Source organism: Paracoccus sp. MC1862 (assembly GCF_016617715.1).
Taxonomy (GTDB): Bacteria; Pseudomonadota; Alphaproteobacteria; order Rhodobacterales; family Rhodobacteraceae; genus Paracoccus.
Genome location: NZ_CP067225.1, coordinates 2,831,916 through 2,939,468, shown reverse-complemented (window position 1 = coordinate 2,939,468; position 107,553 = coordinate 2,831,916). Strand labels below are relative to the sequence as shown.

At 67.7% G+C, this 107,553-nt stretch carries 122 protein-coding genes and 2 pseudogenes (2 of these 124 running past the window's edge); 33 read left to right on the top strand and 91 right to left on the bottom strand.

Translation table 11 applies throughout. The features are described from left to right. A protein-coding gene (locus tag JGR78_RS14590; protein ID WP_182791694.1) for a hypothetical protein crosses the window boundary here: on the bottom strand, positions 1–3 show its start. The gene continues 222 nt to the left of window position 1, outside the view; the window shows 3 of its 225 coding nt (coding positions 1–3); its start codon is at positions 1–3; its stop codon lies beyond the left edge, outside the window. A 33-nt stretch (positions 4–36) separates the two neighbouring features. After that, on the bottom strand, positions 37–1,485 hold the full coding sequence (gene pyk / locus JGR78_RS14585) for a pyruvate kinase (RefSeq protein WP_182803281.1): 1,449 nt from the start codon (positions 1,483–1,485) through the stop codon (positions 37–39). 106 nt (positions 1,486–1,591) lie between these two features. Between pyk and JGR78_RS14580 the strand changes: the two genes are divergently transcribed. Further along, on the top strand, positions 1,592–2,356 hold the full coding sequence (locus tag JGR78_RS14580) for an N-formylglutamate amidohydrolase (RefSeq protein ID WP_220494861.1): 765 nt from the start codon (positions 1,592–1,594) through the stop codon (positions 2,354–2,356). A 198-nt stretch (positions 2,357–2,554) separates the two neighbouring features. On the opposite strand, the gene JGR78_RS14575 is transcribed toward JGR78_RS14580, so the two are convergent. The 7 genes from JGR78_RS14575 to ruvC all read right to left on the bottom strand — a co-directional run bounded on the left by JGR78_RS14575 (position 2,555) and on the right by ruvC (position 8,521). Then, positions 2,555–4,750 (bottom strand): primosomal protein N', encoded by a 2,196-nt coding sequence (locus JGR78_RS14575; protein WP_182791791.1) that lies wholly within the window; start codon positions 4,748–4,750, stop codon positions 2,555–2,557. A 121-nt stretch (positions 4,751–4,871) separates the two neighbouring features. Further along, positions 4,872–5,027: a hypothetical protein gene (locus JGR78_RS14570; protein WP_182791691.1), complete on the bottom strand. Its 156-nt coding sequence runs from the start codon at positions 5,025–5,027 to the stop codon at positions 4,872–4,874. After that, positions 5,024–5,440: a PaaI family thioesterase gene (locus tag JGR78_RS14565; RefSeq protein ID WP_182791689.1), complete on the bottom strand. Its 417-nt coding sequence runs from the start codon at positions 5,438–5,440 to the stop codon at positions 5,024–5,026. The genes JGR78_RS14570 and JGR78_RS14565 overlap by 4 nt, the downstream gene beginning before the upstream one ends. Further along, on the bottom strand, positions 5,433–6,458 hold the full coding sequence (ruvB, locus tag JGR78_RS14560) for a Holliday junction branch migration DNA helicase RuvB (protein WP_182791688.1): 1,026 nt from the start codon (positions 6,456–6,458) through the stop codon (positions 5,433–5,435). The genes JGR78_RS14565 and ruvB overlap by 8 nt, the downstream gene beginning before the upstream one ends. Then, on the bottom strand, positions 6,455–7,330 hold the full coding sequence (gene htpX, locus JGR78_RS14555; protein ID WP_182803283.1) for a zinc metalloprotease HtpX: 876 nt from the start codon (positions 7,328–7,330) through the stop codon (positions 6,455–6,457). The genes ruvB and htpX overlap by 4 nt, the downstream gene beginning before the upstream one ends. 13 nt (positions 7,331–7,343) lie before the next feature. After that, complete coding sequence (gene ruvA, locus JGR78_RS14550; RefSeq protein ID WP_182803285.1) at positions 7,344–8,030, bottom strand: Holliday junction branch migration protein RuvA; 687 nt, start codon at positions 8,028–8,030, stop codon at positions 7,344–7,346. Beyond that, the gene (ruvC, locus tag JGR78_RS14545) at positions 8,027–8,521 is read right to left on the bottom strand and encodes a crossover junction endodeoxyribonuclease RuvC (RefSeq protein WP_182791684.1); all 495 of its coding nucleotides are present in this window, start codon (positions 8,519–8,521) and stop codon (positions 8,027–8,029) included. The genes ruvA and ruvC overlap by 4 nt, the downstream gene beginning before the upstream one ends. A gap of 124 nt (positions 8,522–8,645) precedes the next feature. On the opposite strand from ruvC, the gene JGR78_RS14540 reads away from it, so the two are divergent. The 6 genes from JGR78_RS14540 to JGR78_RS14515 are packed head-to-tail and all read left to right on the top strand — an operon-like array spanning position 8,646 to position 14,537. After that, on the top strand, positions 8,646–11,480 hold the full coding sequence (locus tag JGR78_RS14540) for a monovalent cation/H+ antiporter subunit A (RefSeq protein ID WP_182803287.1): 2,835 nt from the start codon (positions 8,646–8,648) through the stop codon (positions 11,478–11,480). A gap of 1 nt (position 11,481) precedes the next feature. Then, positions 11,482–11,829 (top strand): Na+/H+ antiporter subunit C, encoded by a 348-nt coding sequence (locus JGR78_RS14535; RefSeq protein WP_182791681.1) that lies wholly within the window; start codon positions 11,482–11,484, stop codon positions 11,827–11,829. Next, positions 11,826–13,379: a monovalent cation/H+ antiporter subunit D gene (locus tag JGR78_RS14530; RefSeq protein WP_182791680.1), complete on the top strand. Its 1,554-nt coding sequence runs from the start codon at positions 11,826–11,828 to the stop codon at positions 13,377–13,379. The genes JGR78_RS14535 and JGR78_RS14530 overlap by 4 nt, the downstream gene beginning before the upstream one ends. After that, positions 13,376–13,864: a Na+/H+ antiporter subunit E gene (locus tag JGR78_RS14525; protein ID WP_182791678.1), complete on the top strand. Its 489-nt coding sequence runs from the start codon at positions 13,376–13,378 to the stop codon at positions 13,862–13,864. Before JGR78_RS14530 ends, JGR78_RS14525 begins: the two co-directional genes overlap by 4 nt. A 2-nt stretch (positions 13,865–13,866) precedes the next feature. Then, the gene (locus JGR78_RS14520) at positions 13,867–14,136 is read left to right on the top strand and encodes a K+/H+ antiporter subunit F (protein ID WP_182791790.1); all 270 of its coding nucleotides are present in this window, start codon (positions 13,867–13,869) and stop codon (positions 14,134–14,136) included. After that, positions 14,133–14,537 carry a Na+/H+ antiporter subunit G gene (locus tag JGR78_RS14515; RefSeq protein ID WP_182791677.1) on the top strand — a complete coding sequence of 135 codons (405 nt, stop codon included), beginning with the start codon at positions 14,133–14,135 and terminating at the stop codon, positions 14,535–14,537. The genes JGR78_RS14520 and JGR78_RS14515 overlap by 4 nt, the downstream gene beginning before the upstream one ends. 3 nt (positions 14,538–14,540) lie before the next feature. On the opposite strand, the gene JGR78_RS14510 is transcribed toward JGR78_RS14515, so the two are convergent. The 3 genes from JGR78_RS14510 to fsa are packed head-to-tail and all read right to left on the bottom strand — an operon-like array spanning position 14,541 to position 16,842. Further along, complete coding sequence (locus JGR78_RS14510) at positions 14,541–15,482, bottom strand: tyrosine recombinase XerC (RefSeq protein WP_182791676.1); 942 nt, start codon at positions 15,480–15,482, stop codon at positions 14,541–14,543. Further along, a complete protein-coding gene (locus JGR78_RS14505; protein ID WP_234450762.1) occupies positions 15,479–16,189 on the bottom strand; it encodes a DUF484 family protein in 711 nt (236 codons plus the stop codon). The genes JGR78_RS14510 and JGR78_RS14505 overlap by 4 nt, the downstream gene beginning before the upstream one ends. After that, on the bottom strand, positions 16,186–16,842 hold the full coding sequence (fsa, locus tag JGR78_RS14500) for a fructose-6-phosphate aldolase (RefSeq protein WP_182791675.1): 657 nt from the start codon (positions 16,840–16,842) through the stop codon (positions 16,186–16,188). Before fsa ends, JGR78_RS14505 begins: the two co-directional genes overlap by 4 nt. A 124-nt stretch (positions 16,843–16,966) precedes the next feature. On the opposite strand from fsa, the gene JGR78_RS14495 reads away from it, so the two are divergent. Further along, entirely contained in the window at positions 16,967–17,494 is a 528-nt protein-coding gene (locus JGR78_RS14495) for a TIGR00645 family protein (protein WP_182791673.1), read from the top strand. A gap of 12 nt (positions 17,495–17,506) precedes the next feature. On the opposite strand, the gene folD is transcribed toward JGR78_RS14495, so the two are convergent. Both folD and JGR78_RS14485 read right to left on the bottom strand, forming a co-directional pair. Next, a complete protein-coding gene (gene folD / locus JGR78_RS14490; protein WP_182791672.1) occupies positions 17,507–18,385 on the bottom strand; it encodes a bifunctional methylenetetrahydrofolate dehydrogenase/methenyltetrahydrofolate cyclohydrolase FolD in 879 nt (292 codons plus the stop codon). Beyond that, positions 18,375–18,683 (bottom strand): chorismate mutase, encoded by a 309-nt coding sequence (locus tag JGR78_RS14485; protein ID WP_182791671.1) that lies wholly within the window; start codon positions 18,681–18,683, stop codon positions 18,375–18,377. Before JGR78_RS14485 ends, folD begins: the two co-directional genes overlap by 11 nt. A 114-nt stretch (positions 18,684–18,797) precedes the next feature. Here JGR78_RS14485 and JGR78_RS14480 point away from each other — a divergent pair, with 114 nt between their 5' ends. After that, on the top strand, positions 18,798–19,994 hold the full coding sequence (locus tag JGR78_RS14480) for a DNA/RNA helicase domain-containing protein (RefSeq protein ID WP_182803289.1): 1,197 nt from the start codon (positions 18,798–18,800) through the stop codon (positions 19,992–19,994). Between the two features lie 40 nt (positions 19,995–20,034). Here JGR78_RS14480 and ftsH read toward each other — a convergent pair whose 3' ends face one another. The 21 genes and pseudogenes from ftsH to JGR78_RS14380 all read right to left on the bottom strand — a co-directional run bounded on the left by ftsH (position 20,035) and on the right by JGR78_RS14380 (position 40,429). Next, positions 20,035–21,927, bottom strand: coding sequence for an ATP-dependent zinc metalloprotease FtsH (gene ftsH, locus JGR78_RS14475; RefSeq protein WP_304612825.1), 1,893 nt, complete (start codon positions 21,925–21,927; stop codon positions 20,035–20,037). Positions 21,928–21,988: 61 nt separating this feature from the next. Next, positions 21,989–23,278: a tRNA lysidine(34) synthetase TilS gene (gene tilS / locus JGR78_RS14470; protein ID WP_182803291.1), complete on the bottom strand. Its 1,290-nt coding sequence runs from the start codon at positions 23,276–23,278 to the stop codon at positions 21,989–21,991. Continuing rightward, positions 23,268–24,167, bottom strand: a complete 900-nt coding sequence (locus JGR78_RS14465; protein ID WP_182803294.1) for a tol-pal system protein — start codon at positions 24,165–24,167, stop codon at positions 23,268–23,270. The genes tilS and JGR78_RS14465 overlap by 11 nt, the downstream gene beginning before the upstream one ends. Beyond that, on the bottom strand, positions 24,167–24,679 hold the full coding sequence (locus tag JGR78_RS14460) for an OmpA family protein (protein WP_182803296.1): 513 nt from the start codon (positions 24,677–24,679) through the stop codon (positions 24,167–24,169). Before JGR78_RS14460 ends, JGR78_RS14465 begins: the two co-directional genes overlap by 1 nt. Positions 24,680–24,693: 14 nt before the next feature. After that, positions 24,694–26,064 carry a Tol-Pal system beta propeller repeat protein TolB gene (tolB, locus tag JGR78_RS14455; protein ID WP_182803298.1) on the bottom strand — a complete coding sequence of 457 codons (1,371 nt, stop codon included), beginning with the start codon at positions 26,062–26,064 and terminating at the stop codon, positions 24,694–24,696. A 50-nt stretch (positions 26,065–26,114) separates the two neighbouring features. After that, positions 26,115–27,806, bottom strand: a complete 1,692-nt coding sequence (locus tag JGR78_RS14450; RefSeq protein WP_182803300.1) for a protein TolA — start codon at positions 27,804–27,806, stop codon at positions 26,115–26,117. Then, positions 27,799–28,251, bottom strand: coding sequence for an ExbD/TolR family protein (locus tag JGR78_RS14445; RefSeq protein WP_182791660.1), 453 nt, complete (start codon positions 28,249–28,251; stop codon positions 27,799–27,801). Before JGR78_RS14445 ends, JGR78_RS14450 begins: the two co-directional genes overlap by 8 nt. Then, positions 28,251–28,943 (bottom strand): protein TolQ, encoded by a 693-nt coding sequence (gene tolQ, locus JGR78_RS14440; protein WP_182791659.1) that lies wholly within the window; start codon positions 28,941–28,943, stop codon positions 28,251–28,253. The genes JGR78_RS14445 and tolQ overlap by 1 nt, the downstream gene beginning before the upstream one ends. A gap of 98 nt (positions 28,944–29,041) precedes the next feature. Continuing rightward, complete coding sequence (ybgC, locus tag JGR78_RS14435) at positions 29,042–29,437, bottom strand: tol-pal system-associated acyl-CoA thioesterase (RefSeq protein ID WP_182791657.1); 396 nt, start codon at positions 29,435–29,437, stop codon at positions 29,042–29,044. 119 nt (positions 29,438–29,556) lie between these two features. After that, a complete protein-coding gene (locus JGR78_RS14430; RefSeq protein ID WP_182791656.1) occupies positions 29,557–30,168 on the bottom strand; it encodes a hypothetical protein in 612 nt (203 codons plus the stop codon). A 17-nt stretch (positions 30,169–30,185) separates the two neighbouring features. Further along, positions 30,186–30,797 carry a putative glycolipid-binding domain-containing protein gene (locus JGR78_RS14425; protein WP_200559346.1) on the bottom strand — a complete coding sequence of 204 codons (612 nt, stop codon included), beginning with the start codon at positions 30,795–30,797 and terminating at the stop codon, positions 30,186–30,188. Next, positions 30,787–31,431, bottom strand: coding sequence for a CoA transferase subunit B (locus JGR78_RS14420; RefSeq protein ID WP_182791654.1), 645 nt, complete (start codon positions 31,429–31,431; stop codon positions 30,787–30,789). Before JGR78_RS14420 ends, JGR78_RS14425 begins: the two co-directional genes overlap by 11 nt. Beyond that, the gene (locus JGR78_RS14415) at positions 31,431–32,168 is read right to left on the bottom strand and encodes a CoA transferase subunit A (protein ID WP_182791653.1); all 738 of its coding nucleotides are present in this window, start codon (positions 32,166–32,168) and stop codon (positions 31,431–31,433) included. The genes JGR78_RS14420 and JGR78_RS14415 overlap by 1 nt, the downstream gene beginning before the upstream one ends. A 52-nt stretch (positions 32,169–32,220) precedes the next feature. Beyond that, positions 32,221–32,601 carry an MliC family protein gene (locus JGR78_RS14410; protein WP_182791651.1) on the bottom strand — a complete coding sequence of 127 codons (381 nt, stop codon included), beginning with the start codon at positions 32,599–32,601 and terminating at the stop codon, positions 32,221–32,223. A 190-nt stretch (positions 32,602–32,791) separates the two neighbouring features. Then, positions 32,792–35,413, bottom strand: a complete 2,622-nt coding sequence (topA, locus tag JGR78_RS14405) for a type I DNA topoisomerase (protein ID WP_182803302.1) — start codon at positions 35,411–35,413, stop codon at positions 32,792–32,794. A gap of 132 nt (positions 35,414–35,545) precedes the next feature. Next, positions 35,546–36,223, bottom strand: a complete 678-nt coding sequence (locus JGR78_RS14400; RefSeq protein ID WP_182803304.1) for a DUF4142 domain-containing protein — start codon at positions 36,221–36,223, stop codon at positions 35,546–35,548. Between the two features lie 88 nt (positions 36,224–36,311). Then, on the bottom strand, positions 36,312–37,166 hold the full coding sequence (locus tag JGR78_RS14395) for a ferredoxin--NADP reductase (protein WP_182803306.1): 855 nt from the start codon (positions 37,164–37,166) through the stop codon (positions 36,312–36,314). Positions 37,167–37,208: 42 nt separating this feature from the next. Further along, a complete protein-coding gene (locus tag JGR78_RS18465) occupies positions 37,209–37,628 on the bottom strand; it encodes a DUF934 domain-containing protein (protein ID WP_220494869.1) in 420 nt (139 codons plus the stop codon). Between the two features lie 99 nt (positions 37,629–37,727). Next, positions 37,728–38,453, bottom strand: a pseudogene (locus JGR78_RS18230) (phosphoadenylyl-sulfate reductase); the annotation flags it as partial. Continuing rightward, a complete protein-coding gene (locus tag JGR78_RS14385) occupies positions 38,446–40,110 on the bottom strand; it encodes a nitrite/sulfite reductase (protein ID WP_182791646.1) in 1,665 nt (554 codons plus the stop codon). The gene JGR78_RS14385 and the pseudogene JGR78_RS18230, both read right to left, overlap by 8 nt. Next, positions 40,103–40,429 (bottom strand): DUF2849 domain-containing protein, encoded by a 327-nt coding sequence (locus JGR78_RS14380; protein WP_182803309.1) that lies wholly within the window; start codon positions 40,427–40,429, stop codon positions 40,103–40,105. Before JGR78_RS14380 ends, JGR78_RS14385 begins: the two co-directional genes overlap by 8 nt. Positions 40,430–40,549: 120 nt before the next feature. On the opposite strand from JGR78_RS14380, the gene JGR78_RS14375 reads away from it, so the two are divergent. From JGR78_RS14375 to JGR78_RS14365, 3 genes are read left to right on the top strand one after another with little or no spacing between them, the layout of a single operon-like run. After that, positions 40,550–41,038 carry an Lrp/AsnC family transcriptional regulator gene (locus tag JGR78_RS14375; protein ID WP_182791644.1) on the top strand — a complete coding sequence of 163 codons (489 nt, stop codon included), beginning with the start codon at positions 40,550–40,552 and terminating at the stop codon, positions 41,036–41,038. Positions 41,039–41,077: 39 nt separating this feature from the next. Continuing rightward, a complete protein-coding gene (locus JGR78_RS14370) occupies positions 41,078–41,782 on the top strand; it encodes a phosphatidylcholine/phosphatidylserine synthase (protein WP_182803311.1) in 705 nt (234 codons plus the stop codon). A 57-nt stretch (positions 41,783–41,839) separates the two neighbouring features. After that, entirely contained in the window at positions 41,840–43,306 is a 1,467-nt protein-coding gene (locus tag JGR78_RS14365; RefSeq protein ID WP_182803313.1) for an ABC transporter substrate-binding protein, read from the top strand. A 102-nt stretch (positions 43,307–43,408) separates the two neighbouring features. Here the strand turns inward: JGR78_RS14365 and JGR78_RS14360 are convergent, their stop codons facing one another. From JGR78_RS14360 to JGR78_RS14350, 3 genes are all read right to left on the bottom strand, one after another. Beyond that, the gene (locus tag JGR78_RS14360; protein ID WP_234450761.1) at positions 43,409–44,506 is read right to left on the bottom strand and encodes a lytic transglycosylase domain-containing protein; all 1,098 of its coding nucleotides are present in this window, start codon (positions 44,504–44,506) and stop codon (positions 43,409–43,411) included. A gap of 89 nt (positions 44,507–44,595) precedes the next feature. Next, a complete protein-coding gene (locus JGR78_RS14355; RefSeq protein WP_182803315.1) occupies positions 44,596–45,300 on the bottom strand; it encodes a hypothetical protein in 705 nt (234 codons plus the stop codon). Between the two features lie 133 nt (positions 45,301–45,433). Beyond that, positions 45,434–46,297, bottom strand: coding sequence for a L,D-transpeptidase (locus JGR78_RS14350; protein ID WP_182791639.1), 864 nt, complete (start codon positions 46,295–46,297; stop codon positions 45,434–45,436). 336 nt (positions 46,298–46,633) lie between these two features. On the opposite strand from JGR78_RS14350, the gene JGR78_RS14345 reads away from it, so the two are divergent. Next, the gene (locus tag JGR78_RS14345) at positions 46,634–46,915 is read left to right on the top strand and encodes a GlsB/YeaQ/YmgE family stress response membrane protein (RefSeq protein WP_182791637.1); all 282 of its coding nucleotides are present in this window, start codon (positions 46,634–46,636) and stop codon (positions 46,913–46,915) included. Between the two features lie 79 nt (positions 46,916–46,994). Here JGR78_RS14345 and JGR78_RS14340 read toward each other — a convergent pair whose 3' ends face one another. Beyond that, positions 46,995–47,369, bottom strand: coding sequence for a hypothetical protein (locus JGR78_RS14340; protein WP_182791636.1), 375 nt, complete (start codon positions 47,367–47,369; stop codon positions 46,995–46,997). Between the two features lie 128 nt (positions 47,370–47,497). Between JGR78_RS14340 and JGR78_RS14335 the strand changes: the two genes are divergently transcribed. From JGR78_RS14335 to JGR78_RS14315, 5 genes are all read left to right on the top strand, one after another. Then, complete coding sequence (locus tag JGR78_RS14335) at positions 47,498–49,126, top strand: MFS transporter (RefSeq protein WP_200559344.1); 1,629 nt, start codon at positions 47,498–47,500, stop codon at positions 49,124–49,126. Between the two features lie 22 nt (positions 49,127–49,148). Beyond that, complete coding sequence (locus JGR78_RS14330) at positions 49,149–50,087, top strand: ABC transporter permease (RefSeq protein ID WP_182791635.1); 939 nt, start codon at positions 49,149–49,151, stop codon at positions 50,085–50,087. Next, positions 50,084–50,914: an ABC transporter permease gene (locus tag JGR78_RS14325; RefSeq protein WP_182791634.1), complete on the top strand. Its 831-nt coding sequence runs from the start codon at positions 50,084–50,086 to the stop codon at positions 50,912–50,914. Before JGR78_RS14330 ends, JGR78_RS14325 begins: the two co-directional genes overlap by 4 nt. Then, entirely contained in the window at positions 50,911–52,482 is a 1,572-nt protein-coding gene (locus JGR78_RS14320; protein ID WP_182791633.1) for an ABC transporter ATP-binding protein, read from the top strand. Before JGR78_RS14325 ends, JGR78_RS14320 begins: the two co-directional genes overlap by 4 nt. Before the next feature lie 215 nt (positions 52,483–52,697). After that, positions 52,698–53,039: a zf-TFIIB domain-containing protein gene (locus JGR78_RS14315; RefSeq protein ID WP_182791632.1), complete on the top strand. Its 342-nt coding sequence runs from the start codon at positions 52,698–52,700 to the stop codon at positions 53,037–53,039. A gap of 110 nt (positions 53,040–53,149) precedes the next feature. Here the strand turns inward: JGR78_RS14315 and JGR78_RS14310 are convergent, their stop codons facing one another. Next, positions 53,150–54,118 carry an L-malyl-CoA/beta-methylmalyl-CoA lyase gene (locus JGR78_RS14310; RefSeq protein ID WP_182791631.1) on the bottom strand — a complete coding sequence of 323 codons (969 nt, stop codon included), beginning with the start codon at positions 54,116–54,118 and terminating at the stop codon, positions 53,150–53,152. 153 nt (positions 54,119–54,271) lie between these two features. Between JGR78_RS14310 and JGR78_RS14305 the strand changes: the two genes are divergently transcribed. Then, positions 54,272–55,132, top strand: coding sequence for a D-amino-acid transaminase (locus JGR78_RS14305; protein ID WP_182791630.1), 861 nt, complete (start codon positions 54,272–54,274; stop codon positions 55,130–55,132). A 56-nt stretch (positions 55,133–55,188) separates the two neighbouring features. Here the strand turns inward: JGR78_RS14305 and JGR78_RS14300 are convergent, their stop codons facing one another. From JGR78_RS14300 to rplO, 19 genes are all read right to left on the bottom strand, one after another. Then, positions 55,189–56,091 carry a calcium-binding protein gene (locus tag JGR78_RS14300; protein WP_200559342.1) on the bottom strand — a complete coding sequence of 301 codons (903 nt, stop codon included), beginning with the start codon at positions 56,089–56,091 and terminating at the stop codon, positions 55,189–55,191. A 40-nt stretch (positions 56,092–56,131) separates the two neighbouring features. Further along, the gene (locus tag JGR78_RS14295; RefSeq protein WP_182791785.1) at positions 56,132–56,875 is read right to left on the bottom strand and encodes an amino acid ABC transporter ATP-binding protein; all 744 of its coding nucleotides are present in this window, start codon (positions 56,873–56,875) and stop codon (positions 56,132–56,134) included. Positions 56,876–56,924: 49 nt separating this feature from the next. Then, positions 56,925–58,382: an amino acid ABC transporter permease gene (locus tag JGR78_RS14290; protein ID WP_182803317.1), complete on the bottom strand. Its 1,458-nt coding sequence runs from the start codon at positions 58,380–58,382 to the stop codon at positions 56,925–56,927. A gap of 1 nt (position 58,383) precedes the next feature. Then, complete coding sequence (locus tag JGR78_RS14285) at positions 58,384–59,643, bottom strand: amino acid ABC transporter permease (RefSeq protein WP_182791626.1); 1,260 nt, start codon at positions 59,641–59,643, stop codon at positions 58,384–58,386. Positions 59,644–59,759: 116 nt separating this feature from the next. Then, on the bottom strand, positions 59,760–60,785 hold the full coding sequence (locus JGR78_RS14280; RefSeq protein WP_182791625.1) for an amino acid ABC transporter substrate-binding protein: 1,026 nt from the start codon (positions 60,783–60,785) through the stop codon (positions 59,760–59,762). A gap of 130 nt (positions 60,786–60,915) precedes the next feature. Beyond that, the gene (locus JGR78_RS14275; protein WP_182791623.1) at positions 60,916–61,662 is read right to left on the bottom strand and encodes an ATP12 family chaperone protein; all 747 of its coding nucleotides are present in this window, start codon (positions 61,660–61,662) and stop codon (positions 60,916–60,918) included. After that, positions 61,659–62,315 (bottom strand): HAD-IA family hydrolase, encoded by a 657-nt coding sequence (locus tag JGR78_RS14270; protein ID WP_182803319.1) that lies wholly within the window; start codon positions 62,313–62,315, stop codon positions 61,659–61,661. Before JGR78_RS14270 ends, JGR78_RS14275 begins: the two co-directional genes overlap by 4 nt. After that, complete coding sequence (locus JGR78_RS14265) at positions 62,312–63,349, bottom strand: RluA family pseudouridine synthase (RefSeq protein ID WP_182791621.1); 1,038 nt, start codon at positions 63,347–63,349, stop codon at positions 62,312–62,314. The genes JGR78_RS14270 and JGR78_RS14265 overlap by 4 nt, the downstream gene beginning before the upstream one ends. Then, positions 63,346–63,711, bottom strand: a complete 366-nt coding sequence (gene crcB / locus JGR78_RS14260; RefSeq protein ID WP_182791619.1) for a fluoride efflux transporter CrcB — start codon at positions 63,709–63,711, stop codon at positions 63,346–63,348. Before crcB ends, JGR78_RS14265 begins: the two co-directional genes overlap by 4 nt. Positions 63,712–63,742: 31 nt before the next feature. Next, positions 63,743–65,062 carry a replication-associated recombination protein A gene (locus tag JGR78_RS14255; protein ID WP_182803321.1) on the bottom strand — a complete coding sequence of 440 codons (1,320 nt, stop codon included), beginning with the start codon at positions 65,060–65,062 and terminating at the stop codon, positions 63,743–63,745. 57 nt (positions 65,063–65,119) lie between these two features. Then, entirely contained in the window at positions 65,120–65,713 is a 594-nt protein-coding gene (locus JGR78_RS14250; protein ID WP_182791617.1) for an acyl-homoserine-lactone synthase, read from the bottom strand. Between the two features lie 70 nt (positions 65,714–65,783). Next, positions 65,784–66,395, bottom strand: coding sequence for an autoinducer binding domain-containing protein (locus JGR78_RS14245; protein WP_182791616.1), 612 nt, complete (start codon positions 66,393–66,395; stop codon positions 65,784–65,786). Positions 66,396–66,614: 219 nt separating this feature from the next. Beyond that, positions 66,615–67,040 carry a 50S ribosomal protein L17 gene (gene rplQ, locus JGR78_RS14240; protein ID WP_182791615.1) on the bottom strand — a complete coding sequence of 142 codons (426 nt, stop codon included), beginning with the start codon at positions 67,038–67,040 and terminating at the stop codon, positions 66,615–66,617. 147 nt (positions 67,041–67,187) lie between these two features. Next, entirely contained in the window at positions 67,188–68,204 is a 1,017-nt protein-coding gene (locus JGR78_RS14235; RefSeq protein ID WP_182791614.1) for a DNA-directed RNA polymerase subunit alpha, read from the bottom strand. A 119-nt stretch (positions 68,205–68,323) separates the two neighbouring features. Continuing rightward, positions 68,324–68,713: a 30S ribosomal protein S11 gene (gene rpsK, locus JGR78_RS14230; RefSeq protein WP_036704563.1), complete on the bottom strand. Its 390-nt coding sequence runs from the start codon at positions 68,711–68,713 to the stop codon at positions 68,324–68,326. A gap of 12 nt (positions 68,714–68,725) precedes the next feature. Then, positions 68,726–69,094 carry a 30S ribosomal protein S13 gene (gene rpsM, locus JGR78_RS14225; protein ID WP_182791613.1) on the bottom strand — a complete coding sequence of 123 codons (369 nt, stop codon included), beginning with the start codon at positions 69,092–69,094 and terminating at the stop codon, positions 68,726–68,728. A 148-nt stretch (positions 69,095–69,242) separates the two neighbouring features. Beyond that, a complete protein-coding gene (locus JGR78_RS14220; RefSeq protein ID WP_182803323.1) occupies positions 69,243–69,926 on the bottom strand; it encodes an adenylate kinase in 684 nt (227 codons plus the stop codon). 21 nt (positions 69,927–69,947) lie between these two features. Beyond that, positions 69,948–71,318, bottom strand: coding sequence for a preprotein translocase subunit SecY (gene secY / locus JGR78_RS14215; RefSeq protein ID WP_182791611.1), 1,371 nt, complete (start codon positions 71,316–71,318; stop codon positions 69,948–69,950). A 138-nt stretch (positions 71,319–71,456) separates the two neighbouring features. Further along, entirely contained in the window at positions 71,457–71,948 is a 492-nt protein-coding gene (gene rplO, locus JGR78_RS14210; protein ID WP_182791610.1) for a 50S ribosomal protein L15, read from the bottom strand. Between the two features lie 201 nt (positions 71,949–72,149). Here rplO and JGR78_RS14205 point away from each other — a divergent pair, with 201 nt between their 5' ends. The 11 genes from JGR78_RS14205 to napH all read left to right on the top strand — a co-directional run bounded on the left by JGR78_RS14205 (position 72,150) and on the right by napH (position 81,454). Beyond that, positions 72,150–72,998 carry a LysR family transcriptional regulator gene (locus JGR78_RS14205; RefSeq protein WP_182791609.1) on the top strand — a complete coding sequence of 283 codons (849 nt, stop codon included), beginning with the start codon at positions 72,150–72,152 and terminating at the stop codon, positions 72,996–72,998. 214 nt (positions 72,999–73,212) lie between these two features. Beyond that, positions 73,213–74,049 (top strand): methylamine utilization protein MauF, encoded by an 837-nt coding sequence (locus JGR78_RS14200; protein ID WP_182803325.1) that lies wholly within the window; start codon positions 73,213–73,215, stop codon positions 74,047–74,049. A 110-nt stretch (positions 74,050–74,159) separates the two neighbouring features. Then, positions 74,160–75,494 carry a methylamine dehydrogenase (amicyanin) large subunit gene (gene mauB / locus JGR78_RS14195; protein WP_234450760.1) on the top strand — a complete coding sequence of 445 codons (1,335 nt, stop codon included), beginning with the start codon at positions 74,160–74,162 and terminating at the stop codon, positions 75,492–75,494. A gap of 4 nt (positions 75,495–75,498) precedes the next feature. Beyond that, positions 75,499–76,056, top strand: a complete 558-nt coding sequence (locus tag JGR78_RS14190) for a MauE/DoxX family redox-associated membrane protein (protein ID WP_182791606.1) — start codon at positions 75,499–75,501, stop codon at positions 76,054–76,056. A 1-nt stretch (position 76,057) separates the two neighbouring features. Continuing rightward, positions 76,058–76,657 carry a methylamine dehydrogenase accessory protein MauD gene (gene mauD, locus JGR78_RS14185; protein ID WP_182791605.1) on the top strand — a complete coding sequence of 200 codons (600 nt, stop codon included), beginning with the start codon at positions 76,058–76,060 and terminating at the stop codon, positions 76,655–76,657. Positions 76,658–76,700: 43 nt separating this feature from the next. After that, the gene (gene mauA / locus JGR78_RS14180) at positions 76,701–77,273 is read left to right on the top strand and encodes a methylamine dehydrogenase (amicyanin) small subunit (RefSeq protein ID WP_182791604.1); all 573 of its coding nucleotides are present in this window, start codon (positions 76,701–76,703) and stop codon (positions 77,271–77,273) included. Between the two features lie 64 nt (positions 77,274–77,337). After that, positions 77,338–77,733: an amicyanin gene (locus JGR78_RS14175; protein ID WP_182803329.1), complete on the top strand. Its 396-nt coding sequence runs from the start codon at positions 77,338–77,340 to the stop codon at positions 77,731–77,733. A gap of 18 nt (positions 77,734–77,751) precedes the next feature. Further along, entirely contained in the window at positions 77,752–78,630 is an 879-nt protein-coding gene (locus tag JGR78_RS14170) for a methylamine utilization protein MauJ (protein ID WP_182791602.1), read from the top strand. Beyond that, positions 78,624–79,820: a cytochrome-c peroxidase gene (locus tag JGR78_RS14165; RefSeq protein WP_182803331.1), complete on the top strand. Its 1,197-nt coding sequence runs from the start codon at positions 78,624–78,626 to the stop codon at positions 79,818–79,820. The genes JGR78_RS14170 and JGR78_RS14165 overlap by 7 nt, the downstream gene beginning before the upstream one ends. A gap of 30 nt (positions 79,821–79,850) precedes the next feature. Continuing rightward, positions 79,851–80,513, top strand: coding sequence for a ferredoxin-type protein NapG (napG, locus tag JGR78_RS14160; protein WP_182803333.1), 663 nt, complete (start codon positions 79,851–79,853; stop codon positions 80,511–80,513). Next, positions 80,510–81,454, top strand: coding sequence for a quinol dehydrogenase ferredoxin subunit NapH (gene napH / locus JGR78_RS14155; RefSeq protein WP_182803335.1), 945 nt, complete (start codon positions 80,510–80,512; stop codon positions 81,452–81,454). Before napG ends, napH begins: the two co-directional genes overlap by 4 nt. Here the strand turns inward: napH and JGR78_RS14150 are convergent. Both JGR78_RS14150 and JGR78_RS14145 read right to left on the bottom strand, forming a co-directional pair. Continuing rightward, a complete protein-coding gene (locus JGR78_RS14150) occupies positions 81,414–82,226 on the bottom strand; it encodes a CoA transferase (protein ID WP_182803337.1) in 813 nt (270 codons plus the stop codon). The two genes, napH and JGR78_RS14150, sit on opposite strands and share 41 nt — an antisense overlap. 104 nt (positions 82,227–82,330) lie before the next feature. Then, positions 82,331–83,188, bottom strand: coding sequence for an ureidoglycolate lyase (locus JGR78_RS14145; protein WP_182803339.1), 858 nt, complete (start codon positions 83,186–83,188; stop codon positions 82,331–82,333). Between the two features lie 173 nt (positions 83,189–83,361). On the opposite strand from JGR78_RS14145, the gene JGR78_RS14140 reads away from it, so the two are divergent. Beyond that, complete coding sequence (locus JGR78_RS14140; protein ID WP_304612827.1) at positions 83,362–85,026, top strand: long-chain fatty acid--CoA ligase; 1,665 nt, start codon at positions 83,362–83,364, stop codon at positions 85,024–85,026. A 39-nt stretch (positions 85,027–85,065) separates the two neighbouring features. On the opposite strand, the gene JGR78_RS14135 is transcribed toward JGR78_RS14140, so the two are convergent. After that, positions 85,066–86,508, bottom strand: coding sequence for an aldehyde dehydrogenase family protein (locus tag JGR78_RS14135; RefSeq protein WP_182791783.1), 1,443 nt, complete (start codon positions 86,506–86,508; stop codon positions 85,066–85,068). Positions 86,509–86,707: 199 nt separating this feature from the next. Between JGR78_RS14135 and JGR78_RS14130 the strand changes: the two genes are divergently transcribed. Beyond that, positions 86,708–87,364 (top strand): peroxiredoxin, encoded by a 657-nt coding sequence (locus JGR78_RS14130; RefSeq protein ID WP_182791596.1) that lies wholly within the window; start codon positions 86,708–86,710, stop codon positions 87,362–87,364. Positions 87,365–87,406: 42 nt separating this feature from the next. On the opposite strand, the gene JGR78_RS14125 is transcribed toward JGR78_RS14130, so the two are convergent. The 21 genes and pseudogenes from JGR78_RS14125 to rpsJ form a co-directional block, all read right to left on the bottom strand. Then, a complete protein-coding gene (locus tag JGR78_RS14125) occupies positions 87,407–87,694 on the bottom strand; it encodes a hypothetical protein (protein WP_182791595.1) in 288 nt (95 codons plus the stop codon). A gap of 115 nt (positions 87,695–87,809) precedes the next feature. Continuing rightward, complete coding sequence (gene rpmD, locus JGR78_RS14120) at positions 87,810–87,995, bottom strand: 50S ribosomal protein L30 (protein ID WP_182791594.1); 186 nt, start codon at positions 87,993–87,995, stop codon at positions 87,810–87,812. Positions 87,996–88,006: 11 nt separating this feature from the next. Then, positions 88,007–88,600, bottom strand: a complete 594-nt coding sequence (gene rpsE / locus JGR78_RS14115) for a 30S ribosomal protein S5 (RefSeq protein ID WP_182791593.1) — start codon at positions 88,598–88,600, stop codon at positions 88,007–88,009. Between the two features lie 107 nt (positions 88,601–88,707). Then, positions 88,708–89,067 (bottom strand): 50S ribosomal protein L18, encoded by a 360-nt coding sequence (gene rplR / locus JGR78_RS14110; protein ID WP_182791592.1) that lies wholly within the window; start codon positions 89,065–89,067, stop codon positions 88,708–88,710. An 11-nt stretch (positions 89,068–89,078) separates the two neighbouring features. Beyond that, the gene (rplF, locus tag JGR78_RS14105) at positions 89,079–89,612 is read right to left on the bottom strand and encodes a 50S ribosomal protein L6 (RefSeq protein WP_182791591.1); all 534 of its coding nucleotides are present in this window, start codon (positions 89,610–89,612) and stop codon (positions 89,079–89,081) included. Positions 89,613–89,624: 12 nt separating this feature from the next. Then, positions 89,625–90,023, bottom strand: a complete 399-nt coding sequence (gene rpsH / locus JGR78_RS14100; RefSeq protein ID WP_182791590.1) for a 30S ribosomal protein S8 — start codon at positions 90,021–90,023, stop codon at positions 89,625–89,627. A 13-nt stretch (positions 90,024–90,036) separates the two neighbouring features. Further along, positions 90,037–90,342, bottom strand: coding sequence for a 30S ribosomal protein S14 (gene rpsN / locus JGR78_RS14095; protein WP_182791589.1), 306 nt, complete (start codon positions 90,340–90,342; stop codon positions 90,037–90,039). A gap of 19 nt (positions 90,343–90,361) precedes the next feature. Further along, positions 90,362–90,922, bottom strand: a complete 561-nt coding sequence (gene rplE / locus JGR78_RS14090) for a 50S ribosomal protein L5 (RefSeq protein WP_182791588.1) — start codon at positions 90,920–90,922, stop codon at positions 90,362–90,364. Further along, a complete protein-coding gene (gene rplX, locus JGR78_RS14085; RefSeq protein ID WP_182791587.1) occupies positions 90,922–91,227 on the bottom strand; it encodes a 50S ribosomal protein L24 in 306 nt (101 codons plus the stop codon). Before rplX ends, rplE begins: the two co-directional genes overlap by 1 nt. Further along, the gene (rplN, locus tag JGR78_RS14080; protein ID WP_182803341.1) at positions 91,227–91,595 is read right to left on the bottom strand and encodes a 50S ribosomal protein L14; all 369 of its coding nucleotides are present in this window, start codon (positions 91,593–91,595) and stop codon (positions 91,227–91,229) included. The genes rplX and rplN overlap by 1 nt, the downstream gene beginning before the upstream one ends. An 87-nt stretch (positions 91,596–91,682) precedes the next feature. Beyond that, complete coding sequence (rpsQ, locus tag JGR78_RS14075; RefSeq protein WP_182791586.1) at positions 91,683–91,940, bottom strand: 30S ribosomal protein S17; 258 nt, start codon at positions 91,938–91,940, stop codon at positions 91,683–91,685. 10 nt (positions 91,941–91,950) lie between these two features. Then, the gene (rpmC, locus tag JGR78_RS14070; protein ID WP_182791585.1) at positions 91,951–92,157 is read right to left on the bottom strand and encodes a 50S ribosomal protein L29; all 207 of its coding nucleotides are present in this window, start codon (positions 92,155–92,157) and stop codon (positions 91,951–91,953) included. 383 nt (positions 92,158–92,540) lie between these two features. Further along, entirely contained in the window at positions 92,541–92,954 is a 414-nt protein-coding gene (rplP, locus tag JGR78_RS14065) for a 50S ribosomal protein L16 (RefSeq protein ID WP_182791584.1), read from the bottom strand. 13 nt (positions 92,955–92,967) lie between these two features. Then, positions 92,968–93,684, bottom strand: a complete 717-nt coding sequence (rpsC, locus tag JGR78_RS14060; protein WP_182791583.1) for a 30S ribosomal protein S3 — start codon at positions 93,682–93,684, stop codon at positions 92,968–92,970. A 101-nt stretch (positions 93,685–93,785) separates the two neighbouring features. Continuing rightward, positions 93,786–94,163, bottom strand: a pseudogene (gene rplV, locus JGR78_RS14055) (50S ribosomal protein L22); the annotation flags it as partial. A gap of 6 nt (positions 94,164–94,169) precedes the next feature. After that, positions 94,170–94,448 carry a 30S ribosomal protein S19 gene (gene rpsS / locus JGR78_RS14050; RefSeq protein WP_182791581.1) on the bottom strand — a complete coding sequence of 93 codons (279 nt, stop codon included), beginning with the start codon at positions 94,446–94,448 and terminating at the stop codon, positions 94,170–94,172. A 3-nt stretch (positions 94,449–94,451) separates the two neighbouring features. After that, positions 94,452–95,291, bottom strand: coding sequence for a 50S ribosomal protein L2 (gene rplB / locus JGR78_RS14045; RefSeq protein ID WP_182791580.1), 840 nt, complete (start codon positions 95,289–95,291; stop codon positions 94,452–94,454). Between the two features lie 98 nt (positions 95,292–95,389). Beyond that, the gene (locus tag JGR78_RS14040) at positions 95,390–95,689 is read right to left on the bottom strand and encodes a 50S ribosomal protein L23 (protein ID WP_182791579.1); all 300 of its coding nucleotides are present in this window, start codon (positions 95,687–95,689) and stop codon (positions 95,390–95,392) included. After that, positions 95,689–96,348 (bottom strand): 50S ribosomal protein L4, encoded by a 660-nt coding sequence (gene rplD / locus JGR78_RS14035; RefSeq protein WP_182791578.1) that lies wholly within the window; start codon positions 96,346–96,348, stop codon positions 95,689–95,691. Before rplD ends, JGR78_RS14040 begins: the two co-directional genes overlap by 1 nt. Continuing rightward, positions 96,345–97,199, bottom strand: a complete 855-nt coding sequence (gene rplC, locus JGR78_RS14030; protein ID WP_182791577.1) for a 50S ribosomal protein L3 — start codon at positions 97,197–97,199, stop codon at positions 96,345–96,347. The genes rplD and rplC overlap by 4 nt, the downstream gene beginning before the upstream one ends. Positions 97,200–97,210: 11 nt before the next feature. Then, on the bottom strand, positions 97,211–97,519 hold the full coding sequence (gene rpsJ / locus JGR78_RS14025; RefSeq protein WP_182791576.1) for a 30S ribosomal protein S10: 309 nt from the start codon (positions 97,517–97,519) through the stop codon (positions 97,211–97,213). Positions 97,520–97,902: 383 nt separating this feature from the next. Here rpsJ and JGR78_RS14020 point away from each other — a divergent pair, with 383 nt between their 5' ends. After that, complete coding sequence (locus JGR78_RS14020) at positions 97,903–98,442, top strand: DUF2971 domain-containing protein (RefSeq protein ID WP_182791575.1); 540 nt, start codon at positions 97,903–97,905, stop codon at positions 98,440–98,442. A gap of 73 nt (positions 98,443–98,515) precedes the next feature. Here JGR78_RS14020 and tuf read toward each other — a convergent pair whose 3' ends face one another. The 8 genes from tuf to rpoC all read right to left on the bottom strand — a co-directional run. Next, positions 98,516–99,691 (bottom strand): elongation factor Tu, encoded by a 1,176-nt coding sequence (gene tuf / locus JGR78_RS14015; protein ID WP_182791574.1) that lies wholly within the window; start codon positions 99,689–99,691, stop codon positions 98,516–98,518. A 61-nt stretch (positions 99,692–99,752) separates the two neighbouring features. Further along, positions 99,753–101,876, bottom strand: coding sequence for an elongation factor G (gene fusA, locus JGR78_RS14010; protein WP_182791573.1), 2,124 nt, complete (start codon positions 101,874–101,876; stop codon positions 99,753–99,755). A gap of 12 nt (positions 101,877–101,888) precedes the next feature. After that, positions 101,889–102,359, bottom strand: coding sequence for a 30S ribosomal protein S7 (rpsG, locus tag JGR78_RS14005; protein WP_182791572.1), 471 nt, complete (start codon positions 102,357–102,359; stop codon positions 101,889–101,891). Positions 102,360–102,370: 11 nt separating this feature from the next. Further along, on the bottom strand, positions 102,371–102,742 hold the full coding sequence (gene rpsL, locus JGR78_RS14000) for a 30S ribosomal protein S12 (RefSeq protein WP_036707536.1): 372 nt from the start codon (positions 102,740–102,742) through the stop codon (positions 102,371–102,373). Between the two features lie 245 nt (positions 102,743–102,987). Beyond that, on the bottom strand, positions 102,988–103,836 hold the full coding sequence (locus tag JGR78_RS13995) for a glycosyltransferase (protein ID WP_182791571.1): 849 nt from the start codon (positions 103,834–103,836) through the stop codon (positions 102,988–102,990). Next, positions 103,836–104,753 (bottom strand): DMT family transporter, encoded by a 918-nt coding sequence (locus JGR78_RS13990; protein ID WP_234450759.1) that lies wholly within the window; start codon positions 104,751–104,753, stop codon positions 103,836–103,838. Before JGR78_RS13990 ends, JGR78_RS13995 begins: the two co-directional genes overlap by 1 nt. A gap of 85 nt (positions 104,754–104,838) precedes the next feature. After that, positions 104,839–105,234 (bottom strand): isoprenylcysteine carboxylmethyltransferase family protein, encoded by a 396-nt coding sequence (locus JGR78_RS13985; RefSeq protein ID WP_234450758.1) that lies wholly within the window; start codon positions 105,232–105,234, stop codon positions 104,839–104,841. A 352-nt stretch (positions 105,235–105,586) separates the two neighbouring features. Further along, on the bottom strand, positions 105,587–107,553 hold the 3' end of the coding sequence (gene rpoC, locus JGR78_RS13980; protein ID WP_182803346.1) for a DNA-directed RNA polymerase subunit beta'. Its footprint extends 2,269 nt past the window's final position; only the last 1,967 of its 4,236 coding nucleotides appear in the window; its start codon lies off the right edge, out of view — the gene reads right to left on this strand; its stop codon occupies positions 105,587–105,589.

The window sequence follows — 107,553 nt, the reverse complement described above, 5'->3', positions numbered from 1 at the left end:
CATGCCTTGCAACTCGTGAGGGGCGCGACTGCGCCGTTATTCAGGGTCCGTGCTGGATAGCAACAGCTCGTCGCAGGATGCAACGCGAAGAATGTTGGTGGAGCCCGGCGTGTTGAAGGGAACGCCTGCGATCACGATAACTTTGCGGGTAGGGTCGGCGAAGTCGAATTCCTGCGCCGCCTTCACCGCATTGACCACCGCCTGCTTGAATCGTTCCAGGACCGGCGTGCCCACGCAATGCGCCCCCCAGACCAGCGCCATGCGCCGCAGCACGCAGGGTTCCGAGCTCATGGCGATGATGGGCACCTTGGGGCGTTCGCGGGCGACCAGCCGCACGGTGGTCGAGGACTGGGTATAGGCGCAGATCGCCGCGATGTCGGTGGTTTCGGCGATCTCGCGCGCGGCCACGGCCATCGAATCGGCGACGCTGGTGCGATTGTCGGTGCCGCGCGAGCCGTCGATGACCTGGCGGTAGATGGGATCGCCCTCGACCGACCGGGCGACGCTGTCCATGGTCTGCACCGCCTCGACCGGATAGCGGCCGGCGGCCGATTCGGCCGACAGCATGATGGCATCCGCGCCCTCGTAGATGGCGGTGGCGACGTCGCTGACCTCGGCCCGCGTCGGCATCGGGCTTTCGATCATCGATTCCAGCATCTGGGTCGCCACGATCACCGGCTTCGCCGCCTGCCGGCAGGCGCGGACCAGCCGCTTCTGGATCGGCGGCACCGAATGGACCGGCAGTTCCACCCCCAGATCGCCGCGCGCGACCATGATCCCGTCCGAGACCCTGAGGATGTCCGCAAAGCATTCCACCGCCGCGGGCTTCTCGATCTTGGACAGGATGGCGGCGCGGCCCTGCGCCAGTTCGCGCGCCTCGATCACGTCCTCGGGACGCTGGACAAAGGACAGGGCCAGCCAGTCCACGCCCAGCCCGCAGGCGAATTCCAGATCGGCTCGGTCCTTGTCCGACAGCGCCTTGAGCGGCAGCACCGCGTCGGGAACGTTGACCCCCTTGCGGTTCGAAATCGGCCCGCCCGCCGTCACCAGACAATCGGCGAAATCCGGGCCGCAATGCTGGACCCGCAGGCGGATCTTGCCGTCATTGACCAGCAGGCGCGAGCCGACCTTCAGCGCCGCGAAGATCTCGGGGTGGGGCAACTGGACGCGCTGGCCGTCCCCCGGCGCGGGGTCGAGGTCGAAGCGGAACGGCTGGCCTTCCTCAAGCTCATGGGCGCCCTCTGCGAAGACCCCCACCCGCAGCTTCGGGCCCTGCAGGTCGGCCAGCACGCCGATGGGGCGGTCAAGCTCGGCCTCGACGGCGCGGATGGCGTCATATCGGGCCTTCTGGTCGGAATGCTCGCCATGGCTCATGTTCAGGCGGAAGACGTCCGCGCCCGCCTCGAACAGCGCCCGGATCGTCGCCAGATCGCTCGACGAGGGGCCAAGGGTCGCCACGATCTTCACGTTGCGGTGTCGTCTCATCTGCCTGTTTCCCCTGCCTTCGGGCATGTTTGCGCTATCGTCTACTCGTCTCTTGCGGAACGGGCAACTGGCGCGGCCATGCAGCGGGACGTATACCGCCCCCATCATGAACGCACATGACAGTGATCCGATCGACGCCCCGCCCTTCACCATCGAGGGAGAAACCCGCCCCTCGCGCTGGCTTGTCACCTGCGACCATGCGACGAACCGCGTGCCGCACTGGGTGAACGGCGGCGACCTCGGCATCGCGGCGCAGGACATGGCGCGCCACATCTCCCATGACGTGGGCGCGGCGGGGCTTGCCTCGGCGCTGGCGCACAGGCTGGACGCGCCGATGGTGCGGTCGGATTTCTCGCGCCTCGTGATCGACCCGAACCGGGGAGAGGACGACCCGACGCTGCTGATGCGGCTTTACGACGGCACGGTGATCCCGGCGAACCGCAGCGCGGATGCGGCAGAACGGGAACGGCGGCTCGACCGCCTCTATCGCCCCTATCACCGGGAACTCGCCCGGCTGGCCGCGGCCCATCCGGCGCGGGCGATCTGCGCCGTCCACAGCTTCACCCCGCAACTCAAGGGCCGCCCGCCGCGCCCTTGGCTGGTCGGCATCCTTTATTCCCACCGCGATGAACGGCTCGGCCCCGCGATGGTCCGCGCCTGCCGCGCGCAGGGCTGGATCACCGGCGACAACGAGCCCTACAGCGGCCATCTTGAAGGTGATTCCATTGACACCCACGCGCTGGCACAGGGCCGCCCGAACCTGCTGGTCGAGGTCAGGAACGACCTGATCCGGGACGCAGGGGGGCAGGAGATGTGGGCCGCTCGCCTCGCTCCTGTGCTGGAGTCCGTGCTGGTTGAAAGCGGTGCCTGACGCGGGGCTCTGCCCCGATCGCCACGGCCATGGCCTTCCTCGCTGACAAAAGTCTACCGGGCTGCCGGCCGGTCGCTCGAAAGCCCCAGATATTCGGGCGAAGAAGAAGCCGGCAGGCATCTTCTTTCTGGTCTGAATACCCGCTCCCGCAGGACGGCCAAGGGAATCGTTGCTCGGCTGCTCGTTGCTTTCAAGACGTCAAAGGAAGCTCTGCGGGTCGATGTCCACCGCGAGGCGCAGGTTCGTCGGCGCTTTCGGTGCAACGGCGAGCCACGCCGCGATGGCCGATTGCAGCGGCGCCTGCCGGGGCGCGCGGACCAGCATCCGCACGCGATAGCGCGCCCGCACCCGCGCGATGGGTGCGGGCGCGGGGCCGAACAGCTCGGCTCCGATCTCGGAGAGGGGCGCGGCGCGGCGGGCGAGTTCCTGCGCGTATGCCTCGACCACCGGCTGGTCGGGGTGGGACAGGATGATGCCCGCAAGTCGAGAGAAGGGCGGCATGCGGGCGGCGTGGCGCGATTCGGCTTCGGCGTTCCAGAAGGCCTCGTCGTCACCCGACAGGATCGCGCGGATCACCGGATGCTCGGGCTGGTGCGTCTGCAGCAGCGCAAGGCCCGGCCGGTCGCCCGCTTGCCGTCCGGCTCGCCCGGCTACCTGCCGCATCAGCTGGAAGGACCGTTCCGCCGCCCGCAGGTCCGCCCCCTGCAGCCCGAGGTCCGCGTCGATCACACCGACCAGCGTCAACTGGGGAAAGTTGTGCCCCTTCGCCACGATCTGGGTGCCGATGATGATGTCGGCATCCCCCGCCGCGATGTTCGCGATCGTCTCCTTCAACACCCGGGCCGAGGTATAGAGGTCCGAGGACAGCACCACCGCGCGCTTGCCGGGGAAACGCTCGGCCACCTCTTCGCCCAGCCGCTCGACGCCGGGGCCGATGGCGGCGAGCTTGCCCTCGACGCCGCAGGCCGGGCAGGCCACCGGGATCGGCTTGGTCGCGCCGCACTGGTGGCAGATCAGCCGCCGCTGGAAGCGGTGCTCCACCATCCGCGCGTCGCAGTCGTCGCAGCCGATCTGGTGGCCGCAGGCCCGGCAGGTCGTCACCGGTGCATAGCCTCGGCGGTTGAGGAACAGCAGAGACTGTTCCCCCCGCTCCAGCCGCTCCTCGACCGCCCGGCCGAGGGTGGGGGAAATCCAGCGGCCCGAGGGCAGGTCCTCTTTCCGCAGGTCGATGGCGGCCATGTCGGGCAGTTCCGCCTCGCCATAGCGGGCGCGCAGGTCCACGCGGCGATACTTGCCGGTCGCCGCATTCACCCAGGTCTCGACCGAAGGGGTGGCCGAGGCCAGCACCACCTGCGCCCCCTCGATGCTGGCGCGCAGCACGGCCATGTCGCGGGCGTTGTAATGCACCGTCTCGTCCTGCTTGTAGGAGCCGTCATGTTCCTCATCGACCACGATCAGGCCGAGGTCGCGGAAGGGCAGGAACAGCGCGGACCTTGCGCCGACGACCACGCCCACCTCGCCCCGCCCCGCCATGTGCCACAACCGGCGGCGCTCGGTGCGGGTGATGCCCGAGTGCCACTCGCCGGGACGGGCACCGAAGCGGGCCTCGACACGGTCGATGAACTCGGCCGACAGCGCTATTTCCGGCAACAGGACCAGCGCCTGCCGGCCCATCCGCAGGGTCTCGGCCACGGCTTCCAGATAGACCTCGGTCTTGCCCGAGCCGGTGACCCCCCGCAGCAGGGTCGTCGCATAGCCGCCGCCGCGCAGGCCGGTTCGCAGAGCCTCGGCCGCCTCTGCCTGATCCGGCGCCAGCGGCTTTCCCGGCAGCGAAGGGTCGAGCCGCGGATAAGGCGCGTCCTTCGGCGCCTCGGTCTCGACCAGCGTTCCCGTGCCGACCAGCCCCTTGACGACCGAGGCGCCGACCCCTGCCAGTTGCGCCAGTTCCGAAGGGGCGAAGCCCGCGCCGCCATGCTCCTCGATCACCCGCAGGACGGCGGCCCGCGCCTCGGTCATGCGGTCGGGTGGCGGTCCCACGCGGTGGACGACGCGGCGGGCGGCTGGCGGCTGGTCCAGGTCGGGCGCGCGCAGCGTCATCCGCAGCATCACCGGCAGGGGCGTCAGGGTGTAGTCGGCGGCGCGCCCGATGAACTCCAGCATCCCCTCGCCGAATGGGGCGGCGTCCACCAGCCGCGCGACAGGCCGCAGCTTGGCCGCGTCGAAGTCGCCCATCCCCTTGCCCCAGACCACGCCCAGCACCCGGCGCGGTCCCAACGGCACGACGACCAGTTGTCCCAGCAGCACGCCCCCCTCGGGCGAGAGGTAGTCGAGCCGGCCCACCGGCTCGGTCGTCAGCACCCCGATGCGGGCGCGTTCAGGGAAATGCGTGGTCATGAACTCCTGCAGATGGCGGGGCGGATGCAACATTACCTAATCATGTCGCCGGACCCTGTCAGGGCCTCGACGCGGCAACCCGCAGGGTGGAGGCCGGCCCCACCTTCCCCGGCCCTCAGCGTCAGATGTCCGACAGGAAGAACCGCTGGAACACGAAGATGCAGGCGCCGATCCCCAGAACGGCCAGAAGCATGTGTCCGGTGCTGAAGGCCCAGATCGTCAGGGCGAAGACGATCGCGGTCACGGCGTAGCGCAGGAAAATGGGCCAGTCGCTCATGGCTCGACCGGGACCATCGTGCCCAGCAGCGTGGCGATGTGCTTGCGGCCGTTCGCGCCTTCCGCGAACACGTCGGACGCTACCGCGACAATACGGCGGCCCGGGCGGATCACCCGGCCCTCGGCCACGAGACGGTCGCCCACGGCAGGAGACAGAAGGTTGATCTTCATCTCGACCGTGACAACCTCGGCCCCTTCCGGCAGCACCGACAAAGCCGCGTAGCCTGCCGCCGAATCGCCGATGGCGAAGGCCAGCGCCGCATGGGCGAAGCCCTGCTGCTGCAGCACATGGTCCGCGATGGGGGCAGCGATCCGGGTCCGGCCCTCGGATGCCTCCTCAAGCTCCGCCCCCAAGGTCTGCATCATCGTCTGCCGCGCGAAGCTGCCGCGCAGCCGGTCTTCCACGTCACTCATCGAACAATCCTGCCTGCGCGGCCCTGGGCATGTCCAGCCCCAGATGCCGCCACCCCAAATGCCCGAGCATCCGGCCACGCGGCGTGCGCAGGATCAAGCCCTGTTGCAGCAGGTAGGGCTCGATCACTTCCTCGATGGCGTCGCGGCTTTCTGACAGCGCGGCGGACAGCGTTTCCACCCCGACCGGCCCGCCGCCGTAATGCTCGGCCATCAGCGTGAGATACCGTCGGTCGGCCGAGTCCAGCCCGAGGTCGTCCACCCCCAGCCGCGTCAGCGCCATGTCGGCCAGTTCGCGCGTCAGCCGCCCGTCTCCCTCGACCAGCGCAAAGTCCACGACCCGGCGCAGCAGCCGGCCCGCGATCCGGGGGGTGCCCCGCGCGCGGCGGGCGATTTCCCACGTGCCCTCCGGCTCGGCCTTGATGCCCATCAGTCGGGCGCCACGAGTGACGATCAGGTCCAGTTCCTCGACCGTATAGAACTGCAGCCGGGTCGGGATGCCGAAGCGATCGCGCAGCGGGGTCGTCAACAAGCCCAGCCGCGTCGTCGCGCCGACCAGCGTGAAGGGCTGCAGTTCGATCCGCACGGTGCGCGCCGCAGGTCCCTCGCCGATCACGAGGTCCAGCTCGAAATCTTCCAGCGCCGGATACAGGACTTCCTCGACCGCCGGGTTCATCCGGTGGATCTCGTCGATGAACAGCACGTCGCGGGCTTCCAGGTTGGTCAGGATCGCCGCCAGATCGCCCGCCCGCGCCAGCACCGGCCCCGAGGTCATCTTGAAGTTCACGCCCAGTTCCCGCGCCATGATCTGCGCCAGCGTGGTCTTGCCGAGGCCCGGGGGGCCGTGGAACAGCGTGTGATCCATCGCCTGTCCCCGCATCCGGGCGCTGTCGATGAAGACGCGCAGGTTGGCGCGCGCCTCGGCCTGGCCGATGAACTCCTCAAGCTTCTGGGGGCGAAGGGCGCGGTCCTCGGCCTCGCCCTCCATCCGCTCGCCGCGCAGGGCAGGATCAGGGGTCATCCGCGCCGCACCGGGGGGACGGAACTGCGGGCGACGGGCGCGACCTGCATCCGCGCCAGCAGGTCAATCCGCTCCTGCGTCGAGGGATGGGTCGAGAACAGCTTGTCCATCCGCAATGCCCCCAGCGGGTTGATGATGAACATCGACGCCGAGGCCGGGTTGCGTTCCGCCGGGATGTTGACCGTCCGCCCCGCCGCATTGGCGATCTTCGCCAGTGCCGAGGCCAAAGCCATCGGGTTGCCGCAGATCTCCGCCCCCGAGCGGTCCGCCACATATTCCCGCGACCGCGAGACCGCCATCTGCACCAGCATCGCCGCCAAGGGCGCGAGGATCATGGCGAGGATGCCGCCCAGCGCCCCGCCCGGCCGGTCGCGATTGCCGGTGAACAGCATCATGTTGCCCAGCATCGCGATCGCCCCTGCCATCGTCGCGGTCACCGTCATCGTCAGCGTGTCGCGGTGCCTGATATGGGCCAGTTCATGCGCAATCACGCCCGCCAGTTCGTCACGGGTCAGTATCCGCAGCAGCCCCTGCGTCACCGCCACCGCCGAGTTCTCGGGGTTGCGCCCGGTGGCGAAGGCATTGGGCTGCTCGGTCGCCAGCACATAGACGGCGGGCATCGGCAGCCCGGCACGTTCCGCAAGCTGCCGGACCATCCGCACCAGATCGGGCGCCTCGGCCTCGGTCACGGGCATCGCGCCATGCTGGCGCAGGACCGCCTTGTCGCTGTTCCACCAGGCCCAGACGTTGCCGACCCCCGCCACGACCAGCGCAAGGATCGCGCCGCCGCTCCCTCCGATAAGCCAGCCCATCCCCATCAGCAGCGCCGTCATCGCCGCCATGAGAAGGAATGTGCGCGTGTTGCCCTGCATCGCCTGCTCCCCCTTATTCCTTGGGCGCCAGAGACTTGAGCGCCGCCCGGATCAACGCGGCGGTGCCGGCGCCGGGTTCCCGCGCGGCGGCCTCGGCCACGGCACTCGCTGCCTCGGACGGACCATAGCCAAGGTTCGTCAGTGCCGACAGCGCATCGGCCGAGGCCGCCGCTGAGCCGGCGTTCCACGCAGGCGCAGAGGTCGGCGCGGCCGCGGGCGCGGCGGGCTCGATGCCCGGCTCGGCCGCATCCAGCACCGCGCCCGCGTCCACCGTCAGCGCGCCGCCCATGGCGATGATCCCCGGCGCCTTGTCCTTCAGTTCCAGCACCACCCGCTGCGCGAGCTTCGGCCCCACGCCCGGCGCACGCCGCACCGCGGCCCAGTCGCCCAGCGCAATGGCGCGGCCCAGTCCCTCGGGCCCCAAGGTCCCCAGGATCGCCAGCGAGGCCTTGGCCCCGATCCCCTGGACCGAGGTCAGCAGCCGGTGCCATTCCTTTTCCAGCAGCGTCGGGAAGCCGAAAAGCTGCAGCAGGTCCTCGCGCACCAGCAGGTCGGTATATAAAGCCGCCACCTGCCCGACCGGAGGCAGGCCCGCTGCCGTGCGCTCGCTGACATGGACGATATAGCCCACGCCGCGCACGTCGATCAGCACGTGGTCGGCGGCGCGGTGCAGGATCAGCCCGGCAATCCGCCCGATCATGCGACGACCTTGATGCGAAGGCTGCGGCTCTGCAGGTGGCGGGCGTGGCAGATGGCGATGGCCAGCGCATCCGCCGCATCCGGTCCCGCAAGCTCGACCCCCGGCAACTGGAAGCGGACCATGTGTTCCACCTGCTGCTTCTGCGCGTGGCCCACGCCGACGATCGCCTTCTTCACGGCGTTGGGCGCATATTCCCCGACCTCGATCCCCGCCTGCGCGGGCGCCAGCAGCGCCACCCCCCGCGCCTGCCCCAGCTTCAGGGTCCCGACCGCGTCCTTGTTGACGAAGGTCTGCTCCACCGCCGCCGCGTCGGGCGCATGCGCCGCGATCACCGCCACCAGCCCCCGGTGCAGGTCGCAGAGCCGCGCGGCCAATCCCTTGCTGTCCGACCGGATGATCCCGTTCGCCACATGCCGCAGGCGAGAGCCATCGGCGACGATGATCCCCCAGCCCATGTTGACCAGACCGGGGTCGATGCCCAGAACCTTCATGCCCGTCCCTTCGGCCTGCTTTCCCAAAGGGCTAGCACGAAGCGCGAACATCGCCTAGCCGATTTCGTCAGTTGCTTGACAGCCGGGCACCCGCTTGGGACACCCGTTCAAATCTGGAGAGCCCATGTCCCCAGCACTGATCGCCGTCCTGCCGTTCCTTGGCGCCCTGTTGCCCGGCCTCATGGTCCGTTCCGGCCGCAACGCCGCCGCCATCGCCTGTGGAACCGTCACCGCGCTCGCGCTTCTGGGACTGCTCCTGCACATCCCCGCGATCATGGCCGGAGAGCTGATTACCGCCCAGCTGGCGTGGATGCCGCAGGTCGGGCTGAACGCGGATTTCATGATCGACGGGCTGGGGCTTCTCTTCGGCATCCTCATCCTCGGGATCGGGCTGCTCATCATCCTCTATGCCCGCTTCTACCTGTCGGAACAGGACGCGGCGGGGCCGTTCTTCACCTACCTGATGCTGTTCCAGGGCGCGATGACGGGCATCGTGCTGTCAGACAACATCCTGATGATGCTCGTCTTCTGGGAACTGACGTCGCTCTCGTCCTTTCTGCTGATCGGCTTCTGGAAGCACCTGCCCGAGGGGCGGCAGGGCGCCCGCATGGCGCTGACCGTGACTGCGCTGGGCGGCCTTGCGATGATCGCGGGCTGCCTGATGCTGGGGCAGGTCGCGGGATCGTATCGCCTGTCCGAGATCATCGCCCAGCGCGAGGCGATCCAGGGATCGGACCTCTACCTGCCGGCGCTGCTGCTGATCCTGCTCGGGGCCTTCACCAAGTCGGCGCAGTTCCCGTTCCATTTCTGGCTGCCGCGCGCCATGGCCGCGCCCACGCCGGTCAGCGCCTACCTGCATTCGGCCACGATGGTGAAGGCCGGGATCTTCCTGATGGCGCGGCTCTGGCCGGTGCTGGCGGGCACGCCCGAGTGGTTCGGGATCGTTGCCACCACGGGCCTTGTCACCATGATGGTCGGGGGGGTGATCGCGCTGTTCCAGGACGACCTCAAGGGCCTGCTGGCCTATTCGACGGTCAGCCATCTGGGCCTCATCACCATGCTTCTGGGCTTCGGCACCGAAAAGGCCGCCGTCGCCGCGATGTTCCACATCGTGGCCCATGCCACCTTCAAGGCCGCGCTGTTCATGTGCGCGGGCATCATCGACCACGCGGCGCACACGCGATCCATCCAACGGCTGGGTGGCCTGCGCGCGTTGATGCCGCTGACCTTCGGGCTGGTGCTGATCGCCTCGCTGTCGATGGCGGGCGTGCCGCCCTTCAACGGCTTCCTGTCGAAAGAGATGATGCTTGAGGAAGCGGCCGCGCAAAGCTGGCACGGCCTCGAATGGGTGATCCCCTATGGCGCGACGCTGGCGGCGCTGGTCTCGGTCGCTTATTCGCTGCGGCTGGTGGCCCATGTTTTCCTCGGGCCAAGGCGTCAGGACTATCCCCACGCGCCCCACGACCCCGAGCCGGGCCTGTGGTCCGGCCCGGCACTGCTGGTGGTGCTGGTCGTCGTCACCGGGCTGTTCCCGAACGCGACCGTCGGCTGGCTGGTCGCCGCCGCGGGCGCCGCCGTCACCCAGGCGCCGCAGTATCCGCATTTCACCTTGTGGCACGGCGTCACGCCCGCGCTGATGATGTCGGTGGTGGCCATCGCCGGCGGCGCGCTGCTGCTGGCGCTGTGGCGCCCGGCCGAGTCCGCCCGCCTGCGTCTGCCGCGTCCCGACGCCAAGCGCATCTTCGACGGGATCGAGGGCGGCATCGCTCGCATCGCCTGCGACTTCAGCGAAAGCTTCACCAATGGCTCGATGTCGCGCGCCCTGTCGCTGCTGATGCTGACCTGCGTGATCTGCGGCTTCGCCGCCTGGCACACCGGCCTCGCCCGCCCCGAGCCGAGGCCGATGCTGCCGGTCACGCCCGTCGCGCTGATGGGCTGGGTGATGATGCTGGTGGCTGTGGGGACGCTGGTCACGCTGCACCGGCGGCGCATCCTCGCGCTGGTGCTTGTGGGCATTGTCGGGCTGATCGTGTCCTGCACCTTTGTCTATTTCTCGGCCCCCGATCTCGCGCTGACACAGATCACGGTCGAGGTCGTCACCGTTATCCTGATGCTGCTGGCGCTGAACTTCCTGCCCAAGCGCACGGTGCTGGACACCGGCAACGCCAAGCGCGGGGCGGATGCCTTTGTGGCGACTCTGGCCGGGCTGGGTGTTGGCGCGTTGTCCTATGCGATCATGCGGCGCGACTTCGCCTTCCCCTCGATCTCGGGCTACATGGTCGAGAACAGCTACAGGCTTGGCGGCGGCGACAATGTCGTCAACGTGATCCTGGTCGATTTCCGCGGCTTTGACACCTATGGCGAGATTACCGTGCTGGGCATTGCCGGGCTGGCCATCTTCGCCATGACCGAGGCGCTGCTGGGCGGCCGCGCATCCGCCCGGCTGCGGGGCTGGACCCATGACATGCGCCGCGCGGGCGACCGCCATCCGCTGATGCTGGTGGTGGCGACGCGGGTGCTGCTGCCGCTGTCCTTCGTGGTGGGCATCTATATCTTCCTGCGCGGCCACAACGCGCCGGGCGGCGGTTTCATCGCCGGCCTTGTCGTCTCGGTCGCGCTGGTCATGCAATACATGGCCTCGGGCTATGCCTGGGCGATGGAACGGCAGAACATCCCCTATCACGCGCTGATCGCGCTTGGGGTGCTGGCGGCCGGGATTACCGGCGGGGGCGCATGGTTCGCGGGCCAGCCGTTCCTGACCTCGGCCTTCGGCTATGTCCATCTGGCGGGCGTCGAGCCGGTCGAATGGGCCACGGCCATGGGCTTCGACACCGGCGTCTTCCTGGCGGTCGTGGGGGCGGTGATGCTGGCGCTGAACTCGCTGTCGCGCATCGCACGGGCGGCGGGAGAAAGCGTCAACGCGCATCCCATGGATTTCCGGCAGGAGGGAGGCCGCTGAGATGGAGGTCCTGATCGCCTCGGCCATCGGCACCCTGACCGCCGCCGGAGTCTACCTGACCCTTCGCAAGCGCAGCTTCGCGGTGATCGTGGGGATGACGCTGCTGAGCTATGCCACCAACCTGTTCCTGTTCGCGACGGGGCGGCTGGTGATCGACCTTCCGCCGATCCTGAATGATGCCGCGCCGGGCTATACCGACCCGCTGCCGCAGGCACTGGTGCTGACCGCCATCGTCATTTCCTTCGGGATGACGGCGGTCACGTTGATGATGGCGCTGGGCGCTTTCATCGAGGGCGGCGACGACCGCATCGACCTGCCCGGCCGCGACCGCAAGGGGCCGCGCCCATGAACCACTGGCTTGTCATCCCGGTCGTCCTGCCAGCCTTCGTCGGCCCGCTGATCGTCCTGGCGATGCGGCAGGACCTGCTTCTGCAGCGCGTCTTCAGCACCGCCGCGACCGCGGGGCAACTGCTGCTCGCGCTCTGGCTGATGCTGCAGGCGATGGGCGGGGACGTGCAGGTCTATCGGCTGGGAAACTGGGCCGCGCCCTTCGGCATCGTGCTGATGCTGGACCGGCTGGCGGCGCTGATGCTGGTGCTGACGGGGGTGGTGGGGCTGCTGGTGCAGCTTTACGCCATCGGTTCGGGCTGGGACCGCAGGGGCAAGCATTTTCATGCGCTGTGGCAGTTCCAGTTGATGGGCGTCAACGGCGCTTTCCTGACCGGCGACGCCTTCAATCTCTTCGTCTTCTTCGAAATCCTGCTGATCGCCAGCTACGGGCTGATGATCCAGGCGGGCGGAGAGCTGCGGCTGCGCGCGGGCGTGCAATATGTCGTCTACAACCTCGCCGGATCGTCTCTGTTCCTCGCCGCGCTGGGGACGATCTATTCCGCGACCGGCACGCTGAACATGGCCGACATGGCGATGCGCGTGGCGCAGATGCCCGCGACCGACACGGCGGTGCTGCGCGTGGGCGCGGTGCTGCTGATGCTGGTCTTCGCGATCAAGGCGGCGCTGGTGCCGCTGCATTTCTGGCTGCCCGCGACCTATGCCCGCGCGCCCGGTCCCGTCGCGGCGCTGTTCGCGATCATGACCAAGGTTGGCGTTTACGGCATCATCCGCTTCTTCACCCTGGTCTTCCCCGCCGACAGCGTGATCGAGCGTTTCGCCGCCGACATCCTGCTGCCCGCGGCCCTTGTCACGCTGATCGTGGGGCAGTTGGGCGTTCTCGGCTCGCGCCACATGGGACGGATGGCAGCCTTCGCGGCGCTGGGGTCGGTCGGCACGCTGATGATCGCGGTGGCGCAGTTCCGGCTACCCGGTCTGACGGCGGGGATCTGGTATCTCGTCCATTCGACGCTGGCCTCGGCGGCGCTGTTCCTGGCGGTGGACCTGATCGGCACAAGGCGGCGTGACGCGAGCCTGTGGCTGCGCCCCGCCCCGCCCATCCTGCAGGCGGGGATCGTCGCCGCGCTGTATTTCGCGGCCGCCATCGGGATGGCGGGCCTGCCGCCGCTGTCGGGCTTTCTCGGCAAGCTGGCAGTGCTGCAGGCGGTGCGGAACGGAGAAGGCACGGCGGTGATCTGGGGCATCGTCCTCGTCACCTCGATCTTCGCCATTGTCGGGCTGGCCCGCGCGGGCTCGCTGGTCTTCTGGAAGGCCCATGCGGCCGAGGACTTCCTGCCCGACCGGCAGGAACCCGACGAGCCGCCGCATGACCGGACCTTCCCCTCGGCCGGGCTGGCGCTGACGGCGACGGGGGCACTGATCGCGGGCATGGTGGCGCTCACCGTGCTTGCAGGGCCGATGATGCGCTATGCCGATGCCACCGCCCGCCAACTGATGAACCCTGCCCCTTACATCGAGGCCGTGCTGGTCGGACAGGAGGGGGTGAAATGATCCGCCGCATCCTTCCCCATCCGGTCCTGTCGCTGGTGGTGGCGCTGGTCTGGATGCTGCTGGTCAACCGCTTCGCCTGGGGCTCGGTGGTCTTCGCGGCCGTTCTGGGGCTGCTGATTCCAGTCGTGACCGCCCCCTACTGGCCTCGCCGCGCCAGCATCCGCGCCACCCGCATCCCCGGCTATCTGGGCATCGTCATCCACGACATCGTCAAGGCCAATATCGACGTGGCGCGGATCGTGCTGTTCATGCCCAAGGCCGAGTTGCAGCCCGCCTGGCTGGTGGTGCCGCTGGACCTGACCGTGCCCGAAGCCATCGCCGTTTTGATGGGCACCATCACCCTGACCCCCGGCACCGTCAGTTGCGACATGGCCGAGGACGGATCGGCCCTGCTGGTCCATGCGCTGCACTGCCCCGACCCGGCCGCCACGATCGACGAGATCAAGACCCGCTACGAGGCCCGCCTGCAGGAGATCTTCCGTTGAGCATCCTCGCTCTTGCCCTGTGGTTCGCCTTCGGCTGCTTCGCGCTGGCGCAGATCCTCTGCCTTTACCGGCTGATGCGGGCGCCGGGCTTCAGCGACCGGGTGCTGGCGCTGGACACGATGACGATCAACATGATCGCGCTGATCACGCTGTTCGGCATCCAGCGCGGCACCACGGTCTATTTCGAGACCTCGATGCTGTTTGCGCTCTTCGGCTTCGTCTCGACCGTGGCCTTCGCCAAGTTCATCCTGCGGGGGGACATCATCGAATGATCTGGCTTGCGGATATCCTCATCGCCTTTCTGCTGGTGGCGGGCGGCTTCTTCGGCCTTGTCGGTGCCTGGGGGCTGGTTCGGCTGCCCGACATGATGACGCGGCTGCACGGGCCGACCAAGGCGGCGACGCTGGGGGTGGGATCGGTCCTGATCGCCTCGATTGCCTATTTCTGGACCCATCACGGCCAGTTGAGCTGGCACGAGCTGCTGATCGCGCTGTTCGTCTTCATGACCTCGCCGATCACCGGGCTTTATGTCGGCAAGGCGCATATGCACCTGTCGTGGAAGCGGAGCGAACTGCCGCAGCCGCCCTCGGGCGCCGACTGGGCCACCTATGGTCGGGGGGCCGAGACCAGCCCCATCGTCCAGGCTCCCGACCAGCCCCGCGCAAGCGAATAAGCCCTAGCGCCGCGGATGGGCGGCGCGATGGACAGCCAGCAGATGCGCGTCATCGACGCCGGTATAGACCTGCGTTGTGGACAGGCTCGCATGGCCCAGAAGCTGCTGGATGGTCCGCAGGTCGCCCCCCGCCGCCAACAGGTGCGTGGCAAAGCTGTGGCGCAGCGCATGGGGGGTGGCCGTCTCGGGCAGGCCCAGCGACTGGCGCAGGGCCACCATCGCCCCCGAGATGGCGCCCGCGTAAAGCCGCTTGCCCTTGACCGTGCAGAACAGCGGCCCGTCGGGCGTCAGCGGAAAGGGGCATATCCGCAGGTAAGCCGTGACAGCGTCCCGCGCGGCGGGCAGGACCGGGACCAGCCGCTCGCGTCCGCCCTTGCCGCAGATCACCAGTGATTCGCCGAAGGGCCAGTCGCGGCCGTCCAGCCCCAGCGCCTCGCTGATCCGCAGGCCCAGCCCGTAAAGCAGCGTCAGCACCGCCACGTCGCGGGCCGAGACCCATGGCGTCGGGTGCCGCTCGCCCGCGAGGTCCAGGATGGCGCGGGCCTGTTCCACCGGGATCGGGCGCGGCAGGCTGCGGCGATAGCGGGGGCTGCGCGCGGACAGCGCCCGGCTCGCGTCGAAGCCCTCGCGGTCGCTGATCCAGCGCAGGAAGCTGCGGACGGCGGACAGGCGGCGGGCGAGGCTGCGGGCCGAAAGGCCCCGCGCTCGTTCGGCCGCGGCAAAGGCGCGGATGTCGGTCTGCACAAGCCCCCCCAGCGTCCGGGGCAGCGCGGGCTGACCGTGGTAGCCGCCAAGAAAGGACAGGAAGGCCAGCAGGTCGCCCTGATAGGCGGTGATCGTGTGGTCCGACCGGCCACGGGTCGCGCGTTCGCTGTCAAGCCAGCGGGCCAGCGCGTCGGCCATGGCCGGGACCAGCGCCAGCGGCACTGGACCCTGCCCGCTCATTCCCTGAGCCAGCCGATCAGGACCAGCCGGAACACCTGCGCGAAGAATCGCAACAGGTCGGTGCCATGCGCGGGCGAGAACCGCCCGCCATCCAGCGAGCCCATCACCAGCAGCGCCGGGGGGCGGCCCGTCCCTAGGTTCAGCGGCAGCAGCGCCTCGGACCGGACCTCGGCGCCATGGACGGCCCGCGTCTCGGCGCTGGCGCGGCGCAGCACGATGTCGTCGCCGCGCGGCGCCCTGCGGCCCGCCGCGATCATCCGCCCGACGGCCCCTGCGGGCACCACCACCAACGCGCCGGCGGAGGGCGGTGCAGGCGGATCCTGCGTTTCCATCACCAGCTTCAGCGTCTCGATCCGCAGGATCGGCGCCACATCGGTTTCCAGCATGTCGAGGAAGGCCGCGAAATCCATCGGCTCCAGCAGCGCCAGCACCGCGCGGTGGACCGTCTGCGTCCCGGCCTGGTTCTCGTAGGCCGCCGAGATCACGCTTTCATGCACCGATTCCAGCCGGTCGAGCCGATGCTCCAGCGCCTCCATCGCGCGGCCGCGGATGTCGATGACATTCTCGCCGAACTCGGCCTCGCGTGCGGCGACCAGCGCCCGCATCAGTTCCCGGTCCTGCAGGATCAGCGCAGGCTCGGCCAGCAGCCGGGCGCGGGTGCCGCCATCCAGCGCCGCGGCGGCCGCGCGTTCCGCAGCCCCGGTCACAGGCCGATCTTCTGGCCGGTCCGGGCCCAGTCGGCGTTGAACTGGTCCAGCCCCTTGTCGGTCAGGACGTGGCTGGCCATGGCCTTGATGACGGCGGGCGGCGCGGTGATGACATCGGCGCCGATGCGGGCGCATTCGATAATGTGGTTGACCGACCGGATCGAGGCGGCCAGCAGGTTCGTCTCGTAGCCGTAGTTGTCGTAGATGCGGCGGATGTCGGCGATCAGCTCCATCCCGTCCAGGCCGATGTCGTCCAGCCGGCCGATGAAGGGGCTGATGAAGGTCGCCCCCGCCTTGGCCGCGAGGATCGCCTGCGCCGCCGTGAAGCACAGCGTGACGTTGACCATGTGGCCGTCGTCGGTCAGCGCCTTGCAGGCTTTCAGCCCGTCCCAGGTCAGCGGCACCTTGACGGTGACGTTGGGGGCGATCTCGGCCAGATGCTTGCCCTCGCGGATCATGCCCTCGGCGTCGGCGGCCACGACCTCGGCGCTGACGGGGCCGGGGACCATCTCGCAGATCTCGCGCGTGACCTCGGCGATGTCGCGGCCCGATTTCAGGATCAGCGAGGGGTTGGTCGTGACCCCGTCCACCATGCCCAGTTCGTGCAATTCGCGGATGGCGGCGATGTCGGCGGTATCGACGAAGAACCTCATGGCGCGGCGGCCTCCTTGGGCGTGGGTCGGGGCTGGTTTAGACCAGATCGCCCCAAGCGGAAAGCCTTGCGGGCCTGCCGGTCGCCGCTAATCTGCGCCAAGGAACGGACGAGGACGCGCGGGCATGGAAAAGGGGTTCGAGCGGCTGCTGTCCGCCTCGCGCTGGCTGCTGGCGCCGATGTATCTGGGGCTGGTCGCGGTCATGGGGATGCTGCTGGTCGTCTTCCTGCGCCAGACCCTTCACTACCTGCCCCAAGCCCTGACCATGACAACCGAAACCGCCATCGTCACGGCGCTGTCGCTGAGCGACCTGACATTGACGGCGAACCTGCTGCTGATCGTGGTATTTTCAGGCTACGAGAACTTCGTGTCGCGGCTGGACGTGCCCCTCGACGTGGCGCGGCCTTCATGGATGGGAACGGTCGATTTTGCGGGCCAGAAGATGAAGCTGATCGCCTCGATCGTGGCGATCTCTGCCATCGATCTGCTCAAGCGGTTCATGGAGGTCGGACGTCCCGGCATCGTTTCGCCGGACGACCGCGAACTGAAGTGGCTGGTCATCATCCATGTGGTCTTCGTCTTCTCGGGCCTGCTGATGGCCGCAACCGATTGGCTGGCTGCCCGCAGCGTCAAGAAGCAGCCAGAATCCTGACGGGGCGGGGGATCAGGGCGTCAGCCCCTCGGGTTCCGGCAGCCCGTTCACCCGCGCCGTGGCGGTCAGCGTGTTCGCCAGCAGGCAGGCGATGGTCATGGGGCCGACGCCGCCCGGAACCGGGGTGATCGCGCCCGCCACGTGACGCGCGGCCTCGAAGTCCACGTCGCCGACCAGCCCGTCATCGGTCCGGTTGATGCCGACGTCGATCACGGTCGCGCCCGGCCTGATCCAGTCGCCCTGCACAAAGCGCGCCCGGCCCACGGCAGCCACGACGATCTCGGCGCGGCGGCACAGGTCCGGCAGATCGCGGGTCCGCGAATGGGCCACGGTCACGGTTGCGCTGTCGGCCAGAAGAAGCTGCGCCATCGGTTTGCCGACGATGTTCGACCGCCCGATCACCAGCGCCTCCCTGCCCACGAGCGAGCCGAGCCGGTCCCGCAGCAGCATCAGGCAGCCCAGCGGCGTGCAGGGCACCATCGCCTTCTGCCCGGTGGCCAGCCGCCCGGCGTTCAGCACGGTGAATCCGTCCACGTCCTTTTCCGGCGCGATGGCATTGATGACCGCCGCCTCGTCCATGTGCTTCGGCAAGGGAAGCTGCACGAGGATGCCGTTCACCGCCGGATCGCCATTCAGCCGCGCGATCAGCGCCAGCAGGTCCTGCTGCGAGGCATCCACGGGCAGGCGGTGCTGGAAGCTTTCCATCCCGGCTTCGACCGTCGCCTTGCCTTTGCTGCGGACATAGACCGCAGAGGCGGGGTCCTCGCCCACCAGCACCACGGCAAGGCCCGGCGTGATGCCATGGCAGGCCTTCAGCGCGGCGACCCCTTCGGCCACGCGCCTGCGCAGGGCGGCGGCAGTGGCCTTGCCGTCGATCAGGTCAGCCGTCATCGGCTTCTCCCAGTTGGCGGGCTTCCTGGGCGATGAAATGTTCCATCATTAGGCGCCACAGAGCCTCGGCCAGATCGGGGTCGTAGCCCGTGGCCGCGGCGTTGCGGCGGGCCTTCTCGGCCACTTCCTCGACCCGCTCGTCGATGCGGGCGGGCAGGCCCGCGCCGGCCTTGATCTCGGCCGCGCGGTCGATCAGGCGCGAGCGGCGGGCAAGCAGCCGCGCGAGGTCGAGGTCAAGCGCGTCGATGGCGGCCCGCAGGGCGGTCATGTCGCGCAGTTGCGTCAGGTCATCACTCATGGGCCGCGTCATGCCCCCAACACTGGGCCGGCGCAAGGCCGGCAGGTTCCTCCCTTGCATCATGACGGAAAAGCGTCAGTTTCCGTCCGATCAACAGGACCGGATGACAGAATCATGACGCTGACAGTGCTTACGGGGGCGGCGGGCGCCGGAAAGACGACCGAGGTCATCCGCATCGTCACCGACCTGCGCGAACACAGGCAAAGGTCATTCCTGATCGCCACGCTGGACGGCGGGACGGTGCGGCCGGCGCTGGAAAAATACGACATCATCAACGCCCGCAGCGGGCGCAAGGCGCGGGTGGATTTCAAGGGCCATGCCGCCGAGATCCGGGCCTTCATCAGCGCCAAGGGGACCGCCCCCTCGACCTTCGTTTTCGACGAGGCGCAGCGCTTCGGCAAGGATTTTGCCGAGGACTGGATTGCGTTGTCGGGCAAGGGCCATGTGGTCATCGTCTCGACCCCCTCGGCGGCGCAGCTGGACCGGCTGCGCGAGGCAGGCGCGGACATCCAGAGCATCCGCAAGCTCTGCGACCTGATGGCTGACGGGGACGCCACGGTGACGATCCGGCTGCCCGGCGGGGACGGGACGATTTCCGTCTGCGAGGGGTGCGCGGAACGGCTGCAGGCGATGGCCCGCACCCACCTGCGCGACCGGCTGGTGGCCACCGCCCCCAGCCCAGGCACGCCCGAGATCTACCAGCCCATCGACGCCGATTTCCCCGAGTTCGCCGGCCTCAATCCGATCCGGGCCGACAGCGCCATCCGCGCCGGGATCATGGCCGAGTTCGTGGCCCGGCACCTCGACCTACAGGACGCAGGGCAGAAGTCCTATATCGACATCGGCTGCAACAGCGGCTTCTTCTGCAAGCGCATGGCGGACCTCGGCCTGCGGGCCTCGGGGATCGACGTGGCCAGGAACGACATCCACATGGGCCGGGTCGCGGACAGCTATATCTATAACCGCCACCTCGACCTGCAGGTCAGAGACGCGCTGGCCTGGGTCCCGGACATGATGCCGGAACATGACGTCGCCTCGACCTTCAGCGTCTACCAATGGCTTTACGAAAAGCACGACACGGAGGCCGTCCACCGCTCGCTGCGGGCGCTGATGGCCAAGGCCCGCAAGCTGTTCTTCTTCGAGATGGGCTATACCGACGAGGCGCATTACCGCGCCCGGCTGCCCTTGCGGATCGACCGCGACTGGTGCCTGGCGCAGATGCGCGAACATGGCGGATTTGCCGAGATCATGACTTATGGCGCGGGCTGGAACGGGCTGAAGCGCGACTTCTTCGTCGGCATCAAGCCCTGAAATGGAAAACCCCGACCGAAGGGCCGGGGTTCTCGCAGGGTCAGGCAGTCGGCACCGGTGCCGGGCCGCCGCTGGCCGGCGGGATGCGCGGCACGGCGGGCACCGCAGGGATCGCGGAACTCGGCGTGTCGTCGTCGCCGCCAAGCTGCTCGCCACGGATGACCTTGCCGATCTCCTCGCCGGTCAGGGTCTCGTATTCCAAGAGGCCCTTGGCGAGGCGCTCGAACTCGACCTCCTTTTCCAGCAGGATGCGGTAGGCTTCCTGATAGCCCTCCTCGATCAGATCGCGGACTTCCTGCTCGATCAGCTCCTTGGTCTTGGTCGAGACCGAGAAACCGCCGGTGTTGCCCGAATAGCCCTCATGCGCCTCGGCATAGTCCACCGCGCCGACCTTGTCGGACATGCCCCAGCGCATCACCATCGCGCGGGCCAGTGCACTGGCCTGCTGGATGTCACCCGCCGGGCCGTTCGACACGCCTTCCTCGCCATATTTGATGATCTCGGCGGCCTTGCCGGCCATGGTCATGGTGATCTTCTGCTTGGCCTCGTCCTTGTGATAGTTCAGCCGGTCCACCTCGGGCAGGCTGACGACCATGCCAAGGGCGCCACCGCGCGGGATGATCGTGGCCTTGTAGACCGGATCGCATTTCGGCAGCGACAGGCCGACGACGGCGTGGCCCGCCTCGTGATAGGCGGTCTTTTCCTTCTGCTCGGGCGTCAGGACCATGCTGCGGCGTTCCACGCCCAGCATCACCTTGTCCTTGGCATTCTCGAAATCCTCCATCGTGACGAACCGCCGCCCGATGCGCGCGGCCATCAGGGCGGCCTCGTTCACGAGGTTCATCAGGTCGGCGCCGGAAAAGCCCGGCGTGCCGCGCGCGATGATCCGCAGGTCCACGTCGGGACCCTGCGGCACCTTGCGGGCATGGACGTTCAGGATCTTCTCGCGCCCCTTGATGTCCGGGTTCGGCACGTGGATCTGGCGGTCGAAGCGGCCGGGGCGCAGCAGCGCCGGGTCCAGCACGTCCTTGCGGTTCGTGGCGGCGATGATGATGATCCCCTCGTTCGCCTCGAAGCCGTCCATTTCCACCAGAAGCTGGTTCAGCGTCTGCTCGCGCTCGTCGTTGCCGCCGCCGATGCCGACGCCACGGGCACGGCCCACCGCGTCGATCTCGTCGATGAAGACGATGCAGGGGGCCGATTTCTTCGCCTGCTCGAACATGTCGCGGACACGGCTGGCGCCGACGCCCACGAACATCTCGACGAAGTCCGAACCCGAGATGGTGAAGAACGGCACCCCCGCCTCACCCGCGATGGCGCGGGCAAGCAGGGTCTTGCCGGTGCCCGGAGGACCCACCAGCAACGCGCCCTTGGGGATCTTTCCGCCCAAGCGAGAGAACTTCTGCGGGTTGCGCAGGAACTCGACGATCTCCTCAAGCTCCTCCTTGGCCTCGTCGATGCCCGCCACGTCGTCAAAGGTGACGCGGCCGTGCTTTTCGGTCAGCAGCTTGGCCTTGGACTTGCCGAAGCCCATGGCCCCGCCTTTGCCTCCGCCCTGCATCCGGTTCATCATGAAGATCCAGACGCCGATCAGCAGGATGAAGGGCAGCCAGACGCCCAGCAGCGACATGAAGCCCGACTGCTGCTGGCGTTCGACCTTCACCTCGACGCCTTTGTCGATCAGCCGGTCGGCCAGATCCTCGCCGATCGGCCGCACGGTCGAATAGCGCCGGCCGTCGGTGCCGGTGATGATGACGGTCTCGCCGTCGATGGTGGCGGCAGAGACCTGATCGTTCTCGACCCGCTGGATGAAGTCCGAATAGGCGATCTGGGTGCTGTTCATCTGGGCGCTGTTGCCGCCGAAGGCGTTGAACAGCGCCAGGATCATCAGGAACAGGACCACCCAGAAGGCGAGGTTGCGCGCGTTGCCCAAGGGCATGTCCTCCGCGGGAATGAGAGTCTTTGGGTGAAAGTAAGGATTGCGAGCCCGGGTATCAATGCGCTCGCAGGATTGCGAGGAAATCCTGAACCCCGCGCAGCGGCATCGCCCTGACGGGGGAAGGGTCGAGCAATGGCAGGATCACCCGCCCGTCGATGCGGACGGCAGGCGAGGACGCCAGCGCAAGGCGGGCCAGACCCGATGCGCGCCAGTCGCGGCCGGCAAGCGACGCTTCGGTCGCGGCCGTCACGACAGCCCCATCAGGCAGCCCGGTCAGCCGCCAGCGCCGGTCCCAGAGCACCTCGTTCCTTCCGGCTGAAACACCGTGCACCCGTCCTTCGTCGTGAACACCGGGTGGGCAAGGTTCCGGCCGGGCGGTCTCGCTTCGCACCGCGGCTGCAGGTTCGCGCAGGAACTCCACTGCCTCGCCCTTCACCCGCGCGATTACCCCGTCCAGTGTCCCCTGCCCGCCCGCCGCCAGCGTCCCGATCAGCCGACCGGCATCCTCCCCGCGCGGCGGATAATCGGCACCCGTCACCCAGCGCAGCGCTGCCGTGACCAGCCGGCGGCTGATCTCGGGACTGGCGGCAAGCGCCCGGCGCGGCAGGCGCAGCGTCCCGCGATCCGCCTCGACGCCTTCGGCCGCGGCAAGGGCAGCCTCCGCCAGCGCCGCCCGGGCCTCGGCCAGATGCGCGGCGGACCGCGCGAGGGACTCGACCGGCAGATCAAGTCCCCGGATCGCCTGCCGCGCCCGGACCCGGTCATACGAGGCGTCCTCGTTAGTCGGATCGTCAATCCATGCGATGTTCCGCTGCGCCAGCCATTCCCGCAGGGCTTGCCGCCGCAGCCCCAGCATCGGCCGCATCCAGCGGATGCCATCCTGATCGCGGGCGGCGGCCATCGCCGAAAGCCCGTCGATGCCGGCGCCGCGCGCCAGCCGCATCAGCAGCGTTTCGGCCTGATCGTCCTGCGTGTGCCCCAGCGCCACGGCCCGAAGACCCCGGCCCTGCGCCCAGCTCGCCAGAAGGCACAACCGCGCCCGGCGTGCGGCATCCATGAGGTTTCCTGTCCCCCCCTGATGCCGCCAGGCCAGCACCGCATGAGGAATCCCAAGCGCCGCCGCCATGGCCGCGACATGGGCGGCCTCAGTGGCAGACTCCGCCCGCAAGCGGTGATCGACGGTGGCGGCCTCGATCCGCACCCCGCGCGCGGTCCCCCAAGCATGGGCCATGTGCAGCAGCGCCATCGAATCGCCGCCACCCGAGACGGCGATGCCCAGCGCCGGCAGATCGCCGGCCAGCCGGTCGAGTTCGGCGGAAACCAGGTCCTGCGGCTCAGCCGCCATCGGCCGGGTCGGTTCCGGCATCCGCCCGACAGCCCGCCGCGACCATGCGCCGCCCGGCCTCGTCCGCCTGCGGCGTGCCGGCAAAGCGGTTCGCCAGTTCGCCCAGGTAGACGCAGCCCTCCGAGGCGGGGCGCCCGGCGGCGGATACCCGCGACAGCCCCAGCAGCGCGTCGGGTGCGCGGGGACCGGCGGGTTCGGCGGCAAAGGCCTGCAGCCAGGCGGCGGTCGCGCCCTTGGGATCGTTCGCGCTGTCCAGCGCCGCGCCCTGAAGATAGCGCGCCTCGGTCGCAGCCGGGCTGCCGGCATGGCTTTCGGCGAACCGTCCGAAAAGATCGGCCGCGCGCAGGAAGTCGCCGTCCTGCATCGCCGCGCGGGCGCGGTCGAGATCCACCTGTTCCTGCGCTGTCAGCGGCGCGTTGCCTGCGGGGGCCACCGCCGGGCCGCCTGCGCCCAGCGCGGGCTGCAGCATCCCGCCGGAAACATCCACCTCGCCCAGGGTGGGCGTGGTTAGGGCGCTTAGGTCGCAGCCTTCCTCCATCTCGCACAGGCGGAACTCGATATCGCCGATGCGGTTGGTGCCGTCGCGCGTGACGCCATCGATGCGGTGCTTCAGCCGCTCGGTCTCGCCGGTCAGGCGGGTGATCTCACGCTCCATCGCGTTCATGCGGTCGATGGCGCTGTCGCCGCCCGCCGCCCGGAAGCCCTCGGCGCCCGAGGCGTTCAGTTCGGCCCGCAGCGCCCGCAACTCGGCCGCGACCGCCCGCAGGTCGGTCCTGAGATCGGCCAGCGTGCGGCCCTCGGGCGCAGGCGCGAAAGCCGCATCCTGCGCCAGCAGCGGCACCGGCGCCGTCAGCGCAAGCGCCGCGCCAAAGCAAAGGGAGCGCAGCATCAGACGCCCGCCCTCGGCGTGACAACGGTCACGGTCCGGCGGTTCTGGGCCTGACAGGCGGGATCGGAACAGATCTCGAAGGGCCGCTCCTTGCCATAGGAACTGGTGCGGATGCGTCCCCGTTCCACGCCCTGCGAGACCAGGTATTCCTGCACCGCGCTGGCCCGCCGAGCCCCCAGCGCGAGGTTGTATTCCCGCGTCCCCTGCTCGTCCGCGTGCCCCTCGATGACGGTCGAGAAGCTGCCGTTCTGCTTAAGCCAGCCGGCCTGCCGCACCAAGGTCTCGCGCGCGCGGCCGTCCAGCGCCGCATCGTTTTCGGGGAACCAGACGGTGTCGCCGGCAATGCGGCGGAAATCCTCGGCGCTGGCGCCGGGAAGGGTGCCGCCGGGCAGCGTGCCGGTATAGCGGCTGCCTGCGTAGGGATCGGTCACCGTTGCAATGGGCGGGGTCTGGGCGCAGGCGCCCAGACCCGCAAGCAGGAACACGGCGGCAGCGGTGCGAAGGCCGTTCATCGGCAGCAAGCTCCTCATGGCAAAAGCGGTCCCCAGTCGGGGTCGGAGGCGGCGCCCTCGATCGACAGCGGGCGCATATTCCGGCCGGTCACGTCCACCGAATGCAGGCGCGAGGTGCCGTCGCCGCCGGGCGTCTGGCGCGTGAACATGACGACGCGGCCATTGGGGGCCCAGGTCGGACCCTCGTCAAGAAAGGATTCGGTCAACAGCTTTTCCTCGGTCCCGTCCGGCCGCATCACGCCGATATGGAAGCGGTCGCCGTTGCGCTTGGTGAAGGCGATCAGGTCGCCGGTGGGCGACCATGCGGGGGTGCCGTAGCTGCCGTCGCCAAAGCTGATCCGCGTCGGTTCGCCCGAGCCGTCGGCAGGGATGACATAGATCTGCTGGTTGCCCGACTGGTCGCTTTCGAAGACGATCCGGCGGCCGTCTGGCGAATAGCTGGGCGAGGTCTCGATAGCCGAAGTCTCCGTCAGCGGCCGTTCCGCCCCTGTGGCCACGTCCATCTGCCAGACGTCGGTATTGCCGCCCTGTTCGCGCGAATAGACGATCCAGCGGCTGTCGGGGGAAAAGCGGGGCGCAAAGCTCATGGTCCCCGCCTCCTGCTTCAGCGGGCGCGACTGGACGGTGGCCACGTCCATCAGCATCACCTGCGGCATCCCGTTCCCGAAGCTGGTGTAAAGCAGTTGGCTACCGTCGGGCGAGAAGCGGGGCGAGACGACCAGCGCGCTGTCATCCGTCACCCAGATCGGGTTCGCGCCGTCGTAATCCATGATCCCGATGCGCTTGAGCCGGGCATCCTTGGGGCCGGTTTCCGAGACAAAGGTCACGCGGCTGTCGAAATACGGGCCTTCCCCGGTGATCCGGGCATAGACCTGATCGGCGACCTTGTGGGCGACGCGGCGCCAGCCCGCCTCGGGGGCGTCGAACTGCATCCCGTCGCCCAAGGGCTGGCCGGAAAAGACGTCGAACAGCCGGAACTTGGCCGTCACCTGCCCATCCCGGACGGACACGGCGCCGAGGATCAGCGCCTCGGCATTGACCGCCCGCCAGTCAGGGTATGCCACCGGCTCGTCAAAGCCCGAGGGCTGGGCAACATGGGCCGAGGCCGGGATTTCCCGGAATAGGTCGGTGCCGGTCAGGTCGGCCGTCACCACGGCCTGGATACGAGCGGCCAGATCACCCGCGCCCCCTTCGTCGAAGAAGGGGGCGACGGCGATCGGCATCGGCTCGACCTGGCCGCCCGTGATCTCGATCCGCAGCGGGCCTTCGTCACCGGCCGCGGCAAGCGCGGGGGAGACCGTATCCTGCGCGGCGGCGGGACCTGCAAGCGCGAGGGCCGCGGCAAGGGCAAGCGAAAGGCGGGCGAGATGGACGGAAAGCGACATGATGCGCGCAACCTAACCTGTTTGGGGTGTGATGGAAATGCGGGCCATCGTCACCGGATCGAGGGACCGCCCTGGGGGCGGAAGTCGATGATCGTGTCGCGCCAGCGGGCGTATTTCTCGGCCGGCAGGCTGAAGCCGCCGCCCTGCAGGGCGCAGCGCAGGATGGCCCGGCGGGCGGCCTCGAAGGCTTGGCCCGCCGCCGCATCGGAGCCGCCGTCGAAGCCGATCATCCGCAGCGAATCCGGTTCGGGCATGCCGTCGGGCGACATCGAGAACTGGATCGACACCGAAGTCCGCTGCGCTTCGCGCGACAGCGAGCCGATGTTCCAGCAGGATTCGATCTGCAGCCTGAGCCCGTCCTTTTCCCCTTGCGACAGGGGCGGTCCCATCGCGGCGCGGCCGCCGCCGCCATCCTCGGTGGCGCCGGGCAGGTCCAGCGCCTCGTTCAGCGCCTGCATCAGCGGGTCGGGATCGTCGGGCGCCTGCCGCGCGGCCTCGGCCTGCGCGCGGGCCTCGGCCTCGGCGCGGGCACGGGCGGCTTCCTCCTCGGTCCGGGCCAGCGCCTCGGCGGCGGCGGCGGCAGCCTCCTCCTCGGCGCGGCGGCGGGCCTCTTGCGCCTCGCGTTGCTCCTCGGCACGGCGGGCTTCCTCGGCGATCCGGCGCTCCTCGGTTCGGCGGGCTTTTTCGGCGAGGCGTTCCTGTTCCGCGCGGCGGGCTTCCTCGGCCAGACGCTGTTCCTCGGCGCGACGGGCCGCTGCCTCGGCCTCGGCCTCTGCGCGGGCTTCGGTCTCAAGGCGCTCCTGCTCCTGCCGCTCGGCCTCCAGCGCGGCCTGTCGTTCGGCTTCGGCTGCAGCGCTGGCCTCGGCCTCGGCGCGGCGGGCTTCCTCGGCGGCAGCGGCCTCGGCTGCGGCACGTTCCGCCTCGGCGCGGGCGGCGGCTTCGGCGGCGACGCGGGCGGCCGCGGCGGCGGCCTGCTGGCGGGCGGCTTCGGTGGCAGCCTCGGCCTGACGCAGGGCCTCGGCCTGACGCGCGGCTTCCGCCTGCCGGGCCGCCTCGGTGGCCTGTGCTGCTGCAAGGGCCTGCGCTTCGGCGGCGGCGATGCGGTCGGCGCGGCGCTGGCGGGCAGCGGCAACGTCGAAGGGCGCTTCGGAGGCGGTCAGGACCGGTGGCGGCGGCGGGGCCGCGGGTGCAGCGCCTTCCGCACTAGGCGAGGGCAGCGGCCGTGCCGCCGCAACCCGTGGCAGCGCGGGCGGCAGGTCCAGCGCCGCGGGCAGGTCGCCCGGCGCGCCCTCGTCCTGCAGGCTGGCGGGTTGCTGCGGCATCGGCGCCACGGTCGCCACGGTGACAGGAGATTGCGGCACCTGCAGGTCGGACAGGTTCGGCGCAGCCTCGCCGGCGAACTCGGGCGCGGGCAGCGCCTGCGGATCGGCATTCGGGGCGGGCGGGGCCATCGCCACGGGGCCGCCGGCGATCACCTCGTCCGAGGGCGGGCGGGGCTGTGCGGGGATGGCCGAGGCCTCCTGTCCGATCGGACCCGAGCCGCGGGCGGCGGCGGCCATCGCCTCGAACTCGACGGCCGAGATGGTTTCCACGGGCGACATCCGCAGCGCGGGCGCCTGGGGGGCGCGGAACAGGGCGCCACTGACCGCCACCCAAGCAATCAGGCCCGCGTGCGCCGCGCCCGAGATCCAGGCGCCGATCCGGCGCTCGCGCGCCTCGTTGGGGGGAAACGGGTCAGCCATCCATCCGCGGGCCGCCAGAGTCGGTGACCAGCACGATGTCGCGGAAACCGGCCGCGTTCAGCGCGCCCATGACCTCCATCACCCGGGCATAGGCCACGGCGCCGTCGGCGCGCAGGTAGATGCGGCTCGACTGCCGTTCGGCGGCGACGGCGCGCAAGCGGGGGATCAGCTCGCCCGCAGGAACCTCGGTGGTCATCAGGACCAGCGGCCCCTCGGCCGGTAGCGAGACGGTCAGCGGCTCTTCGGGTTCCGCCGTCACGGCCTCGGCGGCCGTCTGCGGCAGTTGCAGCGGCACGCCCACGGTCAGCAGGGGGGCCGCGACCATGAAGATGATCAGCAGCACCAGCATCACGTCCACGAAGGGCGTGACGTTGATTTCCGCCATGGGCGCCAGGCGGTCGCGGCCCCGCCGGCCGGCGCCACGGCGCGAAAGACCGCCCGCCATCAGCCGGCCTCGGTCTGACGCGAGAGGATGGTGGCGAATTCGTCCGCGAAAGCCTCGTGCCCGCCGCTGATGCGGTTCGCGTCGCTGGACAGCTTGTTGTAGAAGATCACCGCCGGGATTGCGGCCAGAAGGCCCAGCGCGGTCGCGACCAGCGCCTCGGCGATGCCGGGGGCGACGACGGCAAGGCTGGTGTCCTGACTCAGCGCGATGCCCTCGAAGGCGGTCTTGATGCCCCAGACGGTGCCGAAGAGCCCGATGAAGGGCGCGGTCGATCCGATCGAGGCAAGAATCGGCAGGCCCCGCGTCAGCCGGTCGCTTTCGCGCCCGATGGCGACGTTCATGGCCCGGTCCACCCGCTGCATGACGCCGGGAATGAGCCCGCCGTCATCCGTCTGCGAGCGCCGCCATTCGCCCATCCCGGCCGAGAAGATCCGCTCGGCCGGACCCCGCGCGCGCCCGTTCATGCGGTCGAAGACATCGTCCAGCGGCTCGCCCGACCAGAAGCGGCGGTCGAAGCTTGTGCTGTCACGGCGGGCGGCGGTCTGGACCATCGTCTTCTGGACGATCAGCGCCCAGGACCAGACCGAGGCCAGCACCAGCAGCACCATCACGATCTTGACGGTCAGGCCCGCGCGCAGGAACAGCGCGATCAGCGAAAAGTCGGTCGGGGCGCCGATTGCAAGGTTTTCCATGAAGCCTGTCCTGCCGTGGTTGCGCGCGTTTTCCCTTATCCTGCCGGTGAAGGCCACACAAACCGGCAACACAGTTCTGTGCGCCGCGGGCGGCCGTCTCAGCCGGACAAGGCCGCGGCCACCGCGGGCGGCAGGCGATGGGGCCGCATGGTCCGCAAGTCCACGCAGACGACGGTGACGCGGGCGGTGAACAGCACCGTGCCGTCCCGTTCGACGGACTGGGCCACGACGATCTTCGGGCCGCCGGCATGGTCCAGCGACGTGACGACATCGAGCCGGTCGTCAAAGCGGGCGGGGCGCAGGTAATCGGCCTCGACCCGGCGGACGACGAAGGCGAGATCATGCTGTTCAAGCAACTGCCGCTGGTCCACGCCGGCGGCGCGTAGCCACTCGCTGCGGCCGCGTTCGATGAACTTCAGGTAGTTGGCGTAATAGACAACCTGCCCGAGGTCGGTGTCCTCGTAATAAACGCGGACGGGGAAACGGTGGGTCATGGCGGTGGTCCTTGCCGGCTCGGGCGAGGGTCAAGCACGTCAGGCGACTGAAGGGAACCTTGGCGAAGACGTGGGGCGCTGCCCCCGCCGTCCTTGCGGACGGCTCCCCCGGGATATTTCTACGAAGAAGAAGCCTGAAGCCGGGCGGCCAGCCGCAGCGCGTGGCTCGGGTCGCGGGCGCAGGCGAGCAGCAGCGGGTCGTAGGCGGCGCGGATCAGGGCGGCCAGCGGCTGCGAGGGCGTGACCGGATGCGCCCAGGTCAGCAGCGCATTAACGGCGACGGATTCGGCCAGCTGCGCCGGATGGGCCTGACCCAGCGCGCCGCCGAGGCGCAGGAAGGCGAAAGCGGCGCGGATGCTGCCGTCGGGGTCGAAGCGGAACAGGCGATACTGGTCGGCACCCTGCCTGGCCAGCCGATCCGGCAGACCCTCCATCCCGGTCAGGCGGTCGAGGTCGGGCAGGCCCGCCAGGTCCTCCCAGTCGCGGACGGCGAAGACCATCAGGTTCGCGCCCATGTCTGGGTCGGTGTCGGTCAGCGGGTGGCGCGCATGGGCGAAGACGGCGGCGGTCGCAGCGCGGAAGACCGACAGCGAGGCGTCGTCAAGGCCGAAGACCACCGGCGCGACCGGACGCCCCCAGCGGGCGCAGAGGAAGGCGTCATCAGGGCCAGTGAAGAGCGCGGCGATCCGGTCAGGGGTCAGGCTCGCGGCGGTTCCTTCGGGTATAGTCATTTCGCAGGCTCGTCGGCTTATGCAGGAGGGTCCGCATCCGTCAGCGCGTCCTTCGGACGCAGGCGGCGGAACAGCACTGGGTAGTCCAGCACCAGTCCCAGGTCGTCCACGGCCAGATCGGCGGTGAAGTTCCACAACAAGCCGTCATAGCGCCAGAGCCGGTCCGTCAGCCGGGTATACCGCTGGTCGGCCGGGCGGGGCAGGAAGTCGCCCTCGATCTCGGAGGGCAACGGGACATAGGCGGCGCGAACCTCGGCCGATTGCCCGACTTTCAGCCTCAGCCGACGGATCGGCAGCGTGTTGGTCGAGGGCGTGATCCCGAGATCCACGTCCAGGCAGCCGTCGAGGTCCGGCAGGTCGGCGCCGCGGATCGCGTCCCGCCAGCAGGCGCCTTCGTCCACGGTTAGACACAGTTCCGGGCCGCCGAGACAGCGGACCCGGACCTCTCGCGTCCGTCCACCGGCATCGGCGCGCACCTTGTAATGCGCGCCATATTTGCCGTCCCGCGTTCCGGCCACGACGCCTTCCAGCGTCAGGCCCGTGTCATCGAGGGTCACAAGGCAGTGTTCCAGCCCCTGGCCCTCGGCATCCGTCCAGCGCAGCGCGCGGCGGACGGGCTCAGTTGACAATCGTGGCCTCGGTCGCGACGCGGAGTTCCTCCTCGGTCACGCCATCGGCCAGTTCCACGATCGAAAGCCCGCCCGGCACCACGTCCAGCACGCCCAGGTTGGTGATGATGCGGTCCACCACGCCCTTGCCGGTCAGCGGCAGGGTGCAGTCCTTCAGCACCTTGGATTCGCCCGCCTTGTTGGTGTGGTCCATGACCACGACCACGCGCTTGACGCCGGCGACAAGGTCCATCGCCCCGCCCATGCCCTTGACCAGCTTGCCGGGGATCATCCAGTTCGCCAGATCGCCGTTTTCCGCCACCTCCATCGCCCCCAGGATCGCCATGGCGATCTTGCCGCCGCGGATCATGGCGAAGCTGGTGGCGCTGTCGAAATAGGCCGAGTGCGGCAGTTCGGTGATCGTCTGCTTGCCGGCGTTGATGAGGTCGGGGTCCTCCTCGCCCTCATAGGGGAAGGGACCCATGCCGAGCATTCCGTTTTCCGATTGCAGCGTCACGTGGACGCCCTCGGGGATATAGTTCGACACCAGCGTCGGGATGCCGATGCCGAGGTTGACATACATGCCGTCCTCAAGCTCCTGCGCGGCGCGGGCGGCCATCTGGTTGCGGTCCCAACCCTTTGCTTCGGTGGGCATCAGGCTTTCTCCCCTTGCGCGGCGGGCGCGGTGTTCTGATCGGCCCGCTTGCGGGTGGTGCGCTGCTCGATGCGCTTCTCGTGTTCGCCCTGGACGATGCGGTGGACGTAGATGCCGGGCAGGTGGATGTGGTCGGGGTCAAGGCTGCCCGCGGGCACGATCTCCTCGACCTCGGCGACGCAGACGCGACCGCAGGTGGCGGCGGGCACATTGAAGTTGCGCGCGGTCTTGCGGAAGACGAGGTTGCCCGTCTCGTCGGCCTTCCAGGCCTTGACGATGGACAGGTCGGTGACGATCCCGCGTTCGAGGATATAGTCCTCACCGTCGAAGGTCTTCACTTCCTTGCCGTCGGCGATGACGGTGCCGACGCCGGTCTTGGTGTAGAAACCGGGGATGCCGGCGCCGCCGGCCCGCATCCGCTCGGCCAGCGTCCCTTGCGGATTGAACTCGAGTTCAAGCTCGCCCGACAGATACTGGCGCATGAACTCGGCATTCTCGCCGACATAGGAGGACTGCATCTTTTTGATCTGCTTGCTGTCCAGCAGGATGCCTAGGCCGAAGCCGTCCACGCCGCAGTTGTTGGACGCGACCGTCAGGTCCTTGACGCCGGACTTGTGGATCGCCGCGATCAGCAGTTCCGGGATGCCGGAAAGGCCGAATCCCCCGGCGGCGATGGTGATCCCGTCCCGCAGCACCCCTTCCAGCGCGGCATCCGCGCTATCGTAAACCTTGCGCATGGTCCCCCCGTGCAAACCGTTCATGCGGTTCTGCACGGGGGGGCTGCAGGTGTCAACGAGGGGCTGCCTCGCCTTCCCCGGCGGGCGCGCAGCCGGTGCGCAGCCGCGTTTCCGCCTGACCCTCCAGCGCCCACAGATCGGCGCGGCCCTTTGCTTCCCAGAACTGGCGGGTGGGCTGCTCCTCAAGCGACAGGTAGCGCGCGCCCGAGGCCGAGACGGCGACCCGCATCGGGGTCATCTCGCCGTCCGCCAGGACAAAGGCATAGCTGTTGCCGCCCGCGGTGTTGAGGAAGACGACCTCCATCGTCAGGCCGCCTTCGCAGACATAGTGGACGGGCAGGATATGGTCGGCCACCTCATGCGCCCCGACGGGCGCCAGGATTGTCGCGGCAAGCGGACCTGCCAGCGCCAGGGAAAGGAGGAGGGTCTGCATGGGCGGGGTTCCTTGCCAGGGGCACGGCCGAAAAGGCGCAGGCGGGGCAGGCTTCACGGTCGCATGGGTATTTACGCCAGAAAGAAGCGGCTTCTTTCTGGCGTAAATACCCATTCCAAGCGTGACAAGGGCACGTCCGGCTCAGGTGGTGGATCGCATTTCCGCAAGGACGGCTTCATGCGGGTCCGGCTCAGGTTTCGGCTGCCTTTGACGCAGCATCTGCCTTGGCGGTTTTCCGAGCCGTCGCTTTCGCCGCCGGCTTTGCGGTCTTCGACGCAGCCGGCTTCTTCGCGGCGGGCTTGCGGGCGGCCTTCGCGGGCTCCTTGGCGGCTTTCTTCGGCGCAGGCTTCCTGCCGCCCTTCGATGCCTTGGCGGCGATCAGTTCCAGCGCCTGTTCCATCGTCACGGATTCAGGCGCCATGTCGCGCGGCAGGGTAGCATTGACCTTGCCCCATTTGACGTAGGGCCCGAAGCGGCCGTTCAGGACCTGCACGGCGCCGCCCTCAGGATGCTCGCCCAGTTCCGCCAAGGGCGCCGCGGGCGCGGCGCGGCCCCGCTGGGGTTTCGAGGCCAGCACTTCGACCGCGCGGTTCATGCCGATGGTGAAGACCTCGTCCACCTCGGGCAGGTTGGCATAGCGCGGCCCGTGCTTGACGTAGGGGCCGTAGCGGCCGATCCCCGCCTCGATGGTCACGCCATCCTCGGGGTGGGGGCCAATCTCGCGCGGCAGGTCCAAGAGCATCAGCGCCTTTTCCAGATCCATCGAGCCTGCGTCCCAGCCCTTGGGGATGGACGCACGGGGGGGCTTGGGCTGTTCCGCCGTCGCCTCGCCGCGCTGGACATAGGGGCCGAAGCGGCCGTTCTTCAGGCTGATCTCGATGCCCTCGGGGTCGAGGCCCAGAACCGTGTCGCCCACCGCCTCGCCTTCCGCGCCCGAGATCGGGCGGGTGTAGCGGCATTCGGGATAATTGTTGCAGCCGATGAAGGCCCCGCCCGAGCGCGCGGTCTTGAGGTTCAGCCGCCCCTTGCCGCAAAGCGGGCATTCGCGCGGATCGCCCCCGTCGGCGCGAGCCGGATAGAGATGCGGGGCCAAGGCCTCGTCAATAGCCTCCAGCACCTCGGTGATGCGAAGCTCGCTGGTGCCCTCCAGCGCGGCGGTGAAGTCGCGCCAGAAGCGGCGCAGGACCTCGCGGTATTCCCGCTCGCCCGAGGAGATGTCGTCGAGTTCCCCTTCCAGATCGGCGGTGAAGTCGTAGCTGACGTAGCGCGGGAAGTAACGGGTCAGGAAGGCCGTCACCAGCCGGCCCTTGTCCTCGGGGATCAGGCGGTTCTTGTCCTTGCGGACGTATTCGCGGTCCTGAATGGTGGTGACGATGCTGGCATAGGTCGAGGGTCGGCCGATGCCCAGTTCCTCCATCCGCTTGACCAGCGTGGCCTCGGTATAGCGGGGCGGCGGCTGGGTGAAATGCTGTTCCGGCACGACGCCGCGCTTGGCGGCCGGCTCGCCCTGCGCGATCTGCGGCAGGCGGGCGCTGTCCTCGCCCTCGTCGTCGTCGGTGCCCTGGTCGTAGACCTTGAGGAAGCCGTCGAACAGCATCACCTGACCCGTCGCGCGCAGGCCCACCTGCCCGTCGGCCGAGCCGATCTCGACGGTGGTCCGCTCCATCCGCGCGGCTTCCATCTGGGACGCGAGCGTGCGCTTCCAGATCAGGTCGTAGAGCTTCCTCTGCTCGGGCTCGACGTTCAGCCTGTCGGGGGACAGCATCATGTCGGTCGGCCGGATGCATTCATGCGCTTCCTGCGCGTTCTTGGCCTTGTTCTTGTAGATGCGCGGGCTTTGGGGGACATAGGCATCCCCGAAGCGCGCCTTGATGGCGTCGCGTGCTGCCATGATCGCCTCGGGCGCCATGTCAATGCCGTCGGTCCGCATGTAGGTGATGTGGCCCGCCTCGTAGAGCCTTTGCGCCGCGCTCATGCAGGCCCGGGCACCGAGACCCAGCTTGCGGCTCGCCTCCTGCTGCAAGGTCGAGGTCATGAAGGGCGGCCAAGGGTTGCGGCTCGCGGGCTTGGACATGATCGAGGTCACGGTCAGGTCGCGGCTTTCCACGGCCTTCACCGCCAGCTTGGCGGCTTCCTCATTCGCCAGATCGTAGCGTTCCAGCTTCTTGCCCGCATAGGTGACCAGCGTGGCGCGGTATTGGTCGCCCTTGGGCGTCGCCAGAGTCGCATGGACCGACCAGTATTCGCGGGCGCGGAACGCCTCGATCTCCATCTCGCGGTCGACGATGATCCGCAGGGCGACGGACTGGACGCGGCCAGCGGACTTGGCGCCCGGCAGCTTGCGCCACAGCACCGGCGACAGGTTGAAGCCCACGAGGTAGTCCAGCGCCCGACGCGCAAGATAGGCATCGACCAGCGGCTGGTCGATCTCGCGCGGGTTCGCCATCGCCTCGGTCACGGCGCTCTTGGTGATCGCGTTGAAGGTCACGCGGCTGACCTGCGCGCCCTTCTTCAGCGAGGACGCCAGCGCCTCGCGCAGGTGCCAGGAAATCGCCTCGCCCTCGCGGTCGGGGTCGGTGGCCAGGATCAGGTTGGGGTCCGACGCCAGCGCGTCCCTGATCGCCTTGACGTGCTTCTTCGAATCCGCCGCGACTTCCCATTTCATCGCGAAATCATCGTCCGTATCGACGGACCCATCCTTGGGCGGCAGGTCGCGGACATGGCCGAAGGACGCGAGAACGGTGTAGTCGTCGCCCAGATACTTGTTGATTGTCTTGGCCTTGGCCGGGGATTCGACGACGACGACGGGCATGGGGCGACCTTTGGCAGATTTGGCCCGGCAACATGGTGGCCGCGGCTCGCGGAGTCAACGCGGGCTTCGTGCCGCATGAGAAAGGGCGCCGCCACCCTGCGGTCGCGGCGCCCCGGTCGAAGACGGGCGATCTCAGTTGCCCGTGGCCAGGCCCTGGGCGTGCTGAAGATGGGCGTTCAGCGTGGGCAGGGTCTTTTCGGCAAAGGCGCGCAGGTCGGGATCGCTGCCGTTCTGGGCCTCGGCCTGGAACATCATGATCGTTTCCTCATGCGCCTGCACCTGGTGCTGCATGTAGGTCTGATCGAAGGCCTCGCCCTCGGCCGCCTGCACGGCGGACATATGCTCGGCCGGAGGCCCGGCGATCTCGGTGGGCACCGTCAGGCCCTTGCCTTCGGCAACGGCCTTCAGTTCCTCGTTCGCGGCGGAGTGATCGGCGATCATCATCCGGGCGAACTCCTGAACGGCGGGAGTCTGGCTGCGTTCCAGCGCCAGTTCGCTCGACTGGACCTCGAACATGCCGCCGCTGGCGGCGCTGTTGACGAAGTCCTGCGGGGCGATGGCGGGCATGACGGCGGCCGCACCCGCGGCTTCCGTAGTCCCTGCAGCCGCCGTCCCGGTGGCCGTGGTGGTGGTGGTAGTCCCGTCCGCGGCCGTGGTTGTGGCCGTCGCAGCGGGTGTCATTGTGGATGTCGCCGCGCCGGCAGGAGGCGTCGCGGCGACCGTGCCATCGGTCGGCGGGGTCGCGGTCTGGGCCGCGGCCATGCCGACGCTGGCGAGGCTGAAGGCGGTGATCAGAAGCAGCTTCTTCATGGGGTCTCCTCCGAGGGCGCGAAAATCTGCCTCGGATGAACCCCCGAAAGAAACGAAGGTTCTGCCCCTGCAACAAAAGTTGCCGAGATCAGACGCCCTCGCCCACGAAGGCCTTTTCCACGACGAACTCGCGCGGCTCGCTGTTGGCGCCTTCGTGCAGGCCGAAGCCCTCCAGCACCGCCTTGACGTCCACGTTGAAGGCGAGGCTGCCGCAGACCATCGCCCGATCCTCGGTCGGGTTCATCGCCGGCAGCCCGAGGTCAGCAAAGACCTTGCCGCTGGTCAGGTTGTCGGTGATCCGGCCCATGTGCGGGTAATCCTCGCGCGTGGTGGTCGGATAATACAGCAGCCGGTCGGCAAAGCTGGTGCCGTAAAGCTCGGTCAGCAGCTCGTCGTTGCGCAGGTTCTCGACCAGTTCGCGGCCGTATTCCAGTTCATCCGCGGTGCGGCAGGTGTGCATCATCACGACCTGCTCGTAGCGCTCGAAGGTTTCCGGGTCGCGCATCAGCGAGGCGAAAGGGGCGATGCCGGTGCCGGTCGCCAGGAACCACAGCCGCTTGCCGGGCAGCAGCGCGTCAAGGACCAGCGTGCCCACGGGTTTCGGCCGCAGGATGATCTGGTCGCCCGGCTTGATGTGCTGCAGGCGCGAGGTCAGCGGGCCTTCGGGCACCTTGATCGAATAGAACTCAAGCTCCTCGTCCCAGTTGGGCGAGGCGATGGAATAGGCGCGCAGGATCGGCTTGCCGTTGTCGCCGGGCAGGCCGATCATCACGAACTCGCCCGAGCGGAAGCGCAGGGACGCGGGCCGCGTCACGCGGAATGAGAACAGCCAGTCCGTCCAGTGCCTGACCGCCGTGACGGTCTGCGCGTCCGGCATGAGGGTGGCGGTCGATCTGGTCTGCGTCGCGTGGGGCTCGTCGGCCAAGGGAATATCCAGGGTCATTTCGGATGTCCGTAATCAGATAGGGTGTAAGGCGGTCGGGGACTAGCCCGCCAGCCGCGACCTGTGGTCCCACTCGCGCCAGTCGGCGCGGGCGAGCCACTGCTCCGCCGGCTGCCGTTTGGCGAGGGCAGCCGAAATCTGCACCTCGTCGATGCCGACGCGGCGGGCCATCGCATACTGGTCGGCGATCAGGCTACCGGTCGCCCGGATGCGGCCCGTGTAGCCCAGTTCGCGCAGCAGCCGCGCCAGCGTGAAGCCCCGGCCGTCGGTCATCGCGGGGAACTCGACGGCGATCATCGCGGCGTTCAGGTGATCCGCCAGCGTGTCGGGATCGGTGTCGGACGGCAGGCTGACGGCAGGCGTGCCGTCCAGCGGATGAAAGCCGTCGTCGCGGACCAGCACCGGTGCGTCTGCCTCGGTCGTGGCAGTGGGGGAGGCTTGGGTCTGCTCGGCGGTCGTCATCTCTTGATCCTTGCTGGCAGCGGAGCTTTCCTCGGCGGGCGTGACTACGTGCAGATGGGCGGCGGGGGCAGCCCGCGCAACCTCCGGCTCGGGTTCCGGCGCGACGGGGCCGCGCACGATCTTGCCGCCGATGAAATGGATGCCGCATTCGGTCTTGGCCGAGCCGCGCCAGCGGCCCGAGCGGGGGTCCTCGCCTTCCTTCACCGGCGAGGTGCAGGGGGCGCAGCCAATCGAGGGATAGCCCCGCGCCACCAGCGGATGCCGGGGCAGCGCGTTCTCGTCCATGTAGTCTGCGACGTCCTGCGGCCGCCAGTGCGCCAGAGGATTCACCCGCAGCCGCAGCGGAGGCTCGGGCTCGAAGAAGTCCAGTTCCTTCCGCTCGCCGCCCTGAAAGCGCTTGCGGCCGGTGATCCAGGCGTCGAACTGCGACAGCGCCCGTTCCAGCGGCACCACCTTGCGGACATTGCAGCAAGAATCCGTGTCTCGCTGGTGCAGGGTGTTGTCGGGATCGACCGCCGCGATCTCGTCCTGCGCCGCGCGGATCACGCGGATATCGGTCAGGGGCAGGCGCGCAGCGATCTCGCGCTGGTAGTCCAGCGTCTCGGGGAACAGCATCTCGGTGTCGATGAACAGCACCGGCGTGTCGGGCGCGGCGACCGACAGCATGTGCAGCAGCACGACCGATTCTGCCCCGAAGGAGGACACCAGCGCCACCCGGCCAAGGTCGGGGTCCGAGAGCGCATGGCGCAGCACCTGCACCGCCGCGTGGTTGCGGTAGCGCGCGTTCAGCGTGGCGGCGCGGCTGTCGAGGTTGGCGTCAAGCATTGCTTGCCTCAACCGGGTAAAGCGCCGCCTTGAAGGGCGCAGGCCCCAGCCGCCGCAGGGCGTCGATGAAGCGTTCTTCGGGCGATTCCCGAACCTCGAGGTAGGCGTCGATCAGCCGGCCGATGGCGGGCACGACCTGGTCGTAGGGGAAGCCTGCGCCGGCGCGCTCGCCGATGGCCGGCATCTCGTAGCCGTCGCCGCCAAGGGTGATCTGGTAGTTCTCGACCCCTGCCCGATCCAGCCCGAGGATGCCCACGTGCCCCAGGTGGTGATGGCCGCAGGCGTTGATGCAGCCCGAGATGCGGACGTCGAACTTGCCGATCTCGTCGTCGAGGTCGCGGGCGCGGACGTATTCCGCCAGTTCCTGCGCGATCGGGACCGAGCGCGCGGTCGCCAGCGTGCAGAAGTCCATACCGGGGCAGGAGATGATGTCGGTGATGTGCCCCGCGTTGGCCGTCGCCAGCCCGGCATCGCGCAAGCTGTCGTAAAGCGCGGGCAGTTCGGACTTCGGCACATGCGGCAGGACGATGTTCTGGTCATGCGCGATGCGGATGTCGCCATGGGCATGACGCTCGGCCAGTTCCGCGATCAGGCGCATCTGCGAGGACGTGCAGTCGCCCGGAATCGCGCCCGGCGCCTTCAGCGTCACGGTCACGCTGGCATAGCCGGGGGTGCGATGTTCCGACAGGTTGGTGTCGATCCAGGAGCGGAAGGCCCCGTTCGCGGCAAGCGCAGCCTCATAGGCGCTGTCGTCCACCTCGCGGAAGACGGGCGCGGCGAAGCGGTCGCGCAGGCGGGCCAGCAGGGCCTCGTCATGACCCTGGAAGACGGCGCGGCGGCGCTGGAACTCTTCCTCGATCTCCTCGCGCAGCACGTCGAGTCCGCGCTCGGCCACGGTGATCTTCAGGCGCGCCTTGTACTTGTTGTCGCGCCGGCCGCTGAGGTTGTAGGCGGCGAGGATGCCCTCGACATAGGGAAGCAGGTCCTCGGCGGGCAGGAACTCGCGCACGACCTTGCCGATCATGGGGGTGCGGCCAAGGCCGCCGCCGATCCAGACCTGGAAGCCGAGTTTCCCGTCCTGGCGGCGCAGGCGCAACCCGATGTCATGGGCGGCGATTACCGCGCGGTCGCGCTTGCCGCCCGAAATGGCGATCTTGAACTTGCGCGGCAGGAACTGGAACTCGGCATGGTCGGTGGACCAGAAGCGCAGAAGCTCGGCCCAGGGGCGCGGGTCCTCGATCTCGTCGGCGGCGGCGCCGGCGAAGGCGTCGGTCGTCACGTTGCGGACGGTGTTGCCCGAGGTCTGGATGGCGTGCAGCCCCACGTCGGCCAGCGCGTCCAGCATGTCGGGGATGTCCACCAGCTTGGCCCAGTTGAACTGGATGTTCTGCCGCGTGGTGAAATGGCCGTAGCCGCGGTCCCAGCGGTCGGCGATGTCGGCCAGTCCGCGGATCTGGTTCGGGCTGATCGTGCCGTAGGGGATCGCGACCCGCAGCATGTAGGCGTGAAGCTGCAGATAGACGCCGTTCATCAGACGCAGGGGGCGGAACTCGTCCTCGGTCAGGCTGCCGTCCAGCCGCCGCGCGACCTGCGCGCGGAACTGCTGGGCGCGGTGCTGCAGATAGGCGCGGCCGTCGTCGTTGATGGCGTCAAGCATGGGCAGCCTCGGAGGTAAAAGTGGCGTTGGTCTCGACCGAGGGGCCTTTCTGGCGGAAGGCCTCGCGGAAATGGACAGGGATCGGCAGGCCGGCCTCATCGCGGCCCGATTCGACCAGGTAGGGGCCGACCACGACATCGGGCTGGGCCTGAGCGGCCAGCAGCGCGGTTTCGGCGGTGGCGGCGTCCTCGTAAAGCCTGGCGGCCTTCGGGTCCGTGGTCCATCCTTGCGCCGACATCCAGACGGACAGCCCGTCCAGCAGGTTGTTGGCGGTCAGCACGGCGGGCGTGCCGGACGAGGGGACGAAGGTCTTGGACATGAGAGACGCCTTGTAATGCAGCCTTTAAAATAGGAAAAAGATATTGCTAAAAGCCAGAGCGCAGGGGAAATAAGGACAGTCTCACTGCCGAACGGTGGAACAACTGGGAAGATCGTCCTGATGACCGTACAAACGCAGACTCCGGTCCGGCTGGATGAACTGGACCGCAAGATACTGTCCCTGCTGCAGCAGGACGCGAGCCTGCCGCTGGAGGAGATCGCCACCCGCGTCGGCGCCTCGCGCACCCCCGTCTGGAACCGCATCCGGCGGATGCGGGAACAGGGCGTGATCCGCGCGCAGGTCGCGCTGCTGGATGCCGAGGCGCTGGGACTGGAGGCCTGCTTCTTCGTCCTGATCCGCACGACCGAGCATGACGCCGACTGGGCCGCCCGCTTCATGGCTGCCGTCCGCGCCCGCCCCGAGGTGATCGAGGCGCACCGGCTGGCGGGCGACATCGACTATATCCTGAAGGTCGTGGTCAGGAACGCGCGGGCCTACGACCGCTTCTACCAGTCGCTGATTTCCGAGGTCCGCATCCAGAACGTCACCGCGCTTTTGTCGATGGAGGAGATGAAGGCGACCTCGGCCCTGCCCATTCCCCCTGTCTGATCCGATTGCATGACCGCGGCCGGGGTGCGAGAAAGCCGCATGAACCTGCGTCTCAAGGCCCTCGGGGTCCATCTCTTCACCGCCACGGGCGTCATCTGGGCGGTGCTGGCACTGCTGGCCGCGGTGGACGGGGACTGGTCCACCATGTTCGTCTGGCTGATCGTCGCCATGGTCGTGGACGGGATCGACGGGCCGCTGGCGCGCCGCTATCGGGTCAAGGAAAACTGGCCCAGCTATGACGGCGTGGTGATGGACCTGATGATCGACTACATCACCTGGATCTTCATCCCGGCCTTTGCGCTGTTCCAGTCGGGGCTGCTGCCGGGCTGGACCGGGTGGGTCTGCACCATTGCCATCGTTTACGGCTCGCTTCTGTACATGGCCGATACGCGGATGAAGACAAAGGACAACAGCTTTGCGGGCTTTCCGGCCTGCTGGAACATGCTGGTGCTGGTACTGTTTGCGCTGAAGCCGTCCTACTGGGTGATCCTGGCGCTGGTGATCCCCCTGACCGTGGCGATGTTCCTGCCGGTCAAGTTCATCCACCCCGTCCGCACGGCGCGCTGGCGCGCGGTGTCGCTGCCGATGATGGCGGCCTGGGTCGCCTGCGCGCTTTGGGCCATCGCGGTGGACTTCCACCCGCAAAGCTGGGCGCTGTGGGGGCTAGTCATCAGCTCGCTGTGGCTGCTGCTGGCAGGGCCATTGCAGCAGGCCTTCCCCCCGAAAACCCGACAGCGCGCTTGATCGCGTGGCGGCAAGCCTCGTAGTGTCCGCGCCACGCTTCGTCACAGGGGAACGCCCATGCTCGACCGCCTGCTGCCCGCCGTTATCGCGCTGATCGCCACACCGGCGCTGGCGGCCACCGACACGATCCGGCTGGGCATGGTGTTGGAGCCGCCGGGGCTGGACCCCACTGCCAACGCTGCCGCCGCCATCGACGAGGTGGTCTATGCCAACCTCTTCGAGGGGCTGACCCGCTTCGCACCAGACGGAACGATCGTCCCCGGCCTCGCCTTGGAGTGGCAGGCAAAGGACAACGGCGCTGTCTACGAGTTCAGGCTGCGGCAGGGCGTCACCTTCCACGACGGCGCGACGTTCGACGCCTCGGACGTGGTCTTCTCGCTGGACCGCGCGCGGGCCGAGGATTCGACCAACGCCCAGAAGCAGCTCTTCGCCGGGATCACCGGGGTCGAGGCCGTGGAGCCGGATCTGGTCCGGGTGACGCTGGACGGGCCGGACGGCAGCTTCCCGTGGAAGATGGCCTGGGGCGATGCGGTGATCCTGGACCCCGCCTCGGCCGCGCAGGCTGCGACCGCGCCGGTCGGCACCGGGCCGTTCCGCCTGGGCGAATGGACCCAGGGCGACCACATCACGCTGGAAGCCTTCGACGGCTACTGGGGCGACAAGCCCGCGCTGCGCTCGGCCACCTTCCGCTTCATCCCGGACCCGACGGCGGCCTTTGCGGCAATGATGGCGGGCGACGTGGACGCATTCCCGATCTATCCCGCCCCGGAAACCCTGCCCCAGCTTGCGGCCGACCCGCGCTTCAAGGTGATCGTGGGCACGACCGAGGGCGAGACGATCCTGTCCATGAACAACCGCCATGCGCCGCTGGACGATCCGCGCGTCCGCAAGGCCATCGCGCTGGCCGTGGACCGGCAGGCGATCATCGACGGGGCGATGTTTGGCCATGGCACCCCCATTAGCAGCCATTTCGCGCCGCATCACCCGGATTACGTTGACCTTCTGGACCGCTCGCCCCATGACCCGGACCGCGCCCGCACCCTGCTGGCCGAGGCGGGGGTATCCGGCCTGACCCTGCGGCTGGCCTTGCCGCCCCCGCCCTATGCCCGGCGCGGCGGAGAGATCGTGGCCGCGCAGTTGCGCGCGGTCGGGATCGAGACGCGGATCACCAACATGGAATGGGCGCAGTGGCTGGAAACGGTCTTCCGCGGGGCCGATTTCGACTTGACCATCATCAGCCATGTCGAGCCCATGGACATCGATATCTACGCCCGCGAGGGTTATTACATCGGCTATGACAACCCGACCTACCGCGACGTGATCGGCCGCTTCACCGCCTCGACCGATCCGGCCGAGCGCAGCGCCCTGCTGAAACAGGCGCAGGAGATGCTGGCCGAGGACAGCCCCGCCGCCTTCCTGTTCCAGTTGGCCAAGCCCGGCGTCGCGGATGCGCGGATCGAGGGGCTGTGGCAGAACGCGCCCACGCCCGCCAATGACCTGACAAAGGTGCGGTGGGTCGAGTGAGGCTGTGGCGAAGGTGCGTGCAGAGCACGCACCCTACGGCGCTACCCTTTGGCCCATCCCTTCCCGACCTCGCAGGGTGCGTGGTTTCCACGCACCTTTCCGTCAGTTCTTCAGCACGATGCAGCGCCCGCCCAAGGCGCGGAACTGGCTGCAGAAGGCATTGGCCTCGGTGCGCGAGGAATAGCCGACCTGCGCCGTGTAGACCCGCTTGCCGCTGCCCGACATGGTCTTGCGGACCGTGGTGATCCGCTTGCCGCCCAGGATCGGGCGCAACCGGCTGTTCAGCCGCTCGACATGCTGCTGCACGCCCGACTGCCGGGGATGCGAGGCAAGGATCACCCCCCAGGGGAAGCTGCGCTGGGTGGCCGAGAACTCCTTGAGCGTCCGGTTCGCAGCCAGTTGCACACAGGCGTCGCCAAAGGGCTTGTCCTTGTCCAGCCGCACGTCGATCTGCGGCGGCGGGTCGTCGCGCCATTTCCAGGCGTTGAAGCCGGTGATCGCCTCGACATAGTCCCGCGTCTCATAAGGCAGGGAATCGCTGCCCTTGGAAAAACTCGAGGCCCGCCCTTCGCCGCCGTTATAGGCGACGGCGGCCAGCCCCATGTTGCCAAAGCCGTCGATCAGATGGCGCAGGTAGTCGGCCGAGGCATGGATGGCCTTGGCCGGGTTCATCGGATCGTCCAGCTTTCGGATGCGCGCCGTTCCCGGCATGAACTGGGCGATGCCGAGGGCCCCCGCGGGCGAGACCGCCTCGGGCTCGAACAGGCTTTCCTTCCACAACAGCCGGGCGAGGAAATTAGGATCCAGCCGGTTCTCTCCCGCGGCCTTCTCGATCGTGGAACAGACATCGGCGACATAGGTGGCGACGGCGATGCAGCTGCGCCCGTCCGCCGTGCAGCGGCGGTCTTTTGTGTCAGGTGCAGGCATGGGCGGACCGATCAGGGCCACGGGATCGGTCAGCGGCGGCACGTCGGGGCTTTCGGCCGGGACGGCGGGAACTGCGGCGGCGTCAGGCACCGGACTGTCCGACACGACCGGCGCATCAGAGGCGACGGTGTCCATCGCGGCATCAGACAGCGGGGCCTGCGCATCCGCATCGGCCGCCGCGATCACGGTCATGGCAGCGGCGGGCACATCCTCGGCAAAAACGGGGGCCGCGGCCAGAGCCGCGATCACGACAAGCTGGAAACAGCAGCGCACGGATCTTTCCTTTGCAATCGACAGGCCCCCGATAGCAAGAGCGCGCGCGCCTGTGAACCTTTGGCAGAAGCCGGAGCCGCGGCGAAAGGCTATGCCGTCGTCCCCTCGGCCTTCCCGCTGCCCTTCTTCGCCTTCCTGTCAGCCTTCTCGGCCTCTCTGGCGGCCTTCTTCTCGGCCTTGCGGGCGGCTTTCAGCTCGGCCTTCTCGGCGTCCTTGACGCGCTTGCGCTCGGCTTTCTCGGCCTCCTTGCGGGCCTTCTTCTCGGCCTTGTCCTCCTTGGAAGGTTTCGGCCGGGCAGCGGCGGCCTCGCGGCGCGGGGGGGCCAGCGGCACCGGGGCGGATGCGGCAGGATCAGCGGCGGCGCTGTCGGGACCGGCCTGCGGCACCGGGGCGGGGATGGATTCGCCAGCCTTCACCCGACCGGCTTTCTCCGGCTTGCGCGCGCCGGGACGCCCGGCGCGCACGCCCGGTGCCCGTGCCGGACGGCCCACCTTCGGCGCCGAGGCGGCTTCCGCAGCCGCAGGCTGTTCCGGCGGGGCATCCCCTGCCCCGGCCTCGCTGCGGCGGCGGACCTCGGCCCGCACCCGCCGCAGCGCGCCGCCAAGCTGCCTGGCGCCCTGTTCGTCGCCACAGTCGCCGGCAGCATCGCGCGCTTCCTCGATCCGCCGGGCCAGGGACTTCAGCGTGCGGTCGGCATGCTTTTCCAGAGCCGGGGAGCGGCTTTTCTCGACAAGACCTTCATCGGCCGAGGCCTCGTCATCGCCGCTTGCTTCCGGGGTCGGGGTCTTGGCCATGGTCATCCTCGCGCAGGGGAAAGGCAGTCGCCGCAATTGTCTGTTTTGGCGGCAGGTTCCCGCAAGATCCCGGACAGCGCAACAGGAAAAGCCCGGCGCGGGGGCCGGGCTTTTACTCAAATCCCGCCGATTCTCAGAAGCGGCGCCGAGGGACGGCGCTTTCGATCAGGGGCGTGGCAGGCGGCGCGACGGGCTGGGCGACCACCGCGACGGGCTGGGAAGCCACCACCACGGGCTGAGGGGCAACGGCCACGGGCTGGACAACGGCAGCGACAAACTGCGCCGGTTCCAGATAGCCGTCAGGGGTCTGGCGCAGCGGGCCTTCCAGCGCCCGCGATTCGGCCTCGGTGCGGACCTTGACGGTCGTGCCCATCGGGATGCGGTCATACAGGTCCATGATGTCCTGGTTGAACAGCCGGATGCAGCCCGCCGAGGTCGCCTTGCCGACCGACGAGGGGTCCATGGTCCCGTGGATGCGGTACATGGTGTCGCGGCTGCCTTCGTAGAGATACAGCGCCCGCGACCCCAGCGGGTTGCCGATGCCACCCGGCACGCCGCCCCGGAACTGGGCGTAAAGCTCGGGCTCGGTCGCGACCATGTTCGCGGTCGGCGTCCAGGACGGCCACTGCGCCTTGCGCCGGATGGTCGCGGTGCCGGCGTAGCCCACGCCGGCGCGGCCAACGGCGATGCCGACACGGGTGGCCATGCCGCCATTCTCGACCAGGTAAAGGAAGCGCGCATAGGGATCGACCACGACCGTGCCGGGCGCATCGGGACCGTTATAGGGAACGACGGTCCGCACGTTGCGCTCGCGCAGGTAGGCGGGCTTGATCGCCGGGATGTCCAGCGGCTCGCCGTTGGGGCCGCGGTCGATGCGCGCCTGATAAGCCTGGGGAACGAAGTTGCTGGTTTCGGGGGCCTGCGCGGCCCGGTTGTCGGGGCCACAGGCGGCAAGGCCGAGGGCACATGCCAGCAGCGCGGCAGAGGCGAGACGCATCAAGGGTTTCCTTCACGCATGACCGCGCACGGGATGCCGCGCGGCGGCCGGAGGTTGGCAGGGTGGACGGCACGAATCGCGGCCATGGGTCGCAAGCCGATCCGATCGGTCCATAGGTCGGAGTTCATGCCCATACGTCAAGAAACACAGGGGAGTCGCGCCCGGCACGTGGCATATTTGCCGCGCCCGCGATCTTTTGATCACGCCGTGATCCGTTGCCCATATGCCGCAGCGCGGCACCACCCTTTCCCTGCCCCGGAACCCCCGGGCCAGCCCGACGTTCGGGGGACATCCGGCGGCTGCACAAGCCCCGCCGCATCTGGAAAGGGACCAAGCATGGGCTTCATCGTCGCCATCATCATCGGCGCCATCGCCGGCTGGCTTGCCGGCAAGATCGTCAAGGGCCACGGTCAGGGCAGCCTGATGAACATCGTGGTGGGCGTCCTGGGCGCCGTTCTGGCAAGCTGGCTGTTCCCGACGCTGGGCTGGAACCTCGGGGCCGGACCGGCCGCGGGCGCTACCGTCCGCGGCACGAGCTTTCTCGGCTCGATCGTGTTCTCGACCATCGGCGCGGTGATCCTGCTGGTGATCGTCTCGTTGTTCACCGGCCGCCGCTGAGCGCGCGGCCGTCCGGCGGCCGGCTCCTCCCCCGAAGGCCGCCGCTCTGGACCCCCGCCTTTCCTCGGGCGGGGGTCTTTCATCCTTCCGCGATCTGGCGGGCGATGTCGGCGGATATGGAGATCAGCCGCCGGGGCCGCCTGAGCCGCTGCACCGCCGCAAGCGCATCCGCCGGAACATCGTCCTCGTGGCCCAGCGCACAGTTGTCAGGCAGCAGGGCCGTGGCCTCGGCCCATATCCCGGGCGGGTGTCCCGGCCAGGCCAGCCTTGCCTCGCGCGCGGTGACGACCAGCAGGCAGGATGCGTCGCCGCTCCCGAGCCCGCCGTAATGGGCCAGGCTCGGCAGAGAGGACAGGATCACCGCGTCCAAGCCCCGCCCGTCCATGATCGCCCGCAACGCAAGCTGGCGCCCGGCAAGGCGGTCCGGGATGGGCATGGGGCGCGGATCGGTCATGAGGCATCCTCGGTTCGGGACAGTGCCGGCCAGCATGACGGCGGAACCATCGCCGTCAAGCCGCGCTTCCTTGCCGGGCAGGCCAGCGTCCGATTGCCCTTCCCGCCGCCGCCGCTAGTGTGACCCTGATGTCCCGCCCCTCCGCCCTTGCCCCGTTCCGTCACAAGGCGTTCCGCACCCTCTGGGCGGCAACGCTGGTCTCGAACTTCGGCGGGCTGGTACAGGCGGTGGGCGCGGCCTGGATGATGACGCAACTGACCGACAGCGCCACGCTGGTGGCGCTGGTGCAGGCCTCCAACACCCTGCCGATCATGCTGTTCGCGCTGCTGTCGGGCGCTCTGGCCGACATCTTCGAGCGCAAGCGGCTGCTGCTGATCGCGCTGGGGGTCATGGCCAGCGTGTCGCTGTTCCTGGCGGTGGTCGCGACCTACGGCTGGCTCGACCCCTACAGCCTGCTGGCGCTGACCTTCCTGATCGGGCTGGGGCAGGCGCTCTACAACCCGCCGTGGCAGGCCAGCATGGGCGACCTGGTCCCGCGTGCGGACCTGCCGGCGGCGGTCACGCTGAACTCGGTCGGCTTCAACCTGATGCGCTCGGTCGGGCCGGCGGCGGGCGGGCTGATCGTGGCGGCTTACGGCGCCGCGGCGGCCTTTGCGGTCAACGCCTTCAGCTATGTGCCGCTGCTCTTCGCCCTGATCCGCTGGAAGCCGCCAGCGCGCGTCCGCATCGCCCCGCCCGAGCCGCTGGCCCCCGCGATCGCCGCCGGACTGCGCTATGTGGCGCTGTCCCCGAACCTGATGCGGGTGCTGGCACGGGGGGCACTGTTCGGTTTTTCGGCGGTGGCCATCCTGGCCCTGCTGCCCCTGATCGCGACCGAACACCCCGAGGGTGGCTCGCTGACCCTCGGCCTGCTGCTGGGCTGTTATGGCCTGGGCGCGATCCTCGGCGCCGCCTCGAACAGCCGCATCCGCGAGCGGATGAACAACGAGAACGTGGTCCGCGTGGCCTTCATGGGCTTTGCGATCTCCTGCCTGCTGATCTCGACCACCGACAACGTTTATCTGCAGGGGCTGGCGCTGCTGCCGGCGGGCGCGTCCTGGGTGCTGGCGCTGTCGCTGTTCAACGTGACCGTCCAGTTGTCCACGCCGCGCTGGGTGGTGGCGCGGGCGCTGGCGCTGTACCAGACCGCCACCTTTGGCGGCATGGCGGCGGGCAGCTTCCTGTGGGGGATGCTGGCCGACGCGCAGGGGGTGGATGCGGCGCTGGCCTGGGCCGCGGGGCTGCTGATCTTTGGGGCCGTGATCGGGCACTGGTTCAGCCAGCCCGAGTTCGGCAAGCTCGACCTCGACCCCGCCGGGCAGTTCCGCAAGCCGCAGCTTGCCCTGGACCTGCGCGGGCGGTCCGGGCCGATCGTGGTCATGGTGGACTATCTCATCGACCCCGAGGACACGCCCGAGTTCCTGCGCCTGATGGCCCGCCGCCGCGCAATCCGCCGCCGCAACGGCGCGCGCAACTGGGCCTTGCTGCGCGACCTGGAAAACCCGCGCGTCTGGTCGGAAAGCTATCACCTCGCCACCTGGGACGATTACGTGCGCCACAACCTGCGCCGCACCAAGTCCGACCATGAGGTGATCGTCGCCATGCGCGCCCTGCATCGCGGCAAGGGCGATCCCCGCGTCCATCGCATGATCGAGCGCCACAGCATCAACCCCGGCGACCCGCCGCTGCTGGGCAAGATCGAGGTGCCAGGCTCATGAACCCGGCCGAGGGAAGCGGCGCATGAGGCTGCTGGCGCGGCGCCTCGTCTCGCTGGCCCTGGCGCTGGTCGCCGCCTCGGCGGTGATCTTCGCGGTGGTGGACCTCGTGCCGGGCGATCCGGCGGTCTTTGTCCTCGGCACCGGCGCGCAGCCTGAAACCATTGCGGCCCTGCGCGAGCAGCTTGGCCTGAACCTGCCATGGCCGGTGCGCTACGCGCAATGGCTGGGGGGCGTGCTGACGGGGGACCTGGGCACCAGCCTCGCCTACAAGACGCCGGTGGCGGGGATGATCCTCGACCGGGTGCGGGTCTCGCTGCCCTTGGCGGCGCTGGCGCTGGCCTTGGCGGTCACGGTGGCGCTGCCGGTGGGGATGCTGGCGGCGGGACGGCGCGGCCGGGTAGCCGACGCGGTAGCGATGGGGGCCACGCAGATCGGCATCGCGCTGCCGAACTTCTGGTTCGCAATGCTGCTGGTGCTCGTCTTCGCGGTGAAGCTGCGCTGGCTTCCGGCGGGGGGCTTCCCCGGCTGGGCCGATCCCCTCGCGGCTCTGCGCGCCCTGATCCTGCCTGCTGTCGCGCTGGCGCTGCCGCAGGCGGCGATCCTTGCCCGCGTGCTGCGCTCGGCGCTGATCGAGACGCTGGGACAGGACTATATCCGCAGCGCGCGGGCCAAGGGTCTCAGCCGCGGGCAGGTCATGCGCCGCCATGCGCTGCGCAACGCGATGATCCCGGTCCTGACGATCCTGGGGATGCAGTTTTCCTTCCTGCTGGCCGGCGCGATCATCATCGAGAATGTCTTCTACCTGCCCGGCCTTGGGCGGCTGATCTTTCAGGCGATCACCCAGCGCGACCTGGTGGTGGTGCAGTCGGCGGTGCTGGTGCTGGTCGCGGCAGTGATCCTTGTCACCTTCCTCGTCGATCTGGCCTATGCCGCCGTGGACCCGAGGCTGCGCGGGCGATGAGCGTCCTCCTCCATCGGCTGGGCCTGAGCCTGGGCGCGGCGCTGGCAGGACTGGCGGTGGCTCTGGCGCTGGTCTCGCTGGTCTGGACGCCCTTCGACGTGACCGGGGTCGATGTCGCGAACCGTCTGCGTCCGCCCGGCGGCCCCCATCTTCTGGGCACCGACCATCTGGGCCGCGACCTGCTGTCGATGGTGATGATCGGGGCGCGGACCTCGCTGGCCGTGGCGCTGGCGGCGGTCGGGATCGGCGCCGGGATCGGCGTGCCGCTGGGGCTGGTGGCCGCGGGTTCCCGCGGCGGGTGGCTGGACGAGGCGATCATGCGGGGGAACGACCTGATCTTCGCCTTCCCGGCGCTGGTCACGGCGATCCTCATCACCGCCGCGCTGGGGCCTTCGGCGGGGAACGCCATGCTCGCCATCGGCATCTTCAACATCCCCGTCTTCGCCCGCGTGACGCGCGGCGGGGCGCTGCCGCTGTGGACGCTCGACTACATCCGCGCGGCCGAGGTCGCGGGCAAGGGCGCGGCGCGGATCAGCGTCGAACACATCCTGCCGAACCTTGCGAGCCTTCTGATCGTGCAGGCCACGATCCAGTTCGCGCTGGGGATTCTGGCGGAAGCCGGGCTGTCCTATGTGGGCCTCGGCGCGCAGCCGCCCATCCCGAGCTGGGGGCGGATGCTGGCCGAGGCGCAGACGATGGTGACGATCGCCCCTCATGTCGCCATCGTGCCGGGAATGGCGATCGTGCTGACGGTGCTGGGGCTGAACCTGCTGGGCGACGGCTTGCGCGACGCGCTGGACCCCCGGCTCAAGGCGCGGCTGACATGATCGCGCTGCAGAACCTGTGCGTCACCATCGCCGGGCGGCAGGTGGTGTCGGACGTGACCCTGCCGCTGGCGCGGGGAGAGGTGACGGGGCTGGTCGGCGAAAGCGGCTCGGGCAAGTCGATGACGGCGCTGGCGGCCATCGGGCTGCTGCCGGATGGCGCGCAGGTCGGCGGGCGGGTGGAACTGGACGGGCGCAACCTGCTCGACCTGCCGGAACGGGCGATGGATGCGCTGCGGGGTCGTCGCATCGGGATGATCTTCCAGGAGCCGATGACGGCGCTGAACCCGCTGATGACCATCGGCGACCAGGTGGCGGAAAGCTTCCGCCGCCTTCCCCGCGCGCAGGCGCTGGCCCGCGCCCGCGACAGGCTGGACCGGGTGGGCCTGCCCGCCGCCCGCTTTCCCCTCGGGCTTTACCCGCACCAACTGTCGGGCGGCCAGCGCCAGCGCGTCGCCATCGCCATGGCCATCGCCGAGGCCCCTGACCTGCTGATCGCCGACGAGCCGACGACGGCGCTGGACGTGACTACGCAGGCGCAGATCCTGAACCTGCTGCGCGGGCTGGTGCGGGACGAAGGGATGGCGCTGCTGCTCATCACCCATGACCTCGCGGTCGTCGCAGGCATCGCCGACCGCGTGGCGGTGATGCAGCACGGCCGGATCGTCGAGGCCGGAACCACGGCCGAGGTCTTCCGCTTCCGCCGCCATCCCTATACCTGCTCCCTCTTCGCCGCCGCGAGCCACGTCCCCGCCGAGACAGGGGCGCGGGCGCAAGGCCCGCCGATCCTGCAGGTCGAGGGCGCGGTGCGCGAATACCGCCTGCCCCGTCCGGCACTTTTCGCCCCGCGCCCCGTTCTGCGGGCGGTGGATGGCGTCAGCCTGACCATCGCGCAAGGAGAATCAGTCGGGCTGGTGGGTGAATCGGGCTGCGGGAAATCGACGCTCGCCCGCGCGATCATGGGGCTGGATGCGCTGCAGGGCGGCCGGGTCCGGCTGGGGGGCGCGGCGGTCGGGCCGGGGATGCCCAAGGCGCAGCGGGCACAGATGCAGGCGGTCTTCCAGGACCCGTTTTCCAGCTTCGACCCGCGCTGGACGGTGGACCGGCTGGTGGCCGAACCCTTCCACCTGACCGGCCGGCCCGCCGACTGGCGCGAGCGCGTGGCCGAGGTTCTGGACGAGGTCGGGATCGGGGTCGACGCCATGCGCCGCCATATCCACGAGTTTTCCGGCGGCCAGCGCCAGCGCATCGCCATCGCCCGCGCCCTCATCATCCAGCCCCGTCTGATCGTGCTGGACGAGGCGGTCAGCGCGCTGGACGTGCAGGTGCGCGCAAGGGTGCTGGACCTGCTAGCCAGGCTTCGTCAGCGGCACGGGCTGTCTTGGCTGTTCATCAGCCACGACCTGTCGCTGGTGCGCGCGATCACCGACCGGGTGCTGGTGATGGACCAGGGCCGCATGGTCGAGGAAGGCCCGACCGCGCGCATCCTGTCCTCCCCCCGCCATCCCGTCACCCGCAAGCTGGTCGCGGCGACCCCGGTGATCCCGGCGGAATGGCAGGCCGCGACATAAGGGCTTGCTGCAGGGCCGCATGGGGGATCGACCCTTCGGGCCTATCAGCCGCCACGGCCTTCTTGGCTGAACACAGTCCAACAAGCTGTTCCCGGGCGCCCGGAAGCCGGGAATATTTTTACCGGAAAGAAATCACCGGGACGTGTTGCTGTCTGCCCATTGCGCTCAGCGCCGGGCGGCTTACCTGAAAAGGCAGGGACCAGAGGAGACCTTGGATGAAATGTCCGGCAGATGGCGAGACGCTGGTGATGTCCGATCGCAGCGGTGTCGAGATCGATTATTGCCCCAGATGCCGCGGCGTCTGGCTGGATCGCGGGGAACTGGACAAGATCATCGACCGCGCCGCTGTGTCGATGCCTCCTCTACCCTCTGTCGGCCAGCCCACTGCAGCCCCCGATCTGCAGGGATCGCCGCAATCCGGCCATGAGCGGCAGGACAGCTATCGCTCCGAGGAGCGTGATCGGCGGCGGGATCATGATGATTACGACGACGATCATCGCCATGGCCGCAAACCCAAACGCCGCGAATCCTTCTTGGGCGACCTGTTCGATTTCTGACGACCTCGGCGGCCCATCCAAACAGAGACAGGCCCCGCGTGGGACGGGGCCTGTCGCTCCTCCCCCTAAGACGGCTGGCCTCCCCGCCGAGCCGTCCGGGTCCGCTTGCGTCAGCGTTGTGCCTCGGCAGTGATCAGTTCTGCCTGGCGCACGATCACTTGTGCCTGACGAATTGACGCGATGTCAACCAGTCTACCTTTGTATACCGCCGCCCCGGCGCCGGATTTCTGCGCGTCTTCCATGGCCGCGAGGATCTCGCGCGCTTCGGTGACGGCCTTTTCGTTCGGCGAGAAGATCTCGTTGGCCAGCGCCACCTGGCTGGGGTGGATCGCCCACTTCCCGACCATGCCCAGCGTGGCCGAACGCAGCGCCTGGGCGCGGAAGCCCTCCTCGTCGCTGAAATCGCCGAAGGGGCCGTCCACCGGCAGCACGCCATGCGTCCGGCAGGCCGCGACGATGGCAGCCTGTGCCCAGTGCCATGGGTCGGACCAGTATTTCTGCCCCTCGCGGGCCATGTAGTAGTTTTCCTGCGTGCCGCCGATGCCGGTTGTCGCCATGCCCATGCTGGCCGCGAAATCGGCCGCGCCCAGGCTCATCGCCTGCAAACGGGGGCTGGCGGCGGCGATCTCCTCGACATGAGAGATGCCGGCGGCCGATTCGATGATGACCTCGAAGGTAATCGGCTTCTGGCGACCTCTGGCGCGTTCCGCCGCTGTCACCAGCGCGTCCACCGCATAGATGTCGGCGGCATTGCCGACCTTGGGGATCATGATCTGGTCCAGCCGGTCCGAGGCCTGTTCCAGCAGATCCACCACGTCGCGGTACCAATAAGGCGTGTCCAGCCCGTTGATCCGCACCGACAGCGTCTTGTTGCCCCAGTCCACATCGCCGATGGCCTGGATGACGTTCTTCCGGGCCTGGTGCTTGTCGTCCGGGGCGACCGAATCCTCAAGATCAAGGTTGATGACATCGGCAGCCGAACCCGCCATCTTCTGGAAAAGCTGGGTGCGGGAACCGGGGCCGAACAACTGGCAGCGGTTCAGGCGGGCAGGAGCAGGGGGTTGCAGCCGGAAAGACATGAGACCTCGTGCAAGGATATTTCGTGGCGTGTCGCAGGGGTGATAGATTGTTGCCGCAGTTGCAGCAAGCCTTTCTGCGGATGCACGGGGAAGGCGCATTGAACGCATCCGCGCATTGGCGCACAACCAACCCGCCACATTCCGGAGAACACGATGTCCCGCACCGTCCTTGTCAACGGCCGCTACCTGCCTGAGGAACAGGCCACCGTCTCGATCTTCGACCGGGGATTTCTGATGGCCGACGGCGTCTACGAGGTCGTCAGCGTGCTGGACGGCAGGCTTCTGGATTTCGACGGCCATATGAAACGGCTGGCGCGCTCGCTGGATGAGCTGGGCATGACCCATCCCATGACGAATGCGGAATGGCTGCAAGCGCACCAGCGGCTGGTCACGGAAAACGGCATTGCCGAGGGGCTGGTCTATCTGCAGGTCACGCGCGGCAACCCCGGTGACCGCGACTTTGCCTATCCGCCCGAAGGGACAACGCCCACGGTCGTCATGTTCACCCAGTCGAAGCCGGGATTGGCCCAGAACCCGCAGGCGGAAACCGGGCTGCGAGTCTGCACGGTGCCCGACCTGCGCTGGTCGCGCCGCGACATCAAGACGGTGCAACTCCTTTACCCCTCGATGGCCAAGATGGAGGCCAAGGCGCGGGGCTGCGACGACGCCTGGATGGTCGAGGACGGGCTGGTGACCGAAGGAACCTCGAACAACGCCTATATCGTCAAGGACGGCACCATCATCACCCGCCAGCTTTCGACCGACATCCTGCATGGCATCACCCGCGCCGCGGTGCTGCGGCTGGCCGCCGAGGCGCAGCTTGGGGTCGAGGAACGCAGCTTCACCGTGGATGAGGCAAAGGCGGCGGACGAGGCCTTCATCACCTCGGCCTCGGCCTTCGTGATGCCGGTGGTGGAACTGGACGGCACGGCCATCGGGGACGGCAAGCCCGGCCCCGTGGCGCGGCGGCTGCGCGAGATCTACCTGGACGAGATGCGCCGCACGGCGGTCTGAAATACAGACGGCCCGCCAGGGCGGCGGGCCGTTCCAGCCAGAGGCGCGCTCCTGTCCTAGCTTGCCGGTCCTGCAGCAGAGCCGGGACCGGAACCCGCGGGACCGCCGACGACGGCACCCGTGGCGGCACCAGCCGCGCTGCCCGATGCCTTCAGCTCGATCTCGTCGACCGCCGCAGCGTCGGTGTCCTTGAGAATGGCCAGAACATCGCCGTCCACGACCAGATGGGCGTCTGCGCCCGACTGCACCACCCTGACCTCGGGCGGATCATCCCCGGTGCCCTCGTAGTTCACGGTGATCCGGTCCGCCGATCCATAGACGATGGTCGAGGCGCCCAGGCCCGCGGTCAGCAGGTAGTCGTCGCGGCCTTCGCCCCCTTCGGCGTAATCGCCGTCGCCGAGCCAGATCGTGTCGCTGCCCTTGTCGCCGTAGTAAAAGTCGGGATCGCCATCCAGAACGTCGTCGGCGCCGATGAGGTCATCGCCATGGCCGCCCCGGATCGTGTCCGAGCCGGGGCCGCCGTTCAGCACGTCGTCGTCATTGTCGTCGTCGCCGGGCAGAATCAGGTCATCGCCCGCGCCTGCATGGACGGTGTCCTTGCCGCTGCCGCCCTCGATGGTGTCGTTGCCGTCATCGGCGGTGCTGCCGCGCTCGCCGTAGAGATCGTCGCCCCTGCCCAGGAAGACGCGGTCGTCCCCGGCATCGGCGATGACCGTATCATCGTCCAGCCCCCCGTAGATCCAGTCGTCGCCGGCGCCCGCGTCGATGGTGTCGTCCCCCCGGAAGCCGCGGATGATCTCGGCCCCGTCGGTGCCGGTCAGCGTCTCGGAATTGTCGGTGCCGTCCCGGACGGGAATGTCAGGCAGGTCCTCGCCTTCGTCGAATTCCTCGTCGTCGTCGCTGGACAGAAGGCTGCCGATGGCGGCGACGCCCAGAAGGCCGAGCAGCAGCAGATACATCTGGTTCATTCGATCACCCCCACGCGCGTTGTTTTGTCCCTCAATGCCCCAGAATCTGGCTGAGGAACAGCTTGGTGCGTTCGGATTGCGGATTGTTGAAAAACTCGCGCGGGGTGTTCTCCTCGACGATCTGGCCCTGGTCCATGAAGATCACCCGATGCGCCACGGCCTGGGCAAAGCCCATCTCATGCGTCACGCAGATCATCGTCATGCCGCCCTCGGCCAGCTCGATCATGGTATCCAGAACTTCCTTGATCATCTCGGGATCAAGGGCGCTGGTCGGCTCGTCGAAGAGCATGATCTTGGGCTTCATGCAGAGCGAGCGGGCAATGGCCACCCGCTGCTGCTGGCCGCCCGACAACTGGCCGGGATACTTGTCGGCCTGCTCGGGGATGCGGACCTCGCGCAGGAAATGCATCGCCGTTTCCTCGGCCTCGCGCCGGGGCACCTTGCGGACCCAGATGGGCGCAAGGGTGCAGTTCTCCAGCACGGTCAGATGCGGGAACAGGTTGAAGTGCTGGAACACCATCCCGACCTCGGACCGGATCTTGTCGATGTTCTTGATGTCGTTGGTCAGTTCGATCCCGTCCACGGTGATGCGGCCGGACTGGTGTTCCTCAAGCTGGTTGATGCAGCGGATCAGCGTCGATTTCCCCGATCCCGACGGCCCGGCGATCACGATCCGCTCGCCCCGGTGGACGGTCAGGTCGATGTCGCGCAGCACGTGAAAGGTGCCGTACCACTTGTTCAGCTTCTCGATCCGCACGGCGATCTCGGACCCCATCGCGGGGGCCGGCCGGGGCCGGGTGTTCAGGTCGGTCATAAACGGTCCCTCAGCGGTGATCGGTCTTGAGCCGCCGTTCCAGATACATGGCGTATCGGGACATGGCGAAGCACAGGATGAAGAAGATGGTGCCGGTGAAGACGTAAGGCTCCCAATAGGCACCCTTCCAGGCGAAGGTCGCCCGGATCGTGTCGGCCATCTGCTTCAGCGGGTCGAAAAGGCCCACGAAGGTGACCAGCGTGGTGTCCTTGAAGACGCCGATGAAGGTGCCGACGATGCCGGGGATGGAAATCTTCAGCGCCTGCGGCAGGATGATCAGCCGCTGCGCCTGCCAATAGGTCAGGCCAAGCGAGTCCGCGCCCTCGTATTGCCCGCGCGGCAGGGCGGCCAAGCCGCCGCGGATCACCTCGGCCATGTAGGCGCTCGCGAACAGGGTCACCATGATGATGACCCGCAGGATAATGTCGAAGCTGGTGCCCGGCGGCAGGAAGTAGTTCAGCAGGATCGAGGCCACGAAGAGCAGCGTGATCAGCGGCACGCCGCGGATGAACTCGATGAACATGACTGCCAGCATCTTGACTACCGGCAGGTTCGACTGGCGGGCAAGCGCCAGGATGATCCCCAGCGGCAGCGACATGACGATGCCCGAGACGCCGATGGTCAGCGCCAGCAGGAAGCCGCCGAAGGACCGCGATTCGACCGGGGCCAGCGCCATCGGCAGAAGCGCCTGCAGGTCCGCCGCCACCCGGGGGCCGAGCGCCGTCCACCACCAGACGGCAAAACCCACGCCCAGCGCCAGCCCGATCAACCCCGCGCCGAAGCGTCCGAGGGTCCGCCAGATGATCAGGGCAAGGGCAAATCCGGCCAGAACCGCAAGCGGATTCCAGATCGGCCCGCCCCAGAGCAGCCAGACCGCAAGGAAAGGGTAAAGGAGGCTGAAGACCAGCGCCCGTCCCGGCGCGTATTCGATCAGCGCCGTCAGGGCGACGAAAGCGGCGCCGATGACCAGCAGCGGCCGTATGGGCGTGCCCAGCGCGACGCAGGCCGCAAAGCCAAGGACCGCGGTCAGCGCCAGCACCGTCCAGCGCAGCCGGCGGCTTTCGGAAAACAGGATGGGAGCCACCGCGAACAGCAGCAGCGCGAATGCAGCGGTGGGGCGCCAGTAATGCTCGGCCGGGTAGAAGCCGAAGATGAACTGGTTCCAGCGTTCGCGGATGATGGCGAAGCAGGCGCCGGTGGCGCCGGGGCCGTCGCGCTCGGCGATGATCTGGCGGCACTCGCCGATGCTGGATGCGTTCCAGACCGAGTTCGCGAACCACGGCCACAGATGCGAGACGATGCTCCAGACAACCGCCAGGCCGGCCAGAGTCAGCAGGATGTTCAGCGGCCCGGAAAACAGGTTCTCGCGCAGCCACAGCACCACCCCCGATTGCCGCGCAGGCGGAGGGGTCGGCGGCAGCATGGTGCCGCGCACGAAGGGGACGGTTTCGGCATGGACTTCGCTCATCTCAGCGCTCCTTCAGCCGGACGCGGGAATTGTAGAGGTTCATCACCGCCGAGACGATCAGGCTGATCGCCAGATAGATCCCCATCATCAGGATCATCGATTCCATTTCCCGCCCCGTCTGGTTCAGCGTGGTGCCGCCCAGCGTCGCCCGCAAGTCGGGATAGCCCACCGCGATCGCCAGCGAACTGTTCTTGGTCAGGTTCAGGAACTGCGAGATCAGCGGCGGGATGATGACCCGCAGCGCCTGCGGCAGCACCACCAGCGCCATGATCGGGCGGGCGCGCATCCCCAAGGCCGCGGCGGCCTCGGTCTGGCCGCGGCTGACGGCCATGATCCCGGCGCGCACGATCTCGGCGATGAAGGCGCCGGTATAAAGCGACAGCGCCAGCAGCAGCACCACGAAGCCGTTGTCGAGGTTCATGCCGCCCGCGAAGTTGAAGCCGCGAAGTTCCGGCGCGACCAGATGGATGCCGAACAACTGCATCAGCCCCAGCAGCGGCAGCAGAAACAGCGCCAGCGAGATCCACCAAGTCACGGGCCGCCGCCCGGTGGTGTCCTGCAGATACTGCGCCCGCTTCCGCAGCCAGCGGTTGATGAGCCAGGCCGACAGCAGCGCCACGGCAAAGGCCACCACCATCGCGTCGATCTGGACCCCTAGGATCGACACCGGGCCGGGATCGCGTTCCGCCACCACGGCGGGGACGGCGGTATAGCGATTCGTGGGCGCGACGGTGCCGAACAGGATCATCTCGGCATTGGCGGTCCCGTCCTCGGCCGTGCGGTAATCGCGGGGGGCGGGCATCACCTCGGTGAACAGCGCAAGGATCACGAGGATCCACAGCAGCAGCGGCACGTTGCGGAAGATTTCCACATAGACCGTCATCAGCCTGGAAACGAGCCAGTTCCGCGACAGCCGCAGCACCCCCGCGGTGACGCCCAGGACCGTGGCGATGACGCAGCCCAGCGCCGACACCAGCAGCGTGTTCAGCAGCCCCACCATCGCCGCCCGCAGATGGGTCGAGTTCGAATCGTAAGCGATCAGGCTGAAGGGGATGTCATAGCCCGACCGGTTGGTCAGGAAGCCGAAGTCGAAGGTCTTGCCCATCCGGGCAAGGTTCTGGACCGTGTTGTTCACCAGCCATGCCGCGACGGACATCACCAGGATGAACACGAGCGCCTGGATCAGCAGCGCGCGATAGTGGCGGTCGTAGATCAGCATGGACAGCCGGAAGGACTGCCTTGCCGGGGGTGCAGGCGCCATATGTTTCTCCCAGTTGGGCCGGGCGGATCTTTGCGTCCACCTCGGCCACGGGTGCATCGTTCAGCCGGAACGAAGCGCCCCGCCGCGCAGGTCGGCGGGGCGGGGCGTCAGGGTTTTCAGCGGAACGGCATCGCGTACATCAGGCCGCCCTGCGTCCACAGCGCGTTCAGCCCGCGCGGCAGCCCGATGGGGGTCTGCTCGCCGATGTTGGCGGCAAAGATCTCGCCATAGTTGCCCGAGGCGGCGATGGCCCGCTTGGCCCATTCCTTGTCCAGCCCCAGCATCGCGCCGTAATCGTCGGTGGCGCCCAGCATCCGCTGCACGTCGGGATTGGTCGAGGACCGCGACAGTTCGTCCAGATTGGCCGAGGTCACGCCGTATTCCTCGGCCGAGATCAGCGCGTAAAGCGTCCAGCGGACGATGTCGCCCCAGTTGCTGTCGCCGTGGCGGACCGCCGGAGCCAGCGGCTCTTTCGAGATGATCTCGGGCAGGATGATGTGGCTGTCGGGATCGGCGAAGGCCGCCCGGGTCGCGGCAAGGCCGGATGCGTCGGTGGTATAGGCGTCGCAGGCGCCCGCCATGTACTGCTGCTCACCCTCGGCGTTCGAATCGATGTTGACCGGCTGGTAGGTCATGTTGTTGGCCTTGAACCAGTCGGCCAGGTTCAGTTCGGTCGAGGTGCCGGTCTGGATGCAGATCGTCGCGCCGTCGAGTTCGGTGGCCGAGCTGACGCCGAGATCCTGACGGACCATGAAGCCCTGCCCATCGTAATAGTTCACCGCCGCGAAATCCATCTTGAGGTCGGTGTCGCGCTGGAAGGTCCAGGTCGAGTTCCGCGCCAGCAGGTCCACCTCGCCCGAGGTCAGCGCGGTGAATCGCGTCTGCCCGGTGGTGGGGATGTATTTCACCTTGGCGGGGTCGCCCAGCACGGCCGCGGCGACCGCGCGGCAGACCGCGATGTCGAAGCCCGACCAGTTGCCGTTCGCATCCGGCGCGGCAAAGCCGACAAGGCCGGTGTTGACGCCGCAGTTCAGCACGTCGCGCTGCTTGACCTGCGCGAGGGTGTCGCCCTCGGCTGCCATCACCGTGCCCGCGGACAGCGCCGCGGCGGCCACCGTGGCCAGGAAAGCCGTGTGTCGCATGAAGTTCCTCTCTGTTGTCCGCCGGATCTGCGCCCGGCACGGTTTTCTCGGCTCGGTTGACCGGCCCGCCTGCCGGGACGCGCCTGACGCGCTCGGCCTGAACGTCATACTGCCGGTCGCAACGCGTCCGTCAAGCGTCAGGCGAGGGGTCCGTTTTCGACGCCGCGTCCGCCGCCAGCAGCGCCAGCAGCCGCGCGGCATTCCGCAGCGCCTGCAGCCGCCCCTCGGCGGCGATGTCGGCTTCCTCGTCGCGGCCCCAGATTGCGGCCTGATGCTCCTCGTCGATGCGGGACAACCGGTGCGCCTCGTCCGCCCGCAGCCGCCCCCCCAGCACCGCAAGCCCCAGGATGAGCGAGCCCGAGAGCGTCACCAGGTCATGCAGCGCCGTCAGTTGCCAATGGCTCAGGGCGTCCAGCCGGTCCCGCAGCCGCGTCAGCGCCACCCGGTCCTGCGCGACGGGGATCACTCCCTGCGTCACCAGCAGCATTGCCTGCAGGTCGGACCGCGCCCAGTCCAGCAAGGGGTTCCAGCCCTCGGCCTGCTGCATGACCAGCTCGACCGGATGCTCGGCCCGGTAGCACAGAAGATCGGTGCCGCCGTATTCGGCCAGCATGTCGGCCACGGCATCGAACTGCGGCGCGACCCGCTCGATGGCCGAGTTCGCGGCCCGCGTCAGCGGCATCGCGCCGGGATCGATCACGTCGGTCTGCGCGTCCCATTCCGCGGCCACCGCCAGTGCCAGCGCACGGGTCGGCAGCACCAGCGGCAGCTTGCCGGGGGTGCGCAGGGGACGACCGTCCAGCCGCACCTCATAGCCGCCGGGGACGGGCTCGACGGCGTTTTCCTTCCAGAAGCGGCGGGCCTGCCATTCGCTCATGCTGCCCAATTCTCGATCAGTTGGGAAAGTTCGGAAAAGTCGCGGGCGACGGCCAGCGCCCCCGCCGCAGTCAGGTCACCGGCCGGGTGATGGCCCCAGGCAACCCCGATGGCCTTGATGCCGGCATTCCCTGCCATGAGGATGTCGAAGCTGGTGTCGCCGATCATCACCGCGCGGGTGGCATCGACCCCGCTGTCATTGAGACAAGAGAGGATCATCCCTGGCGCGGGCTTCGACAGATGGCCGTCGGCGCAATGGGTGGCCGTAAAATAGCCCTCCAGCCCATGCGCGGCCAGCAGCGCGTCCAAGCCCCGCCGCGACTTGCCGGTGGCGACCGCCATCAGCAGGTCGTCCAGCGCGGCCAGCCGGTCAAGGCAGTCCCGCGCGCCGGGAAACAGCGGCGATTCGGCCATCGCCCGCGCGGCAGAGTAATGGACGCGATAGCCCTCGGCCACGGCCGCATGGGTCGCCGGGTCATGGCCGGGCAGCAGGGTCTCCACCGCTACCGGCAGCGACAGGCCGACGATGCCGCTGACCTTGCGGTGCGGCAGTTCCGGCAGCCCTGCGGCAGCCATGCCCGCGGCCATGGCCTCCATGATCATCGCATGGCTGTCCACCAGCGTGCCGTCGATGTCCCAGATGACCAGCTTCATGCGTCCTCGAACGGATCGGCGGGCACGTCACTCTCGTGCCAGCCCAGGGTCTTCCATGTCCGCGCCATGTGATCGGGCAGGGGCGCGGTCAGGGTGACGCGCTTGCCGGTGATCGGGTGGTCAAAGCCGATGGACCGCGCGTGCAGGTGCAGCTTGCGGCTGATCTCTCCGCCAAGCTGCGCGCCCCAGCCGTCGCCGAGGTTTTCCTGCCCCGAGCCGCCATATTTGCCGTCGCCGATGATCGGGTGGCCGAGTTCCGCCATATGCGCCCGCAACTGGTGGGTGCGGCCGGTGATGGGCACCAGCGCGGTCCAGCTGACGCGGGTGCCGAGGCTGTCCACCACGGCGTAGTCGGTGGTCGCTCGCTTGGCGCCTTCGGTCTGATCGACCTTGGCCGGGTGGACGCAGATCATCTTCTCGCCCTCGCCGCCCCGCCCGTGGCCCGGCGCCTTGACAAGGCCAAAGCGGACAGTGCCCATTTTCGGGTTCGGCACACCCGCGACGGCCGCCCAGTAGATCTTCCGGGTGGTCCTTGCGCGGAAGGCTTCCGACAGCCGGCGCGCCACCCGGTCAGTGCGGGCCAGCAGCAGCACGCCCGAGGTATCCTTGTCCAGCCGGTGCACCAGCTTCGGCTTCTCCTTGTAGCCGAACATCAGCGCGGGAGTCAGGCCGTCCACATGGCGTTCCCCTTGCCCCGAGCCGCCCTGCGAGGGCAGTCCCGGCGGCTTGTTGATGGCGATGATATGCTCGTCCTTCCACAGCACCGCCGCCTGGATCATCTCGGCGTCGCTTTCCCGCAGGCGCGGCGCGGCAGGCGCAGGTGCGGCGTCGGGCAAGGGCGGCACCCGCACCTCCTGCCCCGGCTCGACGCGGGTTGCGGGCTTGACCCGGCCCGCATCGACACGGATCTGGCCGGTGCGGCACAGCTTCTCGATGGCGATCTGGTTCAGTTGCGGAAAACGCTTCCTCATCCAGCGGTCCAGCCGCTGCTCGCCCTCGTCATCGCCCACGCGAAGGATCTGCACGCCGCTCATGCCGGACGCCCCATGGAAAGCCCCGCAACAAGCGCGGCGAGCGAAAGAAGGACGCTGACCCCGACATAAAGCGCGGCCATGCCCCCCTGTCCCTTCTGCCACAGCGTCACCGCATCCAGCGAGAAGGCCGAGAAGGTGGTAAAGCCGCCCAGCATCCCCGTCAGCAGGAGGGGTGCCCAGGCGCCGTCACGCCCCAGGGCCGCTACCACCAAGCCCATCAGGAACGAGCCCGCGACATTCACCCCCAGCGTCGCCCAGGGGAAAGCCGGCCCCAGCAGCCGCGCCGCGCCCAGGTTCACGCCATGGCGTGCCGTCGCGCCCAAAGCGCCGCCCAGCGCCACCTGAAATACCGCAGTCATCATCCCGCTGACCTGTAGATGCGCCCCGGCAAAGTCAACCGCCGCGCTTGAGCCGCTGGCTCACGAACCAGTCGAGCCGCTTCTTCAGTTCCCGCTCGAACCCGCGCTCGACGGGGGTGTAGAGGACGGGGCGCTTCATGCCGTCAGGGAAATAGTTCTGCCCGGAAAAGCCGTCCTCGGCGTCGTGGTCATAGGCATAGCCCGCGCCATAGCCCTGGTCCTTCATAAGCCGCGTGGGCGCGTTCAGGATATGGGCGGGCGGCATCAGGCTGCCGGTCTTCCGCGCCTCGGCCCGCGCGGCCTTGTAGGCGGCATAGCCCGCGTTCGACTTGGGCGCGAGCGCAAGGTAGATCACCGCCTGCGCCAGCGCCAACTCGCCTTCCGGCGAACCGAGCCGTTCATACAGCGCCCAGGCGTCCAGGCAGTGGCGCTGCGCTGCCGGATCGGCCAGACCGATGTCCTCGACCGCCATGCGGGTGATGCGGCGGGCGAGGTAGCGCGGGTCCTCGCCCCCTTCCAGCATCCGCGCGAGCCAGTAGAGCGCGGCATCGGGGTCCGAACCACGGACGGATTTGTGCAGCGCCGAGATCAGGTTGTAATGCTCGTCGCCCCCCTTGTCGTATTTCGCGGCCCGGCGCATCAGCCGGCGCGAGAGTTCGTCGGTGCCGAGGGGACGCTCCACCTTCCAAGCCATCACCTGCTCGATCAGGTTCAGGGCGGCGCGGCCGTCGCCGTCGGCCATGGCCAGCAGCGCCTCGCGCGCCTCGCCGGTCAGCGGCAGGGCGCGGTCCATCTCGCGCTCGGCCCGCTGGGCGAGCAGTTCAAGATCGGCCAGTTCCAGCCGCTTCAGAACGATCACCTGCGCGCGGGACAGAAGCGCCGCGTTCAGCTCGAAGCTGGGATTCTCGGTCGTGGCGCCGACCAGAAGGATGGTCCCATCCTCCATATGCGGCAGGAAGCTGTCCTGCTGCGCCTTGTTGAAGCGGTGGATCTCGTCCACGAACAGCAGCGTGCCCCGCCCCTGCCGGTAATGCAGGCGGGCGGTGTCGAAGACTTTCCGCAACTCGGGCACGCCCGAGAAGATCGCGGAGATCTGGACGAAGTCGCGCTCGGTCTGGTCGGCCAGCAACCGCGCGATGGTGGTCTTGCCAACGCCGGGCGGTCCCCAGAGGATCAGCGAGGACAGGCTGCCCGCCCCCAGCATCGCCCCAAGCGGCCCGTCGGGGCCGAGGATCGCGCCCTGGCCGATGACCTCGGCCAGCCGCCGCGGGCGGATGCGATCCGCGAGCGGACGGTGGGCCGAGCGTCCCGCGGGCTCGGGCGAAAGGGGCATGTCGTCGAAAAGATCGGCCATGGCGGGCAGTTTACGCTGCCCGCCATGTGGTGGGTATCCCCCACCTTTGCCGCGCCATCAGTGCATCTTCGGCACGAGGTTGATCGATACGCACTGGTTCTCCTCGCCCTCGATCAGCAGGACGCGGCCGATCGCCTCGGCGTCCAGGCCGCAGCGGCCGTACCAGCGCGGCCAGGTCGCCCCGGTGAGCGCTATCAGACGGGTCGCGCCGAATTCGCGCGCGGTCCGGGTCATGGCACCCGCCATCTGCATGTGGACCTTGCGGCGGATCGCCATCGGGGTCTCGTGGTTGACGAAGACGCGGGTGCATTCCCACACCTGCGGATCGACGGGGGCTTCCCCATACAGCAGGTCCTGCGGGATCGTGCCGCCAAGGACGCCGCGCTGCGCGTCGCGGATCATGTAGGAGTAGATCCCGCACTGGGCGGTGGTGGGCGTCAGGCGGAAGCCGCCAAGCACCTGGTCAACGCCGTCGTGAACAGCGACCCAGCGGCTGGCGGGGGTGTCGTACTGGTCATATTCCATGCCATCGGCCTGCGGCAGATCCCAGTTCTTCTGGATGATGAAGCTCTGCCGGCGGGCGCGGAACAAATTCGCAAACAGTTCGCCGTGGTTGTGAAGATTGCTGAAGGAAAGCGTGGTGGTCTGCATGGTCTTCTCCTGGGGTTGAGGGGTTGGCCCCCCGGAGCGACCGCGGTTGGTTGAATGACGGGCGAACGGCCTAAAGCAGACGGTAATCCTTGGCTCGCTGCAGCGCCTCGGCCGTTGTCCTGGCCATCAGCCGTTCACGGGCGGAAATCAGACGCGCCTTGAACGCACTTTCGGTGATGCCGAGCTTTGCAGCCGCTGCCGCGTGGCGATCGCCCTCCGCGATACATCGAAGGGCCTCTTGCTGAGCCTTTGTCAGGCTCTCCGGCGGCTCCGTGATCTCGTGGAGTCGTCGTACCAGAGCCGAGATCGTCTCGATCTCGTCATCCTTGAATTCACGCGTGTCATGGGCAAAGCTCGCAATGGTGCGTGACTTGATCGGACCGCTGGACATGGTCAGCCCGTAATGCAGCCCATGACTTGCCGCATCGGCGAGGATGCCGAAGGGATCGGGAATCGGCATGGCCGACCAGCGCACCGCACCTGTCGTCGAGAAGCCCCAGGCGATCGTCGGATCGCGCAAGGCATAGGCATTCGCCGTGTATCGTTCCGACCAGCCCTCGGGATAGGTCTGGAACCTCATGATGGGGGCCGCGAAACGGATGTGCAGCCCGATGTAATACCCCACGGGCGCCAGTTTTTTCAGGCGCGACAGGGTGGCGGTGATCTCGGCTCTCGAAGACATATCCTTTTAGACAAATTGCCAAGGAGGCGGTCAATGGGCTTATTTAAGGACAAGGCCCAAGCCTTGCCGGCGTTACCCTGTTATTTAAGTGTAGAACGTATTTTTTCAGTTAACGGTGATGCAAAAAAGAACCCGCGCAGCATGGCTGCGCGGGTCTATTTGTCCTGACGTGGCGTCACTTGGCAAGGGCCGGCAGCAACCGGCCCCTGACTTCGTGGATCAGGCGTCGAAACCGATATCCGCCTCGGCTTCCAGACGGGCGCGGTCCGCGGCGCCCTTGGCCGAGGTGTCGCGGTCGACGAACTCGATGATCGCCATGGGGGCCATGTCGCCGTAGCGGAAGCCGGCCTTCAGCACCCGGACATAGCCGCCCTGACGGTCGGCATAGCGGGGGCCGAGGATCTCGAACAGGCGGGCGACATGCTGGTCCTGCTTCAGTTGTGCCGCAGCCTGCCGGCGGGCGTGCAGGTCGCCGCGCTTGGCCAGCGTGATCAGCTTTTCGATGATCGGGCGCAGTTCCTTGGCCTTGGGCAGGGTCGTCTTGATCTGCTCATGCTCGATCAGCGAGCCGGCCATATTGGAAAACAGCGCCTTGCGGTGCTCGTGGGTGCGGTTCAGGCGGCGGTAGCCGCGGGCGTGACGCATGGGTGTCTCCTATCGCGTTTTGCTTTGTCCGGCGGCCGTGCGTTGCGGACGCTCTCCTTGGGGCGGGATGCCCGGTTTTTCCGGGGCACGGGCGATGCACAGTCGATGCACAGACGATGCAGACGGGACCGTGCCCCCGAAGTTTCCTCAGAACTGGTCGTCGAAGCGCTTGGCGAGATCCTCGATGTTCTCGGGCGGCCAGTCCACCACGTCCATGCCGAGATGCAGGCCCATGCCCGAAAGCACCTCCTTGATCTCGTTCAGCGACTTGCGGCCGAAGTTCGGGGTCCGCAGCATCTCGGCCTCGGTCTTCTGGATCAGGTCGCCGATATAGACGATGTTGTCGTTCTTGAGGCAGTTGGCCGAACGGACCGAAAGCTCCAGCTCGTCCACCTTCTTCAGCAGGCGCGGATCGAACTCCAGCCCGTCCTCGGCGTCCTGGCTGCGGGCCGATTCGGGTTCCTCGAAGTTGACGAAGACGCCAAGCTGGTCCTGCAGGATGCGCGCGGCATAGGCCACGGCGTCGTCGGGGGTCAGCGAGCCGTCGGTTTCCACCCGCATGGTCAGCTTGTCGTAGTCCAGCACCTGCCCCTCGCGGGTGGGCGTGACCTCGTAGCTGACGCGCTTGACCGGCGAGAAGATCGCGTCGATCGGGATCAGGCCGATGGGCGCATCCTCGGGGCGGTTCTTGTCGGCGGCGACATAGCCCTTGCCGATGGCGACCGTCAGTTCCACGTTCAGCTCGGCGCCCTCGTCGAGGTGGCAGATCACATGGTCGCGGTTCAGCACGGTGATGCCGGCGGTTTCGGTGATCTGGCCGGCCTTGACCTCGCCCGGGCCTTTGGCGGACAGGGTCAGGCGCTTGGTCCCGTCCACGTCCATCTTCAGCGTGACGCCCTTGAGGTTCAGCACGATGTCGGTCACGTCCTCGCGCACGCCCGGCACCGAGGAAAATTCGTGCAGCACGTTGTCGATCTGCACGCTGGTGATGGCGGCGCCCTGCAGGGACGACATCAGCACCCGGCGCAGCGCGTTGCCCAGGGTCAGGCCGAAGCCCCGTTCCAGCGGCTCGGCGATGACGGTGGCGACGCGGGACGGATTGCCGCCCGGCCGGATGTCCAGCTGCGCGGGCTTGATCAGCTCGGCCCAGTTCTTGTGGATCATGCGATTTCCTCCATTCCTGTTTCCGGCCCCATGTCCAGCCGCCGGAAACGCCCGAGGTAAAATGCGAAAAGCCGTCCCGCGCCGGCGGATGCGGCGCGGGACGGGTCAATGAACGGTCGTCAGACGCGCCGGCGCTTGGGCGGGCGGACACCGTTGTGGGCGATCGGCGTCACGTCGCGGATCGCGGTGATGTTGAAGCCGACGGCGGCCAGCGCGCGCAGCGCCGATTCGCGGCCCGAGCCGGGCCCCTGGACCTCGACCTCGATGGTGCGCATCCCGTGTTCCTGCGCCTTCTTGCCCGCATCCTCGGCGGCCATCTGCGCAGCATAGGGGGTCGATTTGCGCGAGCCCTTGAAGCCCATGGTGCCGGCCGACGACCATGCGATCGCGTTGCCCTGCACGTCCGAGATCAGGATCTTGGTGTTGTTGAACGACGAGTTCACATGCGCCACGCCGGTGGCGATGTTCTTGCGTTCCTTGCGCTTCATGCGCGTCTTGTCGCGTGCCATGTCCCTGCCCCCTTACTTCTTCTTGCCGGCGATGGGTTTCGCCGGGCCCTTGCGGGTGCGGGCGTTGGTGTGGGTGCGCTGGCCGCGCACGGGCAGCCCGCGGCGGTGGCGCAGGCCACGGTAGGAACCGAGGTCCATCATGCGCTTGATGTTCATCTGCGTCTCGCGGCGCAGGTCGCCCTCGACGGTCAGGTTGGCGTCGATGAACTCGCGGATCTGCAGGACTTCGGCGTCCGACAGGTCGTTGACGCGGCGCGATGGGTCGATGCCCACGGCCTTGACGATTTCATCGGCATTCAGCGGGCCGATTCCATGGATATACTGCAGCGCGATGGGAACGCGCTTGCCGGTCGGGATGTTGACGCCAGCGATACGGGCCAAGTCCGTTGTCCTTCATGTTGCGCTTCCGTAACGCCGGAAGCTTTTTTCACAACCAATGGCCCGCGGCATCGCCGTCGGGCCATCGCTTCACCCCGGATGGGTGATTCTCGAATGAGATGACTGCGGTTAATGGATCAGGGGCTGCCCGTCAACCGCTTGCGGACAGCGCCGGATCGGCTTCGATGCCGTCCATGACGGCCGCCACTTCTGCGCCGACCTCGTCCATGGCGGCCATGCCGTCCACGGGCGCCAGGGTCTTCTTGGCGTAGTAGTAACCGACCAGCGGCGAGGTCTTCTTGTAATATTCCATCAGCCGGGTCTTGAGGCTTTCGGCATTGTCGTCGCCGCGCCGCCGCAGGTCGGTCGAGCCGCAGACGTCGCAGACCCCCTCCTTCGCGGTGGGGCGGGTCTTGTCGTGATAAACCTCGCCGCAGTTGCCGCAGGTGAAGCGGCCGCTGATCCGGTCCACCAGCGCCTCGTCATCCACCCGCATCTCGATCACGGCGTCGATCTTGCGGCCCATGCCGGAGAGCAGCTCTTCCAGCGCGTCGGCCTGCGGCAGAGTCCGGGGAAAGCCGTCGAAGATGAAGCCGGGGGCCTCCTCGGTTTCCAGCTTTTCGCGGATCAGGCCGATGACGATCTCGTCGGTGACAAGCTGGCCGCGGTCCATGACATCGGCCACGACCTTTCCCATCTCGGTCCCCGAGCTGCGCGCCTCGCGCAGCATGTCGCCGGTGGACAGTTGCACCAGGCCGCGGTCCTCGACCAGCGCGCGGGCCTGGGTGCCCTTGCCCGCGCCGGGCGGCCCCAGCAGGATGATGTTGATCGTCACGACTCCCCCCTTCGTGGATTGTCAGCGGCGGGCCGGCAGGCGGCGGGGCTTGGGTTCGCCCGCCTTGCGCTTGCCGCGCAACTGCGACTTCTCGATCAAAGCCTCATACTGATGGGCAAGCAAGTGGCTTTGGACCTGGTTGATGGTGTCCATCGTCACCGAGACGATGATCAGGACCGAGGTGCCGCCGAAATAGACCGGGACCGAGAAGCCGTCGCGGATCACCTCGGGCAGCAGGCAGACCAGCGCAAGATAAAGCGAGCCGATCACCAGCACCCGGTTGACCACGTAGTCCAGATATTCCTCGGTCCGCTTGCCGGGACGGATGCCGGGGATGAAGCCGCCCTGGTTCTTGAGGTTCTCGGCGACGTCATCCGACTTGAAGGCCACGTTCTGGGTATAGAAGTAGCTGAAGAAGATGATCATCGCCGCGAAGAACAGCAGGTACAGCGGCTGTCCGGGGCCGAAATAGGCCAGGATCGTGGACATCACCGGCCCGGTCTGGTTGCCCGAGAAGGTCGAGATCGTGACTGGCAGCAGCAGAAGCGAGCTGGCGAAGATCGCGGGGATGACGCCCGCCGGGTTCACCTTCAAGGGCAGGTGGCTGGACTGTCCGTCGTAGATCTTCATGCCGACCTGGCGGCGGGGATACTGGATGCGGATCTTCCTCAGCGCACGTTCGACGAACACGACGAAGGCCATGACCGCGATCACCAAGGCGATGATGCCGAGGATCACCGGGGTCGAGATCGCGCCGGAACGGCCCTGGGCGAAGAACTGCGCCAAGCTGCCGGGGATTTCCGCAAGGATGCCGACATAGATGATGAGCGAGATGCCGTTGCCGATGCCGCGGGCGGTGATCTGCTCGCCCAGCCACATCAGGAACATGGTGCCGCCGACCAGGGTGATGATGACGGCGGCGCGGAAGAACCAGCCCGGATCATGGGCCATGCCGCCGGCCTCGAGGCTCAGCGCGATGCCGTAGGCCTGGAACAGCGCCAGCAGCACGGTGCCGTAGCGGGTGTACTGGTTGATCTTCTTGCGGCCCTGCTCGCCTTCCTTTTTCAGTTGCGCGAGCGTGGGGACCATCGCCGTCAGCAGCTGCACGATGATCGAGGCCGAGATGTAGGGCATGATGCCCAGGGCGAAGACGCCCATGCGGCCCAGCGCGCCGCCGGTGAACATCGACAGCATCCCGCCGATGCCCGCCTGCGCCTGTTCCATGAAGGCCCGCAACGCGCCGCCGTCGATGCCGGGAACGGGGATATAGGTGCCGAGCCGGTAGATGATCAGCAGGCCCAGAGTGAACCAGATGCGTTGGCGAAGCTCGGTCGCGCGGCCCAGCTGACCCCAGCTGAGGTTCGCGGCCATCTGTTCTGCGGCTGACGCCATGACTGACCTCTGTCTATCGGCGGCGATGCCTGCCGGATTTGACAGCGCCGCCGGACCGTTGCCGGTGCGGCGGCGCTGGGAAAAACTCACCGCTATCTAGGCGGCGCGGGATGCCGCTTCAACAGCTTATTGCGCCGCTCATTCGGCGGTGGCGTTGTCCTGCTCAGCCACCGGGCGGGTCAGCACCAGTGAGCCGCCCGCGGCCTGCACCGCCGCCGCCGCCGAGCCGGACGCGCCCGACAGCGTCAGGTTCAGCGCCGCCGTCAACTGGCCCTTGCCCAACAGGCGGATGCCGTCGCGCTTGCGCCGGGTGGCGCCGGCCGCGATCAGCGCGTCCTCGTCCACCGACTGGCCGGCGCTCAGCTTGCCCGCATCGACCATCGCCTGAAGCTGGCCCAGGTTGACCACGGCGAATTCCAGCCGGTTCGGCTTGGTGAAGCCGCGCTTGGGCAGGCGGCGATACAGCGGCATCTGGCCGCCTTCGTAGCCGTTCAGCGCCACGCCCGAGCGCGAGGTCTGGCCCTTGATCCCGCGCCCGGCGGTCTTGCCCTTGCCGGAACCGGGGCCGCGCGCCACGCGCTTCTTCTTGCGGTTCGCGCCGTCGTTGTCGCGCAGTTCATGCAGTTTCATGTCGCTATCTCCCTTGCCGGAAACGCCCCAACAGCGACAAAGGGGCGCACGCGGCGTGATGAATCATCCGTCCCCGCAGGTGGATCCACGGCGACTGGCCGCATCTACAGCCCCTGTCCCGCCGACGCAAGGCCGGCTATCCTTTGCTTGTATCCCGACGGGCGGTCCGGTCTATGCCCCTTGCGGCATGAGGGAGACGCGATGAACTGGGACGACCTGCGCGTGGTGGCGACGATCAACCGCACCGGTTCCTTCACCCGCGCCGCCGCGGCGCTGGACGTGGACGAGACCACGATCGCCCGCAGGATGGCCCGGATCGAGGCGGCGCTGGGCGTGCCGCTGTTCGTCGCCAGCCATGGCCGGCGGGAACCCACCGAGGACTGCCGCCGCATCCTGCGCCACCTTGCGGTGATGGAGCAGGCGAGCGAGGCCATCACGGCGATGCTGGCCGAGCCCCATGCCGCCCAGCGCCGGCTGCGCCTGTCCACCATCGGCGCCATCGCCAATTTCTACCTTGCCCCGGCCCTGCCCGAGCTGCTGGAGGCCGAGCCGGACCTGCTTTTGTCCATCGACACCTCGGACCAGAATATCGCCATGTCGCGCTGGGAGGCCGATTTCGCCCTGCGCCTCGGCCGCCCCAGCCGGGGGGATTTCACCGTCCGCCGCATCGGCACCCTGCAGTTCGCGCTGGTGCGGCCGCGCGACCCGGCCCTTGTCCCGCTTGTCGCGGCCTATCCCGACGCGATGCTGGAAACGCCCGAGATGCAGGCGCTGGAAGGGGTGCTGGGCCGCGTCCGGCCAAGGCTGGAAACCACGGACCTTGAGCTGATGCGGCGCTTTCTGGGTTCGGGCCGGGCCATCGGGGTGGTGCCGGACCGGCTGGCCCGGACCCTGTCCGACAACCCCGCCATCGAGATCGAGCCGCTGGAGATCACGCGCGAGGTCTGGCTGCTGGCCCAGCCGCATCTGCGCGATGATTCTCTGGCCCGCAGCGTGGCGGATTGGTGCGCCGGACAGTTCGCCGCATCGCCGCCTCACCCGAAAGTCTGAAAGCAACACAGCCACTTAACTCTGCGGCCCGATTTCGTGTGCGAATGAATACAATTACTTGCAGGAAAAAATATTTCCTGCTGCAAAAACGCAGCCCCTCCCTGCACAGATACAAGTTTACCGTGTGCGACGTTCCGTCACAGTTGTCCCGATTGCGGCAGCGGCGCGTCGGAACGACCCGCTGCCACCGGCAGCAGCGAGGGGAGAGCGCAGCGTGGCTTCGATCGACAGGTTTCCCGAGAACGCGGACGGGCAGGAGGGCGTTCCCGACTGCCAGATCTTCGCGGAAGAATTCTCGCGTCCCGCCCGGCTGACGATCCTGGCCGCCTCGGGCTTGGCCGGCGCGGTGGGCGGGGTGGCGCTTGCCGGCGCCGCCGACAGCACGGCGGCGGTCTGGGGCACGCTGGGGGTAGCGGCGGTCGCGGGGGGCGTGCTGTCCACCTGGTCGCCCTGCGGCTATTCCTCGATCTCGCTGCTGCGGCCCAAGGGGCGCGGCGCGAAGGCCGTGGCCGAGTGGCTGCCGACCTTTGCCATGCACGGGGCGGGCTATGCGCTGGGGGCGCTGATCCTGGGGACGGCGCTGGGCGCCCTCGGGGCGGTCCTCGGTTTCGCGGGCTTCGGGACGGCGGCGCTGGTGCTGCTGGCGCTGGTCGGGCTGGTCTACGGCGCGCATCAGCTGGACTTTCTGCGGGTGCCTTATCCGCAGCGGCGGGCGCAGGTGCCCCATGACGCGCGGGTGCGGTTTTCCAAGCCGGTCGTCGGCGGGCTTTACGGGCTGGCGCTGGGGCTGGACTACATGACCTATGTGCAGACGCCGCTGCTGTATCTGGTCACCGCGGCGGCTGTCCTGACCGGCAACATCCCCGAGGCCATCGCCCTGATCGCGCTGTTCAACATCGGGCGTTTCCTGCCGGTCGCGGTCACCGCCCTGCCGGTCAACGATTACCAGATCCAGGGCTGGCTGTCGCGCAACCAGGAACGCGCCGCGATGGCCGACGGGGCGATCCTTGTCGCGCTGGGGGCCGCCTTCGCCGTGGTCGCGCTGGCCTGATTTCTACCGGACCTATGACACCGGCCTGCGCGGCACGACCCGCGCAGCCAGCACCACGCTGCCATCAATGGGAGGACAGGATGGTCGAATCAGGCCAAAAGCCGCGGCTCTTGCGCGCATCTTTCGTCGGGGCGGGGCTGACCTGCTCGCTTCTCGCCTTCAGCGCGGCCTGGGCCCAGGCGCCCGCGCCGGCCGAGGGCCAGCCGCCGGCTGCCGAGGCCCCCGCCGCCGCTGACGCCACCCCTGCCGCGACCGACGCGCCTGCCGCTGCGGGTGCGGGTGCGGCTGCCGCCACCGCCGCCGAGGGACAGACCCACGGCCAGCGCGCCGCCGCCGAAGCTGCCGCCGCCCTGGCCGCGGGCGAGGACGACGAGCCGGTGATCCTCGAGGCACCCGCCCCGAACACCCGGCGCGTCTATATCAACGACTCGGCGCATTTCGGCTCGCTCACCCAGCAGTTCGTGATCGACACGGACGCGGGCCGGGTCATCGCCATCACCGACAGCGGCTTCCTGCCGAACCCGGTCCTGTCCGACGACGGCTCGGTCTATGCGCAGGTCAGCACCACCTATTCCCGCATCTCGCGGGGCGAGCGCGAGGATTACGTCGAGGTCTTCGACCCCGTCACCTTCAATCCCGTGGCCGACATCACCCTGCCGGTCGAGGCGCACCGCTTCCTCGTCGGCACCTATCCCTGGATGGCGGCGGTGACGCCGGGCAACAGCACGCTGCTGTATTACCAGTTCTCGCCCGCGCCCGCCGTCGGCGTGGTGGACCTTGAGGGCAAGGCCTTCAGCCGGATGCTGGAAGTGCCGGACTGCTACCACATCTTCCCGACGGCACCCGACAACTTCTTCATGCATTGCCGCGATGGCAGCCTCGCCCGCGTGCAGTTCGACGCCGCATCCGACGCCGAGCCGCAGATCACCCACAGCGCGGTCTTCCACCCCGAGGACGAGTATCTCGTCAACCACCCGGCCTATTCGCAGAAGACCGGGCGGCTGGCCTGGCCGACCTACGAGGGCAAGATCTACCAGTTCGACCTGTCCTCGGGCGAGCCGCAGGCGCTGAACACCATCGACGGGCTGACCGCCGAGGAACGCGCCGACAACTGGCGTCCGGGCGGCTGGCAGCTGGTGGCCTATCACCGGCCGTCGAACCAGATCTACATGCTGGTCGACCAGCGCGCGGAATGGACCCACAAGACCCCCAGCCGCCATGTCGTCGTCATCAACGCCGAGACGGGCGAGCGCATCGCCAGGCACGAGCTTGGCCATGACATCGACTCGGTCGCGGTCAGCCAGGACGACGATCCGCTGCTTTACGGTCTCTCGACCGGGGCCAGGACGCTCTACATCTACGACGCCGAGTCGGGCGAGGAACTGCGGTCCGTGAACCAGTTGGGCCACGGCCCGACGGTCATCAGCCTGTCGGACATGAACTGAGGCGATGATGCACGATCTCATCGCCAATCCCGCGGCCCTGCTGGCGATCCGCGTCTTCCTGGCGCTGGTCTTCGCCACGGCGGCGCTGTCCAAGCTGGGCCATGCCGAGGAGTTCTACGGCGTCGTCCGCAACTTCCGCATCCTGCCTGACGGGGCGTCCCGCGTGACCGCGCTGGCGCTGCCGGTGGTGGAACTGGCGGTCGCGGCGGGGCTGCTGATCGGGGCGACGGCGGTTCCTGCCGCCATCGCCGCGGCGGCGCTGCTGGCGGTCTTCGGGGCGGCCATCGCGGTCAACGTGCTGCGCGGGCGGACCTCCATCGACTGCGGCTGCTTCCGCAACGGGCTGAAGCAGCAGGTCGGCTGGGCGCTGGTCGGGCGCAATGCGCTGATGGCCGGTGCGGCGCTGGCGGTGGCGGGGCTGCTGCCCGCCGCCCCCGGTCCGATGCTGGCCGAGGCGCTGGTCGGCCTGATGGCCGGGCTGACCGCCATGATGCTTTACCTCAGCGCCGCGGCGCTGGGGGGCCTGCGGGCCATGCACACCACCACGTCGAAAGGACGCTGACATGACCAATCTTCTGATCGTATCCAACGTCCTGCTGTGGGTGGCCTTTCTGGGCGTCACGGTGGTGATGCTGGGGCTGATGCGCCAGGTCGGGCTGCTGCACGAACGCTCGTCGCCCATGGGCGCGATGATCACCGACCACGGGCCGGACATCGGCGACAAGGCGCCGGAACTGGACCTGACCGATTTCGCCGGCCGCGCCGTCAAGATCGGCGGCCCCGCGGCGGACGGGCGGCAGACGCTGCTGATGTTCACCGCGCCCACCTGCCCGGTCTGCGACAAGCTGTTCCCGATCATCAAGTCGATCGCGCGGGCGGAAAAGATCTCGGTCGTGATGATCTCGGACGGCGCGCCCGAGGAACACCGCCGCTTCCTCGACAGTCATGATCTGGGCGAGATCCGCTATGTCGTCTCGGCCGAGGCGGGGATGGCCTTCCAGGTCGGCAAGATCCCTTACGGCGTCCTTCTGGACCCGCAGGGCACCATCCGCGCCAAGGGCCTGACCAACACGCGCGAGCATCTGGAAAGCCTGCTGGAGGCCGACAAGACCGGCTTCGCCTCGCTGCAGCAGTATATCGCCAGCCGGAAGAAGGCGGCCTGACCGGGCCGCTGACCGCAACCCCGCAAGACTAGGGAGGATTTCGATGCTGGGGAATTTCAGGTTCGACGACATGGTCGAAAAGATGTCACGGCGCGTGGCAGGCCGGACCAGCCGGCGCGGCGCCATCGGCAAGCTGGGCACGGTGATGCTGGGCGTGGGCCTGGTGCCGCTGCTGCCGGTGGACCGCCGCGGCCGCGTCAGCCGGGCGAACGCCGCCACCACGCCGGAACCGGGCGCCGCCCATCCGCGCGACGGCTGGAACCCGCAGGACCATGACATCCAGGCCTGCGACTACTGGCGTCACTGCTCGATCGACGGCAACGTCTGCGACTGCTCGGGCGGCTCGCTGACCAACTGCCCGCCGGGCACCAAGCTGGCCACCGCATCCTGGGTGGCAAGCTGCTACAACCCGACCGATGGGCAGAGCTACCTGATCGCCTATCGCGACTGCTGCGGGGCGCAGGTGTCGGGCCGCTGCCCCTGCTTCAACACGGAAGGCGAACTGCCGGTCTATCGCCCGGAATTCGGCAACGATATCATCTGGTGCTTCGGCGCCGAGGATGACGCGATGACCTATCACTGCACCATCTCTCCGATCGTCGGCCGAGCCGGCTGATCCGAGAGGCGCCGGAGGGGCGGCTCCCCTGCCCCTCCGGCCCTTTGAACCCCACGGAGCCATCATGACCTTCGCCACCAAGACCCGCACCCTGCTGACCGCCCTCGCGCTGACCGCCCTGGGCACGCAGATGGCACTGGCCGACAAGATCTCGATCCTGACCGAAGCGCCCGCGCCGGCAGCCGAGGCGCCCGCCGAAGCCGTCATCGTGAACATCGCCAAGATGAAATACGAACCGGCCGAGGTGACCATCAAGCCCGGCCAGACCGTCACCTGGATCAACAGCGAGGCGATGCCCCACAACGTCGCCTTCAAGGCCGGCGTCGTCGACGACGCCAAGATGGACGGGGCGATGATGAAGAAGGAGCAATCCTATTCCATCACCTTCAACGAGGCGGGCAGCTATGATTACCACTGCACGCCCCATCCCTTCATGAAGGCCAAGGTCATCGTCGAGTGAGGTGAAAGGGTCAGTGCCATGTGGATTCCCTATGACATCACCGGATCGCTGAAGGCGGCAACCGCGCCCGAGACGATCCGTCAGTCGCGCGCGGATCAGACGCCGCGGGCTTTCCTGGTGGGCTTCCTGCTGCGGAACCCGGTGACGCAGGCATGGGAACTGGACCTCGTGGCCGACCCCGCCGGGACCGAACTGGCCGAGGGCGAGTTGACGCTGACCCTGCATGGCAACGAGGCGGGCAAGCTGGCCGAGGTGATCGTCCGCGTGACGGCCCCCTCGGCCTTGGCCGCGCTGGAACGCGCCCATGGGGCGATGACCCGGCGCCTGTTGCGCTATGTGGTGGAAACCGGGCGCGGCATGGCCATCGCAGGCTGGCGGATCGCCGACATGGCCCACGACGCCCGCTGGCGCTGCACCCCCTTTCGGCCCAGCGCCCTGACGCTGGACCACGGGGCCTTCGCGCCCATGCCCGAGGACCTCGCGCCCCTGGCCGAACTGTTCCAGTCGGCCCGCGCCGCGACCGAGCCGGGCGCAAGGCTGCTGTCGGCATTCGCCCTGCTGCACGCGGCGGATGAGGGTCATCCGGCGCTGGCCCGCGCCAATGCCGCGGGCTTCCGCGTCACGACCGAGATGCTGGTCCATGCGGGGGCGGATGACCTGTCCCTGTCGGGCCTCGACCTGCCCGGCCTGCTGGCGGCGCTGCAGCCCTGGCACGACCGGCTGGTCGGGCCGACCGGGATCAGGCGGCCCCTTTGCGACGACCTGGCCCAGCGGCAGCGGCTGTCGCGGATGGCGAACCTTGCCGATCTTGCCGCGCACCGGCTGCTTGCCGCCGAGATCCGGGCGCGGGGGACGGTTGCCCCGCAGCCCGCGGAAAAGGAGATGGCGCCATGCTGAGGGCGACGCTTGGTCTGGGCACGGTGATCGCCGCCGGCTGGGCCGCCGTGGCGCTGGCCGCCATCGCCGAGCCGCCCGAAAGGCGCGCGCCCGATCCCACCCGCCTTGCCGCGCTGGGCGAGCGGCTGTTCTTCGATCCCGCGCTGTCGCGGAACAACACGCAGTCCTGCGCCACCTGCCACGACCCCGCCCGCGCCTTCACCGACCCGCGCGAGGGCCGCGCCGGGCTGGCCGTCTCGGTCGGCGACGACGGCGATTCGCACGGCGACCGCAACACGCCGACGCTGGCCTATGCCAGCTTCAGCCCCGAGTTCCACCAGACCGAATCCGGTGACTGGAAGGGCGGGCAGTTCTGGGACGGGCGCGCCGCCAACCTGTTCGAGCAGGCGGGCCAGCCGATGCTGAACCCCGTCGAGATGGCGATGCCCGACAAGCAGACCGTCGCCGCCCGCCTTGCCGCCGACCTCGGCTATCCCGCCGAGTTCGCGGCGCTTTGGGGACCGGGCGCGCTGGACGACCCGGAAGGCGCCTTCGACGCCGTGGCCGAGGCGCTTGCCGCCTACCAGCAGACCGACGAATTCGCCCCCTTCGATTCCCGCTATGACCGCTGGCTGCGCGGCGAGGAAAAGTTCACCGCGCAGGAGGAATTCGGCCACACCGTCTTCATCACCTGGAACTGCCGGCTTTGCCACATGAGCCGCAAGCAGGGGGTGGCCGAGAAAGAAACCTTCACCAATTACGAATATCACAACATCGGCCTGCCGGTGCACGCCCCGGCACGGGATGCCAGCGGGCTTGGCGCGGATCACGCGGACCTCGGGCTGTCCGCCCATCCGGGCATCGATGATCCGACGCAGGACGGCCGCTTCAAGGTGCCCACGCTGCGGAACGTGGCCGTGACCGGCCCCTACATGCACAACGGCGTGTTCGAGGATCTGCGGACGGCCATCGTCTTCTACAACAAATACACGAGCCGTCGGAAGAACGCAGGCATCAACCCCGAGACGGGCGAGGACTGGGGCCCGCCCGAGGTGGAGGCGAATCTCTCGCTGACCGAGCTTGAATCCGGGCTGATGGTTGACGATGTGCGTGTGGATGCGCTGGTCGCGTTCCTGGAAACGCTGACCGACCGCCGCTACGAGCCGCTGCTGGCCGAACAGAAGGCCGCGCGCGCTAGCGAACAGGAGTGAGACCCGCATCGAACCCGGGAGGAGGTGACGATGGCCGGCCCACGCAAGATCACCCGTCGCGCCGCCCTGGGCGAGGTCGCCCGCGTGGGCGGCGCGGCCTGCCTGGCCGGGTTGTCGCTGACGGCGCTGGTGAACATGGCCAGCCGCGCCGACGCCCGCGCCCTGCGCCCGCCGGGGGCGCTGCCCGAGGATGACTTCCTCTCGGCCTGCGTGCGCTGCGGCCTTTGCGTCGAGGCCTGCCCTTACGACACGCTGTCCCTTGCCGAATGGGGCGACGAGGCGGCGGTGGGCACCCCCTTCTTCACCCCGCGCACGACGCCCTGCTTCATGTGCAAGGACGTCCCCTGCGCCCGGGCCTGCCCCACGGGCGCGCTCGACCGTGAGATCCCCGACATCCGGCAGGCCGACATGGGCGTGGCGGTGCTGGTGGGGCACGAGACCTGCCTGAATTACAAGGGCCTCAACTGCAGCATCTGTCACCGCGTCTGCCCCATCCGCAACGAGGCGATCACGCTGGAGAAGGGCGAGATCGACGGCCGCGCCGTGGTCCTGCCGGTGGTCCATTCCGACAAATGCACCGGCTGCGGCACCTGCGAGAAGCATTGCGTCACCGGCCATGCCTCGATCCGCGTCTTGCCCCGTGATCTGGGCCTAGGCGGAGAGGGGCGCAACCGCGCCGGGCGGCCTGCATGATCGGGCGGCTCGATCTGGACGCGCGGCGGCAGTCGGTCGCGGCGCGCGGCTGGTGGCGGTCGCACAAGTGGTGGCTGCTGCGCCGGTCCAGCCAGATCGCGGCGATGGCGGTCTTCATGCTGGGCCCTTGGGCGGGGATCTGGTTGGTGCGGGGGAACTTTGCATCGAGCGACATCCTCGGCGTGCTGCCGCTGTCGGACCCCTATATCCTGCTGCAATCGCTTGCGGCGGGGCATGGGCTGGCCGTCACTGCGCTGATCGGGGCGGCGCTGATCGTCGCGCTTTACCTGATCGTCGGGGGCCGCGCCTATTGCAGTTGGGTCTGCCCGGTCAATGTCGTGACCGACAGCGCCCACTGGCTGCGCGAGAAGACCGGGCTGACCCGCGACCGCAAGCTCGACCGCCGCACCCGGCTGGTGATTCTGGCGGCGACGCTGATGGCGGCGGTGCTGACCGGGCGGATTGCCTGGGAACTGGTCAACCCCGTCAGCATGATGCAGCGGGGGCTGATCACCGGAGTCGGCCTCGGCTGGGGCATCGTGCTGGCGGTGTTCCTGCTGGACCTGTTCGTGGCGCGGCGGGCCTGGTGCAGCCATCTCTGCCCTGTGGGCGCCTTCTACGGCGTGGTCGGGCGGTTCTCGCTGACCCGCGTGGCGGCGACGCGGCGGGCGGCCTGCACCGACTGCGCCGCCTGCTTCAACATCTGCCCGGAACCCCATGTCATCGTCCCCGCGCTGAAGGGGACGGACAGCCCGGTGATCCGGTCGGGCGACTGCCTGAACTGCGGCGCCTGCATCGATTCCTGCCCGGTGGACGTCTTCCGCATGACCCACCGCTTCGCCGGCGTGGACGAGACGGCGACCGCCCCGGCAAAGCCGCCGCGCGAACGGCGGGTGCGGCTCACGCCCGGAACGGCTCCAGCGGCAGATCCCGTTCCCTAGCCAGGGCGCGGCATTCCTTGATGGTCAGGCCGGCGAAGAAGCCGGGAATGTCGCCGCCCGCGACCTCGGCCAGACGGGCCGAGAAATGCGGCTCAAGTGCTGCGCAGGCGACCAGCCCGTCGCGCAAGGCGTGGATGGCGTAATCCGGCGAGGCACCGGACAGAAGCCCGCCATTCACGGTAAAGCCAAGGCGCACCGGCGCGGCGAAGCGTTCCGCCGCCTGCCGCAACCCGATGACGGCGTGGCGCTGCGGGCGGCCCCGTTCCCGCCCCAGAAGCAGCGTCGTGGCCGCGCTGGCGGCCCGCTCGGCCCCGGCCATGTCGGCGATCACCGCGCGTGGCATCCGCCCGTCCAGCAGCCCGGCGGTGGCCTGATAGGTCAGGTCGTGGCCGGGCAGGTCCGGGGCATCCTCGTCGCCGACGATCTCGACCCAGGCGAGCCGCGGGTTCACGGCCGCTAGCGCCGGAACCGTGATCCCGAGCCGCCCCAGCGCCGCCCGGCGGTGGCTGGAGATCAGCAGGTCGGCCCCCTTCAGCAGTGCGCGGAACCGGGCCTGTCCCTGATCGGACCGCAGGTCCACCGTCTCGATCTTCGCGGCGCGGTTCAGTTCGGCATACCATTGCGGCATCGCCAAGGCGGTCAGGTCGCCCGAGGGCGGCTCGATCTTGATGACCTCCATCCCCTGCCCCGCCAGAATTGCCGCCGCGGCCGGGCCGGGGACATTGGTGGCCATGCAGACGGCGGTCAGGCCGGAAAGCGGCAGGTCGAACATGGGCGGCGCCTTTCGATGGGTCGCGGCAAGTCTGTCATGCCGGGGCAAGGGGGATCAACCGGGCCGGCCTTCGCCACGGCAGGCTCAGGCCCGGCCTGCGTCGGTCAGCCCTGCGCGACCACCTTCTGGGTCTGCACGCCCAAGCCCTCGATCCCCAGCCGCATCACCTCGCCGCCTTTCAGGAAGACCTTGGGGTCCTGCCCCATGCCGACGCCGGGCGGCGTACCGGTGGTGATGATGTCGCCGGGCAGCAGCCGCATCAGCCGCGAGCAATAGGCGACCAGTTCCGCCACCCCGAAGACCATCGTCGCGGTCGAGCCGTCCTGATAGCGCCTGCCGTCCACCTCGAGCCAGATCGCCAGCGCCTGCGGGTCGGGGATCTCGTCGGTCGTCACCAGCCACGGCCCGATCGGGCCGAAGGTGTCGAAGCCCTTGCCCTTGTCCCAGGTGCCACCGCGCTCAAGCTGCCATTCCCGCTCGCTGATGTCGTTGACGACGCAGTAGCCCGCGACATGCCCGAGGGCCGCGTCCACCGGCACGTCCGAGGCGGGCTGGCCGATGACGATGCCCAGTTCGACCTCCCAGTCGGTCTTGGTGGAACCTTTCGGCAGGCGCACCTCGTCGTCGGGGCCGGTGATGCAGCTTGTCCACTTGGCGAAGACGATCGGCTCGGTCGGGACCGGCATCCCGGATTCCGCCGCGTGATCGGCATAGTTCAGCCCGATGGCGATGAACTTGCGCACATCCCCCACGCAGGGGCCGAGACGCAGGTTCCCCTGCGGCGTGCCCTCGACCAGCGGCAGGGTGGCGGGGTCCAGCGCTGCCAGACGCGCCAGCCCCTCGGGCGTCAGAACCTCGCCCGCGATGTCGGCAACATGGGCGGACAGGTCGCGCACCCGCCCCCCGGCATCCAGCAGCCCCGGCTTTTCCGATCCGGCCGGTCCATGGCGCAGCAGTTTCATCTTCCCCTCCGTCAAATCCGCGGCGACGATAGGCAAGGCGGCAGGGCGCGGCAATCCAGGCGCGCGGCGGATTTCCGTCAGGCGGACCTGCCGTCGCGCCCTGTCGCGCGCCAAAACACTTGCGGCAGGCGGGCGGTGGACGCAGTGTCTTGTCGTCAAAAAAGGGGGAAACCATGCTGCTTGGCCAGATGATGCACCAGCCGCTGAGCGTCGGTTCGCTGATCGACCACGCCGCGCGCTATCACGGCGACACCGAGATCGTCTCGGCCCTGACCGAAGGCGGATTCGAGCGGACCACATGGGCCGAGGTCGCCGCCAACGCGCACCGGATCGGATCGGCCCTGCGGGCGCGGGGGCTGCAACCGGGGGACCGGGTGGGGACGCTTGCCTGGAACAACCGGCGGCATCTGGAACTGTATTTCGGCGTGCCGGGCATGGGGATGGTCTGCCACACGCTGAACCCCCGGCTCGCGCCCGAGCAACTGGTCTATATCGTCAACCATGCTGCCGACCGCATCCTGTTCATCGAGCGGACCTTCGTGCCGCTGATCGCCTCGGTCCGCGACCAGTTGCCGACGCTGACCGGCATCGTCCTGCTGGGCGGACGCGACGAGGAACTGGCCGCGCAACTGCCGGGCCTTCTGTTCCACGACGAGCTGCTGGTCGAGGGCGATCCCGCCGCGCCCTTTGCCGAGGTCGATGAAACCTCGCCCTCGTCGCTCTGCTATACCTCGGGGACGACCGGCGATCCCAAGGGGGTGCTTTACTCCCACCGTTCGACGCTGCTGCACGCGCTTTGCGTCAACAACCGCGACGGGCTGGGGATCGGGGCCACGGATTCGGTCATGCCGGTCGTGCCGATGTTCCACGTCAACGCATGGGGCATCCCCTATGCCTCGGCCGCCGTCGGCGCGCGGCTGGTGATGCCGGGGCCGAGGCTGGACGGCGACAGCCTCGCGCGGCTGATCATCGACGAAAGCGTGACGCTGGCGGCCGGGGTGCCGACGATCTGGCTGGGGCTGCTGATCGCGCTGGACGGCATGGACGAGAAGCCCACCACCTTCAAGCGCACGGTCGTCGGCGGCTCGGCCCTGCCGCCGTCGATGCGCGCGGCCTTCCGCGACCGCTATGGCGTCGAACTGATCCATGCCTGGGGAATGACGGAAACGAGCCCGCTCGGCACGCTGAACGCGCCCTTGGCCAAGCACCTGTCGCTGCCCTTCGAGGAACAGGACCGCATCGGCAACGGCCAGGGCCGCCCCCCCTATGGGGCCGAGTTGCGGATCGTCGATGCCGAGGGCCGCGTCCTGCCCAATGACGGCACGACCGAGGGCGAGTTGCAGATCCGCGGCCACTGGGTGCTGGACAGCTATTTCGGGCATGAGAAATCCGCCCTGACCTGGGACGGCTGGTTCGGCACCGGCGACGTGTCCACCATCGACCCGAACGGCTACATGGTGATCCGCGACCGATCCAAGGACATCATCAAGTCGGGGGGCGAATGGATTTCCACCGTCGATCTGGAAAACATCGCCGTGGGCCATCCCGAGATTGCCAATGCCGCCGCCATTGCCGCCCGGCATCCGAAATGGGACGAGCGCCCGGTGATCTGCGCGATCAGGCGGTCGCAGTCGGCCCTGAGCGAAGAAGAACTGCTCTCCTGGTATGACGGCAAGGTGCCGCGCTGGCAGCGGCCCGACCGGGTGATCTTTGTCGAAACCCTGCCGCTGGGCGCGACCGGCAAGATCGTCAAGGCAACCCTGCGGGAGACCTATGGCGACGTGCTGTGGGAGGATGCGATGAAGGAACTGGAAGCCGAGCGGGCGGCGCAGGGCTGAGCCGTAAGGGCGCCCTGCGGGGCGCCCTCCATGTCCGGGTCAGGCGTCGTTGTCCCAGCCCGAGATCTGCTTGGAGTCCATGAACTCCTCCAGCCCCCAGACCCCGCCCTCGCGGGCGCGCCCCGAGGCCTTGACCCCGCCGAAGGCGGAACCCCGGCCGCGGTTCACGCCGTTCGTCTCGATCATCCCGGCCTTGAGCTGCCGGGCCAGCCGGTTCCGGCGGGCGCCGTCCTGCGTCTGGACGTAGTTGGTCAGCCCGTAGATCGTGTCGTTGGCCAATTCGACGGCTTCCTCCTCACTGTCGAAGGGGGTGATCGACAGCACGGGGCCGAAGATCTCCTGCCGGAAGATGGTCATGTCGCGGGTCACATCCGCAAAGACCGTGGGACGGACGAAATAGCCGCGGTTGACGCCTTCGGGCAGGCCGGGGCCGCCGGCGACCAGCCGCGCGCCCTCGTCGATGCCGGTCTGGATCAACCCCTGGATCTTTTCCCACTGCTGCTTGCTGACCACGGGGCCAATATGCTTGCCCGCTTCATGCGCGCTGCCGACGGTGGTTTCCTCGGCCACGCGAGCGGCGGCTTCGACCGCCTGCTCGTAGAAGGACCGCTCGACCAGCATCCGGGTTGGCGCGTTGCAGGACTGCCCCGAGTTGTAGAAGACATGCCGCGTCCCGCGCGTCACCGCCTTCTCGTCGGCATCGGCGAAGACCACGTTCGCGCCCTTGCCGCCCAGTTCCAGCGCCACCTTCTTCAGCGAATCCGCCGCCGCCTTGGTGATGGCGATGCCCGCGCGGGTCGAGCCGGTGAAGGACACCATGTCCACGTCCGGATGCGTGGACAGTTGCGTGCCCACGCCCGCGCCGTCGCCGTTCACCAGATTGAAGACGCCGGGGGGCAGCCCGGCCTCGTGGATCATCTCGGCAAAGACCATGGACGAGATCGGGGAGATTTCCGAGGGCTTCAGCACGACGCTGTTGCCCGCCAGGATCGCCGGGATCACCTTCAGCGTGACCTGGTTCATCGGCCAGTTCCAGGGGGTGATGAGGGCCACGACGCCGACAGGCTCCCACGCGACCATGCTGGTGGGGGCGTGGGAGCCAAGGGGCCGGATGAACTCGAAGTCGCGGAAGCTGTTGATGAAGGTCTCGATATGGAACGAGCCAGACTCGGCCTGGTCGCCCTTCGACATGTCGGTGGGGGCGCCCATCTCGCAGGTCATGGCATGGGCCACGTCGTCGTTGCGGCGCTTGTAGATTTCCAGCAGCCGCTCGGCGAAACCCAGCCGCTCGGCCGGGGGCGTCGCCGCCCAGCCCGGCTGCGCGGCCTTGGCCGCCGCCACGGCGCGGTCGGTATCTGCCTGCCCGCCCAGCGAAATGACGGCAAAAGGCTCCTCGGTCGTCGGGTCGATCACCTCAAGGTCCTGAGCCCCGGCGGGGTCCACCCAAGCGCCATCGATGTAGAATTTCCGCTTGTCTGCCAGTTCGGCCATGTCGCTCTCCCTTGCCGGCTTGTTGTCGGGCCACAGCGTTGCACCCGGTCATTCCCGGCGCAAGGTTGGCAAGGCTGACGATCTGATTGATTCGGCCGGCGTTCCGCAGGCGAGTCCTTCACGCGCCCAGTGGCATTTTACCGGCAAGGGCTTATCTCTGCGACAACCTGCCGCTTTGAAGGAGCATCCCATGGCCCTGCGCATCAACGACATCGCCCCCGACTTCACCGCCCGGACGACCGAGGGCGAGATCCGCTTCCATGACTGGATGGGCGACAGCTACGCGATCATCTTCAGCCATCCGCGCGACTTCACCCCCGTCTGCACGACCGAATTCGGCGTCGTGGCGCAACTGGTGCCTGAATTCGAGAAGCGCAACACCAAGGTCCTGGGCGTGTCGGTGGACAGCCTGGAAGACCACGGCAAATGGAAGCGCGACATCGAGGCGGTCGCGGGCTGCCCCGCGAATTTCGCGATGGCGGACGACACCTCGCTGACCATTGCCAAGCTTTACGACATGTTCCCCGCGGATGCCTCGCTGCCTGACGACCGCACGCCGGCGGATACCGCGACGGTCCGCAGCGTCTTCATCATCGGGCCGGACAGACGGGTGCGGCTGACGATGACCTACCCGATGTCGGTGGGGCGCAACTTTGCGGAAATCCTGCGGGCGCTGGACGCGGTGCAGGCGACGGACGGGGTGCCGATCTCGACCCCCGCCAACTGGAACCCGGGCGAGGACGTGATCGTGGCCCTGTCGCTGAACGACGAGCAGGCCGAAGAACGCTTCGGCAAACTCACCAAGACCCTGCCCTATCTGCGCTATGTGGCGCAGCCCCGGCGCTGAATGGGAAAACGCCCCGGCAGTGTCGGGGCGTTTGCTTTCGGGTCAGCCGCAGGTCACGCCGACCAGGCGGCCGCTGCGGTCATATTCGAAGTTCAGCCGCGCCGGGTTCACATCCGTGGCGACGGCCTCGCCGCTGCGATAATGGCGGAACTCGGTGCCAGGCGGCAGGGTGATCGCCGGCGACTGCTGCCCGATATAGGACTGGTAGTCGGCGGCGGTGCACTCGGTCGCCGCCGGGGGCACGATGATCGTGGTGGTCGAGGCTGGCTGGGCGCAGGCCGCAAGGACTGCAGTGCCGCCAAGGACGGCGAAAAGGCTCAGGTGGCGCATGGCATTTCTCCTTTGCTGTGGCGAAACGCCGGAACCCCGGGGATCGGTTCCCTTGTCCTCGGGGTAAGACCCCGCGATCAAAGGAAAAGGCCGGGGCAAACCCCGGCCTTGTCGATCAGTTCTTTTCCTCGACGATCTTCGCCAGATGCGGGATCGCGTTCACCATGCCGCGGATCGCAGGGGTGTCCTCCAATTCGCGGGTGCGGTGCATCTTGTTCAGCCCAAGACCCTTCAGCGTCGCGCGCTGTTCCTTGGGACGGCGGATCGGCGAGCCGATCTGCTTGACGACGATGGTTGCCATCTCGCTTCTCCTCAGGCTTCGGCCATGGCCGGTTCGGCCTCGGCTTGGGCGGGTTTCGCGTCCTGCGAGGGCAGGATCTCGGCGACCTTCTTGCCGCGGCGCTGCGCCACCGAACGTGGCGAGGCCTCGGCTTTCAGGCCGTCGAGGGTGGCGCGGATCATGTTGTAGGGGTTCTGCGACCCCAGCGACTTGGCCACGACGTCCTGCACGCCCAGCATCTCGAAGACGGCCCGCATCGGGCCGCCGGCGATGATGCCGGTCCCCGGAACGGCCGTCCGCATCACGACGCGGCCCGCGCCGTGGCGGCCCTCGATGTCGTGGTGCAGCGTGCGGCCGTCGCGCAGCGGCACGCGGATCAGACCGCGCTTGGCCTGCTCGGTCGCCTTGCGGATGGCTTCCGGCACTTCCTTGGCCTTGCCCTTGCCGAAGCCGACGCGGCCCCGCTGGTCACCGACGACGACCAGTGCGGCGAAGCCGAAGCGCTTGCCGCCCTTGACGGTCTTCGACACGCGGTTGATCGCAACCAGACGATCGGCGAATTCCGGGGTTTCGTCCCGGTCCCGGCGGTCGTCGCGGCGACCCCCGCGGTTATCACGTTCTGCCATGAGGCATCCCTTGCATTCTGGCGCAGGGTCCGCGCCGGTTGATCCGATCCAGGTGAGCCGAAGGGCTCCCGGATCATCGGGGTGGCGTCACCGCCACCCGCAGTCGCTTAGAACTTCAGACCGCCTTCGCGGGCCGCGTCGGCAAGCGCCTTGATCTTGCCGTGGAACAGGAAGCCGCCGCGATCGAACACGACCGCCTCGACACCATTCGCCTTCGCGCGTTCCGCGATGGCCGCGCCGATCTTGGCCGCAGCCTCGACGTTGTTCTTGCCGACCAAGCCCAGATCCTTTTCCAGGGTCGAGGCGGAAGCCAGCGTCACGCCCTGCGCGTCGTCGATCAGCTGGACGCTGATGTTCTTCGACGAGCGGTGGACGGACAGGCGCGGACGTCCAGCGGACATCTCGCGCAGTTTGTTCCGAACGCGCAGGCGGCGCTTCTGGAACAGCTCTCTCTTGTTCAGTGCCATTTGCGCGATCCTTACTTCTTCTTGCCTTCCTTGCGGAAGACCTGCTCACCCTTGTAGCGGATGCCCTTGCCCTTGTAGGGCTCGGGTTTCCGCCATCCGCGGATGTTGGCGGCGACCTGGCCGACGACCTGCTGGTCGATGCCCTCGACCACGATCTCCGTCTGCTTCGGCGCGTTCACCGAGACGCCTTCCGGCGCCTCGAAGATGACGTCGTGGCTGTAGCCGAGCGCCAGCTTCAGGGTCTTGCCCTGCATCGAGGCCCGGTAGCCGACGCCCTGGATCTCAAGCTCGCGCTTGAAGCCCGTGGTCACGCCGGTGACGAGGTTTTCCACCATCGACCGCGACATCCCCCACTGCTGGCGGGCGCGCTTGGACAGCCCGCGCGGCTTCACCGAAACGGTGCTGCCGTCCAGGACCAGGTCCACGTCATCCGTCGCGGTGAAGGTCCGCGTGCCTTTGGGACCCTTGACCGAGATGGTCTGGCCCCTGACTTCGGCCGTCACGCCCGAGGGCAGTTCGACCGGCTTCTTACCAATCCGAGACATCCTGCCCCCCCTTTAGAACACGGTGCAGAGGACTTCGCCGCCGACATTGGCGTTGCGAGCCGCTGCATCCGTCATGACGCCCTTGGGCGTGGACACGATCGAGACGCCGAGGCCGTTGCGGACCTGCGGCAGGGCCTTGGCGCCGGCATAGACGCGGCGGCCAGGCTTGGAGACGCGAGCCAACTCGCGGATCACCGGGGTGCCCTCGTAGTATTTCAGGCTGATCTCGATTTCGGTGTGACCGGCGTCGGTCGTCACCTCTTCATAGCCGCGGATGTAGCCCTCGGCCTTCAGCACATCCAGGACCCAGGCGCGCAGCTTGCTGGCCGGGGTGCGGACGGTGGATTTCCCGCGCATCTGAGCGTTGCGGATGCGGGTCAGCATATCGCCGAGCGGATCGTTCATCGACATCTGTGCCTCTCCCTTACCAGCTCGACTTCACGAGGCCGGGGATCTGGCCGAACGAACCGAGTTCGCGCAGCATGATCCGCGATACCTTCAGCTTGCGATAATAGGCGCGCGGGCGGCCCGTCAGTTCGCAGCGGTTCTTCAGCCGGGTCGGCGATGAGTTGCGCGGCAGCTCGGCCAGCTTCAGCGTGGCCTTGAAGCGCTCTTCCATCGGTTTCGACTGGTCGTTGATGATTTCGTTCAGAGCCGCGCGCTTGGGGGCATACTGGGCCACCATCCGCTCGCGCTTCTTCTGACGTTCGATCATGGATTTCTTTGCCATATCGTTCTTCCTCGCGCGATCAGCTGTTGAACGGCATGTTGAAGTGCTTCAGCAGCGCCTTCGCCTCGGCATCGGTCTTCGCATTGGTGGTGATGATGATGTCCATCCCCAGCACTTCGTCGACCTTGTCGAACTCGATCTCGGGGAACACGATCTGTTCCTTGAGACCCATGGCATAGTTGCCGCGGCCGTCAAACGACGAACCCTTGACGCCGCGGAAGTCGCGGACGCGGGGCAGCGCGATGTTGATCAGGCGGTCCAAGAATTCATACATGCGGTCGCCGCGCAGCGTGACCTTGCAGCCCAGAGGCATTTCTTCCCGCACGCGGAAGCCGGCGATCGACTTCTTGGCATGGGTGATGACGGCCTTCTGGCCGGCGATCAGGGACAGTTCCTCGGCGGCCTGCTTGACCTTCTTGGTGTCCTTGACCGCCTCGCCCACGCCCATGTTCAGGACGATCTTGTCCAGGCGCGGGATCTGCATGTCGTTCTTGTAGCCGAACTCTTCCTTCAGAGCGGCACGGATGCGGTCGCGGTATTCCGCCTTGAGCCGCGGGGTATAGGTCGCTTGATCCAGCATCAGATCACGTCTCCCGTGGTCTTGGCGAAGCGGACCTTGCGGTCGCCTTCCATGCGGAAGCCGACGCGGGTCGGTTTGCCGTTGGCGTCCGTCAGCGCGAGGTTCGACAGGTCGATCGGCATGTTCTTTGGAACGCGGCCGCCGGGCGAGGTCTGCGACTGGCGGGTGTGGCGCAGCACGATGTTCACGCCGTCCACGACCGCCTTGTTGTCCTTGGGCATCACCTGCGTGATCTCGCCGGTCTTTCCCTTGTCCTTGCCGGCCAGAACGACGACGCGGTCACCCTTCTTGAGCTTGGCGGCCATTACAGCACCTCCGGCGCAAGCGAGATGATCTTCATGAAGTTCTTGGCGCGCAGCTCGCGCACGACCGGCCCGAAGATGCGGGTGCCGACCGGTTCGCCCTGGTTGTTCAGGATGACGGCGGCATTCGCGTCGAAACGGATCGAGGTGCCGTCCTGGCGCTTCACTTCCTTGGCGGTGCGCACGACGACGGCCTTGCGGACGTCGCCCTTCTTCACGCGGCCGCGCGGAATGGCTTCCTTGACGGAGACGACGATGATGTCGCCGACCGACGCATAGCGCCGGTGCGATCCGCCCAGAACCTTGATGCACTGCACCCGGCGAGCGCCGGAGTTGTCAGCAACATCCAGGTTGGTCTGCATCTGGATCATGGTTTGCTCCCGACCTTTGGGGACCGGTTGCAGTCCCGGCCCCAGGGTTTCGCTATATCAACGGGCCGGGCGGCCCGCCGTTGTTCCTCAGGCCTGAACGGCCTCGGCTGCCGTCTCGTTCATGAGGACGGTCCAGCGCTTGGTCTTGGACATCGGCGCGCATTCGATGATGCGCACGGTATCGCCGACCTTGTAGGTGTTGTTGGCGTCATGCGCCCGGTACTTCTTGGACGAGCGGACGATCTTGTGCAGCACGGGGTGCTTGAAACGGCGCTCGACCAGAACGGTGACGGTCTGTTCGTTCTTGTCGCTGGTAACGCGGCCTTGCAGGATGCGTTTGGGCATGGGCCGCTCCTCAGTTCGACGCGGCCGCGTCGGCGGCCTTCTGGTTCATGACGGTCAGCACGCGGGCCACGTCCTTGCGGACGGTGCGCATCCGGGCGGTCGATTCAATCTGTCCGGTGGCCTGCTGGAAGCGGAGGTTGAACGCCTCCTTCTTCAGCGCGACCAGCTGCTCGCGCAGCTGCTCGGGCGTCTTGTCTTTCAGTTCCTGCGCTTTCATGCGCCCGTTCCTTTCAACATCACCGGAAGGCCCCAGTCGCCTGGGCCACCCTGATTCCCGGTGGAGTTCGAGATGAAGGCCTGCGCATACGCGATATTTGCCTTGGCGGCAAGCAAAGATGCGCCCCGGACCTGTGCTATTTCGCGCAGGAGGCAAGCCAGCCAAGAAAGACCGGATCGTGCGGATCGTCATTCACAGAGCTCTGTGCGTTTTGGCAGTCCGCAGAAACTTCGCCGTGCCGCGATGTTGAGATCCACACCGCGCCGGACATGATCAGCAGAGCGGCAACAAGCTTGAGCGCCAGCCTGGTCCCTCCAATGCAAAGCCCCGCCGTTTCCGGCAGGGCTTCTCGTAGTCGCAGGGTGCGTGGTTCACACCACCGATCACCAATCTTCGCGATGCACGATCCGGCTAAGCACCGGCAGCTTCATCGCGCCGAGGCGCAGCGCCTCGCGGGCCACCTCGTCCTCGACGCCGTCGATCTCGAACATGATCCGACCGGGGTGGACGCGGGCGGCCCAGAAATCGACCGAGCCCTTGCCCTTGCCCATCCGCACTTCGGTCGGCTTCGACGACACCGGCACGTCCGGGAAGATGCGGATCCAGACGCGGCCCTGGCGCTTCATGTGGCGGGTGATCGCGCGGCGGGCCGCCTCGATCTGGCGCGCGGTGACGCGCTCGGGTTCCGTCGCCTTCAGCGCGTAGGAGCCGAAGTTCAGGTTGAACCCGCCCTTGGCCTCGCCGTGGATGCGGCCCTTGTGCTGTTTGCGGAACTTGGTCCGTTTCGGTTGCAGCATTGTTCCCTACTCCTCAGCGCGCGTCGCGGTCGCGGCGCGGACCACGAGATGCCGGACCTTCCTGCGCCTCGGCGGCGCGGCGGTCGTGCGCCTGCGGGTCGTGTTCCATGATCTCGCCCTTGAAGACCCAGACCTTGACCCCGATGATCCCGTAAGGGGTCTTCGCTTCGGACAAAGCATAGTCCATGTCGGCGCGCAGCGTGTGCAGCGGCACCCGGCCCTCACGATACCATTCGGTCCGCGCGATCTCGGCGCCGCCCAGGCGGCCGGCGACGTTGACGCGGATGCCGAGCGCTCCCATGCGCATCGAGTTCTGCACCGCGCGCTTCATGGCGCGGCGGAACGACACCCGGCGTTCGAGCTGCTGGGCGATCGATTCGGCCACGAGCTGGGCGTCCAGCTCGGGCTTGCGGACCTCGACGATGTTGAGGTGCAGTTCCGAGTCGGTGAAGTTCGCCAGCTTCTTGCGCAGCGTCTCGATGTCGGCACCCTTGCGGCCGATGATGACGCCCGGACGGGCGGCATGGATCGTCACGCGGCACTTGCGATGCGGACGCTCGATGATGACACGGCTGACGCCGGCCTGCTTGGCTTCATCGTGGATGAACTCGCGGATCTTGACGTCCTCGAGCAGCAGGTTGCCGAAGTCCTTGCTTTCGGCGAACCAGCGGCTGTCCCAAGTGCGGTTGACCTGCAGGCGGAACCCGATGGGATTGACCTTCTGACCCATTACGCGAGCTCCTCGGCAGCGGCTTCGGGGGTGGCGGTGACTTCGGCCTGACGGTTCGACGCCGTGCGCTTCTGCGACTTCGCCGCCTTCTTCGCGGCCTCGGCCGCTGAGTCGATCTCGCGCACCATGATGGTGATTTCCGAGAACGGCTTCATGATCTTGCCGAACCGGCCACGGGCGCGCGGACGGCCCCGCTTCAGCACCATGTTCTTGCCGACCCAGGCTTCGGCGACGACCAGTTGGTCGACGTCCAGGTTGTGGTTGTTCTCGGCATTGGCGATGGCCGACTGCAGGCATTTCTTCACGTCGCCCGCGATGCGGCGCTTCGAGAAGGTGAGATCGGCCAGAGCCTTTTCCACCTTCTTGCCGCGGATCATGGCGGCGACGAGGTTCAGCTTCTGCGGCGAGGTGCGAAGCATCTTGGTCTTCGCCATCGCCTCATTGTCCGCCACGCGGCGCGGATTGTTTTCCTTACCCATGACGGTTTACTTCCTTTTCGCTTTCTTGTCGGCCGCATGACCGTAATAGGTCCGCGTCGGCGAATATTCACCGAACTTCTGGCCGATCATTTCCTCGCTGACGTTCACGGGGATATGCTTGTGCCCGTTGTAGACGCCGAAGGTCAGGCCGACGAATTGCGGCAGGATGGTCGAACGGCGCGACCAGATCTTGATGACCTCGGACCGACCCGAGTCGCGCGCCTTTTCGGCCTTGCGCAGGACATAGGCGTCGACGAACGGGCCTTTCCAAACAGAACGTGACATGGATCAGCGCCCCTTCTTCTTGGCGTGGCGCGACCGCAGAATGTACTTGTCGGTCGACTTGTTGGAACGAGTGCGCTTGCCCTTCGTAGGCTTGCCCCAGGGGGTCACAGGGTGACGGCCGCCCGAAGTCCGGCCCTCACCACCACCATGCGGGTGGTCGATTGGGTTCATGGCAACGCCGCGAACGGTCGGGCGGACGCCCAGATGCCGCATCCGGCCAGCCTTGCCGAAGTTCTGGTTGGAATGGTCAGGGTTCGACACGGCGCCGATGGTCGCCATGCATTCCTGACGCACCAGCCGCAGTTCGCCCGAGGACAGGCGGATCTGCGCATAGCCGCCATCGCGTCCCACGAACTGCGCGTAGGTGCCGGCGGAACGGGCCAGTTGGCCGCCTTTGCCGGGCTTCAGCTCCACGTTGTGGACGATCGTGCCGATCGGCATGCCGCTGAAGGGCATCGCATTGCCCGGCTTGATGTCCGCCTTGCGCGCGGCCAAAACCTTGTCGCCGACAGCCAGACGCTGCGGGGCAAGGATATAGGCCTGCTCGCCATCCTCATAGCGGATCAGCGCGATGAAGGCAGTGCGGTTCGGGTCGTATTCGATCCGTTCCACGGTGGCGGCGACGTCCAGCTTGGTGCGGCGGAAATCGACGACGCGGTAAAGCCGCTTGGCCCCGCCGCCCTTGTGCCACATCGTGATCCGTCCGGTGTTGTTCCGGCCGCCCGTCTTGGTCAAACCTTCGGTGAGGGTCTTGACGGGGCGGCCTTTCCAAAGCTCCGAACGGTCGATCAGTACCAGCCCGCGCTGGCCAGGCGTCGTCGGTTTATACGACTTGAGTGCCATGGTTTCTGTCTTCCGTTTGCCTTGGACCAAAGGTCCGTTTCAGTCGAAAAGCACCGCGGCCCCCGAGAATCCCGAGGGCCGCAGAGTCGTTGCCCTTATCAGAGGCCGGTGTTCACGTCGATGCTGTTGCCAGCCTCGAGCATCACATAGGCCTTCTTGACGTCCGAGCGGACGCCGGGGCGGCCGCGGAAGCGCTTGGTCTTGCCCTTGGTCAAAACGGTGTTGACCGCCTTGACCTTGACGTTGAACAGCGCCTCGACGGCATCCTTGATCTGCGGCTTGCTGGCCGATTTCTGCACCTCGAAGGTGACGGCATTGGCAAGCTCGCCCGCCATCGTCGCCTTCTCGGTGATGATCGGCTTGACGATCACGTCGTAATGTTCGGGTTTCGCAGCCATCACACGGTCGCTCCTTGATCGGCGGCGGCAGCCTGCGCGCCGTTCAGCCGGGCCTGCAGCGCCTCGACACCCGCGCGCGTGATCACCAGCGTGTCGCGCTTGAGGATGTCATAGACGTTGGCGCCCATCGAGGGCAGGATATCCACGCCTTCCAGGTTGCGGGCGGCGCGGGCGAAGTTCTCGTTCACCTGGGCACCGTCAATGACCAGGACGCGCTTCCAGCCCTGCTCCCTGACCGCCTTGGCCAGGACTGAGGTCTTGGCGTCGGCCAGGTCCAGGTTCTCCAGCACGACCAGCTTGCCGCGCGAGGCTTTCGCCGACAGCGCGTGGCGCAGGCCGAGGGCGCGCACCTTCTTGGGCAGGTCGAAGGCGTGGCTGCGCGGGGTCGGACCCTTGTAGACGCCACCCTTGCGGAAGATCGGCGCCTTGCGCGAGCCGTGGCGCGCGCCGCCCGTGCCCTTCTGGCGATAGATCTTCTTGGTCGAATAGCTGACGTCCGACTTGCCCAGCGTGGCATGGGTTCCAGCCTGAGCCTTCGCCCGCTGCCAGCGGACGACACGCTGCAGGATGTCCGCGCGCGGCTCCAGCCCGAAGATGTCGTCGGGCAGTTCGATGTCCCCGGCCTTGCCCGAGGAAAGCGAAATCACGTCGAGTTTCATTTGCTCTCGTCTCCTTCGGGGGCAGCGCTGTCGCCCTCGGCGATCGAGGCCTGAGCTTCGGCCAGCGCGGCTTCCTGCGCGGCGGCTTCGGCCTCAAGCGCGGCCTGACGCGCGGCTTCTTCCTCGGCAGCGGCCTGGGCGGCGGCTTCCTCGGCCAGACGCTTGGCCTCACGCTCGGCCGACCGCAGCGCGGCCGGGTAGATCGTGTTCTCGGCCTGCGGCTTCTTCACGGCGTCCTTGATCGTGACCCAGCCGCCCTTGGAACCGGGAACCGAGCCCTTGACCATGATGAGGCCACGGTCAGCGTCGGTGCGGACGACCTGCAGGTTCTGGGTGGTGACGCGCACCGCGCCCAGATGGCCCGCCATCTTCTTGCCCTTGAACACCTTGCCGGGGTCCTGACACTGGCCGGTGGACCCGTGCGAGCGGTGGCTGACCGACACGCCGTGCGAGGCGCGCAACCCGCCGAAGTTGTGCCGCTTCATCGCACCGGCAAAGCCCTTGCCGATCGAGGTGCCCGCGATGTCCACGAACTGACCCGCGAAGTAATGGGCGGCGATGATTTCCTCGCCCACGGGGACCAGGTTGTCCTCGGACACCCGGAACTCGGCAATCTTGCGCTTGGGCGCGACACTGGCTTTGGCGAAGTGACCGCGCATGGGCGCTGTCACGTTCTTCGGCTTCGCGTCGCCTGCGCCCAGTTGAAGCGCGGTGTAGCCGTCCTGCCCGGCGGTGCGCTGCGCGACCACCTGAAGGTTGTCCAGCTGCAGCACGGTGACGGGCACCTGACGACCGTCCTCGAGGAACAGCCGGGTCATGCCCAGTTTCTTGGCGATAACACCAGTCCGCATGACGATCCCCCTCAGACCTTGATCTCGACGTCCACGCCGGCGGCGAGGTCGAGCTTCATCAGGGCGTCAACGGTCTGGGGCGTCGGATCGACGATGTCCAGAAGCCGCTTGTGCGTGCGGATTTCCCACTGGTCGCGCGACTTCTTGTCGATGTGCGGACCACGCAGGACGGTGAATTTCTCGATCTTGTTCGGCAGGGGGATCGGGCCACGAATGGTCGCGCCGGTCCGCTTGGCGGTGTTCACGATCTCGGCGGTGCTGGCGTCCAGCACGCGATAATCGAACGCCTTGAGCCGGATACGGATGGTCTGGCTTTGCATCAAAGCATCCCTCGGTCGGGGATTTCAGTCGAGAGGCTGACGTCGCACCATACGGCGCCAGCATCGGACCTTAGAAAAACTGCAAGGCCGCCCCCATAACGGGCGGCCCTGTCAGATGCAACCGATTCTGCGTGACCGGTAGCGATGGAAGCTTATGAGGGGTGCGGGGGCGGGTGTCAACAGAACATTGCTACACAATTTCCCTTGGTCTAGCGTTGTCAAAATAGGAACGAAGTTTGCCGATGGGGAAAGTGACACGCTACGCATATCCGCAATTATTATACAGATACAGGCCAATTAACGATGACAATTGGGAGAGGGAATTTAACTGTGTATTGAGAAGTGAGATCTACTGCGGGGGATTTAAAAATTTGAATGACCCTATGGAGGGCACCCATCGGGAAAGCGCCATCTTCGAGAAATCATCGCGAAAAAGCAGCCGGATGGCCAGCATCCTAGCAGAACGAGATTCTATCGGAATAGCCAGCTTCTCCGAATGCCGTGCGAGCGAAACGATGTGGGCTCACTACGCGGGGGAATTTCACGGAATAACTATTTCCTACCGCTTTAAACGGCTTGTAAGATCCACGCCGAATGACATTGAGCTAGTTCGCGTCACATACGATGATGTTCCGCCTGTTTTCTTAAACGATCGAATGCCGGACACAGAAAAAGCTAGGTTGGCCCTTTCCACTAAGACGCTTAGGTGGGGCGAAGAACGGGAGTGGCGGCTGCTTTCCCCTAAGATCGGACTGGTGCATTTCGACGATCCGCTAACTGTAGCAGGTGTGACGATAGGGGTGCGGTTTGAGAGAAAAAGGCATCTACCCAAGTTGCTGAACATCTGCCGCAAAGCAAACGTCAAACTGTACGAGGCAAACATTTCCGGGTATCAACTTGAGTATACCGAAATGGCTAAATAGAATTAGCTAAAAGTAGTAATTCAAAGCCCGCCCCTTCGGGACGGGCCACTCTCTTGCAGCACCATGCTTCAGATCACTCGAGGATCTTCGAGACCACGCCGGCGCCGACGGTGCGGCCGCCCTCGCGGATGGCGAAGCGCAGCTTCTCTTCCATCGCGATCGGCGCGATCAGTTCCACCTCGAACTTCAGGTTGTCGCCCGGCATCACCATCTCGGTGCCCTCGGGCAGCTTGACGGTCCCGGTCACGTCGGTGGTGCGGAAGTAGAACTGCGGGCGGTAGTTGGCGAAGAACGGCGTGTGGCGGCCGCCTTCCTCCTTGGTCAGGATATAGGCCTCGGCCTCGAACTTGGTGTGCGGCTTCACCGAACCCGGCTTGCACAGCACTTGGCCACGTTCCACCCCGTCGCGGTCCACGCCGCGCAGCAGCGCGCCGATGTTGTCGCCCGCCTCGCCGCGGTCCAGCAGCTTGCGGAACATCTCGACGCCGGTGCAGATCGTCTTCTTGGTCGGGCGGATGCCGACGATCTCAAGCTCGTCGCCGACGTTCACCGCCCCGCGCTCGACCCGGCCGGTCACAACCGTGCCGCGGCCCGAGATCGAGAACACGTCCTCGATCGGCATCAGGAAGGGCTGGTCGATGGCGCGTTCCGGCGTCGGGATATAGGCGTCCACCGCCGCCAGCAGCGCCTTGATCGAGTTCTCGCCGATCTCGGGGTCGCGGCCTTCCAGCGCCGCCAGCGCCGAACCCTTGACGATCGGGATGTCGTCGCCGGGATAGTCGTAGGAGGAGAGCAGCTCGCGCACCTCCATCTCGACCAGCTCCAGCAGCTCCTCGTCATCCACCTGGTCGACCTTGTTCAGGTAGACCACCATGTAGGGGATGCCGACCTGGCGGCCGAGCAGAATGTGTTCGCGCGTCTGCGGCATCGGGCCGTCGGCCGCGTTCACCACCAGGATCGCGCCGTCCATCTGCGCCGCACCCGTGATCATGTTCTTCACGTAGTCGGCGTGGCCGGGGCAGTCCACATGGGCGTAGTGGCGGGACTCGGTCTCGTATTCCACATGCGTGGTCGAGATGGTGATCCCGCGCGCCTTCTCCTCGGGGGCGTTGTCGATCTGGTCGTAGCCCTTGAAGTCGCCGAAATACCGCGTGATCGCCGCCGTCAGCGTCGTCTTGCCGTGGTCAACATGCCCGATCGTCCCGATGTTGACGTGCGGCTTGTTGCGCTCGAATTTTGCCTTTGCCATCGCAAAGATCTCCTTGAATGTCAGGTGAAGGCGGGCGGGGCTTTCATCCCGCCCTGCAGCATCAGGCGTATTTCTTCTGGATCTCGTCCGAGATGTTCTGCGGCACGGCCTCGTAATGGTCGAACTGCATCGTGAACACCGCGCGGCCCGAGGACATCGAACGCAGGTTGTTGATGTAGCCGAACATGTTGGCCAGTGGCACCATCGCGTCGATGACGTTGGCATTGCCGCGGGTATCCTGGCCACGCACCATGCCGCGGCGGCTGGTCAGATCACCGATGATCGAGCCTGTGTATTCGTCGGGCGTCACCACTTCGACCTTCATGATCGGCTCCAGCAGCTTGGCGCCCGCCTTCTTCAGGCCCTCGCGCATGGCCGCACGGGATGCGATCTCGAAGGCCAGGACCGAGGAGTCGACGTCGTGGAAGGCGCCGTCGATCAGCGCGACCTTGAAGTCGATCACCGGGAAGCCCGCCAGCGGACCCGAGTCCATGACCGACTTGATGCCCTTCTCGACGCCGGGAACGTATTCCTTCGGCACCGCGCCGCCCACGATCTTCGACTCGAAGGAGTAGCCCTCGCCCGGTTCGGTCGGAGTGATGACCAGCTTGACGCGGGCGAACTGGCCCGTGCCGCCGGTCTGCTTCTTGTGGGTGTAGTCGATCTCGGCCTCGGTCGAGATGGTCTCGCGGTAGGCCACCTGCGGGGCGCCGATATTCGCCTCGACCTTGAACTCGCGCTTCATGCGGTCGACGAGGATGTCGAGGTGAAGTTCGCCCATACCCTTCATGATGGTCTGGCCCGACTCGATGTCGGTCTCGACGCGGAAGGACGGGTCCTCGGCCGACAGGCGCTGAAGGGCGAGGCCCATCTTTTCCTGGTCGGCCTTCGACTTCGGCTCGACGGCGATCTCGATCACCGGCTCGGGGAAGGTCATGGTTTCCAGGACCACGGGCTTCGCCGGATCGCAGAGCGTGTCGCCCGTCGTGGTGTCCTTCAGGCCCGCCAGCGCGATGATGTCGCCGGCGAACGCCTCGTCGATCTCTTCGCGCTGGATGGCGTGCATCAGCATCATCCGGCCGACACGCTCGCGCTTGCCCTTGGTCGCGTTCAGCATCGCGTCGCCCTTCTTCAGCGCGCCGGAATAGATGCGCGTGAAGGTCAGCGAGCCGACGAAGGGGTCGTTCATGATCTTGAACGCCAGCGCCGAGAAGGGTGCCGCGTCATCGGCCTTGCGTTCGATGTTGCGGGTTTCTGTCTCGTCATCGGGGGCAAAGCCCATCAGCGGCGGCACGTCGACCGGCGCCGGCAGGAAGTCGATGACCGCGTTCAGCAGCGGCTGGACGCCCTTGTTCTTGAAGGCCGATCCGGCGGTGACCGGGAAGAAGGCCAGCGCCAGCGTGCCCTTGCGGATCAGGCGGCGCAGCGTCTCCTCGTCGGGTTCGTTGCCTTCGAGATAGGCTTCCATCGCCTCGTCGTCCTGTTCGACGGCGAGTTCGATCATCTTGCCGCGCCATTCCTCTGCGACGTCCTTCAGCTCATCCCGGACCGGCTGGCGGACCCAGCTTGCGCCAAGATCCTCGCCCTTCCAGATCCATTCTTCCATCTTGATCAGGTCGACGATGCCTTCCAGCTTGTCCTCGGCGCCGATCGGCAGGGCGATCGGGCAGGGAGTGCCGCCAGTGCGGTCCTTGATCATCTGGACGCATTTGAAGAAGTCGGCGCCGATCTTGTCCATCTTGTTGACGAACACGATCCGCGGAACTTCATAGCGGTCGGCCTGACGCCAGACGGTCTCGGTCTGCGGCTCGACGCCGGCGTTGGCGTCCAGCAGGCAGATCGCGCCGTCAAGCACCGCCAGCGAACGCTCGACCTCGATGGTGAAGTCCACGTGGCCGGGGGTGTCGATGATGTTGAAGCGGTACTTGGTTTCCGACGTGCCTTCGCTGGTCGGGTCTTCCTGACGCTGCCAGAAGGTGGTGGTGGCAGCCGACGAGATGGTGATCCCGCGCTCGGCTTCCTGTTCCATGAAGTCCATGGTGGACGCGCCTTCGTGCGTCTCGCCCATCTTGTGGTTCTTGCCCGTGTAGAACAGGATCCGCTCGGTCGTGGTGGTCTTGCCGGCATCGATGTGGGCCATGATGCCGAAGTTGCGGTAGTGGTCGAGAGCGTAAACGCGTGCCATGATGCGCGGTCCTTACCAGCGGTAGTGGCTGAACGCCTTGTTGGCGTCGGCCATCTTGTGGGTGTCTTCGCGCTTCTTCACCGCGGTGCCGCGGCCGTTCACCGCGTCGGCCAGCTCGCCCGCGAGCCGCTCTTCCATGGTGTGTTCGTTGCGCTTCTTGGCGGCGTCGATCAGCCAGCGGATGCCCAGCGCCTCGCGGCGGATCGGGCGGACTTCGACCGGCACCTGGTAGGTGGCGCCGCCGACGCGGCGCGAACGCACCTCGACCGAAGGCTTCACGTTGTCGAGCGCCTCGTGGAAGACCTCGATCGGCTCGCGCTTGAGGCGGCCCTGAACGCGGTCGAGCGCGTTGTAGACGATCGTCTCGGCGATGGACTTCTTGCCGTCAACCATCAGGTTGTTCATGAATTTGGTCAGCACGCGATCGCCATACTTGGCGTCGGGCAGGACTTCGCGCTTTTCAGCGGCGTGACGACGGGACATGGATCAGAACCTCACTTCGGACGCTTGGCGCCGTATTTCGAACGACGCTGACGACGATCTTTGACGCCCTGGGTATCCAGGACACCGCGCAGGATGTGGTAGCGCACACCCGGAAGGTCCTTGACCCGGCCGCCGCGGATCAGCACGACGCTGTGTTCCTGCAGGTTGTGCTTTTCGCCGGGGATGTAGCTGATGACCTCGAACCCGTTGGTCAGGCGCACCTTGGCGACCTTCCGCATGGCCGAGTTCGGCTTCTTCGGCGTAGTGGTGTAGACGCGGGTGCAGACGCCGCGCTTCTGAGGGTTTCCCTGCAGGTGCTGCGACTTGGATCGCTGCACCTTGGGCTGCCGCGGATTGCGGATCAGCTGTTGGATCGTCGGCATTCGGTTCCCCGTCTTGCTTTGCGATACTCGCACCCGGGCTTGGTGCGCCACTTCTCGACAGCTTTTCGCGCCCATCGCGAAACGCCAAACCCATCCGAACCCTGTCAGGGGCTGGACGGGAAGATTTCCAGAGGATCAGGGCTGTGCCCGAATCCGACCGTTGAGGTTCTGGGGTTCCCGTCCGCTTTCGCGTCGGGTGCCGGGCGTATATGCGGATTCGCGGGCATATGTCAATGACGCGGGGCTCAGCGTCCCCATTTCGGCCGGTCCGCCCCCGGCACGGCTGCGGCCTTCGCCGCCCTGTCCAGCGCGCGCAGGTCCACGCCGAAGCGGCGCCTGACCACGGGCGCAAGGTCGGCGGGCAGGTCGGACCAGGGATAGTTCGGCCCCAAGGCGCCCGAGTCGCTGTCGTGGTGCACCGTCCGCAGGAACATCGGGCGGTCATTGACGGCCATGCCGTTCATGTAGCTGCCGATCTTCCAGTGCTCATGGTCGATGCAGGTCTGCCGCGCATCCGGACGCTGCCAGATGACCAGCGCCACGCCGGTGGCATGAACATGACGCGGCAGGGTTTCGATCCCGGTTTCGGTGGCCTTCAGGATCACGCCCTTCATGTAGTCGCACCAGGCGCGGCCGTCCCGCCGCAGCATCGGCATCAGCAGCCGCAGGTCGCGGCGGGCGCGGGCCACGAAGTCAAAGGCCAGCCCGTCATCGTCGTCATGCTTGAACTGCCCGACCCAGTCGGCTGCAGGGTCCACATGGGGATGGATCGCGCGGGCGCAGGCGACGCGGTGATGTTCCATCGGCGGCACCAGCTCCAGCCGGATCTGCGGGTGGGCGGCGGCGATTTCGCGCAGCCGGCCCAGCCATGGCTGCGGCAGGTCGGGGCCGGTCATGATGACGATGGTGTAATCGGGATCGGTCTGGCCGGTCAGGCCGGGAAGCGCCACCGCCTCGAACCATGCCCAGCGACGGGCAAGCCGCTCGGGGTCGTAAAGGAAGGCCCGCCGTTCCTCGATCGAAGCGTGCCTGACCTGAAAGCCCCGCCCGCCGAGATAGGAGAAGCGGCAGAGGCCCAGAAGCTGCGCCCGCATCAGCGGGACCTGTCCTGCAGCCGCGCCTCGCGCCAGATCGAATAAAGGCCGGCCGCCACCACCAGCCCGGCGCCCACCCAGGTCCAGCCAGCGGGCCAGACACCGAAGACGGCGAGGTCCACGAGAAAGGCGAAGATCAGGGCGGAGTAGCGGAAGGGCGAGACGAAGCCGACCTCGCCCACCCGCATGACCGCGACGGCGGTCAGGTAGCCGATGGTCAGGAACACGGTCGAGACCGCGAGGCCCATGACTTCCCCGCCCGTCGGCCAACGCCAGTCGCCAAGCTCTCCGGTCAGCGGCGCGCCCAGGGTGACGGCAAGCGCGGCGTAGAAGGCGACGGTGCTGGACCTGACCGCCGGGGTGAAGCCGCGGCTGGCCAGGTCGCGCACCACGATCAGGACCACGGCCACCACTGCCAGGAGCGCCGAGGCGTCGAAGGCGCCGGTTCCGGGGCGCAGGATCAGCAGCACGCCGGCCAGTCCGACCCCCACGGCCGACAACCGCCGCCAGCCCAGCCGCTCGCGGAAGACGACGGCCGCCGCCAGCATGATCAGCAGCGGCGTCGCCTGCATGACCGCCGAAAGCTGCCCGAGCGACATGAGCTGCAGCGCCAGCAGATAGACGAGGGTCGAGGAAACCTCGGCCACGGTCCTGAGCGACAGCATGAGACGATCCCGTCGCCCCTTCGGCCACCAGACAACCCCGCCGTCCCGCTGCGCGATTACCCAGAGGATCGCGGTGACAGCGATGCCCCGCAGCGCGATCCCCTCGGACAGCGGCAGGGTCTGGGTGACGAGCTTGATGGCGGTATCGTTGAACACGAAGGCGGCCATCGAGGCGACCATCAGAGCCGCCGCCAGCAGGTTGTCCCCCGCCCCGCTGCGTGGGCCGGAGTGCAGCCGAAACCGGCGGTTCATCGAAATCAGAGGGGTTCGCATGGAAAGCCGGCGCTGTTGTCACCCAGCCCTTAGGGCGCGGCGGCGGCAGAGGGAAGGCGCATCCTCACCATAGCGACAGCAGGACCCAGCCGAGGCCGACCTTGATCTGGTCCACCAGTTCGACGATCGGGATGAAGCACAGGAAGACAAGGGCATCGAACATGTTGCGCCGCAGCGTGGCGGTATCGACCTGCACGGTCCTGCCGGTGCAAAACAGCCGGGGACCGGGCAGGAAGAATGGCGTGCGCGCCGCATGGGCGTCATAATCCGCGCCGAAGCCGTGCGACAGGAAGGCGGCTTCCTTCCGCGCAGTGATCCACAGGATCACGCCGACGGTCGCCCCGATCAGCAGCCCCAGGCTGACCGCCCCGAACATCAGACCGATGCCTGTCGCGGCGATGGTTGAAAAGAAATAAAGCGGATTGCGGGTCATCGAATAGGGGCCGTCCTGCACCACCATCCGGTTCTTGGCTCCGCCGACATACAGGATGACCAGAAATGGCCCAGAACTCCCGTCAGCAGAAGCAGAAGACCGAGGGCTTCAATGACTTCGTGTCCGAGGCCCCCTTAGCCCAAGCGCCGGATTGATCACAAGGATCGCCGGCATCATGGCCAGAAGAGACAGCCGCATCAGATTGATCCGTCACTTCTGATCGACCGCAGCCTGCATCCGACCCTCGAAAGGCATTCTGTTTGTCCGCCCCATGGCTACGCCTGCCGCCGGTGACGCGCAAGCGGGCGGCTGGGGTCCTGCCCGCAAAAGAAAAGGCCCAGCGCTTGGCCGGGCCTTTCGGTTCGTCGGGGCTGTCAGATCATTCCTCGGGCGAGGTGATGATCGTGTCGATATCCGCCTCACGCACTTCGGGCGAGGACTGGGGCGCGGCCAGCGCGGCCGCGGCTTCCGCCTCGGCGCGGCGCATCTCGATCACCTCGGCGTCGCGGCCCTCGGCGATGCGCTTGACGCGGCTCGTAGCTCCACCGGTGCCGGCCGGGATCAGGCGGCCGACGATGACGTTCTCCTTCAGGCCCACGAGCTTGTCGCGCTTGCCCTGAACGGCAGCCTCGGTCAGCACCCGGGTCGTTTCCTGGAAGGACGCGGCCGAGATGAAGCTGCGCGTCTGCAGGCTTGCCTTGGTGATGCCCAGCAGCACGGGTTCGCCCGAGGCCGGACGGCCGCCGCGGGCCTCGATCTTGGCGTTCTCCTCGTCGAACTCGTCGCGGTCCACGTGCTCGCCCTTCAGCAGCGTGGTGTCGCCCGAATCGAGGATCTCGATCTTCTGCAGCATCTGGCGGACGATCACCTCGATGTGCTTGTCGTTGATCTTCACGCCCTGCAGGCGGTAGACGTCCTGCACCTCGTCGATCAGGTAGTCCGCAAGCGCCTCGATCCCCATGATCCGCAGGATGTCATGCGGCGCGGGGTTCCCGTCCATGATGTAGTCGCCCTTCTGCACGAAGTCGCCTTCCTGCACCGGGATGTGCTTGCCTTTCGGCACCATGTACTCGACGGGCTCGAGTCCCTCCTTGTTGGGCTGCACGATGATCCGGCGCTTGTTCTTGTAGTCCTTGCCGAATTTCACCGTGCCGTCCATCTCGGCGATGATCGCGTGGTCCTTGGGACGACGGGCCTCGAACAGTTCGGCCACGCGGGGAAGGCCCCCGGTGATGTCCTTGGTGCGCGCGCCCTCGCGCGGGATCCGCGCGATGACGTCGCCCGCCTTGACCTCCTGCCCGTCCTCGATCGACAGGATCGCATCGACCGACATCGGATAGCTGATCGGGTTGCCCTGCTCGTTGCGGACCGGCTCGCCGTCCTCGCCCATGATGATGATCTCGGGCTTGAGGTCGCTGCCCTTGGGCGCCGACCGCCAGTCCGTCACGATCTTCTGGGTCATCCCGGTGGCATCGTCGGTGTCCTCGCGGACCGAGAGGCCCGAGAGAAGATCGACGAAGCGCGCGGAACCCGCCTGCTCGGCGATGATCGGCAGGGTGTAGGGGTCCCATTCGAACAGCTTCTGGCCCCGCGTCACCGCGTCGCCGTCCCGCACCATCAGCTTGGAACCGTAGAACAGCTTGTGGCTGGCCAGCGCGGTGCCCTGCTCGTTCATCACGTGCAACTGCATCGAACGGCTCATGACGATCAGATCGCCATTCGCGTTTTCCAGCACGGCCGCGTTCTCGAACTGGACGGTGCCTTCCTGGTTCGCCGCGATGAAGGACTGCTGACCGCCTTGCGCGATGCCGCCGATGTGGAAGGTCCGCATCGTCAGCTGCGTGCCGGGCTCGCCGATCGACTGGGCCGCGATGATGCCCACCGCCTCGCCGATATTGACCAGCGTGCCGCGCGCAAGGTCGCGCCCGTAGCAGAGGGCGCAGACGCCGTCCTCGGCCTCGCAGGTCAGCGCCGAGCGGATGCGGACGTTCAGCACGCCCGCCGCCTCGATGGCGTCGGCCTTGCGCTCGTCGATCAGCTCGTTGCGGCGCAGCAGCACCTCGTCCTCGCCGGGCACCAGCACGTCCTCGGCCGCGACACGGCCCAGGATGCGCTCGGCCAAGGGCGAGATCACCTCGCCATCGTTGATCGCGGCCGAAGCCGTGATCGCCCGGTCGGTGCCGCAGTCATGCTCGCGGATGATGCAGTCCTGCGCCACGTCCACCAGGCGGCGGGTCAGGTAGCCCGAGTTCGCCGTCTTCAACGCCGTGTCCGACAGGCCCTTCCGGGCGCCGTGGGTCGAGTTGAAGTATTCAAGAACGGTCAGGCCTTCCTTGAAGTTCGAGA

What these genes read in the sequence shown, in the direction of transcription:
- JGR78_RS14485 (WP_182791671.1), bottom strand. Translation starts at nt 18,683, where the DNA reads ATGAGTGATGACCTGACGCAACTGCGCGACATGACCGCCCTGCGGGCC.
- rpsN (WP_182791589.1), bottom strand. Translation starts at nt 90,342, where the DNA reads ATGGCAAAGAAATCCATGATCGAACGTCAGAAGAAGCGCGAGCGGATG.
- ruvA (WP_182803285.1), bottom strand. Translation starts at nt 8,030, where the DNA reads ATGATCGGGCGGATTGCCGGGCTGATCCTGCACCGCGCCGCCGACCAC.
- JGR78_RS14380 (WP_182803309.1), bottom strand. Translation starts at nt 40,429, where the DNA reads ATGTCCAAGACCTTCGTCCCCTCGTCCGGCACGCCCGCCGTGCTGACC.
- JGR78_RS14190 (WP_182791606.1), top strand. Translation starts at nt 75,499, where the DNA reads ATGATGCACGATCTCATCGCCAATCCCGCGGCCCTGCTGGCGATCCGC.
- JGR78_RS14575 (WP_182791791.1), bottom strand. Translation starts at nt 4,750, where the DNA reads ATGACCACGCATTTCCCTGAACGCGCCCGCATCGGGGTGCTGACGACC.
- JGR78_RS14145 (WP_182803339.1), bottom strand. Translation starts at nt 83,188, where the DNA reads ATGAAACTGCTGCGCCATGGACCGGCCGGATCGGAAAAGCCGGGGCTG.
- JGR78_RS14370 (WP_182803311.1), top strand. Translation starts at nt 41,078, where the DNA reads ATGAACCTGCGTCTCAAGGCCCTCGGGGTCCATCTCTTCACCGCCACG.
- topA (WP_182803302.1), bottom strand. Translation starts at nt 35,413, where the DNA reads ATGCCCGTCGTCGTCGTCGAATCCCCGGCCAAGGCCAAGACAATCAAC.
- tolQ (WP_182791659.1), bottom strand. Translation starts at nt 28,943, where the DNA reads ATGGAAAACCTTGCAATCGGCGCCCCGACCGACTTTTCGCTGATCGCG.
- tolB (WP_182803298.1), bottom strand. Translation starts at nt 26,064, where the DNA reads ATGTCGCTTTCCGTCCATCTCGCCCGCCTTTCGCTTGCCCTTGCCGCG.
- JGR78_RS14295 (WP_182791785.1), bottom strand. Translation starts at nt 56,875, where the DNA reads ATGGGGTCCGAGATCGCCGTGCGGATCGAGAAGCTGAACAAGTGGTAC.
- JGR78_RS14280 (WP_182791625.1), bottom strand. Translation starts at nt 60,785, where the DNA reads ATGCGACACACGGCTTTCCTGGCCACGGTGGCCGCCGCGGCGCTGTCC.
- JGR78_RS14270 (WP_182803319.1), bottom strand. Translation starts at nt 62,315, where the DNA reads ATGAAGCTGGTCATCTGGGACATCGACGGCACGCTGGTGGACAGCCAT.
- JGR78_RS14450 (WP_182803300.1), bottom strand. Translation starts at nt 27,806, where the DNA reads ATGGCTGACCCGTTTCCCCCCAACGAGGCGCGCGAGCGCCGGATCGGC.
- JGR78_RS14205 (WP_182791609.1), top strand. Translation starts at nt 72,150, where the DNA reads ATGAACTGGGACGACCTGCGCGTGGTGGCGACGATCAACCGCACCGGT.
- rpsJ (WP_182791576.1), bottom strand. Translation starts at nt 97,519, where the DNA reads ATGCAAAGCCAGACCATCCGTATCCGGCTCAAGGCGTTCGATTATCGC.
- JGR78_RS14265 (WP_182791621.1), bottom strand. Translation starts at nt 63,349, where the DNA reads ATGAGCGGCGTGCAGATCCTTCGCGTGGGCGATGACGAGGGCGAGCAG.
- JGR78_RS14140 (WP_304612827.1), top strand. Translation starts at nt 83,362, where the DNA reads ATGCTGCTTGGCCAGATGATGCACCAGCCGCTGAGCGTCGGTTCGCTG.
- JGR78_RS14170 (WP_182791602.1), top strand. Translation starts at nt 77,752, where the DNA reads ATGTGGATTCCCTATGACATCACCGGATCGCTGAAGGCGGCAACCGCG.
- rplN (WP_182803341.1), bottom strand. Translation starts at nt 91,595, where the DNA reads ATGATCCAGATGCAGACCAACCTGGATGTTGCTGACAACTCCGGCGCT.
- rpsS (WP_182791581.1), bottom strand. Translation starts at nt 94,448, where the DNA reads ATGTCACGTTCTGTTTGGAAAGGCCCGTTCGTCGACGCCTATGTCCTG.
- ybgC (WP_182791657.1), bottom strand. Translation starts at nt 29,437, where the DNA reads ATGACCCACCGTTTCCCCGTCCGCGTTTATTACGAGGACACCGACCTC.
- rpsQ (WP_182791586.1), bottom strand. Translation starts at nt 91,940, where the DNA reads ATGCCCAAACGCATCCTGCAAGGCCGCGTTACCAGCGACAAGAACGAA.
- rplX (WP_182791587.1), bottom strand. Translation starts at nt 91,227, where the DNA reads ATGGCCGCCAAGCTCAAGAAGGGTGACCGCGTCGTCGTTCTGGCCGGC.
- JGR78_RS14480 (WP_182803289.1), top strand. Translation starts at nt 18,798, where the DNA reads ATGACGCTGACAGTGCTTACGGGGGCGGCGGGCGCCGGAAAGACGACC.
- JGR78_RS14445 (WP_182791660.1), bottom strand. Translation starts at nt 28,251, where the DNA reads ATGGCGGGCGGTCTTTCGCGCCGTGGCGCCGGCCGGCGGGGCCGCGAC.
- mauD (WP_182791605.1), top strand. Translation starts at nt 76,058, where the DNA reads ATGACCAATCTTCTGATCGTATCCAACGTCCTGCTGTGGGTGGCCTTT.
- folD (WP_182791672.1), bottom strand. Translation starts at nt 18,385, where the DNA reads ATGACGGCTGACCTGATCGACGGCAAGGCCACTGCCGCCGCCCTGCGC.
- ruvB (WP_182791688.1), bottom strand. Translation starts at nt 6,458, where the DNA reads ATGACCCCTGATCCTGCCCTGCGCGGCGAGCGGATGGAGGGCGAGGCC.
- JGR78_RS14420 (WP_182791654.1), bottom strand. Translation starts at nt 31,431, where the DNA reads ATGCCCACCGAAGCAAAGGGTTGGGACCGCAACCAGATGGCCGCCCGC.
- mauA (WP_182791604.1), top strand. Translation starts at nt 76,701, where the DNA reads ATGCTGGGGAATTTCAGGTTCGACGACATGGTCGAAAAGATGTCACGG.
- JGR78_RS14510 (WP_182791676.1), bottom strand. Translation starts at nt 15,482, where the DNA reads ATGAGCGGGCAGGGTCCAGTGCCGCTGGCGCTGGTCCCGGCCATGGCC.
- JGR78_RS14415 (WP_182791653.1), bottom strand. Translation starts at nt 32,168, where the DNA reads ATGCGCAAGGTTTACGATAGCGCGGATGCCGCGCTGGAAGGGGTGCTG.
- rplC (WP_182791577.1), bottom strand. Translation starts at nt 97,199, where the DNA reads ATGCGGACTGGTGTTATCGCCAAGAAACTGGGCATGACCCGGCTGTTC.
- JGR78_RS14535 (WP_182791681.1), top strand. Translation starts at nt 11,482, where the DNA reads ATGGAGGTCCTGATCGCCTCGGCCATCGGCACCCTGACCGCCGCCGGA.
- rplP (WP_182791584.1), bottom strand. Translation starts at nt 92,954, where the DNA reads ATGCTGCAACCGAAACGGACCAAGTTCCGCAAACAGCACAAGGGCCGC.
- JGR78_RS14355 (WP_182803315.1), bottom strand. Translation starts at nt 45,300, where the DNA reads ATGGCCAAGACCCCGACCCCGGAAGCAAGCGGCGATGACGAGGCCTCG.
- JGR78_RS14335 (WP_200559344.1), top strand. Translation starts at nt 47,498, where the DNA reads ATGTCCCGCCCCTCCGCCCTTGCCCCGTTCCGTCACAAGGCGTTCCGC.
- rplD (WP_182791578.1), bottom strand. Translation starts at nt 96,348, where the DNA reads ATGAAACTCGACGTGATTTCGCTTTCCTCGGGCAAGGCCGGGGACATC.
- fusA (WP_182791573.1), bottom strand. Translation starts at nt 101,876, where the DNA reads ATGGCACGCGTTTACGCTCTCGACCACTACCGCAACTTCGGCATCATG.
- JGR78_RS14530 (WP_182791680.1), top strand. Translation starts at nt 11,826, where the DNA reads ATGAACCACTGGCTTGTCATCCCGGTCGTCCTGCCAGCCTTCGTCGGC.
- JGR78_RS14365 (WP_182803313.1), top strand. Translation starts at nt 41,840, where the DNA reads ATGCTCGACCGCCTGCTGCCCGCCGTTATCGCGCTGATCGCCACACCG.
- JGR78_RS14460 (WP_182803296.1), bottom strand. Translation starts at nt 24,679, where the DNA reads ATGAACGGCCTTCGCACCGCTGCCGCCGTGTTCCTGCTTGCGGGTCTG.
- rpsH (WP_182791590.1), bottom strand. Translation starts at nt 90,023, where the DNA reads ATGTCGATGAACGATCCGCTCGGCGATATGCTGACCCGCATCCGCAAC.
- secY (WP_182791611.1), bottom strand. Translation starts at nt 71,318, where the DNA reads ATGGCGTCAGCCGCAGAACAGATGGCCGCGAACCTCAGCTGGGGTCAG.
- rpsE (WP_182791593.1), bottom strand. Translation starts at nt 88,600, where the DNA reads ATGGCAGAACGTGATAACCGCGGGGGTCGCCGCGACGACCGCCGGGAC.
- rpsC (WP_182791583.1), bottom strand. Translation starts at nt 93,684, where the DNA reads ATGGGTCAGAAGGTCAATCCCATCGGGTTCCGCCTGCAGGTCAACCGC.
- JGR78_RS14410 (WP_182791651.1), bottom strand. Translation starts at nt 32,601, where the DNA reads ATGCAGACCCTCCTCCTTTCCCTGGCGCTGGCAGGTCCGCTTGCCGCG.
- JGR78_RS14330 (WP_182791635.1), top strand. Translation starts at nt 49,149, where the DNA reads ATGAGGCTGCTGGCGCGGCGCCTCGTCTCGCTGGCCCTGGCGCTGGTC.
- JGR78_RS14375 (WP_182791644.1), top strand. Translation starts at nt 40,550, where the DNA reads ATGACCGTACAAACGCAGACTCCGGTCCGGCTGGATGAACTGGACCGC.
- JGR78_RS13995 (WP_182791571.1), bottom strand. Translation starts at nt 103,836, where the DNA reads ATGCGGGCGCAGCTTCTGGGCCTCTGCCGCTTCTCCTATCTCGGCGGG.
- rpsL (WP_036707536.1), bottom strand. Translation starts at nt 102,742, where the DNA reads ATGCCGACGATCCAACAGCTGATCCGCAATCCGCGGCAGCCCAAGGTG.
- rpmC (WP_182791585.1), bottom strand. Translation starts at nt 92,157, where the DNA reads ATGAAAGCGCAGGAACTGAAAGACAAGACGCCCGAGCAGCTGCGCGAG.
- htpX (WP_182803283.1), bottom strand. Translation starts at nt 7,330, where the DNA reads ATGCAGGGCAACACGCGCACATTCCTTCTCATGGCGGCGATGACGGCG.
- JGR78_RS14300 (WP_200559342.1), bottom strand. Translation starts at nt 56,091, where the DNA reads ATGTATCTGCTGCTGCTCGGCCTTCTGGGCGTCGCCGCCATCGGCAGC.
- JGR78_RS14320 (WP_182791633.1), top strand. Translation starts at nt 50,911, where the DNA reads ATGATCGCGCTGCAGAACCTGTGCGTCACCATCGCCGGGCGGCAGGTG.
- rplO (WP_182791610.1), bottom strand. Translation starts at nt 71,948, where the DNA reads ATGAAACTGCATGAACTGCGCGACAACGACGGCGCGAACCGCAAGAAG.
- JGR78_RS14315 (WP_182791632.1), top strand. Translation starts at nt 52,698, where the DNA reads ATGAAATGTCCGGCAGATGGCGAGACGCTGGTGATGTCCGATCGCAGC.
- ruvC (WP_182791684.1), bottom strand. Translation starts at nt 8,521, where the DNA reads ATGAAGGTTCTGGGCATCGACCCCGGTCTGGTCAACATGGGCTGGGGG.
- crcB (WP_182791619.1), bottom strand. Translation starts at nt 63,711, where the DNA reads ATGATGACTGCGGTATTTCAGGTGGCGCTGGGCGGCGCTTTGGGCGCG.
- JGR78_RS14395 (WP_182803306.1), bottom strand. Translation starts at nt 37,166, where the DNA reads ATGACCCTGGATATTCCCTTGGCCGACGAGCCCCACGCGACGCAGACC.
- JGR78_RS14150 (WP_182803337.1), bottom strand. Translation starts at nt 82,226, where the DNA reads ATGTTCGACCTGCCGCTTTCCGGCCTGACCGCCGTCTGCATGGCCACC.
- JGR78_RS14565 (WP_182791689.1), bottom strand. Translation starts at nt 5,440, where the DNA reads ATGAGTGACGTGGAAGACCGGCTGCGCGGCAGCTTCGCGCGGCAGACG.
- JGR78_RS14235 (WP_182791614.1), bottom strand. Translation starts at nt 68,204, where the DNA reads ATGATCCACAAGAACTGGGCCGAGCTGATCAAGCCCGCGCAGCTGGAC.
- JGR78_RS13990 (WP_234450759.1), bottom strand. Translation starts at nt 104,753, where the DNA reads ATGAACCGCCGGTTTCGGCTGCACTCCGGCCCACGCAGCGGGGCGGGG.
- JGR78_RS14020 (WP_182791575.1), top strand. Translation starts at nt 97,903, where the DNA reads ATGGAGGGCACCCATCGGGAAAGCGCCATCTTCGAGAAATCATCGCGA.
- JGR78_RS14340 (WP_182791636.1), bottom strand. Translation starts at nt 47,369, where the DNA reads ATGACCGATCCGCGCCCCATGCCCATCCCGGACCGCCTTGCCGGGCGC.
- rpmD (WP_182791594.1), bottom strand. Translation starts at nt 87,995, where the DNA reads ATGGCAACCATCGTCGTCAAGCAGATCGGCTCGCCGATCCGCCGTCCC.
- JGR78_RS14540 (WP_182803287.1), top strand. Translation starts at nt 8,646, where the DNA reads ATGTCCCCAGCACTGATCGCCGTCCTGCCGTTCCTTGGCGCCCTGTTG.
- JGR78_RS14400 (WP_182803304.1), bottom strand. Translation starts at nt 36,223, where the DNA reads ATGAAGAAGCTGCTTCTGATCACCGCCTTCAGCCTCGCCAGCGTCGGC.
- rpsK (WP_036704563.1), bottom strand. Translation starts at nt 68,713, where the DNA reads ATGGCACGCGACAAGACGCGCATGAAGCGCAAGGAACGCAAGAACATC.
- JGR78_RS14275 (WP_182791623.1), bottom strand. Translation starts at nt 61,662, where the DNA reads ATGAGCGAATGGCAGGCCCGCCGCTTCTGGAAGGAAAACGCCGTCGAG.
- JGR78_RS18465 (WP_220494869.1), bottom strand. Translation starts at nt 37,628, where the DNA reads ATGACGACCGCCGAGCAGACCCAAGCCTCCCCCACTGCCACGACCGAG.
- JGR78_RS14385 (WP_182791646.1), bottom strand. Translation starts at nt 40,110, where the DNA reads ATGCTTGACGCCATCAACGACGACGGCCGCGCCTATCTGCAGCACCGC.
- fsa (WP_182791675.1), bottom strand. Translation starts at nt 16,842, where the DNA reads ATGAGGTTCTTCGTCGATACCGCCGACATCGCCGCCATCCGCGAATTG.
- JGR78_RS14175 (WP_182803329.1), top strand. Translation starts at nt 77,338, where the DNA reads ATGACCTTCGCCACCAAGACCCGCACCCTGCTGACCGCCCTCGCGCTG.
- JGR78_RS14125 (WP_182791595.1), bottom strand. Translation starts at nt 87,694, where the DNA reads ATGCGCCACCTGAGCCTTTTCGCCGTCCTTGGCGGCACTGCAGTCCTT.
- pyk (WP_182803281.1), bottom strand. Translation starts at nt 1,485, where the DNA reads ATGAGACGACACCGCAACGTGAAGATCGTGGCGACCCTTGGCCCCTCG.
- rplF (WP_182791591.1), bottom strand. Translation starts at nt 89,612, where the DNA reads ATGTCTCGGATTGGTAAGAAGCCGGTCGAACTGCCCTCGGGCGTGACG.
- rplQ (WP_182791615.1), bottom strand. Translation starts at nt 67,040, where the DNA reads ATGCGTCACGCCCGCGGCTACCGCCGCCTGAACCGCACCCACGAGCAC.
- napG (WP_182803333.1), top strand. Translation starts at nt 79,851, where the DNA reads ATGGCCGGCCCACGCAAGATCACCCGTCGCGCCGCCCTGGGCGAGGTC.
- JGR78_RS13985 (WP_234450758.1), bottom strand. Translation starts at nt 105,234, where the DNA reads ATGGTGGTGCAGGACGGCCCCTATTCGATGACCCGCAATCCGCTTTAT.
- JGR78_RS14165 (WP_182803331.1), top strand. Translation starts at nt 78,624, where the DNA reads ATGCTGAGGGCGACGCTTGGTCTGGGCACGGTGATCGCCGCCGGCTGG.
- JGR78_RS14285 (WP_182791626.1), bottom strand. Translation starts at nt 59,643, where the DNA reads ATGGCGCCTGCACCCCCGGCAAGGCAGTCCTTCCGGCTGTCCATGCTG.
- JGR78_RS14130 (WP_182791596.1), top strand. Translation starts at nt 86,708, where the DNA reads ATGGCCCTGCGCATCAACGACATCGCCCCCGACTTCACCGCCCGGACG.
- rplE (WP_182791588.1), bottom strand. Translation starts at nt 90,922, where the DNA reads ATGCTGGATCAAGCGACCTATACCCCGCGGCTCAAGGCGGAATACCGC.
- tuf (WP_182791574.1), bottom strand. Translation starts at nt 99,691, where the DNA reads ATGGCAAAGGCAAAATTCGAGCGCAACAAGCCGCACGTCAACATCGGG.
- JGR78_RS14465 (WP_182803294.1), bottom strand. Translation starts at nt 24,167, where the DNA reads ATGCTGCGCTCCCTTTGCTTTGGCGCGGCGCTTGCGCTGACGGCGCCG.
- JGR78_RS14570 (WP_182791691.1), bottom strand. Translation starts at nt 5,027, where the DNA reads ATGAGCGACTGGCCCATTTTCCTGCGCTACGCCGTGACCGCGATCGTC.
- JGR78_RS14325 (WP_182791634.1), top strand. Translation starts at nt 50,084, where the DNA reads ATGAGCGTCCTCCTCCATCGGCTGGGCCTGAGCCTGGGCGCGGCGCTG.
- JGR78_RS14345 (WP_182791637.1), top strand. Translation starts at nt 46,634, where the DNA reads ATGGGCTTCATCGTCGCCATCATCATCGGCGCCATCGCCGGCTGGCTT.
- JGR78_RS14310 (WP_182791631.1), bottom strand. Translation starts at nt 54,118, where the DNA reads ATGTCTTTCCGGCTGCAACCCCCTGCTCCTGCCCGCCTGAACCGCTGC.
- JGR78_RS14580 (WP_220494861.1), top strand. Translation starts at nt 1,592, where the DNA reads ATGAACGCACATGACAGTGATCCGATCGACGCCCCGCCCTTCACCATC.
- JGR78_RS14040 (WP_182791579.1), bottom strand. Translation starts at nt 95,689, where the DNA reads ATGGCTGCGAAACCCGAACATTACGACGTGATCGTCAAGCCGATCATC.
- JGR78_RS14350 (WP_182791639.1), bottom strand. Translation starts at nt 46,297, where the DNA reads ATGCGTCTCGCCTCTGCCGCGCTGCTGGCATGTGCCCTCGGCCTTGCC.
- JGR78_RS14305 (WP_182791630.1), top strand. Translation starts at nt 54,272, where the DNA reads ATGTCCCGCACCGTCCTTGTCAACGGCCGCTACCTGCCTGAGGAACAG.
- JGR78_RS14255 (WP_182803321.1), bottom strand. Translation starts at nt 65,062, where the DNA reads ATGGCCGATCTTTTCGACGACATGCCCCTTTCGCCCGAGCCCGCGGGA.
- JGR78_RS14245 (WP_182791616.1), bottom strand. Translation starts at nt 66,395, where the DNA reads ATGTCTTCGAGAGCCGAGATCACCGCCACCCTGTCGCGCCTGAAAAAA.
- napH (WP_182803335.1), top strand. Translation starts at nt 80,510, where the DNA reads ATGATCGGGCGGCTCGATCTGGACGCGCGGCGGCAGTCGGTCGCGGCG.
- JGR78_RS14515 (WP_182791677.1), top strand. Translation starts at nt 14,133, where the DNA reads ATGATCTGGCTTGCGGATATCCTCATCGCCTTTCTGCTGGTGGCGGGC.
- rplR (WP_182791592.1), bottom strand. Translation starts at nt 89,067, where the DNA reads ATGGCACTGAACAAGAGAGAGCTGTTCCAGAAGCGCCGCCTGCGCGTT.
- tilS (WP_182803291.1), bottom strand. Translation starts at nt 23,278, where the DNA reads ATGGCGGCTGAGCCGCAGGACCTGGTTTCCGCCGAACTCGACCGGCTG.
- JGR78_RS14525 (WP_182791678.1), top strand. Translation starts at nt 13,376, where the DNA reads ATGATCCGCCGCATCCTTCCCCATCCGGTCCTGTCGCTGGTGGTGGCG.
- JGR78_RS14250 (WP_182791617.1), bottom strand. Translation starts at nt 65,713, where the DNA reads ATGCAGACCACCACGCTTTCCTTCAGCAATCTTCACAACCACGGCGAA.
- rplB (WP_182791580.1), bottom strand. Translation starts at nt 95,291, where the DNA reads ATGGCACTCAAGTCGTATAAACCGACGACGCCTGGCCAGCGCGGGCTG.
- rpsG (WP_182791572.1), bottom strand. Translation starts at nt 102,359, where the DNA reads ATGTCCCGTCGTCACGCCGCTGAAAAGCGCGAAGTCCTGCCCGACGCC.
- JGR78_RS14430 (WP_182791656.1), bottom strand. Translation starts at nt 30,168, where the DNA reads ATGACTATACCCGAAGGAACCGCCGCGAGCCTGACCCCTGACCGGATC.
- JGR78_RS14290 (WP_182803317.1), bottom strand. Translation starts at nt 58,382, where the DNA reads ATGAGCGAAGTCCATGCCGAAACCGTCCCCTTCGTGCGCGGCACCATG.
- JGR78_RS14495 (WP_182791673.1), top strand. Translation starts at nt 16,967, where the DNA reads ATGGAAAAGGGGTTCGAGCGGCTGCTGTCCGCCTCGCGCTGGCTGCTG.